Genomic DNA, 115,343 nt, shown 5'->3' with positions numbered 1-115,343 from the left:
TTCATATGCCGAAAAACAGCGGTGCCGGTATCGTCATTGCGGCTTTCTCCACCATCTTCGGTTTCGCCATGATTTGGCATATCTGGTGGCTGGCGATTGTTGGCTTCGCAGGCATGATCATCACCTGGATCGTGAAAAGCTTCGACGAGGACGTGGATTACTACGTGCCGGTGGCAGAAATCGAAAAACTGGAAAACCAGCATTTCGATGAGATTACTAAGGCAGGGCTGAAAAATGGCAACTGATACTTTGACGCACGCGACTGCCCACGCGCACGAACACGGGCACCACGATGCAGGCGGAACCAAAATCTTCGGATTTTGGATCTACCTGATGAGCGACTGCATTCTGTTCTCTATCTTATTTGCTACCTATGCCGTTCTGGTGAACGGCACCGCAGGTGGCCCGACAGGTAAGGACATTTTCGAACTGCCGTTCGTTCTGGTTGAAACTTTCTTGCTGTTGTTCAGCTCCATCACCTACGGCATGGCGGCCATCGCCATGTACAAAAACAACAAAAGCCAGGTTATCTCCTGGCTGGCGTTGACCTGGTTGTTTGGTGCCGGATTTATCGGGATGGAAATCTATGAATTCCATCACCTGATTGTTAACGGCATGGGCCCGGATCGCAGCGGCTTCCTGTCAGCGTTCTTTGCGCTGGTCGGAACGCACGGTCTGCACGTGACTTCCGGTCTTATCTGGATGGCAGTGCTGATGGTGCAGATCGCCCGTCGCGGCCTGACCAGCACTAACCGTACCCGCATCATGTGCCTGAGCCTGTTCTGGCACTTCCTGGATGTGGTTTGGATCTGTGTGTTCACTGTTGTTTATCTGATGGGGGCGATGTAATGAGTCATTCTACCGATCACAGCGGCGCGTCCCATGGCAGCGTAAAAACCTACATGACAGGGTTTATCCTGTCGATCATTCTGACGGTGATTCCGTTCTGGATGGTGATGACAGGGGCTGCTTCTCCGGCCGTAATTCTGGGAACAATCCTGGCAATGGCAGTGGTACAGGTTCTGGTGCATCTGGTGTGTTTCCTGCACATGAATACCAAATCAGATGAAGGCTGGAACATGACGGCGTTTGTCTTCACCGTGCTAATCATCGCTATCCTGGTTGTCGGCTCCATCTGGATTATGTGGAACCTCAACTACAACATGATGATGCACTAAGAGCGGCGGTTATGATGTTTAAGCAATACCTGCAAGTAACGAAACCAGGCATCATCTTTGGCAACCTGATCTCGGTGATTGGGGGATTCTTGCTGGCCTCAAAGGGCAGCATTGATTATCCCCTGTTTATCTACACGCTGGTTGGGGTGTCACTGGTTGTGGCGTCGGGTTGTGTGTTTAACAACTACATCGACAGGGATATCGACAGAAAGATGGAAAGGACGAAGAATCGGGTGCTGGTTAAGGGCCTGATCTCTCCTGCTGTCTCGCTGGTGTACGCCACCTTGCTGGGTATTGCTGGCTTTATGCTGCTGTGGTTTGGCGCGAATCCGCTGGCCTGCTGGCTGGGGGTGATGGGCTTTGTGGTTTATGTCGGCGTTTACAGCCTGTACATGAAACGCCACTCGGTCTACGGCACATTGATTGGTTCTCTCTCCGGCGCAGCGCCGCCGGTGATTGGCTACTGTGCAGTGACAGGCGAGTTCGATAGCGGCGCAGCAATCCTGTTGGCTATCTTCAGTCTGTGGCAGATGCCTCATTCTTATGCCATCGCCATTTTCCGCTTTAAGGATTATCAGGCGGCAAACATTCCGGTACTGCCGGTGGTGAAAGGCATTTCGGTAGCGAAAAACCACATCACGCTGTATATCATCGCCTTTGCTGTTGCCACGCTGATGCTCTCTCTTGGCGGTTACGCTGGATATAAATATCTGGTGGTCGCCGCGGCGGTTAGCGTCTGGTGGTTAGGTATGGCGCTGCGTGGTTATAAAGTTGCTGATGATCGAATCTGGGCGCGCAAGCTGTTCGGCTTCTCTATCATCGCCATCACTGCCCTCTCGGTAATGATGTCCGTTGATTTTATGGTGCCGGACTCGCATACGCTGCTGGCTGCTGTGTGGTAAATATTATCGTCATCAAAAAACCCGCTTACTCTGGCGGGTTTTTTTATTGCCCCTGCGATTAAACGAACCGATTATGTTATCGGTAAAGTTAATATTCAGTCGGTTTAAGCCAAAAGGTGCAAAACCGACCGTTTGGATAGTTTCCTTACCAGACGGATGCTTAATTTTGTAAGTAACACGAAGATTACCTCTACAGAAATAACCTTCATCTCAATTAGCACCCCACATTTTTGGTTACCATAAATACTCCTTATTTATCTTGAGGCTGAATATATCCTTCTTTTAACAAATCGTGTTGTTTACCATTCAGCATCGCTGTCGCGGATTTAACCTTAAAAGTGAGATCATAAAAAGCGCATAAATTTTGTTCATAGACAGGTATATCAATATGAGTTTGCATATTATTTATTGGATTGTTATTCATATCTATGCCTAATGTATTTAAGCTAAAAGGAGGTACTGGAACCACATATTCTTTTGTTATACCTTCATTATTTTCCAGTTCTAACGTAAGACGTAATGATGACATATTTGTAATTTTATTGGCGTTAATTTTAAAACTTTGATCACATATTTTTGGACGTTCATCACTACCAGCGTCAAAAGAACCATAATGATCAATCGTTAATTCAGGTAAGGTATCAACTGAGCTTTCTCTACTCCGTTGGTCTGACTGGCAATGATCAATATATTCATTTTTTGATATTTTTTGGTCATTTAGCCCGGCACCTTTTTCGTAAAAACTCCTGGCCTTATTACAATCCACTGGACTCCCAAGCCCGTTGTAATACATCCAGCTTAACCACAATGCACCTTTTGCCGCACCTTCATGTTCCGCTTGCTCAAAAAGAGAAAGGACTTTCGTATAATCAACCTTGCCATCAAGGCCCGAATAGTAAATCTTGCCTAATGCAAGCAGAGCGTCTTTATTTTTTTGGTTTGCAGCAAGTTGATACCATTTTTTTGCCTCCTTCCTGTCAACTTTAAGACCGGCGCTGCCAGTTTCCCAGGCGCTGCCTAACGCAAACTGTGCTGGCGCGTAACCGTGTTCGGCAGTCCAGCGAAACCATTGCAACGCTTCCTGTTTTGTTTCTAATGAATGCCTGTCATCAAGAATTGAATATCCTTCGAGATAAAACCTGGCAACCATATACGTTATTTGAGGGTCACAATCCTGTGCCCATTGCATCGCCAGTTTAAAAATTTCGCTTTTACCAAAACCTATTCGCTGCCAGAATATCAAATCACTATCTGTTGCCTGATTCAAAGATCTACTAACAAAATGGAGAAACTCAGGGCGATGAGTGTTATCTGCTTCGGCTTTATTTTTCAGTGACCAGACCTTTTCAATAGTATCTTTTATTAAATGCTCAGAAACGGAAAGATCTGATACTTTCATTTTTTTCGCATATTGCTCAGCTAATTCACTGCTCTGTTTTACCCTTTTTCCGTATTGGTAAAAGTAACTGGCATTATAACATCCATACTCACCGCCTAAGTTACAGGCTTGAGAATAATAGCTGAGTGCCTTTTCTAAATCCGCCTCAACGGTAACTTCGTATTCATTAGCAACGCCATGCTCATATATAAAGCCTAAAGTAACCAGAGCCTGAGGATCATTTGTCTTAGCCAGCAATTGCAACTGGGTTAATGACGTGTTATTACCTTGCATTATTTCTTTATATATTTTCTCTATTTTATATTCATGCGGCGACACATCATTTGCATAAAGATAACCACTATAAATAAAAGGAACGATTAACACCAATCTTTTAAACTTCACAAACATTTAACTCAGTCCTTTGATAAAAAATTATTTTCACACAATAATATAATTATTTAGCCTTTTAACCAAACAACATCGCCTGGGCACTGTAGAGAAGATCCAAATGATCACGACACAACTTTTCGATTGAAGTTCTGGACTGATGACTGGTCAGGCTTAGCGCTCCCCAGTATTGTCCTTCTCTGTCGATTAGCGGTACAGCAATCACCAACATGCCAATCTCAAATTCCTGCTCAACGGTGGCGTAGCCCAACTCTCGAACTTCAGCAATTTTTGCCTTTAGCAGCTGAATATCCGTCACTGTATATGGCGTTCTTTGCTCACATCGAATGCGCCGTAGCACCATTTCACATTCGGCTTCATCAAGGGAAGCCAGCCATAACCGGCCTCCGGCTGTACAATGGATGGGCACACGCTCACCCAGACGTACTGAGGTTGAATTAAACGGCGTATGTTTGCTACGGGCGATATAAACCAACTCGTCGTCATCAATAACCCCCACTGACGCATGTTCTTCGCTACGACTGGCGACGTACTCAACTATCGGCCTCACCATCTTTGGAAATTGAGCGGAGTCCACATACGCCTGACCGAGCCGCAGTGTTCGGGCTGTAAGCCAGTAATACCGCCCATCGGTATTCAGATAACGTTCATGGACCAGCGTCAGGAAAAAGCGCCTTGTCGCACTTTGCGTTAATCCGCTCAGTTTTGCCGCCTGAGGAACAGTTAATCGAGGAAATTCCTTAGAGAAAAGTTGAATCAGCGCCAGCCCCTTTTGCAGACCAACGATCAAATCCCGCTGATGTATCTGGTTTTGTATAGCAGTTCACATTTTTGCAACAAAAAAGTAATTGTAGCGCGATTATCGCAATGGTGGTGCGATTAACAGGCAAGCTGTCCGAATTCTGCATTGCTGCTCTCAGATTCCGTTGAAATACTTAAGCAACATTAAGTTAACAAGAGAGCAAATTATGATTACTGGATTCACTCAGGTTGTGGCTGTTATCGGGCACCCTATCAACCAGGTTAAATCGCCAGAAAACTTTAACCGTTACTTTGCTCAACAGCAGATGGACAGCGTTATGATCCCGATTGATATCGAACCAGATGCGGTGGAGGGTTATCTGAATGCGCTACGCGGTTGGAAAAATATGAGCGGCGTACTGGTTACTGTTCCACACAAACAACGGGTTGCCGCGTTACTTGATGAATTATCCCCACGTGCCATGCATCTGAATGCCGTCAATGTAGTGAGAAAATTGCCTGATGGTCGTTTGAAGGGCGACATGCTGGATGGTGTGGGATTTTTGCTGGCTGCAAAAGAACATAATTTTCAGTCATCAGGTAAGAAAGCCTTGCTTTCTGGCTGTGGCGGTGTCGGAAGTGCCATTGCATGGGGGCTTTGTGAAGCAGGTGCGACTCATCTTGCCATTTATGATCAAAATCCGGCAATGCAACAGAGTCTCTTTAATCGTCTTGCCACACATTTCCCGCATGTTCATCTCTCTTCATTACCAGAAACTTTACAGGATATTGATATCCTTATTAATGGTTCTCCTGCCGGAATGGTGGGCTTTGATCCTTTACCCATCCCGCCAGCGTTACTGGAAACATTAACTTCGGCTACGCATGTTGCTGACGTAGTCACTGCCCCTGTGATGACACCACTGCTAACTTTTGCTCAGCAGCGTGGTTGTGTTATCCAGACCGGGCCAGAAATGGCACTGGCACAAATGAAACTGATGGGCGAATTTATCGGAGCGATGCCTCAACAGGAAGAGGCCGCAGCATGAAAAGCTGGGATGTCGTTGTCATTGGTAGCGGCGCAGCAGGCTTTGCCGCTGCCGTTTCCGCCTGCTGTAAAGGGCTTTCAGTACTGATGCTGGAGAAAGCAGAGCAGTTTGGTGGAACGTCAGCAATTTCAGGCGGCGCGGTATGGCTTCACGATACCGACCAGGCGAGAGAGCTGGGGAAAAATGATTCTGCCGAGGCAATAAAAACCTATCTGCAAGCCATTGTTGGTCCTGAAAACTACCGGGCAGAAATGATAAACGCTTTTGTGGCTCAGGGCCGTGAAGCACTGGCATTTCTTGAAAGCGAAGGAGCTGTTAAATACAGTTTGCGTCCTTTATCCCCCGATTACTATCCCGATGAAGCTGGCGCGGTAGATGTTGGCCGGGCGCTGGAAGTCATCGAATTTGACGGGCGCGCCCTGGGTACTCGCTTTGCTGACTTACGTTCGCCGCCACCGGGAATGTTGCTGTTCGGTGGAATGATGGTTAACCGTGTCGATATCCAGCATTTTCTCGATATGCGCCGCTCGCTTCACTCCTTGCTGCACTGTAGCAAATTATTACTTCGCTATGGTCGCGACCGCCTGCGTTATCACCGGGGAACACGCCTTGCAATGGGTAATGCACTTATTGCTCGTATGGCTCATGTGGCTTTTCGTAAGGGATTAACACTGGAGCTTAACGTCAATGTTTTATCTTTAATCGCGGAAAACGGCACCGTTACAGGCGTGCAAATTGAACAACATGGTCAGCAACACATTGTTCATGCCCGCTATGGTGTAGTGCTCGCCGCTGGAGGGTTTGCTGCTGGTGAACTGGCTGCTCAGTTTCGTCCTCAAACACGTGAACATTTCACTATGTCTCCGGGTACAAATGACGGAGCTGCGTTACGTTTAGGCGCTGCTATTAATGCCCGGCAAGGTGCGGATCTCCCTTCTAATTTCTTCTGGGCGCCAGTTTCTGTACTTCGTCATCCTGATGGCCGTGAGGAACGATTCCCCCATCTTGTGACTGATCGCGCCAAGCCGGGTGTCATCGCGGTTAACCAGCAAGCAGAGCGCTTTGTTAATGAATCTAACTCTTACCATCACTTTGCCAGTGCCATGCAAAGCCAGGCGGAAAATGCCCCTTGTTATTTGCTCTGCGATGCCCTGGCGATGAAACGCTATGGCCTGGGGTTGGCACGTCCGTCGCCTGTCAATAATGACGCACTGGTACGGGCAGGATATTTGTACAAAGCACAGAGTCTGAACGAATTGGCGCAGCTTCTGGGGCTTGATGCTGCAAAACTGGAAGCCACCGTAGCGCGATACAACCATGACGCCAGCAATGGTAGAGATGAGCAATTTCGGAAAGGCGCTAACAGTTACAACCAGGCAATGGGTGATCCTGCCCACCAGCCAAATGCCTGTAATGCGCCTCTGCTTGAGGCTCCGTTTTACGCTATCACCCTTTATACCGGCGATTTGGGTACATCCAGAGGACTGGTCACCACACCTGATGCTCAGGTGCTCAACCAAAGTGGTTGCCCGATAAAGGGCCTCTACGCGGTGGGAAACGATATGGATTCCATTATGGCGGGAACGTACCCCGGCCCAGGTATCACACTCGGTCCTGCGCTGACCTTTGGTTATCTCGCCGCCAGCCACATGGCACAACAACAGACACCATAAACAGGAGATTGTCATGATTTATGAAAAACGTACCTACACCATTAACCCACTGAAAATGGCCGACTGGCTGGCCCTCTATAAAAGCGATGCTCTGGCAGTACAAACAGAACATCTCGGCAAACTCATTGGCTTTTTCTTTACTGAAATCGGTGTTGTTAACCAGGTTGTTCATATCTGGGCGTATGAGAGCCTGGATGATCGTCTGGTCCGTCGTACACGAATGGCACAGGACGAACGCTGGCTCACCTTTTCGCGCAAGAATCGCGAACTGGCCGCTGTTGAACGTCTTGAGTCGGTGTTGATGCGTCCGACAGATTTCTCCCCACTGCAATAAGGAACAGGCCATGAGCGGGCAAATCAAGGTTGATGTTCTGGTGGTCGGTTCAGGTGCGGCTGGTTTATCAGCGGCAGTAACTGCCGCCCATTTTGGCGCCAAAGTCCTGGTGGCGGAAAAAGAGTCTGTTATCGGTGGCACCAGTGCCTGGTCGGGTGGTTGGTTGTGGATCCCGCGTAATCCACTCGCCCGGGAAGAAGGTTTTCAGGAAGATGCCAGTGCACCGCTCAATTATCTCAGCCACGAAATGGCAGGTCAGGCAGCTGATGCCAGGCTGAAAGCATTTTTACACTATGGCCCGGAAATGATTGAGTTTTTTCGTCAGAACACTGCTGTCCAGTTTTTGTCCGGTAGCAGAATGCCTGATTTTCATAACTCGCCAGGATTTGCTCATGGAGGGCGCTCAGTTACGGCACAACCTTTCGATGGTAAACAGTTAGGAGAATGGCTATACCGGTTGCGTCCACCACTGGAAGTTATTAGCCTGGCAGGCATGGGGATTGCTGGCGGTAGCGATATGGCGCATTTTTTTAATGCTACTCGTTCGCCGCGCTCTGCCTTTTATACTACACGTCGCCTGTTGCGTCATGGATGGCAGCGTTTGCGTTATGGTCGTGGACAGCATCTGGTGAATGGCAATGCTCTGGTGGCACGCTTGCTGCGTTCGGCACTGGATCTGGGCGTAAAGTTTAAGCTGAATGCCCCGGTTGGACAACTCATTCACTCACTGAAAGGCATTGAAGGTGCAACGCTGCGAACAGACAGCGGCAATCTGACTGTTAAAGCTAACGCGGTGATTCTTGCCTGCGGTGGTTTTCCCCATGATCGCCAGCGTCTGGCAAAACATGTACCACACGCCACTGAAGGGTACGGGCATTTTTCCGCCGCTCCGCCAGGTAATCAGGGTGATGGTATCCGGCTGGGAGAATCCGTTGGTGGACAATTTGATCACACTCTCAAGCATCCAATGGCGTGGGCCCCGGTGTCACGTGTCACTCTCGATAGTGGATTACAGCTGGTTTTCCCGCATCTGGTTGAACGCGCCAAACCTGGTTTTATCGCTGTTCTCCCTAATGGTAAGCGCTTTGTTAATGAAGCTGATTCATACCATGATTTTATCGCTGCTTTACTCGCCGCCACACCTGAAGGCGAAACACCACACGCCTGGCTACTGGCAGACGGCCCCTCCATGCGCCGATACGGCCTTGGTCACGCACGCCCGTCACCTTTCAATGCCCAGGCATGGGTCCGTTCAGGGTATCTGCAAACCGCCAACTCACTGACAGCCTTAGCAGAAAAGTGCGCGATTGATGGCCCCCAATTGATGGCAACGGTGTCACAGTTTAATGCTGCAGCAGAAAGTGGGGTTGATAACGAATTTCAACGTGGAGCATCCGCATACAACCTGGCACAAGGCGACACGCAACATCCTTTGCATCCTACGCTTGGTCCATTATGCCATCCTCCATTTTACGCTGTACGCATTCTTCCGGGATCGCTCGGTTCATTTAGCGGATTGATTACTGATGAACACGCCCGTGTTCTGAATGCCCAACAACAACCAATAAACGGCCTGTATGCCATTGGTAATGATATGTCGAGTGTGATGCGCGGGTTTTATCCCAGTGGTGGTATTACGCTCGGCCCGGCCATGACCTTCGGTTATATGGTTGGGAAACAACTGTCAGCAGAAAGAGAGAAAAGCATCGATTAAAAGTTAATTTCCCAGGGAAGGCAGCACACATAACAACAATTCACCTGCAACTGTACTGGAGTCATTTATGAACACACGTACCCTGTCTATTGCCGCCTTAACCTTGTTGGATGTACCGCCTGCGGAGCAAGTACGAATTGCCGCTCAAACTGGCTTTACCGATGTCGGTATCCGGCTGATTCCCGCTACTCCTGATGATCCTGACTACAACATGCTGGGTGACACACCACAAGTTCGTGAAACCCTCGCCGCACTACGTGATACAGGCATTGGTGTTACCGATGTCGAAATTATCCGCTTAGGTCCCGATTTTACACTTGATAAGCGAATGATGACGTTTATGGAAACTGCGGCACGCCTCGGCGCACGCCATGTTCTGGTTGCCGGAAATGACGAAAACGTGTCACGCAGTGCTGATAATCTCGCGCAACTGGCAGAAGCCGGTAAAGACTGGGGGCTGGTTATGAATCTCGAACCTATGCCATGGACCACACTGCGTAATATTGCTGACGCACAGACACTCATCTCTGCCAGCGGGCAAAAGGATATTGGTATCCTGGTCGATGCCATTCACTTCTGGCGAGCAGAAGAGTCACTGGCGGACTTGCGCCATTTGCCGAAAAATCATCTCAACTATATGCAACTGTGTGATGCCCCGGCACAAAACCCACATAACGAAAAAGAAATTATTCGTCAGGCGCGTACAGCACGCCAGATCCCAGGTGAAGGAGGGCTGAATTTGCACGGCCTGATGGCCGCATTACCAGCCGATCTCCCGGTATCCGTTGAAGTTCCGCTCAGCGGGAAACAGGGGGCATTACCCGCCGAAAAGCGCGCCCAATTACTGTTTAACGCAGCACAGGCTTACCTGTATCCGTCGGTATAAGGGGAAGATGATGGCACAATCAAATTTGCTCGACGTACGAGAATTAATCAATCGCAATCCTCTTAGCCGCTACCAAAAGCTGGTGATCTTATTAGGCTTTGTTGTGATCGCACTGGATGGCTTTGATATTGCGATTATGGGATTTATCGCCCCGGTACTTAAGCAGGAATGGGGGGCATCTAATCATGAACTTGGATTTGTCATTAGCGCCGCTCTGATTGGGCTGGCATTGGGTGCCATGTTTTCCGGACCGCTCGCCGACTGGCTGGGACGCAAAAAAATCATCATTAATAGCGTGTTCTTTTTTGGTATCTGGACCGTAGCAACCGCCTTTTCACAAAATATTGAGCAGATGATTTTCTTTCGTTTTATGACCGGATTGGGGCTTGGCGCTGCAATGCCTAATATGAGTACACTGGTCTCAGAATATGCCCCTGAACGTAAGCGCTCTTTTATTATTACGATTATTTTCTGCGGTTTTACTTTTGGTGCAGCAGCTGGTGGTTTTGCCGCTTCATGGCTAATCCCACAATTTGGCTGGCACTCGCTGATGGCTCTTGGCGGTATTTTACCCGTCCTGTTTGCTCCGGTTCTGATTTGGCTCCTGCCGGAATCAGTAAGATTTCTGGTTATCAAACGCGCGCCACCTGTTCGCATTCGCATGATCTTACAGCGTCTATACCCGGGGAAAATTGCCGATAACGTCGAGTTTATTTTGCCTACACAACCGCTGGATAAAAGTGCCATGCGGATTGTGCTTTCACCGCAATATCGCTTTGGCTCCCTGATGCTTTGGCTGGTCTATTTTATGGGACTGTTTCTGGTCTATATACTTGGTAGCTGGTTACCAACGCTGGTAAAAGAGGTGGGAATGACTGTAAGTCAGGCTGCAGTGATGACAGCCCTTTATCAGGCAGGCGGTACGATAGGTTCGCTGTTTGCCGGTTGGCTTATGGATAAGATTAATCCCCATCGGGCGCTGGGTGTTATTTACGGCGTTGGGGGGCTTATCACCATGTCGATGGGCTATTTTTCCACCAGCTTTACACTTCTTTGTCTGCTTGCCTTCATCTGCGGGGCTTGTCTGAATGGTGCCAACACCGGGATGAACGCAATGTCGGCACGTTTTTATCCTACACAAGCGCGGGCGACAGGCTCCAGTTGGATGCATGGTATCGGGCGAATTGGTGCCATCCTCAGCGCCTTTGCCGGGGCGGAGATGATGGCAATGGAGTTGAGTTTCGAAGCGGTGTTCCTGCTTTTGGGGATCCCGGCTGCAATTACCGTGGTGGCGATATCAGCAAAAGGTATGTTTGCTTCATCGAGTACTCACGAGTCAACACCTGTCGCTTCAGTGCTTAGAGAACCTTCCTGAAATACTCCATACAGCAAATCTTGAGCGCTAAAGTCAGATTACTGGCTTTAGCGCACAAATCATTAATCGAATTAATATTTGTTAATTATCGCTCTGTTTACCCCGCCTGCCTCGCGCACTAAACTAGTCGCGAATTTAAAACAGAGGTGGTAATGAACGATTATAAAATGACGCCAGGTGAGCGGCGCGCGACCTGGGGTTTAGGAACCGTATTTTCATTGCGCATGCTGGGCATGTTTATGGTTCTGCCGGTTCTGACCACGTACGGCATGGCTCTGCAAGGTGCCAGCGAAGCATTAATCGGTATTGCCATTGGTATTTATGGCCTGACTCAGGCCGTTTTTCAGATTCCGTTTGGCCTGCTCTCAGACCGTATTGGTCGCAAACCATTAATTGTCGGCGGGCTGGCGGTGTTTGCTGCCGGTAGCGTTATCGCTGCGCTTTCCGACTCAATCTGGGGAATTATTCTGGGCCGGGCGTTACAAGGTTCTGGAGCGATTGCCGCTGCCGTTATGGCGCTACTTTCTGATCTCACGCGCGAACAAAACCGTACCAAAGCGATGGCGTTTATCGGCGTGAGTTTTGGTATTACCTTCGCCATTGCGATGGTGCTTGGCCCAATCATCACTCACAAACTTGGGCTGCATGCGCTGTTCTGGATGATCGCTATTCTGGCAACAACCGGCATTGCGTTGACCATTTGGGTGGTGCCCAACAGCAGCACGCACGTACTTAATCGTGAGTCCGGAATGGTGAAAGGCAGTTTCAGCAAAGTGCTGGCAGAACCACGGCTGCTGAAACTCAACTTCGGCATTATGTGTCTGCACATGCTGCTGATGTCGACGTTTGTTGCCCTGCCCGGACAGTTGGCTGATGCGGGGTTCCCGGCGGCTGAACACTGGAAGGTCTATCTGGCGACGATGTTAATCGCCTTTGGCTCGGTTGTGCCTTTCATTATCTACGCTGAAGTTAAGCGCAAAATGAAGCAAGTCTTTGTCTTCTGCGTCGGGCTGATCGTCGTTGCGGAAATTGTGTTGTGGAACGCACAAACGCAGTTCTGGCAACTGGTGCTCGGCGTGCAGCTTTTCTTTGTGGCGTTTAATTTGATGGAAGCCCTCCTCCCCTCGCTTATCAGTAAAGAGTCGCCAGCCGGTTACAAAGGCACGGCGATGGGCGTTTACTCCACCAGCCAGTTTCTTGGTGTGGCCATTGGCGGTTCGCTGGGTGGCTGGATTGACGGCATGTTTGACGGTCAGGGCGTATTTCTCGCTGGCGCAATGCTGGCCGCAGTGTGGCTGGCAGTCGCCAGTACCATGAAAGAACCGCCGTATGTCAGCAGTTTGCGCATTGAAATCCCGGCGGACATTACCGCAAACGAGGCGTTAAAAGTGCGTTTGCTGGAAACCGCGGGTGTCAAAGAAGTGTTGATTGCAGAAGAAGAACATTCAGCTTATGTGAAAATCGACAGCAAAGTGACGAATCGCTTTGAGGTTGAACAGGCAATTCGTCAGGCATAAAAAAAGAGGCGAATTGCCTGCTGCGCTACGCATATCAGGCCTACAAAGTTCCTGAGTGACAAACCTTTGTAGGCCGAATCAGGCGTTCATGCCGCATCTGACATGAACAAAGCGCAGGTTGTCGCGATTAATCGCGGAAGTTTTTGAACTGGAACGGCTGACCCAGATCGCCACCACGTACCATCGCCATGACAGCCTGCAAATCATCACGAGATTTGCCCGTCACACGGATCTCATCGCCCTGAATTTGCGCCTGCACTTTCAGTTTGCTGTCTTTGATCATCTTGACGATTTTCTTCTGGGTCGCGCTTTCAATGCCCTGTTTCAGTTTCGCTTCCACAAACCAGGTTTTACCGCTATGAACGATATTTTCCGGTACATCCAGCGAACTGCCTTCAATGCCGCGCTTCAGTAGCTTGGCACGCAGAATATCCAACAACTGATTGACCTGGAAATCAGACTCGCTCAACACTTTGATGGTTTTGCTGGCGTCGTTCAGCTCAAATGAGGCTTCAACGTTACGGAAGTCAAAACGGGACTCCACTTCGCGGCTCGCGTTATCGACCGCGTTACGTGCTTCCTGAAGATCAACTTCAGAGACAATATCGAAAGATGGCATCTTTTCCTCTCCCTTCATTTTTGATGCGAAGCATAATACCTGCAAAGTTAAATAACCGACAGTCCTGCACCAGGACGTATCCCTTAATTGTGCATAGTCGCAACAGCATGCACAATTAAGGGATAGCCTTATTGAACACCCGGAGTGGTTGCGGGTGAGGAGGAACAATGAAAATTACCGTATTGGGATGCGGTGCCTTAGGGCAATTATGGCTTACAGCACTTTGCAAACAGGGTCACGACGTTCAGGGCTGGCTGCGCGTACCGCAACCTTATTGTAGCGTGAATCTGGTTGAGACCGACGGTTCGATATTTAATGAGTCTCTGACCGCCAACGATCCCGATTTTCTCGCCACCAGCGATCTGCTCCTGGTGACGCTGAAAGCATGGCAGGTTTCCGATGCCGTCAAAAGCCTCGCGTCCACACTGCCTGTAACCACGCCAATACTGTTAATTCACAACGGCATGGGCACCATCGAAGAGTTGCAAAACATTCAGCAGCCATTACTGATGGGAACCACCACTCATGCCGCCCGCCGCGACGGCAATGTCATTATTCATGTGGCAAACGGTATCACGCATATTGGCCCGGCACGGCAACAGGATGGCGATTACAGTTATCTGGCGGATATTTTGCAAACCGTGTTACCTGACGTCGCGTGGCATAACAATATTCGCGCCGAGCTGTGGCGCAAGCTGGCAGTCAACTGTGTGATTAATCCGCTGACCGCCATCTGGAATTGCCCGAATGGTGAATTACGTCATCATCCGCAAGAAATTATGCAGATATGCGAAGAAGTCGCGGCGGTGATCGAACGCGAAGGGCATCATACTTCAGCGGAAGATTTGCGTGATTATGTTATGCAGGTGATTGATGCAACGGCGGAAAACATTTCGTCGATGTTGCAGGATATCCGCGCGCTGCGCCACACTGAAATCGACTATATCAATGGTTTTCTCTTACGCCGCGCTCGCGCGCATGGGATTGCCGTACCGGAAAACACCCGCCTGTTTGAAATGGTAAAAAGAAAGGAGAGTGAATATGAGCGCATCGGCACTGGTTTGCCTCGCCCCTGGTAGTGAAGAGACTGAAGCCGTCACCACTATCGACCTCTTGGTTCGCGGCGGAATCAACGTCACCACTGCCAGCGTCGCCAGCGATGGTAATCTTGCGATTACCTGCTCACGCGGCGTGAAGCTGCTGGCGGATGCGCCGCTGGTCGAAGTAGCTGATGGCGAATATGACGTGATCGTGCTGCCTGGTGGCATTAAAGGCGCGGAGTGTTTTCGTGATAGCACCCTGCTGGTTGAAACCGTTAAACAGTTCCACCGTTCCGGGCGTATTGTCGCGGCTATTTGCGCCGCACCAGCCACCGTGCTGGTCCCGCACGATATCTTCCCGATTGGCAATATGACCGGCTTCCCGACGTTGAAAGACAAAATTCCCGCTGAACAATGGCAGGACAAGCGCGTCGTCTGGGATGCTCGGGTAAAATTGCTGACCAGTCAGGGGCCAGGTACGGCTATTGATTTTGGTCTGAAAATTATCGACCTGTTGGTTGGGCGTGAAAAAGCCCATGAGGTGGCATCACAACTGGTGATGGCGGCAGGGATTTATAATTATTACGAGTAGTGTCGGATGCGGCAAACGTCGCATCTGACCAGATGCGACGTAAAAACCACAAATTACGGACGATACACCTTCACATTGTTAAAGCCCTGCTCGCGTAGATAGAGCGCCTGCAGGCGGCTCATCACCCCGCGCTCACACCACAACAGCCAGGTTTTGTTCTGGTCGAGATCGCCAAATTTGGTGCTCAGTTTATAGAACGGCAGAGAAACCACGTCGATACCTTCAACTCTCAGCGGCTTATCTTCTTGTTCATCAACAGAACGGATATCGAGGATCACGTCGTTCGGGCCGAAGCCGTTGACGGTTTCCACTTCCACCACTTCCTGCTCGGTCTGCTGAGCGATTTCGCGGATATCAACGTTATTCGCTTCCTCAACCACTTTATCGAGAATGCTGAAGTCGAACTTCTCTTCTTCCGCTTCAATCTTCGATTTAACCGCTTTCACAGTTGGGCTTTTGGAGATCACGCCGCAGTATTCCGGCATGGTGCGGGCAAAATCTTCGGTGCCAATCTGGCGGGCCAGGTTGATGATGTGCTCTTTGTCGTAAGAGATCAGCGGACGCAGGATCAGCGTATCGGAGACGTTATCAATCAGGCGCAGGTTGGTCAGCGTCTGGCTGGACACCTGGCCGAGCGCTTCGCCGGTGACCAGCGCCTGTACGCCGTAACGTTCAGCCACTTTAGACGCGGCACGCACCATCATACGTTTGAGGATAACGCCCATCTGACCGTCGTCGATTTTCTCGAGAATTTCCCCGACGACCGGCTCGAAATTAATAGCGACAAAACGCACGCGGTGGGAGCTGCCAAAGCGGTTCCACAGATAATGCGCCACCTGACGCACGCCGATTTCATGCGCCGCGCCGCCGAGGTTAAAGAAGCAGTAATGCACGCGGCAGCCGCGACGCATCAACATATAACTGGAAACACCGGAGTCGAAACCACCGGAAATAAGCGACAGCACATCTTCCTGGGTGCCGATTGGAAATCCGCCAATACCTTCGTAACGACCTTTAATCAGCAGGAGACGATCGTCTTCAACTTCCAGATGGACAGTCACATCCGGATTGGTCAGCTTCACTCGCGCGGATTCAATATGCTGATTTAAACCGCCGCCGACGTAACGTTCCACATCAATCGAGCTAAACTCATGTTTACCACGGCGCTTCACGCGTACGCAGAAGGTTTTACCTTCCAGCTGATCGCGATACTGAACCAACGCTTTCTCGAAAATATCGTGCATGTCGGTAAACGGCACGTCTTCGACTTCGAGAATATGGTGGATACCCGGAATACGGGTCAGGGCGTCGCGAATAGCCAGACGCTGGTTTTCATCTTTTGCGCGAACTTCGATGTTATCCCAGTGACGGACGACAGCGAGCGTCTCATCATAGTGCTTTAAAACGTTACGAATGTTCCCGGTAAGGATTTTTATAAAGCGCAAGCGCACAGATTGGCTTTTGATGGTGATTTCCGGGAACAATTTAATGATAAACTTCATGGCGGCAATGGTTCGTTGGCAAGTCTTAAGCGACTTGTATAGGGAAAAATACAGCAGCCCACACCTGCGGCTGCATCCAGGCGCGGAAGTATACCACTAACATCGCTTTGCTGCGCACATCACCTTACCATTGCGCGTTATTTGCTATTTGCCCTGAGTCCGTTACCATGACGGGGCGAAAAATATTGAGAGTCAGACATTCATTATGCCGAAGAAAAATGAGGCGCCCGCCAGCTTTGAAAAGGCGCTGAGCGAGCTGGAACAGATTGTAACCCGTCTGGAAAGTGGCGACCTGCCGCTGGAAGAGGCGCTGAACGAGTTCGAACGTGGCGTGCAGCTGGCACGTCAGGGGCAGGCCAAATTACAACAAGCCGAACAGCGCGTACAAATTCTGCTGTCTGACAATGAAGACGCCTCTTTAACTCCTTTTACACCGGACAATGAGTAATGGACTTTCCGCAGCAACTCGAAGCCTGCGTTAAGCAGGCCAACCAGGCGCTGAGCCGTTTTATTGCCCCACTGCCCTTTCAGAACACTCCCGTGGTCGAAACCATGCAGTATGGCGCATTATTAGGTGGTAAGCGCCTGCGACCGTTCCTGGTTTATGCCACCGGCCATATATTCGGCGTTAGCACAAACACGCTGGACGCACCCGCTGCCGCCGTGGAGTGTATCCACGCGTATTCATTAATTCATGATGATTTACCGGCAATGGATGATGACGATCTGCGTCGCGGTTTGCCGACCTGCCATGTGAAGTTTGGCGAAGCAAACGCGATTCTCGCTGGCGACGCTTTACAAACGCTGGCGTTCTCGATTTTAAGTGATGCCGATATGCCGGAAGTGTCGGATCGCGACAGAATTTCGATGATTTCTGAACTGGCGAGCGCCAGCGGTATTGGCGGAATGTGCGGTGGTCAGGCATTAGATTTAGATGCGGAAGGCAAACACGTACCTCTGGATGCACTCGAGCGTATTCATCGCCATAAAACCGGCGCATTGATTCGCGCCGCCGTTCGTCTTGGTGCATTAAGCGCCGGAGATAAAGGACGTCGTGCTCTGCCAGTACTCGACAAGTACGCAGAGAGCATCGGCCTTGCCTTCCAGGTTCAGGATGACATCCTGGATGTGGTGGGAGATACTGCAACGTTGGGTAAACGCCAGGGTGCCGACCAGCAACTTGGTAAAAGTACCTACCCTGCACTTCTGGGTCTTGAGCAAGCCCGGAAGAAAGCCCAGGATCTGATCGACGATGCCCGCCAGTCGCTGAAACAACTGGCTGAACAGTCACTCGATACCTCGGCACTGGAAGCGCTAGCGGACTACATCATCCAGCGTAATAAATAAACAATAAGTATTAATAGGCCCCTGATGAGTTTTGATATTGCCAAATACCCGACCCTGGCACTGGTCGACTCCACCCAGGAGTTACGACTGTTGCCAAAAGAGAGTTTACCGAAACTCTGCGACGAACTGCGCCGCTATTTACTCGACAGCGTGAGCCGTTCCAGCGGGCACTTCGCCTCCGGGCTGGGCACGGTCGAACTGACCGTGGCGCTGCACTACGTCTATAACACCCCGTTTGACCAACTGATTTGGGATGTGGGGCATCAGGCTTATCCGCATAAAATTTTGACCGGACGCCGTGACAAAATAGGCACCATCCGTCAGAAAGGCGGACTGCACCCGTTCCCATGGCGCGGCGAAAGTGAATATGACGTATTAAGCGTCGGGCATTCATCAACCTCCATCAGTGCCGGAATTGGGATCGCAGTTGCTGCCGAGAAAGAAGGCAAAAATCGCCGCACCGTCTGTGTCATTGGCGATGGCGCGATTACCGCAGGCATGGCGTTTGAAGCGATGAACCACGCGGGCGATATCCGTCCCGATATGCTGGTGGTTCTCAACGATAATGAAATGTCGATTTCCGAAAATGTTGGCGCGCTCAACAACCATCTGGCGCAGCTGCTTTCCGGTAAGCTTTACTCTTCACTGCGCGAAGGCGGGAAAAAAGTATTCTCCGGCGTTCCGCCCATTAAAGAGCTGCTCAAACGTACCGAAGAACATATTAAAGGCATGGTAGTACCAGGCACGCTGTTTGAAGAGCTGGGCTTTAACTACATCGGCCCGGTTGACGGTCACGATGTGCTGGGGCTTATTACCACGCTTAAGAACATGCGCGACCTGAAAGGCCCGCAGTTCCTGCATATCATGACCAAAAAAGGTCGTGGTTACGAACCGGCAGAAAAAGATCCAATCACCTTCCACGCCGTACCTAAATTTGACCCCTCCAGCGGTTGCCTGCCGAAAAGCAGCGGCGGCCTGCCAAGCTATTCAAAAATTTTTGGCGACTGGTTGTGCGAAACCGCAGCAAAAGACAACAAGCTGATGGCGATTACCCCGGCGATGCGCGAAGGTTCAGGCATGGTCGAGTTTTCACGTAAATTCCCGGATCGCTATTTTGATGTAGCGATTGCCGAGCAACACGCGGTGACCTTTGCCGCCGGTCTGGCGATTGGTGGTTACAAACCGATCGTGGCAATTTATTCCACTTTCCTGCAACGTGCCTATGATCAGGTGCTGCATGACGTGGCGATTCAAAAGCTCCCGGTTCTGTTCGCCATTGACCGTGCGGGTATTGTCGGTGCTGACGGTCAAACCCATCAGGGCGCGTTTGATCTCTCTTACCTACGCTGCATTCCGGAAATGGTCATTATGACCCCGAGCGATGAAAACGAATGTCGCCAGATGCTCTATACCGGCTATCACTATAACGATGGCCCATCAGCGGTGCGCTACCCTCGCGGCAACGCTGTAGGCGTAGAACTGACGCCGCTGGAAAAGCTCCCGATTGGCAAAGGCATTGTGAAGCGTCGTGGCGAGAAACTGGCGATCCTCAACTTTGGTACGCTGATGCCGGAAGCAGCTAAAGTCGCAGAATCGCTGAACGCTACGCTGGTCGATATGCGTTTTGTGAAGCCGCTTGATGAAGCGTTAATTCTGGAAATGGCTGCCAGCCACGAGGCGCTGATCACCATTGAAGAAAACGCCATTATGGGCGGCGCAGGCAGCGGCGTGAACGAAGTGCTGATGGCCCATCGTAAACCAGTACCCGTGCTGAATATTGGCCTGCCGGACTTCTTTATTCCACAAGGAACGCAGGAAGAAATGCGCGCCGAACTCGGCCTCGATGCCGCCGGTATGGAAGCCAAAATCAAAGCCTGGCTGGCATAATCCCTACTCCACTCCTGCTATGCTTAAGAAATTATTCATGGCAGGAGTGGCAGCATGCAATACAACCACTTAGGAAAAACCGACCTTCGCATTTCCCGACTTTGCCTCGGCTGTATGACCTTTGGTGAGCCGGATCGCGGTAATCACGCATGGACACTGCCCGAAGAGAGCAGCCGTCCCATCATTAAACGCGCGCTGGAAGGCGGCATAAATTTCTTTGATACCGCCAATAGTTATTCTGACGGCAGCAGCGAAGAGATCGTCGGTCGTGCACTGCGGGACTTTGCCCGTCGTGAAGACGTGGTCGTTGCAACTAAAGTGTTCCATCGCGTTGGTGATTTGCCGGAAGGATTATCCCGTGCGCAAATTTTGCGCTCAATTGACGACAGCCTACGACGTCTCGGTATGGATTATGTCGATATCCTGCAAATTCATCGCTGGGATTACAACACGCCGATCGAAGAGACGCTGGAAGCCCTGAACGACGTGGTAAAAGCAGGGAAAGCGCGTTATATCGGCGCGTCATCCATGCACGCCTCGCAGTTTGCTCAGGCGCTGGAACTGCAAAAACAGCACGGCTGGGCGCAGTTTGTCAGTATGCAGGATCACTACAATCTGATTTATCGCGAAGAAGAACGAGAGATGCTGCCGCTGTGTTATCAGGAAGGCGTGGCGGTGATTCCGTGGAGTCCGCTGGCGCGGGGACGTCTGACGCGTCCGTGGGGAGAAACCACCGCGCGGCTGGTGTCGGATGAAGTGGGGAAAAATCTCTACCAAGAAAGCGATGAAAATGACGCGCAGATCGCAGAACGGTTAACAGGCGTCAGTGAAGAACTGGGGGCAACGCGAGCACAAGTCGCGCTGGCATGGTTGTTGAGCAAACCTGGCATTGCAGCACCAATTATCGGTACATCGCGGGAAGAACAACTTGATGAATTGCTGAACGCGGTGGATATCACCTTGAAGCCGGAACAGATTGCTGAACTGGAAACGCCGTATAAACCGCATCCGGTCGTAGGATTTAAATAGGAATCCAGGCCTGATGAGACGTGACAAGCGTCACATCAGGCATCGGTGCACAGCTACGACAGAATACCCAGCGGCCAGTGATGACCAATAAAGTACAGGATGCCTGCGGAAATCACCCCGGCGACGATATCATCTATCATGATCCCCATGCCGCCATGCACATTGCGATCAAACCAGCGGATCGGCCACGGTTTCCACATATCCAGAATACGGAAAATCACAAACCCGGCGGCGACCCACTGCCAGTCATTGGTCGGCAATGCCATGAGCGTGATCCACATGCCGATAAATTCGTCCCAGACAATGCTGCCGTGATCGTGCACACCCATATCTTTTGCGGTCTGATGACAAAGATAGACGCCAATACAGATCCCCAGCATGACTACCAGTGAATAGAGCTGCCAGGGCAAAAAGGTCATCAGATACCAGAAAGGGATCGCCGCCAGCGATCCCATCGTACCAGGAACAATCGGGCTTAATCCACTTCCGAATCCGACAGCAAGCAGATGCCACGGATTACTCATCTTCAGGCGACTTTTCGCGACATCTTTATGGCGTGGCAAAATGGTCATATCCTTTCCAGTCAAACGTGACAGGTTCGCCGTCACGGGTAAAATTGACGCCTTCCACATCTGCGCTCATCTGCCCGATACAGGTAAATGGTGCACCCAAATTTGCCAGTGCAACATCCAGTGCGCCACGATTCAGTTCTGGTACGGTGAAACATAATTCGTAATCTTCACCCCCCGAAATGGCCCAGCGTAACGCCTGTTCAGGATCAACATGACGCATCATCGCTTCAGACAATGGAAGAGCCTGAACATCGATACATGCTCCGCAGCCACTGGCATTAACAATATGGCCTAAGTCAGAAATCAGACCATCAGAAAGATCGATTGCCGCACTTGCCAGATCGCGTAACGCCTGCCCGTGTAAAATGCGTGGAGTAGGACGTAAATGGCGTTGTAACAGATAGTTAGCATCTTGCGCGTCAGAGAGAGTTAAGCGATTTTGTAAAATCGCCAGCCCGGCGGCGCTATCACCCGGTGTTCCCGTCACATAGATCCAGTCACCTGGCTTTGCGCCAGAACGAGTCAACGCACGCCCCATCGGCACATAACCGTGAATACCCAGCGTCATAGACAGCGGACCACGTGTGGTATCGCCACCAATCAGCTGCATATCATAATAATTCAGCTGATCAAACAGGCTATCACTAAATGCCTCCAGCCACGCTTCGTCAACTTCCGGTAGTGTCAATGCCAGCGTCAGCCAGGCTGGATCTGCGCCCATCGCCGCCAGATCACTTAGGTTTACAGCTAATGCTTTATATGCCAGATCGGCCGGATCGATATCTGCAAGGAAGTGGTTACCCGCGACCAGCGTATCAGTGCTGATTGCCAGGGTCTGTTTCTCGGGGATATTGAGAAGAGCGCAATCGTCGCCAATGCCCAACTCGACATCAAGACGAGAGCTTCTTACACGGTCAAAATAACGGGCAATCAGGGAGAACTCGCCACATGCCATACGTTATGCCTCAGCAGGTAAAAAAGAAAAGGCCGGGGAGTACGGATAAATTTTCCGCTACTCTACCGGCCTGGATATCACTTTTTGTTAGGGCGAATCACAGGTGCTGCTTTATCAAGTACGCCATTGACGAACTTATGGCTGTCTTCCGCACCGAACGTTTTTGCCAGTTCGATCGCTTCGTTAATCGCAACTTTGTACGGTACATCGCTGCGTTTTGACAGCTCGAACAGCGCGATGCGCAGTACCGCCTTCTCAACCTGCCCCAGTTCTTCAAGCAGGCGGGACAGATACGGCTTCATCAGTCCGTCGAGGTATGCGGTGTTAGTCGCCACCCCAGCCAGCAGCTCACGGAAGTACAGGACGTCAACATCTTTTACATCCTGTTCTGCCAGGAACTGGTATTCAACATCAGCGATGTCGTTCCTGGACAACTGCCAGGAGTAGAGTGCCTGGACGGCACACTCACGAGCGCGGCGACGAGCAGCAGGTTTCACGGATTTCCCCTTACTAATTTCAGGCCTTAATGGCTTTCAATACATTAATCATTTCAAGCGCGGTCAGTGCAGCTTCTGCACCTTTGTTGCCAGCTTTGGTGCCAGCACGTTCAATCGCTTGTTCAATGCTTTCAGTGGTCAGCACCCCAAAAGCAACCGGAATTTCACTGTCCTGGGCAACGTGTGCCAGGCCGTTGCTTGCACCACCAGCCACGTATTCAAAGTGGGCTGTACCACCACGAATAACCGTACCGAGCGCGATCACCGCGTCATATTTACCGGTTTTTGCCAGTGCACCTGCCGCCAGCGGCAGCTCATAAGCACCAGGCACCCAAACAACGGTAATGTTTTCATCTTTTACCTGCCCGATACGTTTCAGTGCGTCAATTGCACCTTCCAGCAGGCTGTCATTGATAAAGTTGTTGAAACGCGCAATGGTGATGGCGACGCGAGCGTCCGGGGTAGCAACGTTAGCTTCAATAATGTTCATTTTTTTCCTTCGGGTTCGATATAGCCCCGCAGGGGGGCGGATTTTAGCATAATATTTTGTGCGCTGCTTCCCTTTCGAGCCGGGAGATCATGCACCCACTAAATGCAGGCAAACATCCGGGCCTACATGACGTATCTCATTGAATTTAAAATGGGGCGCATCAGCTAATTTCTCAAGCCCTGGCAGCGTACATAATCCACGAGCGTCGCTGCCTAATAGTTTAGGCGCGATATAGACAATCAGCTCATCGACTAAACCTGCCTGTAGTAGTGCCCCTGCCAGTGTTGGCCCCGCTTCAACCCATATGCTGTTAATCTGCTGTTTACCCAGCTGCATCATGAGCAGCACCAAATCCAGATGTCCGTTATGTTCTGGGATGAGCAAACTACGCACTGTCTCCGGCCATTCTCGAGAATCTTCCTGTGTACGCGCAAACCAGGTTTCGCCAGGCTGCTGCACGATGCGATGTTCAGGCGTCACGCGATTTTGGCTATCAATGACAATACGTACCGGCTGGCGTAGATTTTGTTGCGGATAAAGGGCCTGAGTTTGTTCATCCAGTTCAGACCAACGCACCGTTAAGGCCGGATCGTCCGCCAGTACCGTAGCGCTACTGGTTAAAATGGCATGACTTTGCGCGCGCAGACGTTGTACATCACGCCGCGCCTGAGGTGAAGTGATCCACTGGCTCTCACCGCTCGCCATCGCCGTGCGACCATCAAGCGATGCGCCAAGTTTCAACTGGATATAAGGAAAGCCGGTACGCATGCGTTTGAGAAAGCCTTTATTCAATTGCTCGGCTTCACTCATCATCAGGCCGTGGCTGACGTCAATACCCGCTTGTTGCAGGCGATATAGCCCTCGCCCGGCTACCTGTGGGTTAGGATCTTGCATCGAGGCAACCACGCGAGCCACACCTGCGGCAATTAATGCATCACAGCAAGGCGGCGTACGGCCGTGATGGCTGCAAGGTTCGAGTGTCACATACGCAGTCGCTCCTTTGGCTTTCTCTCCAGCCATACGCAGCGCATGTACTTCGGCGTGTGGTTCACCAGCACGGTGATGGTAACCTTCACCGACGATTTCGCCATCTTTCACAATGACACACCCAACATTCGGGTTCGGATGAGTGGTAAAACGCCCCCGCTGCGCCAGCTTAAGCGCCCGCGCCATGTAATACTCGTCCTGCACGGTTTAATCCTCCAGGCGCGCGATCTCTTCGCCAAATTCTTTGATATCTTCAAAACTGCGATAAACGGAAGCAAAACGGATATAGGCGACTTTATCGAGCTTTTTCAATTGCTCCATTACCAGATTGCCGATCATTTTGCTGGGTACTTCGCGTTCTCCGGTGGCACGCAGCTGCGATTTAATATGGCTGATCGCCATTTCGACGTCATCGGAACTTACCGGACGTTTTTCCAGCGCTCGCAGCATTCCGCTACGTAATTTCTCTTCATTAAACGGTTCACGCACGTCGTTGCTTTTTACAACACGTGGCATAACCAGTTCCGCCACTTCAAAGGTGGTGAAACGTTCATTACACACCAGACACTGCCGACGGCGGCGTACGGATGAGCCCTCGCCCACGAGACGAGAGTCAATCACCTTAGTGTCCACGGCGAAACAGAATGGGCAATGCATACGGCGTCCTGACCAGGTGGTTAACAGAAATCTATTTTACCCTGAACTGGCGATACAACAAAGGCGCAACGCTTTTGAGACAAAGGATCGATGTTTTTGCTGCTTTTACGCTCTACCATTACGCTAATTGCGATGAGAAAGGGACACCCCATGAACACCAAAGTTTGTTTACGACTGCTCCTGCTGGGAAGCTTGTTTAGCCTTAGCGCCTGCGTGCAGCAAAGCGAAGTACGCCAGATGAAGCACAGCGTCAGCACACTCAATAAAGAGATGACGCAACTGAATGAAGAAACCATCAAAATCACCCAGCAAAATAAGCTGAATGCGAAATCACAGAGTGGCGTTTATCTGCTGCCGGGGTCAAATACCCCTGCCCGACTGGAAAGCCAGATTGGCACTCTCCGTATGTCACTGATGAATATTTCACCTGCTACTAACGGCACAGCATTAACATTGCGTATTCAAGGCGAATCCAGTGATCCATTACCTGCGTTCAGTGGCACATTTGAATATGGGCAAATTCAGGGAACAACTGAAAATTTTCAGGAAGTGAACGTGCAAAACCAGTTGATCAACGCTCCGGCTAGTATTCTTGCTCCCAGTGACGTTGACATCCCTCTGCAACTGAACGGTATTTCCCCTGATCAGTTAGGTTTTGTTCGTATTCACGATATCCAGCCTGTCTCGCCATAGCATTCCGATGGGGAGTTTGTTCTCCCCACAACACCAAACCTGCCATTTTTGTTACTCCTCTTACATCACCAAAATGTTTAGTTAAGAGTGGAAACATTCACGGAAATAAGTACAATCCCCGCCCGAATGTGCGCAAACGTGAACGCAATCGATTACGCACATGATAGAACTGTGAAACATGACATATTTTTGTGAGCAATGATTTCTATAATAGGCACCGCAGAAATATGAAATTTTAACAAACGCGTTTTGCGCCTTTTTCACTCCCGCAAGGGATTTTCAATCAGTGGCATACTCATGAAAAAAACGTTACTTGCAGCCGGTGCAGTACTGGCGCTCTCGACATCTTTTACTGTAAACGCAGCGGAAAACGACCAGCCCCAGTATCTGTCCGACTGGTGGCATCAGAGCGTTAACGTGGTAGGCAGCTACCATACTCGCTTTGGACCGCAGATCCGTAACGATACCTATCTGGAATATGAAGCATTTGCCAAGAAAGATTGGTTTGATTTCTATGGCTATGTCGATGCACCCGTCTTCTTTGGTGGGAACACCGATGCAAAAGGTATCTGGAACCACGGTTCTCCGCTGTTTATGGAAATCGAACCGCGCTTCTCTATCGACAAACTGACTAATACCGACCTGAGCTTTGGCCCGTTCAAAGAGTGGTACTTCGCAAACAACTACATTTACGACATGGGTCGTAACAAAGATGGTCGCCAGAGCACCTGGTATATGGGTCTGGGCACTGACATCGATACAGGTCTGCCGATGAGCCTGTCCATGAACGTCTATGCGAAATACCAGTGGCAGAACTACGGCGCAGCGAACGAAAACGAGTGGGACGGTTACCGTTTCAAAGTGAAGTACTTTGTGCCGATTACCGATCTGTGGGGTGGCCAGTTGAGCTACATCGGCTTCACCAACTTCGACTGGGGTTCCGACCTGGGCGATGACAGCGGTGATGTGAACAACGGTATTAAAACACGTACCAATAACTCTATTGCGTCCAGCCATATTCTGGCGCTGAACTACGATCACTGGCACTACTCTGTCGTTGCCCGTTACTGGCATAACGGTGGTCAGTGGAATGACGATGCAGAACTCAACTTTGGTAAAGGCGACTTTAATGTTCGCTCTACCGGTTGGGGTGGTTACCTGGTGGTAGGTTACAACTTCTGATTGTGAGAATGCCGGATTTCATATCCGGCATTTTTTATCACTTCTTCTTGTTCATCATCGCTTTCAGGTCAGCGAACGGATTATAGGTCGCTTCACCGACATCTTTCTGCGCATCTTCCCCTGCGATAACCGTCGTACCATACTGATCTGCTTCGGTATATTTTGAATGCTCGTGATCGTGACAATAAAGGCACAATAACTCCCAGTTGCTGCCATCTTCCGGGTTATTGGTATGATCGTGATCGATATGGTGAACAGTAAGTTCACGCAGGTTGGAGTAGACAAACTCGCGGGAACAGCGACCGCAGACCCACGGATAGAGTTTCAGCGCTTTTTCGCGATAGCCGCTTTCTAAACGCGCATAGTTTTTCGGGATGATAGCCATGAAAAGTTACCTGGATAAAATGTAGGGTTACGCGCAGTTTCCCAAGATGCGGGGGTTTTCGCAATCACCATACATCAAAAAAAATCCCGATCTTCTGACCGGGATTTTCAACATCAGCTGAAACTTGATTAAGGCAGAATTGACGGCTGATCCGCCCCTTCTTTTTCCACTTTCTGCTGCAACATATGTTCGCGCTTCATACCCAGTTTCAGGGCCAGCGCTGATGCTACATAGATAGAAGATGCAGTACCGATGGAAACACCAATCAGCATGGTCAGCGAGAAGCCTTCCAGCACCGGACCACCGAAGAGATACAGCATCAGGATAACCATTAAGGTTGTACCAGATGTGATCAACGTACGGTGTAACGTCTGAGTCAGTGACACGTTAAAGATTTCGTAAGATGTACCGCGACGGATCTTGCGGAAGTTTTCACGAATACGGTCACATACCACGATACTGTCGTTAAGCGAGTAACCGATAACCGACATCAGTGATGCCACAATGGTCAGGTCAACCTCGATATGGAATAACGACAAGATACCCAGCGTAATGATCACGTCGTGCGCCAGTGCGATAACCACCCCTGCCGCCAGTCGCCATTCAAAACGGAAACCAACGTATACGAGGATAGATAACAACGCGGCCATCAGCGCCATCGCACCTGTTTGTGCCAGGTCGGCACCCACGCTCGGACCGACGAACTCAATACGCTTCACTGCTGCGTGCTGGTCAGTTGCTTCGTTAATAACAGTAACGACCTTACTACCCAGCACCTGACCGCCGGTTTCACCTTCAGCAGGCGGCATACGGACCATGATGTCATGGCTGCTGCCAAAGTTTTGCAGTTGTGGCTCTTCAAAACCCGCTTTCTGCAATGCGTCACGCATGACGTCAATTTCAACCGGTTTTTCGAGCGTAATTTCGATAACCGTACCACCGGTAAAATCCAGCCCCCAGTTAAAACCGCGTACGCCCATGATGATTATGGACGCCACCAGCAAAAGGCCGGAGATGCCGAAAGCCCAGTAATCCCAGCGCATAAAGTCATAGACTTTACGGCCATGATTTAGTTGTTCAACAGTATATTCCTGTGCCACATCGCACTCCTCAGATTGACAGCTTCTTGACGCGTTTGCCGCCATATAGCAGGTTTACGATGGCGCGAGTACCGACAATCGCAGTAAACATCGACGTCGCCACACCGATACCGGTAGTAATCGCGAACCCTTTAATTGCCCCGGTACCCACTGCGTACAGGATGATGACTTTAATCAGCGTGGTGATGTTCGCATCGAAGATGGAACTGAATGCACCGCGATAACCTTCATCAATTGCCTGTTGAACAGAACGTCCGTTGCTCAACTCTTCTTTGATACGTTCGTTGATCAGTACGTTCGCATCGACTGCCACCGCAAGGGTTAAGACGATACCTGCGATACCCGGCATACTCAGCGTTGCACCAGGCAACAGTGACATAATGCCGACAATCAAGATCAAGTTAGCAACCAGAGCACTGGTCGCAATCAGACCGAACTTCTTGTAGAAGAGGATCATAAACAGAATAGAAACTAGCAGGCCAGCCAGACACGCTTCCAGCCCCTGTTCGATGTTCTGCATACCCAGAGTCGGGCCAATGGTACGTTCTTCAACAATCTGAATCGGCGCAATCAACGCACCGGCACGAAGCAGGAGCGACAGCTGACGCGCTTCGTTCGGGTTATTAATACCAGTGATACGGAAGCTGTTACCCAGACGAGACTGGATGTTAGCGATGTTTATCACCTCTTCCTGTTTCACCAGAACCGCACGACCGTTTGCATCTTTCTTACCGCTGTCTTTGTACTCCACAAACAGGGTCGCCATCGGTTTGCCGATGTTGTCCTTAGTGAAGTTAGACATGATGTTACCACCTGCGCTATCGAGCGAGATGTTAACCTGCGGCTGGTTGTATTCGTCCTGGCTTGAAGTGGAGTCGGTAATATGGTCACCGGTCAGAATCACGCGTTTGTACAGCACTACCGGCTGACCTTCGCGAGTCTGTTTCACTTCTGAGTCACCCGGTACGCGGCCAGACGCAGCAGCGGCCTGATCAACGTTGGTGTTTACCAGACGGAATTCCAGCGTTGCCGTCGCCCCCAGAATCTCTTTCGCACGCGCAGTGTCCTGGATACCAGGCAGTTCTACAACGATGCGGTCAGCCCCCTGACGTTGTACCACCGGTTCAGCCACACCAAGTTGGTTAACACGGTTACGCAGGATATTGATGTTCTGCTGCACCGCATACTCGCGGGCTTCACTCAGACGCGCATCGGTCATTACGGCACGCAGAGCATTATCGCCCTGACTGGAGATGACTAAATCCTGATGGCGTGGAGACAAGTAAGAGATAGCTTCATCACGTGCTTTGCTATCACGGAAAGTGATAGTCAGTGCGTAATTTTTATCTTTACGAACGGTGGTGTATGGGATGCCCTTTTCGCGCAGGTCGCTGCGCAGGCTATCGATATTTTGTTCCTGGAGTTTGCCAAGCGCGGTGTCCATATCCACTTCCATCAGAAAGTGAACGCCGCCACGCAAATCGAGACCAAGCTTCATTGGCTCAGCGTGAATAGCTGCCAGCCAGCGTGGCGTTGCCGGAGCAAGGTTAAGCGCCACGACGTACTTATCACCCAGAATATCCAGCAACGCTTCACGAGCGCGCAGTTGGGTGTCAGTGGAGTCGAAGCGCGCAAGAATAGCGCCCTCTTCCAGTGCCACAGACTTAGCAGTTATTTTTTCTTCTTGTAACGTTTTCTGGACCTGGATCAGCGTTTGCTCACTGGCGGCGACTCCGCGCGCGCCAGTGATCTGAACAGCCGGATCCTCACCAAACAGGTTGGGAAGCGCATACAGCAGACCGATGACAATCACCACGATCAGCATGACGTACTTCCACAAAGGATAACGGTTTAACACGGCAATTCCCTTAGGGAAAAATTTTAATTACAGCGCCTTCATGGTGCCTTTCGGCAGAACGGCAGCTACGAAGTCACGTTTAATAACTACTTCAGTGGTGTCATTCAGCGCGATAGCAATGTAGCCGTTTTCCGCTACTTTGGTTACGCGACCGACCAGGCCACCGTTCGTCAGAACTTCATCACCTTTGGCAATGGAGTCCATCAGCTTTTTGTGTTCTTTGGTGCGCTTCTGCTGTGGACGCAGGATCATGAAATAGAAAATCAGACCGAATACCACCAGCATCAAAATCAAAGACATCGGGCTACCTTGTGCCGGTGCACCCGTTGCCGCTACCGCATCAGAAATAAAAAAGCTCATTAAATTTCCCTCATTATTAATATTAATCAACGTTCAAAGGTGGTACTTCTCGCCCCTGACGCTGGTAAAAATCAGTTACGAAGCTCTCTAATTTACCCTCTTCAATAGCCTTGCGTAAACCCGCCATCAAACGCTGGTAGTAACGAAGGTTATGAATAGTATTGAGTCGCGCGCCTAATATTTCGTTGCAACGGTCGAGATGATGCAAGTAAGCGCGTGAATAATTGCGACAGGTGTAGCAATCACACTCAGGATCGAGTGGGCCAGTATCGCTCTTATACTTCGCATTGCGGATTTTCACCACGCCATCGGTCACGAACAAATGACCATTTCGGGCGTTGCGGGTTGGCATTACGCAGTCAAACATATCGATACCGCGACGCACGCCTTCAACCAGATCTTCCGGTTTACCAACGCCCATCAGGTAACGCGGTTTGTCTGCCGGAATTTGCGGACACACATGCTCCAGAATACGGTGCATATCTGCTTTCGGCTCACCCACAGCCAGACCGCCGACAGCGTAGCCATCAAAACCGATATCTACCAGACCTTTAACAGAAATATCACGTAAATCTTCGTAAACGCTGCCCTGAATGATACCAAACAGCGCATTTTTGTTTCCGAGACTGTCAAAACGCTCACGGCTACGCTTCGCCCAACGCAGAGACATCTCCATCGAGCGTTTTGCGTAATCCCAGTCAGCAGGATACGGCGTACACTCATCAAAGATCATGACGATATCCGAACCAAGATCGTACTGAATCTCCATCGACTTTTCCGGGTCGAGGAAAATCGGATCGCCGTTGATCGGGTTACGGAAGTGAACGCCCTGTTCGGTGATTTTACGAATATCGCCAAGGCTGAAGACCTGGAAGCCGCCGGAGTCGGTAAGAATCGGGCCTTTCCACTGCATAAAATCGTGCAGATCGCCATGCAGTTTCATGATTTCCTGGCCCGGGCGCAGCCACAGGTGGAAGGTGTTACCGAGAATAATTTGTGCGCCAGTGGCTTCAACTTCTTCCGGCGTCATCCCTTTTACGGTGCCGTAGGTGCCAACAGGCATAAAGCAAGGCGTTTCCACTACGCCACGATCAAAGACCAGGCGGCCACGGCGTGCGCGACCGTCGGTGGTGTCCAGTTCAAATTTCATTTTTTCTCCACTACGTCAGAAAAACAGTCCAACGTTTAAACCAGCGCCGCGGAATTACTCCCCGACGCGCTCATTAATTGCCTGCGGATTGTACGTGATAAACATCGCATCACCGTAACTAAAAAAGCGATATTTCTCTTCTACCGCCGCTTTATAGGCGTTCATAGTGTGTTGATAGCCGGCAAATGCCGAAACCAGCATAATCAGCGTCGATTCAGGAAGGTGGAAGTTCGTCACCAGCGCATCGACCACTTTGTACTGGAAGCCCGGATAGATAAAGATTTGGGTATCGTCAAAGAACGGTTCGATGAGATCGTTTTTCGCCGCCTGGGCCGCGCTTTCCAGCGAACGTACCGAGGTGGTGCCAACCGCAATCACCCGATTACCGCGTGCTTTTGTTGCCAGTACCGCGTCTACCACATCCTGCGGCACTTCAGCGTATTCTGAGTGCATGATGTGATCTTCAATGGTGTCGACGCGCACCGGCTGGAAAGTACCCGCACCAACGTGCAGAGTTACGAACGCCATCTCCACGCCTTTGGCGCGCAATTTTTCCAGCAAAGGTTCGTCAAAATGCAGCCCGGCAGTCGGGGCCGCTACCGCGCCCGGTTTTTCACTATAAACTGTTTGATAAAGTTCGCGGTCTGCATCTTCGTCCGGACGGTCGATGTACGGCGGCAGCGGCATGTGGCCGATGCTGTTGAGGATATCCAGTACAGAACGATCATCATTAAATTCGACTTCAAACAGTGCGCCGTGGCGAGCGGTCATTGTTGCGTTGATACTTTCGTCATCGCCCAGCAGCAGCTCTGCGCCCGGTTTTGGCGCTTTCGAGGCGCGAATATGCGCAAGAATGCGTTTGTCGTCGAGCATACGCTCAACCAGCACTTCAATCTTGCCGCCGCTGGCTTTACGCCCAAACAGACGCGCCGGGATCACGCGGGTATTATTAAAAACCAGAAGATCGCCGGGGTTGAGCTTATCGAGTAAATCGGTGAAAGTACCGTGCGTCAGCGCGCCCGTCGGCCCGTCCAGCGACAGTAAACGACAGCTACTGCGTTCAGGCATTGGATAGTGGGCAATCAGGGATTCGGGCAATTCAAAGGAGAAATCGGTAACGCGCATGACACTGACTCAGACTAAAATAAGAGGCGGGTAGTCTAGTGCCGGGGCGCTCTCCCTGCAACCTTTACCCCCCTTTGGATAGAATATAATCGATGAATTTTTTAGCTCACCTGCATCTAGCCCATCTCGCGGAAAGTTCGCTTTCCGGTAATTTACTGGCTGATTTCGTACGCGGAAATCCTGAAGAAAGTTTTCCGCCCGACGTCGTGGCTGGCATTCATATGCATCGACGTATCGACGTATTGACTGACAATCAGCCGGAAGTCCGCGAAGCACGGGAATGGTTTCGTAGTGAAACTCGCCGCGTTGCGCCTATTACGCTGGATGTCATGTGGGATCACTTTCTTTCCCGCCACTGGTCGCAGCTGTCGCCGGACTTTCCGCTACAGGAATTTACCTGTTATGCCCGTGAGCAAGTGATGACTATTCTTCCAGACTCACCGCCACGCTTTATCAATCTGAACAACTACTTATGGTCTGAGCAATGGCTGGTTCGCTATCGCGATATGGATTTCATCCAGAACGTGTTAAACGGCATGGCAAGCCGTCGCCCACGTCTGGATGCCCTGCGTGACTCCTGGTACGATTTAGACACCCATTACGACGCCCTGGAAACCCGCTTCTGGCAGTTTTATCCGCGGATGATGGCGCAGGCGTCACGCAAGGCGTTATAAGAGGTTAATTCATCCACACCGTAGCCGAAATGGCAGACAAAGCCAGAATCCCGTCCGTCAGTTGCCCATGCCCCTCCTTGCGTTGCCATTGCGCGACATTGAGTAACGGCGACGCGGGTAACACCACTTCACAGGCTTCGCCACGGTTGATAGCCACCAGCACACGCTGCTGATTCAGCACGCGAACAAATACCACTACGTTATCTTCCGCATATACCACCTGGCAGCCACCACGACGCAGCGCATGGCTTTTCTTACGTAGCGCAATCATTCGCTGGTACAGCGCGAATAATGCCGTATCCTGTTTATCCGCCTGCCAGGGGAACGGTTTACGGCAAAACGGATCGTTTTTGCCATCCACCCCCACTTCATCACCGTAATAAATACACGGTATGCCAGGCCAGGTAAGAAACCAGACCACCGCCAGCGGCAGACGCGCGACATCCCGACCGAGAAGTGTTTTAAATCGCGCAGTATCGTGGCTATCGAGCTGATTAAACATGCGCAATTGCTGTTGATGAGAAAGCCCTGCGCGGTAATTATCCATCCAGGCCATACAGGTTTGGGCGTCAATTTGCTGCGGATCATAAGAGATATCGGTGTTGGCGAGAAATCCCCACAACGGGAATGTGAAGCCGCGATAGTTCATGGCGGCATCTTCCACATCGGCCTGTAGCCATTGCCGTGCATCGCCAAAATGTTCGCCGACTATATACGCTTCCGGTTGGGTTTCTTTCGCCGCTTCGGTGATCCCGGCGATGTGCTGCAAATTATTGCGCGCCCCGCCCGCTTCACCCAGCATATGCGCCACATCCAGCCGCCAGCCGTCCATATGCCACGGCGCTTTCAGCCAGTGGCGGACAATGCTGTCTTCCCCGCGATAAATTTCATTCACCAGACTTTCCGACTGATAATCCAGCTTTGGCAAGCTGGCATAGCCCAGCCAGTCGAGCGCCGTGCCATCATCGCTAAATGAGTACCAGTCACGCCAGGGCGATTCGGGGTTGTGACAAGCGCCACCTGTCCCACGATTATGTCGGTCAAACCAGGCATGGGAATCGCCACTGTGGTTAAACACGCCATCCAGCACCAGCCGCATTCCCAGCTGCTGCGTATTGTATCGCAAACGCAGCAACGCTCCGTCGCCACCAAACTGCGGATCGACATGGCGATAATCCTCGGTATCGTATTTATGTACGCTGGGGGCTTTAAACACCGGATTAAGATACAGCGCCGTCACGCCGAGCTTTTTCAGATACGGCAGTTTTTCGCTGATACCATCCAGATCACCGCCATAGAACGTTGATCCGCCCGCCTGCGCCGTGACCGGCTCATCCCAGTCACGCAAGATGATCTCTTGTCCGGCTGCGTGATGGTAATAGATATGATCCTGTTCAGCTTCGCGAGGAAGACTACGGGCGAAACGATCAGGGAAGATCTGATAAAAAATCTGATCCGCTACCCATTGTGGGCCGATATCCGGGACATCGACGGCAAACTGCTCCAGTCGTGCTGGCGGCATTCGGCTGAAGCCCTGCGGTGTAAACCAACGCTGGTGATCGTGCCACAATAATTTGAAGCTATAGCGCCGCCGGGGTTGCCCAATGGAAATATCGATGGCCGCCCGCCATGCCGTGACACCAGGCTGGGGCTGACTGCGCTGCTTATGCATCGGTACTGACGTTTCTTCGTTATCGTTTTCTGTACGTAGCATAATCCGCTGCGGTGGCTCTTCGCCTGTCAGCCACAGTGTAATGAGTAGTTGATCTTTGCTTTGTTTAACAAATGGGGGCACCGGCAGGTGCCATGCATTTAACATCATAATTCCCCTGTGATGAAAATCTGATCACCTTGCCATAGCCTAATGCAGGATCACTCATCATCTGAAGGATATTTGGGGGAGGAGGACGGGGGCGGATAACTTTCGGAATAGCCGGATCAGGGCTTGCCTTGATCCGGCTTACAGAACGCAAGGATTACTGGTTTTCAGCCAGCTGACGATCGTGGCGGCGTTTAAACATCCAGCCAATCAACAGCAAGACAATCCACGCGAAACCAACGTACAGCGAGATACGTGTGTCCGGATGATAACCAATCAATCCGATAATAAAGAGCAGGAAAATCAAACCGCCGATGGTCGTTGCTACCCCACCTGGTACTTTAAATTTCAGTGCCTTCACTTCTTCTGGCGGCAAACGGCGACGGAAAGCAATTTGCGACAGCAGGATCATAATCCATACCCACACCGTGGCGAAGGTTGCCAGCGAAGCGATCACCAGGAAGACATTTTCCGGCATGATGTAGTTCAGATATACCGCAAACAATAGCGCGGTAGTCATCACCAGCACCGTGACCCACGGAATGCCGCGACGCGAGGTTTTGCTGAAAATTTTCGGCGCGCTACCCTGCTCTGCCATGCCGTGGAGCATACGACCTACGCCAAATACGTCACTGTTAATTGCTGACAGCGAAGCGGTCAGCACAACAAAGTTAAGAATGCTGGCGGCAAAGGTAATGCCCATATGCTGGAACGTCAGCACGAACGGGCTACCGGCAGTGCCAACCTGATTCCACGGATAGATAGACATAATGACGAACAGCGTACCGACGTAGAACACCAGAATACGCATCGGCACGGAGTTAATCGCACGCGGAATCGATTTCTCAGGATCTTTCGCTTCCCCGGCGGTAATACCGATAATTTCGATCCCGCCGTAAGCAAACATTACCATTTGCAGCGACATCACCATGCCAAGCCAGCCGTTACTGAAGAAGCCGCCGTTGCTCCAAAGATTATGGATACCGGTCGGTTGCCCGCCGTTGCCAATCCCCCAGATGATGATGCCGAAACCGACGACAATCATGATGATGATGGTGGCGACTTTAAAGAACGAGAACCAGAACTCAAGCTCACCAAATACCTTCACGCTCATCAGGTTTACGGCGCAAATGATCAGCACCACGCTCAGTACCCAAATCCAGTGCGGCACCGTCGGGAACCAGACGCCCATATAGATACCGAACGCGGTCACATCGGCGATGGCGACAATAAGGATTTCAAAGCAGTAGGTCCAGCCAGTGATATAACCCGCCAGCGGGCCGAGGTTTTCCTGTGCATAACGAGAGAAGGAGCTTGCAGCCGGGTTGTGAACAGACATTTCTCCCAGTGCACGCATAATAATATATGCAGCTACCCCGCCGATAATATAAGCCAGTAGTACGCTGGGACCGGCCATTTTGATGGCATCGGCTGAACCGTAAAACAAACCGGTGCCGATTGCTGAACCCAGTGCCATAAAGCGAATATGCCGGGTACTGAGCCCACGCTTTAGCTTGTTGTTACTTTCCATCGATTCCTAACCCATCAACACAATAAAAAACCACGGGGCATCGCAGCCCCGTGGTCAAAAACACATTGTCAGTGATTTAGTGAGCGCTGGAGGTCACCTGACGCCCTGCTGCACGATCCCAGATAATGGCCAGAACAACCATCACCACTGTTGGAATTAACCACGCCAACCCTTGTTCTGCCAGCGGCAGACGCTGCACCCAGGCAGGTAATACATCACCGATTGCCGAGGCTTTAATGCCGTCAAGGATACCAAAAACCAGGCTGATAAACATAGGCGGTGCAATTACGCGGGTGGAATTATGCCACCAGGAGCGGGTGAAGCTTAATACAACCAGTGCGATACATGGCGGATAAATTGCTGTCAGCACTGGAACAGAGATCTGAATCAGCTGGCTCAAACCGAGGTTAGATACCACCATCGAGAAACCGCCAAGGATAAACACCAGTGTCCGGTAAGAGAGCGGTAAATATTGAGCGAAAAACTCTGCACAAGCACACGTCAGGCCAACCGCCGTCACCAGGCAGGCGATAAAGATTAACGCCGCCAGCAGGAAGCTACCGCCGCCGCCAAAGGTGTGCTGAACGTAGGCATGCAGAATAGCCGCACCGTTTGCAGACTGATCGACCAGCGACGCGCTGTCTGAACCCAAACGGAACAACGCCAGATACAGCAGTGTCAGACCAACACCCGCCATCAGACCAGCCCAAACGGTGTAACGAGTCAACAAACGTGCTTCGGATACGCCACGAGAACGTGCTGCATTAACAATAACGATACCAAACACCATCGCGCCCAGCGTATCCATGGTCAGATAGCCGTTAACGAAGCCGTTAGAAAACGCGGCGTTTTGATAAGCCTCAGTCGCCGTGCTGATAGAGCCCGCCGGCCAGACAATTGCGGCAACAGACAGGATGACCAGCGCGATAATTTTCAGCGGCGCAAGGAAGTTGCCAACCGTGTCCAGGAGTTTACCCGGATAAAGCGAAACCAGAATCACGATAGCAAAGTAAATCAGGCTGTAGATAAATAATGGCAGCGGTGAGTTACCCGTCAGCGGAGCAATACCCACTTCAAAGGAGACCGTTGCGGTACGCGGGGTAGCAAACAGCGGACCAACAGCCAGATAACATACTGTTGCCAGCAAAACGCCAGCTACTTTACCGATGGGCGAACTCAGACTATCGATACCGCCACCAACTTTTGCCAGTGCGACAACTGTCAATACCGGAAGACCGACAGCAGTAATAAGGAAACCGAAAGCGGCAGTCCAGACATGTTCGCCAGCCTGCAGGCCAACCATTGGAGGGAAAATGATGTTACCTGCGCCAACAAACAACGCAAATGTCATAAATCCCAATGCGATGATATCGCGTGATCTTAACTTATGGGTCATAAAATCTTACTGCCTGTGGATGTGGTGTTGATACGTAAATTCATGCTTTACCAACGGGATGATAGTGCAGCATTTTTAATCAATTATAGCGGGATATGCTCCCGGACTGGCGAGATGAAGAATTGTTTTTCGGTTTACCGCCAGAATGCAGTCGCTATGACAGCACATGAGGCGCAATTTAAACGCTTATAACGTTTTAAAGCAAGAAGGGATCTAAAAACCAGAACGATATAGCAATATAAAATATCACTTCAGCATAAAACGCTATTTAAGTGAAATAGTCATGGCTAATCATGCGAACAAGAAATCATCAGACATCGGAAAATTCACCGCAAGGGGAAAAGACGCAAAGAAAATAAGCCAGCATTAGCTGGCTTATGGAAAGATAATCTGACAACGGTCAGTTAAGCGCTATTTTTGGCAATTAAACGTTCCGGTAATACAAAGCTAAACCGAGTGCCAACGCCAGGCGTGCTTTCAATATGTAATCGGCTTTCGTGGTGATTGAGCGCGTGCTTTACAATCGCCAGACCGAGGCCACTGCCCCCTGTCTGTCGCGAACGCGCTTTATCCACACGATAGAAGCGCTCAGTGAGACGCGGAAGGTGTTCGGCGGTAATTCCAGGACCATTATCTTCCACACTAAACTCCACACCATGTGCCACGCGCTGCCAGCGTACAGCAATCTTCGTACCTTCTGGCGTGTGATTAACTGCGTTATAGACCAAATTCGAAATGGCACTGCGCAGCTGATCTTCATTGCCCAACACTTTAATTTGATTGTCGATATCAAATGTAATTTTGTGTTTATTCTGGCTCAGTGTTTGAGCTTCCCGCTCCACTACTCGTAGCATCATCGGCACATCGACTTGTTCATTCAGTGCCAGCACCGGGGCAGCTTCAATTTTTGACAGCGTAAGCAGCTGTTTCACCAAGCCTTCCATACGGTGTGTTTGTTCACGCATAGTATGAAGCGCTTTTTCTCGCGTCGCACCTTCCAGCGGCTGTTCATGCATCATTTCCAGATAGCCTTGTAAGACCGTAAGCGGCGTGCGCAGCTCATGGCTTACGTTAGCAAAAAAGTTCCGTCTGGCTCCTTCAAGCTGGTGCATTTGAGTAACATCTCGCGCCACCATCAGCAGTTGCCGATCAGTATAAGGCATCACGCGAATCTCAAGATGACGACCATTGTTCAATACCAAATTAATTGGTCGTGAAAAATCGCGGCTTTTTAGATAATGGGCAAACTCCGGGTAGCGCAATAAGTTGAGGATGTTCTGGCCACTGTCATCAGGCCAGCGTAGCCCCAACAACTGCTGAGCAAGGCCGTTACACCAGAAAATCCCCCCTTCTTCGGTCGTCAGAATAACGGCATCTGGCAGAGACTCTGCGCCACTTCGAAAACGTTTGATTAAATTACCCAATTCACGGCGGCGTTTTTTATTGCGTAATTGCATCTGATGGATGCCATACAGCAATGGCTCCCAGCTCCCGCGCCCTGGTGGTGGCGTCATACTTCTGTCTACCCAAAGCCACCAGGAGAGGCGTAGTAAGTTCCAGAAATGCCAGATAAGCAATCCTGTGACTGATGCCAGCAAAAACCAGGGCAGATGACCAAAAAAAATACTCAGGATAAAGGCAGGGATACAGCAAAGTATCAGTTCCAGAACCAGCCTTTTCCATGACAGCCGTTCAAGCACGCGTCATACTCCATTTACTCTATAGAAAGCCTCACCCGCCATTACGGCGGGTGAGGCGTCAAAAGCGGGTCGAAAAACGATACCCTGTTCCTCGCACTGTCTGCACCATGCGGTCATGCCCGCTTGGTTCCAGCGCTTTACGCAAGCGACGAATGTGGACATCGACTGTACGGTCTTCCACATACACATTCGTTCCCCAGACATGATTTAGCAACTGCTCGCGACTGTAGACGCGTTCAGGATGCGTCATAAAAAAGTGCAGTAATTTAAATTCGGTAGGCCCCATATCCAGCGGTGTTTCGCCCGTCATGACCCGATGTGAGGTTGGATCAAGACTTAGCCCTTGCATTTCAATAACTTCTTCAACTGCCATAGGCGAAATACGGCGCATAACGGCCTTAATACGCGCCACCAGCTCTTTCGGGGAAAACGGTTTGGTAATATAGTCATCCGCGCCTGTTTCAAGGCCGCGTACACGATCTTCTTCTTCGCCTCTCGCCGTCAGCATCACAACCGGAATATCCCGGGTAAGCGCTTCCCGTTTGAGATGTTTAATAAATTGCAGACCAGAGCCGCCTGGCAACATCCAGTCCAGAAGAATGAGATCCGGCCAGGGTTCATTAAGTTGGTTCACAGCACTGTCATAATCTTCGGCTTCTACTGGCTGAAAGCCATTTTGCTCGAGCACGAAGCAGACCATTTCTCGAATTGGAGCTTCATCTTCTACAACCAGAATACGTCTCGCCATGATTAGCCCTGTTATAGATAAATTACACGTTATCAATGCGGCGGTATTATGCGTCAGTTTTATGACAGATTTATGAAAAGATCGTCGATGTTTCATACAGGTTATTGATTTGTAGAGGTCATAAAACAGAAATTAATGCCTATCTATGGGTATAATCGCCTTCACGTTTTTTCGCCAGGAAACTGTTATGCGCATCCTCCACACTTCAGACTGGCATCTGGGCCAGAATTTTTACAGCAAGAGCCGCGCCGCGGAGCATCAGGCATTTCTCGACTGGCTGCTCACAACGGCACAAACTCATCAGGTGGATGCGATAATTGTTGCCGGAGATATTTTCGATACCGGATCACCACCAAGTTATGCCCGCGAACTGTACAACCGCTTCGTGGTCAATTTACAGCAAACGGGGTGTCATCTGGTGGTACTGGCAGGAAATCACGACTCGGTCGCCACACTGAATGAATCACGAGATATTCTCGCCTTTCTCAATACGACCGTTGTCGCCAGTGCCAACCTACGCCCACAGCTGCTGAAACGGCGTGACGGCACTCCGGGTGCTGTTCTGTGCCCAATTCCGTTTTTACGTCCACGCGACATCGTGACCAGCCAGGCGGGGCTGTCAGGCAGTGAAAAACAGCAACATCTGCTGGCCACAATCACGGACTACTACCAACAACAATATACGGAAGCCTGCAACCTGCGCGGTGATCAGCAACTGCCGATTATTGCTACCGGACACCTTACCACCGTGGGTGCCAGTAAAAGTGACGCTGTACGTGACATTTATATCGGCACGCTGGATGCATTTCCGGCACAAAACTTCCCACCTGTAGATTACATCGCCCTTGGGCATATTCACCAGGCGCAAATTGTTGGCGGACAGGAACATATTCGCTATTGCGGTTCCCCCATCCCGCTGAGTTTTGATGAGTGTGGCAAAACTAAAAGCGTACATCTGGTGAGCTTTGCAGAAGGCAAATTACACAGTGTCGAAGCGCTGCCCGTGCCAATGACTCAGCCACTGGCCGTATTGAAAGGTGATCTGGCTGCAATTACTGAACAGCTTGAACAATGGCGTGATACCGAACTGCAGACGCCAGTATGGCTGGATATCGAAATCACGACTGATGACTATCTGCATGATATGCAGAGGAAAATCCAGACTTTAACCGAGTCACTGCCGGTAGAAGTGTTACTGGTGCGTCGCAGTCGCGAGCAGCGTGAACGGATTATAGCGAGCGAGAAACGCGAAACACTCAATGAATTAAGCGTCGAGGAAGTTTTTAATCGTCGCCTGGCACTGGAAGAACTGGACGTGTCGCAACATGCGCGTATGCAACATCTTTTCGCCATGACGTTGCAGACCCTTGCAGGAGATCACGAAGCATGAAAATCCTCAGCCTGCGCCTGAAAAACCTGAACTCTCTGAAAGGCGAATGGAAGATTGATTTCACCACAGAACCGTTTGCCAGCAACGGACTGTTTGCCATTACCGGCCCAACGGGAGCCGGTAAAACGACATTATTAGATGCAATTTGCCTGGCCCTTTATCACGAAACTCCACGCCTTTCCAACGTTTCACAATCACAAAATGACCTGATGACCCGCGATACTGCCGAATGTCTGGCGGAAGTGGAATTTGAAGTAAAAGGTGAAGCGTACCGCGCGTTCTGGAGCCAGAATCGGGCGCGTAACCAGCCGGACGGTAATTTACAGGCGCCGCGTGTTGAGCTGGCACGCTGCGCAGATGGCAAGATCCTCGCCGACAAAGTCAAAGACAAACTGGAGATGACAGCGTCATTGACCGGGCTGGATTATGATCGATTTACCCGTTCGATGCTGCTTTCACAAGGGCAGTTCGCTGCCTTTCTTAATGCAAAACCGAAAGAACGTGCTGAGTTGCTGGAAGAGCTGACAGGTACGGAAATCTACGGGCAAATCTCTGCCATGGTATTTGAGCAACACAAAACGGCGCGTACGGAACTGGAAAAGCTTCAGGCCCAGGTCAGCGGTGTCTCATTATTAACGCCAGAGCAGTTGCAAACTTTAACCGAAAGTTTGCAGGTACTTACTGACGAAGAAAAACAACAAGTTACCGCCCAACAAATTCAACAACAGCATCTTAACTGGCTGATCCGCCAAAATGAACTGCAGCAGGATGCCAGTCGTCGTCAGCAGGCACAACACCAGGCCGAGGCAGAAATAGAAAAAGCACAGCCTCAGTTGGCAGCACTGGAACTGGCACAACCTGCCATGCAGTTGCGTCCACAGTGGCAACGTATTCAGGAGCACACTGCTGCGGTAACCCGTACTCGCCAGCAAAGCGAAGAAGTAAACACTCGCTTACAACAGATGCTGGCACAACGTGCAGGGATCCGCCGCAGTGCGAAAAAACAGATGAATGCGATGCTTTCTACACGGCAAACGCTAAGTGACTGGCTGGCAACAAACGATGCCTTTCGCCTGATGAGTAACGAGCTGGCGGGATGGCGGGCATTGTTTGCTCAACAAACCAATGACCACAGCCAGCAGCAAAAATGGCAACAACAACTGACAAGCGATACCCGGAAGCTGGAAAGTCTGCCAGTGCCGACTCTCAACCTGAGTCCTGATGAAACGAATGCAGCTCTCGCACTGTATAACCAGCAGCGCCCACTTCGTCAGCGACTGAGTACTCTACATGGGCAGATTACGCCAAAGCAAAAACGACTCGCGCAGCTACAGGCCTCTACGCAGGAATTACACCAGCAACTAACCCAGCGTAACGTTATGCTGGAAGAGATGCGCAAGCGTTATAAGGTGAAAAATCAAGAATTCAATGATGTAAAAACCATCTGCGAACAGGAAGCCCGGATCAAAAGCCTTGAAGCCCAGCGCGCCTTATTACAATCGGGACAACCTTGCCCACTTTGCGGTTCAACAACACATCCGGCTGTTGCTGCTTATCAGGCACTGGAGCCAGGTGTTAACCAGACTCGTCTCGCCGAACTGGAAAAAGAAGTTACTAATCTCAGAGAGGAAGGTGCCACTCTGCGTGGGCAACTGGAAGCATTGCAGCAACAACTTCAGCGAGACGAAAGCGAAGCGCAGACGCTAATTAAAGATGAGCGAGTACTCACTCAAGAATGGCAAACAGTTGTTGAACATCTTGGCATCATCCTACAGCCTCATGACGATATTCAGCCGTGGCTGAATGCCCAGGAAGAACATGAAAAGCAGTTATATTTGCTCAATCAACGCCACGAACTGCAACTACAAATTGCGAATCATGCGCAGCAAGTTGCTCAATTTCAGCAACAAATCGCACAGCGTAAGGCATCGTTAGCAGAAGACATAACGCGTTTTTCACTGACGTTACCTGAAGCAGGTGATGAGCAAAGCTGGCTGACGGCACGCCAACAGGAAGCCCAGGAGTGGCAGAAGCGGCAAACTGAGCTCACCACATTGCAGGCAAAAATCGCTGAGCTTGCGCCTTTACTGGAAACCTTGCCAGAAAGCGATATTACGACAACTGGCGAAGAGGTTACTGAGTGGCAAAACTGGCGGCAGATCCATGATCAGTGTCTTTCCTTGCAAAGTCAGTGGCAAACGCTGCAACAGCAACTGACGCAAGAGCTGCAACGCGCCGCAGAAGCGCAAACAGCGTTTGAGTCAGTGTTACAGTCCAGCGTGTTTGCTGATCAAGCCGCGTTTCTTGCCGCCTTGCTTGATGAAGAAAGCTACGCCCGACTAGAGCAGTTCAAGCAATCGCTGGAACAGCATTATCAGCAAGCACAAACGCTGTCTAATCAGGCAAGTCAGGCTCTGGTGGCACATCAACAGCAGCGACCGGCGGATCTTGAGCCGCAATATTCTGTTGAACACATTCAGCAGGCGCTGGCGCAACTGGCGTATCAGTTACAAGAAAACGCCAAACGTCAGGGCGAAATTCGCCAGCAAATTAAGCAGGATGCGGATAACCGCCAACAGCAGCAAACGCTGATGGCGCAGATTGACAAAGCCACGCAGCAGGTCGAAGACTGGGGCTGTCTTAATGCCCTTATTGGCTCTAAAGAAGGCGATAAATTCCGTAAATTTGCTCAGGGACTGACGTTGGATAACCTCGTACATCTGGCCAATCGCCAGTTAACCCGTCTGCACGGTCGTTATCTACTGCAACGCAAGGCCAGCGAGGCACTGGAAGTTGAAGTGGTCGATACCTGGCAGGCAGATGCCGTACGCGATACCCGCACGCTCTCAGGGGGTGAAAGCTTCCTCGTCAGCCTGGCACTGGCGCTGGCGTTATCGGATTTGGTCAGCCATAAAACGCAAATTGATTCACTTTTCCTCGACGAAGGGTTTGGCACACTGGACAGCGAAACACTGGATACCGCACTGGATGCACTGGATGCGCTAAATGCCAGTGGCAAAACGATTGGCGTCATTAGCCACGTCGAAGCGATGAAAGAACGTATTCCGGTGCAAATTAAAGTTAAAAAGATCAACGGACTTGGCTACAGCAAACTGGATAATCAGTTCCAGGTGAAATAAGCACGCCCCGGCGGTTACGTGCCGCCGGGTGAGCCTGAAACCAGCAGTTTGCTGACACAGTGCGCTTTGTTCATGCCTGATAAACGTAGCGCATCAGGCAATTTTACAGTCTCATACTATTTATCTTGTTGCGGCCATAACCATGCCGCGCCGCGCACACCGCTGGAATCTCCATGACGCGCTTTGCGCAAAGGGGTCTCGCACTCACCGCCAAAGACGAACGACTTAATCAACTGCGGAACGGTCTGATACAGTCGCTCCACATTGCTCATTCCACCGCCTAACACAATCACATCCGGGTCGAGAATATTCACAACATGCGCAAGCGATTTTGCCAGGCGTAACTCATAGCGGCTTAAGGCCAGTTCAGCAATAGCGTCCTTTGCCTCTACCAGTTGGATAATCTCACTGCCTTCACGTTGCTTACCGCTCAGACGCTGATAGTCCGTAGCAAAACCCGTACCTGAAATAAAGGTTTCAATGCAGCCCTGTTTGCCGCAGTAACAAGGCACTTCTTGTCGATAGCGCAACTCATCTTCATCCATCCATGGCAGTGGGTTATGCCCCCATTCGCCCGCCGTTCCGTTTCCGCCAATATGCGCTCTCCCGTTTAAAGCCACGCCCGCGCCACACCCCGTGCCAATAATTACGGCAAACACCGTTTGTGCACCAGCAGCGGCGCCATCAACCGCTTCTGAGACCGCCAGGCAGTTAGCATCATTCGCCAGGCGAACTTCCCGCTGCAGGCGAACGCTGAGATCTTTGTCAAACGGTTGCCCGTTAAGCCAGGTTGAATTGGCATTTTTCACCACTCCAGTATAAGGCGAAATAGAACCGGGTATGCCAACACCTACAGTTCCGCGCTGCCCGGTTACCTTTTCGGCCATCCCGACCAATGTGGCGATTGTTTCTATGGTTTGCTGATAGTCATCTCGCGGCGTGGGCAGGCGATGACGAAAGCATTGCTCTCCGTGTTCCCCAAGCGCGATGACTTCTGTTTTGGTGCCACCTAAATCGATACCAATACGCACGGTACACTCCTTATTATTTTCAATATCAATAGCGTAGAGACGGAAAACGGGATTGGCAATGCAAGGGGGCCGACAATTCGTTATTATGCCCGCTAAATTTAACAACAAGGCCGTGGAAATTATCATGCTGTGGTTCAAAAATTTAATGGTATACCGTCTTAGCCGCGATGTTTCGCTGCGTGCCGAAGAGATGGAAAAGCAACTTGCCTCAATGGCATTTACCCCCTGCGGTAGCCAGGATATGGCGAAAATGGGTTGGGTTGCACCAATGGGTTCTCACAGCGATGCACTCACGCACGTTGCCAATGGTCAAATTGTTATTTGCGCACGCAAAGAAGAAAAAATTCTTCCATCACCGGTCATTAAGCAAGCGCTGGAAGCCAAAATCGCCAAACTGGAAGCAGAACAGGCGCGCAAGCTGAAGAAAACAGAAAAAGATTCGCTTAAAGATGAAGTGCTGCACTCACTCCTGCCGCGCGCCTTCAGCCGTTTTAGCCAGACGATGATGTGGATTGATACGGTTAACGGTCTGATTATGGTCGACTGCGCCAGTGCGAAAAAAGCAGAAGATACACTGGCACTGCTGCGTAAAAGTCTGGGCTCTTTACCCGTCGTGCCACTGACACTGGAGAATCCGATTGAACTGACGCTAACCGAATGGGTACGTTCGGGTAGCGCAGCACAAGGTTTCCAGTTACTGGACGAAGCCGAACTCAAATCCTTACTGGAAGATGGCGGCGTGATCCGGGCGAAAAAACAGGATCTCACCAGCGAGGAGATCACCAATCATATTGAAGCTGGCAAAGTGGTTACTAAGTTAGCTTTAGACTGGCAGCAACGCGTGCAGTTTGTGATGTGTGATGATGGTTCGCTCAAACGCCTGAAATTCTGCGACGAATTACGCGATCAAAACGAAGATATTGATCGTGAAGATTTTGCCCAACGTTTTGATGCTGATTTCATTCTGATGACAGGTGAACTGGCTGCGTTAATTCAAAATCTGATTGAAGGATTAGGCGGCGAAGCACAGCGTTAAACTGAAATACCCTCTCCTGTTACGGAGAGGGATTGCTGTTACAAATAACGGCACAAATAAGATGTCGGTTCAGCAACCTGCAAATGGAATTCGCTATGCCCTGGAACATTAAACACCTGGCCTGCCTGGTATACCTGCCACTCGGTAGCTTCTGGAAGTAAGACATTCAACGCACCACTAATTACCGTCATTTCTTCTGGCTCTGCGGTACTGAATAAGTATTCTCCTTCAACCATCACACCTACACTGGCGCGGCCAGTACTGCTGCTGGTAAAGCCAATTGACTTCACTTTCCCGGAAAAATATTCGTTACTTTGAAGCATAAACAGGCCCTGTCTCGTTTTGAAGTTAGCATTCAATATAGGGTGCTGAGACTCTGCCTGTCACGCGAAATTAAGCCAACAATTCTGAAGCCAGTCGGGCAATCAAGACATTAGAGAGTAAAACCGGAACATCTAAGTTTTTTTGCAGTAAATCTCGGTGACGTTGGTTAAAACCAAGGCAATCCAGCATGATGACATCGGCGCCATTTTCCAGCAGCTCTTTCCCTGCTGAAATTAACTGATGTGGCGGATCATGGATTGGATTGGCCAGTGCATACAACGGCGACGTAGCTAAAACTTGCCATTTTTGTGCCTGTACCGCGAGCAACTCTTCGACGGGAACAATAACGCCAACCTGATGCCCATCAACAATTGATGCCACCAGCGGAGGAATTATTCGCAGCGGCTCCAGTAATATCGTATTTCGCGCGGTCATATTTTTTATTGCTGCCGTACTCATTAGCAAAATAACGTCAAACCCCTGGTTATCCAGAACTTCAACAACACTTTGCAAATCGCGCTCAACTTTTTGACGGGAAACATGTGCCAGTTGGTTATCACGAAGTAACGTTAAAAGCGGATCTTCACCAACTTCTACGGCATATTCCGCCATGACGTCTTCGCGGCTCATATTCCCCAATAAGCTATGACAGGCGATCTGATTTTCATCAATATACTCGGTCAATAGAGGGAGTACCTCCTCCATTGGGACGATGCCGATGGTAAGAATTGCCAACGACGCACTCATTTTATGCCACCTTTTTTCGTCGTTAAGTTACCAGGCAAATGTTTATGGTTCACATCGGTCTGGGTTGCAAATGTGAAATAGCGTAGCAGCAGATGTGCAACGCAAAGTGTAAAGATTCCAAATGTTTCTGATAATGTATTGTTATCTTTAAGATTAAGATATTAGAGAATAAAAACAAAGGCTAAAACTGTGATGCAGGCACGATATGACACAACTCAGATTCCCTTCTGAGTTATTTCATCACAATCAGGATTTATCAGGATCTTCGTAGCGTTTTTTCGCATCCATCGCTTCTTCCGCGCTGGGATGTTCGCTAATCAGAGAATCAGGGGTAGGATGATCTGCCCTTAACTGATACCAGGTCACGGTCTGACCTGGATTTCCTTTTTCTACTGTCACAATTCGAGCTTCACGAGGATAAGGGGGTCTTGTTGGCATAGTTCTTCCTTATTAACGGGATGAACATTAAGTATAGGCCCCACCCAGATTACGTAACGCCATTTGATCCAGAAGCACACAAATTTCAGAGATCACCTGGCCCGGTTCATGCGTGGCATCAACGATAATATTTGCCGTTTCACGGTACAGAATATCGCGCTGCTCAAGCACTTCGGCAACTTCTTCGCTGAGTGATTTACCTGTTAATGTCGGTCGCAGCCCCACTTCTGGCTCGGCTTCCAGCCGATTAACCAGGACGTCTACCGGGGCGCTCAGGTAAATCACAATTCCGTTATTGCGCATGAAGTGGCGATTTTGTTCCGCGAGAATAATCCCTCCGCCAGTAGCGACAACGGTTGCTGGCGCGGTAACCGCTTCAAGAGCTGCTGCTTCCCGGGCGCGAAATCCCGCCCAGCCTTCACGTTCAACGATATCAGCCACTGTCATCTGGACATTGGCCTGTAGCCATTGATCTGTATCGACAAACCGACGCTCCAGAGCATCGGCCAGTGCTTTGCCGACGGTTGTTTTACCGCAGCCCCGAGGACCAACAAGGAAAAGAGGTTGTATCATGGTTGAGTTCCCCAGAGTGCAACGAAAACGCGAAAGCGTAAAATATGGAAAGTATGTATTATACCATCAAACTAGTACACATTTAAGTGTAAAGAAAAATTCACAGTCAATGTGTATCTTTGATAATCGCCTTACTATATCAACAATTCCTGCAGAAGAAAGTGTAAAAAATAAATTACATAGATTCTTTTTTACGTTTTGCTTCCAGCCACCACTTATCCAGTTCAGCGGCAAAATGCTGGCGATCGCGTGGGGAAAGCGCATCTGGCCCTCCGGTCTGAATGCCGCTGGCACGCAACGTATCCATAAAGTCACGCATCGTCAGACGCTCACGAATGGTTGCCTCACTATAACGTTCCCCACGCGGATTAAGCGCCGCAGCACCTTTAGCCAGCACTTCAGAAGCCAACGGGATATCTGCGGTAATCACTAAATCACCTAGCTCGCACTGACGGACAATTTCGTTATCTGCCACATCAAACCCGGCAGCCACACGTAAAGTGCGAATAAACCGTGAAGGTGGCACTCGCAGGCTCTGGTTTGCCACCAGGATAAGCGGTAATTGCATCCGTTCGGCAGCACGATACAGAATCTCTTTAATTACATTGGGACACGCATCCGCATCAACCCAAATTGTCATCTCTACTCCCCTTCTGGTGTAATCCTCTATTGTGTCGTGCTTTTGCTAATCAGCATAGTGTTGTTTCCCTTCAGGAGACGGTTGTTACGCGTTAAGCTAGTCTCCATTAATAAAACAATGACGATCAAAGGGGGTAGTGAGATGGATAAAAAAATCGGGTTTATCGGCTGCGGTAATATGGGGAAAGCCATTCTGGGTGGTCTGATTGCCAGCGGTCAGGTTCTGCCGGGGCAAATCTGGGTCTACACCCCCTCTCCTGAAAAAGTTGCCGAACTCCACGATCGCTTTGGGATTAATGCAGCGCAGTCGGCGCAAGAGGTGGCGCAGATTGCTGATATCGTTTTTGCTGCCGTCAAACCCGGCATTATGGTGAAAGTGTTGAGTGAAATCACGTCCAGTCTGAATAAAGACTCGCTGGTGGTCTCAATTGCTGCCGGCGTTACTCTGGATCAACTGGCTCGCGCTCTGGGACATGATCGTAAAATAATTCGCGCCATGCCAAACACTCCAGCACTGGTGAATGCGGGTATGACCTCAGTAACGCCAAACGCCCTGGTGACACCAGAAGATACCGCTGATGTACTGAATATTTTCCGCTGCTTTGGTGAAGCAGAAGTGATTGCAGAATCGATGATTCACCCGGTTGTTGGAGTCAGTGGTTCTTCTCCGGCGTATGTATTTATGTTTATTGAAGCGATGGCTGATGCGGCGGTGCTGGGCGGAATGCCACGCGCACAAGCGTATAAATTTGCCGCACAGGCCGTTATGGGATCAGCGAAAATGGTACTCGAAACCGGAGAACATCCAGGTGCACTGAAAGATATGGTGTGTTCGCCAGGAGGAACTACTATTGAAGCGGTGCGCGTTCTGGAAGATCGAGGCTTCCGTGCTGCCGTGATCGAAGCTATGGCGAAGTGTATGGAAAAATCAGAACAACTCAGTAAATCCTGAGTCTGGTGCCGGACGTCAGGCCGCCACTTCGGTGCGATTACGTCCGGCGCTCTTTGCTTTGTAGAGCGCCATATCTGCAGATTTTAACCATTCACGATAGTGACTGATTTGCGGCGTTAATGGCGCTACCCCTACGCTGATACGTAAAATAACTTGCGGGGCACAAGACAAACGCAAATGCGAGAGACGTTCATGTACCCTGGACATCGCGGCAATCGCATTTTCTGCGGGCGTTCCACACATGATCACCGCAAATTCATCACCACCAAAGCGCCCTATTACATCACTACTGCGTAACGTCATTTGCAATTGGCGGGTCAGTGCGAGGATCGCTTCATCACCTACATCATGCCCCCAGGTATCGTTAATGCTCTTGAAATGATCAATATCGATAATCAGCAGCGTGGCATCGCGTTGATAACGTCGGCAATGATCAAATTCAATACACAGTAAAGTTTCCCAATGTCTCCGATTATATACCCCAGTCATACCATCTCTGGCGCTCATTACCTGCAAACGGCGTTTATGCTCTGCCAATTTAGTTGCTGTCTGATAGCTGACCCAGGCGAAAATTAAGGGATAAAACACAATGACAGGGAGTGAAAGCCACCACTCAAGGGGCGAACTGGTAAACGCGACGCGGATGCCGGTCAACTGTAGCGTCACCAGACATGCGACTACCATCAATACCAGCCCGGCGACGAACAACCTAATGCCTCCGGCGCCCATGAGGTTAAGGCACATAATCATCAGCATCGTCGTTGAAGGTAGTGCGTTAACACCCATTATGCCAACCCACATCCCGGCAGTAATCGCATCCGTTTTTAGGTTGTAAATTTCACGGTTTAAGGGGTCCATTGCACGACTGGACATTTGCCAGGCCAGATGTGGCCAAACGAATGACCAGCCAACAAGGATCAACCACCACCATCCAGCGTTCGGTTGCTCCACCAGCGCCGAGGCGATGGGGAAGAACATACCGCCAAAACCGACAACTCTTGGTAGCCTCACACGACGGGCAAAGCGTAACCCGGAACGTTGATGTTCGTTTTGAGGTGAAGAAGGTGGTTCTTCACCCGGTGCGACCGCTTTTTTAAGGAAGTTTTCATCATTCATTATTTTTTTGGGAATATTTAGAAACAAATTTCCCAAATTATAGGAGGGGGGGTGAGAGAGAAAGTATGATATTTCGGGTGAGGCGTTTGCGTGTCTCACCCGTAAGCACTAAGGGGGATCTATGCAGCCTTCTTCAGACACGCACTCATAAATTTATTACGGTCGTCACCTTTCAGTGATTGTTCCGTCGCCTGGGTATTACATTCACGCATCTTTTGTTGTTGTGGTGTCAGGCTTTTTTCATTCGGGGGAGATTTGCTGTTTTTCAGGCAATCGCTCATATACGTTTTTCGGGCATCACCTTTTAACGCCTGTGCAGTAGCTTGCTGATTACAGGTGGTCATACGCTGTTGTTGCGGCGTTAATGTTCTCTCGGCAGCACCGACAGTGGTTAAAAAAACCAGCCCAAATAGCAGGGTAACCAGTAATGTCATTTTCATCGCACCATCCTTTTGTGAGGTTGCAACTTCACCAGTTTCCTTCGGGCCGGAAAATACGCCCGAAGGATAGTGTTTATAAGTCTGGCTGCTGATGGTGAAAAAACCACCCGACGGCGCAATTAATGGCCGTCGGTATGGATTATTGCAAGCCCAGAGCGGCTTTCATGGTGTAGAAAAGATCCGTTTGATCGGTCAGTCCGACCACATTAGCGGCATTCGGCCCGTACGCTGCGATGCGCAGCTGGCTACCGGTATGCTCCTGAGAGTCTTCTTCAGAGTTACCGTAGCTTATCGCCATCACCGCACCATCTTTCGTATTTAGCGCCTGAGTTAAACCTGGCGCTTTGGTATCTGGTGCCACAATCTGGCTGGAATGCGCATGATCTGCAGTTACGATCACCAGTGTATTGCCATCTTTTTTGGCAAATTCCAGAGCACGTTGAACAGCTTCGTCGAGATCAACCGTCTCACCAATCTGTCCACATGGATTAGCCGCGTGATCTTGCTTATCTATAGATGCCCCTTCTACTTGCAGGAAGAAACCTCTCTCATTTTTGCTAAGTAATTCAATAGCTTTATCTGTCATCTGTGCCAGTGTCGGTACAGTTTCGTTACGCTGAGGATTTGGCGTGCAGGTTACTGCGGGCTTATCGAGATTCCCGTGATAACTCGCCTTTGGCCCATGCCAACGTACAGGCATATTTCCTTCAGCAAATAACCCGAGCAGAGGTTTGTCCTGCCCTGCTTGCGTCACTGCTGCGAGGGATGCGGCATCGCTGACAATCTGATAACCGCGAGCCAGAGCTTGCTCACGCAATGTTTTACCCTGCCACTCTCCAGCGGTTGCCGTTTCAGCAAACGTTTTTGCACCACCACCCAACGTCACATCCGCACGGGCATTCAACAGTTGTTCAGTGATTGAACCTTTCCCCCCCTTTTCCAGTGCATTGCCCGGGCATTTTTCACTGGTAACAGAAGGGCCATAGCATTTGCGTGAGGTGACATGAGAAACCAACGCAGCAGGTGTCGCATCCTGCAACTCAGCCGTAGACACGTTGCCTGTTGCCAGACCGGCTGCTTTTGCCATCTCAAGAATAGTGGTATGAGGATTTTCATGGATATCGACACCCAGCGCACCATTGTATGTTTTGACGCCTGTCGTCCATGCGGTTGCGGATGCAGCAGAATCTGTCACGTAATCAGGTTTGCCGGTTTTTTTGTCCAATGCATAGTGAGTGTACTGCCCGGTTAATGGCAACGCATCGATCCCTTTAAAATAACCACCTGCACCTTCTGCATAATTTCGTGCAGCAGTAATTTCAGAATCCCCCATGCCATCGCCAATTAATAAAATAATATTTTTAGCTGGCTTATCATTAAGAGATGCACGTAATGCCTCAGTTAGATCGCCACTTAAACGGCGAGCGCCACCTGGCATTGTAATATCACCCTGAGCGGCACGTTTTTCCAGGATATTGATATTTTGAGAAGTTTGAGCCTGGCTTACCGGAGTAATCAGACAAGATAACAGGGCCAATGCAATAGCGCTTTGTTTCACTTTATTATCTCCATGTATAAATACAGTAAAATAAAAACAAAGCGACTATAGGTAGCGAGGATGACAACTTTATGACAGTGTCGTGTCGGTTCTGTGTCTTATTGCCGGGGATGCCTTAAGAGCTTCTTTACATATGCGCGCAGCATTTCCGTATCGCCGTCAGGAACGCTGGCATCAGGCTTTACCCCGGCCAAAGCCCCTTCTATCTGGTCGATTACGCGTTTTTGTTCAGGTTGCCCCATATTACGCAACATAGCCGTGACGATAATCTCCAGGGCTTCTACCTGGGCAACCAACTCCTTTGACTCTTCTTCTTTTTGTGCAAGTTTAATCAACAACTCAGAAATAAGATTTTTCATAACTGCATTTCCTTATCCAATGTATGGTGACGTTAACATTTAGACTCAAAACTTCCTAGAGTCTGAAAGTAGTATTTTTATGACATAACGAATACTTTTGGCAAATATTCTTAACACAAATTAGCGCGAAACGTTTCTCGCGCATTATAATTCCACGAATTAAAAAATTGCATTAATTAATAGTTGCGGACTACCATAATTAATAGTTATGAAATATAGCTAAAACTAATAGTTAAATAACACTTTATTTCATGAATCTTCCTTCAGGCCATTTTTCATAGTGTTTTATCTTCCCGTTCATCAAATTTCATGACCACTTAACCACTTTATCTACGGGATACAGGGTAATCTTCTGAGATAGTGCAATACAAAAATCCTCCGCAAAAACGGCTTACGGCTGGGGAATCCCGCTTTTCAACGTGGTAATGTATACGCTTTGCGTTCCTTGGAATGGGTTGAGAAAATGGAAAAATTGCGAGTTGGAATCGTATTTGGCGGAAAATCAGCGGAACACGAAGTGTCATTGCAATCGGCAAAAAATATTGTCGATGCCATCGACAAAACCCGCTTTGACGTCGTGCTGTTAGGTATTGATAAGCAAGGGCAATGGCACGTCAGTGATGCGGCAAACTATTTATTGAACGCAGACGATCCGGCACGGATTGCGCTGCGTCCTTCAGCCACCAGCCTGGCACAGGTTCCGGGCAAACATGAGCAGCAATTGATCGATGCGCAAACTGCGCAGCCGCTGCCGACGGTCGACGTGATCTTCCCTATCGTTCATGGCACGCTTGGTGAAGACGGTTCATTGCAGGGTATGTTGCGTGTGGCAAATCTGCCATTTGTCGGTTCTGATGTGCTTGGTTCCGCTGCCTGCATGGATAAAGATGTCACTAAACGTTTACTACGCGATGCCGGACTTAACATCGCGCCGTTCGTCACGCTGACTCGTGCTAACCGCAGTACCATCACCTTTGCTGAAATTGAAGCACAACTGGGGCTTCCGTTATTTGTTAAACCGGCTAACCAGGGGTCTTCTGTCGGTGTCAGTAAAGTTACCAACGAAGCCGAATATAAAAAAGCCGTCGATTTGGCCTTTGAATACGATCATAAAGTGGTTGTTGAGAAAGGTATTAAAGGACGTGAAATCGAATGTGCCGTGTTAGGTAATGATCATCCACAAGCCAGTACCTGTGGCGAAATTGTTCTTAACAGCGATTTCTATGCCTACGACACCAAATACATTGACGATGATGGCGCGAAAGTTGTTGTTCCGGCGGCTATCCCCGCTGAAATTAACGATAAGATCCGTGAAATTGCAGTAAAAGCCTATCAGACTCTTGGTTGTGCAGGTATGGCACGCGTTGATGTCTTTTTAACGCTGGAAAACGACGTGGTGATTAATGAGATCAATACGTTGCCTGGCTTTACCAACATCAGCATGTATCCGAAACTGTGGCAGGCAAGTGGTTTGAGTTATACCGACCTGATTACTCGCCTGATTGAGTTAGCGCTGGAGCGCCACGCAGCAAATAACGCGCTGAAAACGACAATGTAATTTTTTTCGCCCGGTAACACCTGTTACCGGGCTTTTTCCTCTTCATCCACACGGCGGCGGATAATCATTCCTGCCACCCAGAAACTGATAACCCAGGTTACTAACCCAACGGCATAAGTTTGCCAGCCCTGCGCTTCAAATCCCAGCAGGCCCACAACCCCATTCAGAATGAAAATAAGCCCAATGGCGAAGGCGTAATAATGCCAGTCACGGCGGATTTTTACAGGCAGGTTCATGGCATCTCCGGAACAAGGACTTGGTTTAATACGAACGAGAAATGTATCGCGGTTGGGGTATATCTTAATTGTTAATAAATTTATCTTAAAGTAACACTTGTGTGACGTTAAGCATAAATCTGTTCATTCACAACACGCCTTTATGCAAATTACCATCTTTCTGATATTGACAACGTTTATGAGATGTCAGACTTCCCATAAGCCGCTGGCATATCGCCGCAAGAGAAGTAAGTGTTACCTGGAGGTCTTTATGGCTGATTTCTCGCACTCAAAATCGCTGTTTAGCGGAAAGTATCGGGAGCCCTCCACCCTACAAGGCAACCTTGCCTATGCGATATTTGTGCTGTTTTGCTTTTGGGCAGGGGCACAAATCATTACGCTTCTGGTTCATGCCCCAGGCGTATATGAACAACTGATGCAAGTGCAGGATTCCGGACGCCCGCGTGTGGAGATAGGTCTGGGCGTCGGAACCATCTTTGGGCTGGTGCCATTTTTGGCTGGTTGCCTGATTTTAAGCGTAATTGCGGCAATATTGCGTTGGCGCCACCGCCAACGCTAAGTAATCACTGCATACATTTTGCCCATCTTTCATCCACACGTCTGGCAAACCATGCAGTCGTCAAGTTGCGGGTGATTTTCGGGCTTTCGAGTTTAATGCCTGGTAATAACGCTTTCGGCAATGGTTTGCCCGTTTTTGCTTCTGCCAGTTGATACACTTTTTCGTACAACTCGGTTTTTTCAAAAGCAAAACTGTCGCCCTTCTCCAGTTGACGACGAATTTCCCGATCGCTCATTCCTAACCTTGAAGCCAGTTTCCGGGTAGCGAGTTCAGTCTTACCGGGATCTTTACTGCCATAAAGAATTAAATCGCCATCCAGAGCCAGTTTTACCCCACTGGCTTTACTCACCGCATTCTGGAAAGCCGCATTTCGGCTGGCATACCAGCCCGCATTAAAGTCTGCGAAACGATAGAGAGGATCGCTATAGCTGGCGGGATAGTTCAATAAATGATAAGTACCAAACCAAAGTCCACCGCGTCGGGTAAACACTTCCTGGCGCACGGTGCCAGACATCTTCCACGGATAGCCTTTGGTATGCTGTTCAGCAAAAGCAATACTGACCTGCATCGGGCCGCCCGTATGCACCGGATTTAGCGAGCCAAACAGTGTCTGGCCCATTGGCACCATATCAATAAAATCATCAAAAATGGCGCTCAGTTGCTTTTCTGTTTTTACCGTATCAAGACGCTCGCTATAGCTTTTACCGTTGGGTGATTTAATTTTCAGCGCGGTATGAACCAGAAACAGCGGGATATGCAACCGCTCCGCACGGCGGTCGATCTCCTGCCAGGCAATTTTACTCAGACCCGGCACAACAGGATCAGCCTGGTAGGTCGATTCCTGCTGAGCAACAGCCAGCACTGAGCAAACATTTTCCAGCGTTGGCGCAATATTCTGGCTTGCAAACGTTGTTGCCAGATCCTGCGCCCAGCCATCCCGGTCTTTTACTGTCGCGGGCATTTTTTGCCGCACAACTGATGCCACATCAACCTTTTTTTCGCCTTTTTTAGCTGGCTGCGGGGTGTTACTACTACACCCCGCCAACACCAGTACAGCAAGCAGTGAATAAGAAGAAAAACGTATTGCCCTCAACATTACATTTCCTTTTAGCTCAGGGTGTGCGTGACCTCCTGAATCTCCTGACCATCCAGCTCTCGCTCAAAACTGCGCAGACGCTTATAGATAGACATCAATTCCACCAGTGTCGTCCACGAGGTGATCAGATACTGGAAAGCCCCACGCACCCGGTCGAAAATATTCGTAATTTGCGTCAGTAAGCCCAGCGTAATGGTGGCAGAAACAATCGACGGAAACAGCAAGAACACGCCGAAAACATTATCGAGTTGCAGATACAAAATTCGTGCAATATTGAAGTACATATAGTGAAAATAGAGGCGAAAATAGTTTTTCCGCACCGCGCTAAACAGCTCACGCACTGTCGGTGGTGTGGCGCGAGAAGGATCATCCTCACCAAATACCAGTTCTTTACGGTAGGCCGCTTCGACACGCTGATTGTTAAACTCCAGCCCAGGAAGTTTGATACCGACAATTGCCAAAATGCCAGTGCCGACAATAGACCATACAATGGCGGCAATCACCAGACCATACGGAATATGCCCGACAATCGGTAGCTCAGGAACATGCACGGAGAGTGCCACCAGAACCGGCAAAAAGGCGATCAGCGTCATTACAGCATTGAGTAAACTCACGCCCATGCTTTCCACCGTGGAGGCGAAACGCATGGTATCTTCCTGCACACGTTGCGCGGCCCCTTCAATATGACGCAGCTGCTGCCAGTTCGCCATGTAATATTCGTTCATCGCAGTACGCCAGCGAAAAACATAGTGGCTTACGAAGAAGTTGTTCAGCACACTCACCACTACCGCGATAAACGCAATGCCGAGAAATACGCCTATCTCATGGTAAAACTGTTCAATCTTAACTTTATGCGGTGCGCTAAGTGCCTGCTGGATTAAGTCATAGAACGGCGCATACCATGCGTTAATGGCAACGCCGACTTCCACCAAAAACCAGGTGACAAAAATAATCAGCGCTGTTCCAAGAATCGACCAGTATTGCCAGCGATGCGGGCTATAGATAAACCAGAACAGAGCAAACAGGCCGACACAAACAATGTAATAAGCATAGAAAATAGCAAAATTCAGCGACCAGAAACGGGCGGCGCTAATCGGCAATTTATCTGAGGCTCCCGTAAGACTGGCGATCCAGGCGCCACCGCCAGCCTGCCAGAAAAGCACGGCAAACAGTGCCCATATCAATGCCGAAAGAAAAAATTTCCCAGGCTTTGGGAAAAAAGACTTAAACATGCTGATCTCCTGCTCACTTCTTATCGTTTTAAAAGCTGCTGTGTGTTAACCGGCACGCCTGCAACGCCCCGGCGAAACCGCCCATTGTGACCGAAATAGAAAGCGTTAGTTCGCTCTTACCCGCAGGAGAATTGTTTCGACGAATTTCACAAAATTAGGATTATTTACAAAAGAGAATTCCGCAAGAGCTGCCAGGGAAAGAATGAAGATATGTGAACGTAAAAATGCAAAAGAGTGATGGTAATAACAGCATTGCCAGATACGATACGCTTAGCAAGACCGGGCATTGATTGCAATATATTGAATTTACACGATGTTGTAGGCAGGATGAGGCGCACACTCTTCATCAGCTATGAACAATGGGCATTTTGGCTGCCAACTGAAAAAGGATAAATTTACCCATCGTTACGTTTTAAGCCGTGTCGTTGCACAATTAAGCGTTTTGCAACCAGCAGCCGAATAGTATAAATACGCTATATGATTTTTATTTGATCCATGGATGCCGCTTTTGAAACGTAGTCTGCTTTTGTCTGTCGCCTTGTGCGCTGTCTTCATTACTCCAGCCCAGGCGGTGCAGCCCATCGCCGATCCACAATTTGCCTCAGATATTGTTGATCGTTACGCCGAACATATTTTTTATGGCAGTGGCGCAACAGGAATGGCGCTGGTTGTAATCGACGGTAACCAACGCGTATTTCGTAGTTTTGGTGAAACGCGCCCTGGCAACAACGTTCGCCCGCAGCTGGACTCCGTGATTCGTATTGCCTCAATCACCAAACTGATGACCAGTGAGATGCTGGTGAAGTTGCTTGATCAAGGCACCGTAAAATTAAACGATCCGCTAAGTAAATATGCTCCACCGGGTGCCCGTGTTCCAACTTACCAGGGAACGCCTATTACACTGGTTAACCTGGCGACACATACCAGTGCCCTGCCCCGCGAGCAACCAGGTGGTGCAGCGAATCGCCCGGTTTTCGTCTGGCCGACGCGTGAGCAACGCTGGAGCTACCTTTCTGGAGCCAAATTGAAAGCAGCTCCAGGTTCGCAGGCTGCATACTCTAATCTGGCATACGACCTGTTGGCGGATGCTCTCTCAACTGCCGCCGGGCGGCCTTATAGCCAGCTGTTTGAAGAGAAAATTACCCGTCCGTTAGGTATGAAAGACACCACTTTTACGCCTTCGCCTGATCAATGTAAGCGTCTGATGGTTGCGGAACGAGGTGCCAGCCCATGTAATAACACGCTGGCCGCTGTGGGAAGTGGCGGTGTCTATTCCACACCAGGCGACATGATGCGTTGGATGCAGCAGTATCTTTCATCTGACTTTTATCAACGCAGTAAACAGGCTGACCGCATGCAAACATTGATTTTTCAGCGTGCGCAGTTAACGAAAGTCATTGGTATGGATGTGCCAGGTAAAGCGGATGCTTTAGGGCTTGGTTGGGTTTATATGGCACCGAAAGAGGGTCGCCCAGGAATCATTCAAAAAACCGGTGGCGGTGGTGGTTTTATCACTTATATGGCGATGATTCCGCAGCAAAACGTCGGCGCTTTTGTGGTCGTCACGCGCTCTGCTCAGACTCGTTTTAAAAATATGAGCGATGGCATTAATGATTTGGTAACAGAGTTGAGCGAGAATAAGCCACTTGTTATTCCCGCTTCCTGATTAATACTCAGAAGGCAAGCGGTTGATTTTGACCAGTTTGCCTTTATTCATTTCGATGTATTCGCCTTTACGTAATGCTGCAAGGACTTCTGCAACAACAGACCGCGAAATACGGGTTCGTTGATGGATATAATTCATCACACCAATACGTGCACGGAGATCTTCATCCCACTCATTCATAGATATTAGTGTTGCGCGAATTTGTTCGTATGAATTATTACCGATTAACTGAACGTCACGTAATTCGAGAATTCGATTTTGCCAGGCTACCCAGCAGAATGCTTCTCGCCAAAGCTGAAATTGCTCAATAAGAGAGAGAGTTTGTTTCGCCGGAAGGTGATAGCCCATGCAATTTCCTTCGGCAATTAATTTATAATTTACATTGTTTTTAACTAAACCATCAGCCAGGCCCATAATAAAAGGTGCCTGAGAAAACCCTACTAAAACATTTTCTCCTCTTCGTAGAGAGATTACCCCCTCTAAAATAACAAATGTATCGTCGTCATTTACATCACTGGAACAAATAACTTGTTTTTCATTGTTAAACTCAAAACGAGCACCATATTTAGATAAACACGTATTAAGCTTACCAAATTCATGAATTGGTTTAGTTATTGATAACATTTGTGCTTTCCTTGCAACAATGCCCGTCAATTTCTTGACGGGCATTATTTAGTTTAAACAACCCGATATTTCTCTAAGAGAAATTTATTACCAGGTATATTTAACACCAACGTTTGCAGACCAATCTTGATCTACGTCACCGCCACCGAGGTAGTTAGCATCGGTATAAGCGCTGAAGTTTTTGGTGAAGCTGAACTGAGTACCCAGTCCAACACGTACCGCAGAACCTTCGGTACCGTTGTCGATGGAATCACCATTTACGTCGGCATCGTTGTTAGAGTCGTCGTAAACGTAAGCCAGTTTGAAGTACGGAGTCATCGCCTGGTCATCGCTGAAGGCGAAGGTATAACCAGCATCTACACCCAGTTCATAACGCATGCTGTCGTAAGACTGACCGTCGACTTTCATGTTGTTGCTCAGACGATAGTCGTCGCCAGACTGGAACAGACCAGATACGCTACCGTAAGGCGTTACGTAACCAGCATCACCCAGTTTGAAGTCATAACCCGCTTTCAGACCGAAGCCCCATGCGTCAGATGCAGTGTTACCATCTACGTACTGGCCATTGCTCATATCAGCAGTCAGATCGCTGTTGAAGTGAGAGTAGCTCAGGTTGCCGTCAACAAAGATGTTGTTTGCGAAGCGAGCAGAAGAGTAGATGTAGGCAGACTGGCTGTCTTGATCCACCTGACCAGAACGGTCGCTTACGTCACCTTTTGCAAAGCCAGCTGCCGCACCGACGATCCACTTAGCGTTGTTACCATCAATTTTGGTATCAACACCGACCATGATGCCGTTAACATCCTGATCGTAGTTAATGGTGCCGTTGTCGCCGTTGAAGTTACCGCCGAAGTAGCTCACCCATGCGCCACCGTTATCAGCCAGACCATGACGAGCGTTGGTCAGACGAGTACCAACGGTGTCCTGTTGCAGGTTCCAGATATTGGTGTTAGCAGACGGGATGCTCAGCGCCATGTTAGCGTAGTCAGTCAGTTCCATCTGTTGCAGAACAACGGTGTTACCGCGCTGCTCAGCCTGATAGGTGTATGCACCCAGGTCAGCTTTGTTAGCAGCAGAGAAGGTTGCGTTGCTGTTTTTGTCGTTAACGTAGATCAGTTCGTTACCGTTGTAGTCAGCAACAGAACCTGCACCAGTTGCGTTGTCGATACGAACTTTGTAGTTACCGGTTGCCGCAGCTACACGGTCACCCGCGTTATCAACTTCGTTCTGACCAGCTTCGATAGAAGCAGTGTTGTCGTTATCGCCGTTACCATTGATGGTCAGGTGACCATCAGAGTTCATTGCGATTAAGCCATAACCGTAGTTTGACTTGGTAGTGTCGTTGGTACGGTCGTTGGTCAGGTCGGCATCAAGTACGAAGCGGTTGCTTTCGATGTTGAACACACCAGAGTGAATGTTACCACTGGTATCAGTAGTGCTGGTCAGGTTCAGAGTATCAACCTGCAGAGCATTCGCCGCAGTGTTACCTACATCCAGAATACCGTCGTTAGTCACTTTGATGTTGTTGGCATACAGAGCAGCATCACCTACAGCCCAGCCAGCAGAAACATCATCAGCGATGGATACAGTACTGTTGTCGATGGTCAGTGAATCAGTCGCTACATGACCCGCTTCTTTGATGTTCAGAGCTGAACGGCCAGTCAGAGAGATAGAGTCAGAAACCAACGTAGAATCGGCAACGTTTACAGTAGAACCACTGTTGATGCTCAGCGTGTCGATCAGAGAAGATTTAGTGGTATCCCACTGTGAACCGGTGTTCAGCGTTACATTGAACAGACCGCTCTGGTAAACCTGGTTACCAGTAATATGGTTGTATTCACTGTAACTTGTATCATCGTTTTCAACGCCAACGGTTGATGACGGCCACAGGCTATTAGCAGTAATATCAATCAGAGTTGCAGTTGCTTCGGTGCCAACACCATATGTAGCGATGTCACCTTTACCATCTCCATCAACATCAATAGAACCTGTCTGATGAACAGATTGTGCTGCCCCAACCCATTTACTACCGTTATTTAATGTCAGATCCAGGCGATCTGTTCCATCCCAACCGTTGGTATCTACTTCACCATCAGCATCGCGATAACTATCTGCACCATGCGGGAAGAAGTTTTCATCGAAGTTGCTAGAGAAGATTACATCGCCCATCAAAGTTGAGTTACTAAAGTTAGCGGTAGTCTGCATAGCATTATCAGCATTCGGATGTGCAACCACAGCTAATGCAACATCATCCCAGCTTGCAATAGTGCTATCAGCAACACCATCTCCGTCAGTATCTGCGGTGACAAAGTTAGATTTACCACTATATTCGCTGGCATTACCAGTTTTACCAAACCAACCACTAGTGCCTTCATCAGACCATGAACCAGAGGTCACAGTAGAATCTTTAACAGTGATGGTGTTGTTAAACACTTCGCTGCTGTTAACACCAGTGCTAACAGTGTTGTCGTCGATATCTTCCCACTCGTAACCCTGGGTCAGAGTAATACCTGCAACATGGGAGTTATTAGTGATAGACAGATCAACTTCCTGATCTAGCGTGATTGCAGTACCCATATTATAAACGTTTGCAACATGCGTATCTGCAGCGTTGTTATAGGTGCCGTTGTATGTGTAATGTTCGTAGTTATCGTCAATCGTTGAATTATCAACGCTCAGAGCCAGACGATCATAGTAATAATCGGCATCTGCGCGATTAGTACAATCATCTTTAGTCAGGCACTCAGAAGTAATCATGCCATGAATAGTACTGTTTTTAATGGTCAGGCTATTCGCATTGGTATTGGCTTTAAGACCGTTATCCAGATAGTAAGTAGAGATAACACCGTTAACGGTAGCATTCTTAATTACTGGATAAATATCACCATTATAAACACTATTGGCCGCATAGTTGTTCCAACCCACATAGCCATCATAGTAAATGTCGTCTACATGAGTCGCATCATTGTAGTGATGAAACGTATTGTAGGTAGTACCGGAAATATCGTTAGATTCAGCATTAGCCTGAGAGGTGATTGCCAGAGTGCAAGCCAATGCTAATTGAGATAATACAAGTTTCTTTTTCCAGGAGTGCATTTGTCATCCCTCCTCAGGGACGTAATAAGTTGATCCATCAATTATCAATGCAAGAAAAACATTGTTTTGTTTCGCCCGACGATTATGCGGCGTTCTCGCCAAAAGGTTCAATTATTCTTTAAATTAAGTCCGGTTACGGACGACAAATAGATATTAAGTACAGATTCGGACAAAAATAATTTTTCCTAAAGCATTCAAACAGTAAGCCATATAAATCATTTAACGGAAAAATGAATCATTATATTAATAACAGAACAATGAATTATAATTGCAAAGTTGCATTCCAAAGAAAACAATTAAACCCATTAAATTTACGCAAAATAAATACATTGCGAATATAATTCAGCAATATAAATAATTCTAAGAAATGTGAATTTTCTGCAATTGATAGCAATTTTTTGTCTAAAACCGCGCTTCCCGGCGCTCTTAGAGACAACTTTGGTAAAACACCTCCGCGCAGCATCAGGTATACTACGACCTCTCATTCCACAAACATCAGGCATACCATGACAGAATTAATCCATCGCCCTCGCCGTCTGCGCAAATCAGCTGCGCTCCGCGCTATGTTTGAAGAGACAACACTCAGCTTAAATGATCTGGTGTTGCCGATCTTTGTTGAAGAAGAAATCGACGATTACAAAGCCATCGACGCCATGCCTGGCGTGATGCGCATCCCGGAGAAGTATCTGGCCCGTGAAATTGAACGTATTGCTAACGCGGGTATCCGCTCCGTAATGACGTTTGGTATTTCCCACCATACCGATGAAACCGGTAGCGATGCGTGGAAAGAAGAAGGTCTGGTGGCGCGTATGTCGCGCATTTGTAAGCAGACCGTGCCAGAAATGGTGGTTATGTCCGACACCTGTTTTTGCGAATATACCTCACACGGTCACTGCGGTGTTCTGTGCGAACATGGTGTTGATAACGACGCGACATTGATCAACCTGGGTAAACAGGCTGTCGTTGCCGCCGCTGCTGGCGCAGATTTTATCGCCCCTTCAGCAGCAATGGATGGGCAAGTTCAGGCGATTCGCCAGGCTCTGGATGCCGCCGGATTTACCGATACGGCAATCATGTCCTACTCCACTAAATTTGCCTCTTCATTCTATGGTCCGTTCCGCGAAGCCGCCGGGACAGCATTAAAAGGTGATCGCAAAACCTATCAGATGAATCCAATGAACCGTCGTGAAGCAATTCGCGAGTCGTTACTGGATGAAGCGCAAGGCGCAGACTGCCTGATGGTTAAACCTGCGGGAGCCTATCTTGATGTGTTACGTGATATTCGTGAGCGTACCGAACTGCCGGTTGGTGCTTATCAGGTCAGTGGCGAATACGCGATGATCAAGTTTGCCGCACAAGCAGGCGCAATAGATGAAGAGAAAGTGGTGCTGGAAAGTTTAGGATCGATCAAGCGCGCGGGTGCGGATCTGATCTTTAGCTATTTCGCGCTCGATCTGGCAGAGAAAAAAATCCTCCGTTAATGGTTATCTCGCCGGGTAAGTCACCTTACCCGGCATTTATTATCCCGCCCGATAAAACGGCTTATCCCCCAAAATGGTAGCCCGATGCATTATCCGCCGCTGTGGCAGGTAATCGGCATTGGCGTAATGTTGAGTGACGCGGTTATCCCAAATCGCGACATCGTTGGGTTGCCAGCGCCAGCGAACCTGAAACTCCGGTTTGGTGATATGGGCGAACAGAAACGCCAGTAACATCTCACTCTCTTTTGCCGTCACATCCACAATGCGGGTAGTAAAACCTTCATTAACGAATAATGCGTGCTTACCGCTTACCGGATGCGTACGCACCACCGGGTGTAATAAAGGTGGGTTTTTCGCTACGGCTTCCCGCCAACGTTGATGGTCCTCTTCTGTTTTACGGAATTTATATTCCGGGAATGATTTGCGGAAATCATGTTCCGCCTGCAAACCATTTAACAACTGACGAAACGGAGCTGAAAGCGCTTCATAAGCAGCAATGCCACTGGCCCATAACGTATCACCGCCAGTAGAAGGCAGTTCTTTAGCGGCCAGAATTGCCCCGGCAGGCGGTGTTTCAATAAAGGTGACGTCTGTGTGCCAGTTATCATTATCTGGCGGATTATCGTGGTGCGTATCCAGCACAATGATTTCATCCACGCCAGCGGCATGAGGGTAAACAGGATGAATATGAAGATCACCAAAGCGTTGCGCCAGTGCGCGCTGCTGCTGTGGTGTGATGGCCTGCTCACGCAGAAACACCACCTGATGGCGCAGCACTGCATGGTAAAGCTGTTCAAACTGATTATCACTTAATGGTCGCGTGAAATCAGCGCCGGAAATCAACGCGCCAATGTGCGGCCCAAGTGGGGTAATACTCAGACGTTCACTCATTTTACTTCTCCATGCCAGGGCGTCAGGCGACGCTGTAACGCGCGCAGACTCAACTCTAAAAGAAAGGCGATTACCGCAATCACCGCGATTCCCGCCAGCACCACATCAGTTGCCAGAAATTCTCCGGCAGACTGGACCATAAACCCTAAACCTCGCGTCGCCGCGATCAGTTCTGCCGCCACCAGGGTAGACCAGCCAACGCCAAGTCCAATGCGTAGCCCGGTTAATATTTCCGGCAAAGCACCAGGTAAAATGACGTACCACAATACCTGAACCCGATTCGCCCCCAGCGACTGTGCGGCACGAATACGCACCTGTTGCACGCTTTGAACTCCCGCCAGGGCTGACATCGTCAGGGGCGCGAAAATCGCCAACCAGATCAACAATACTTTCGGTGTTTCGCCAATACCGAACCAGATAACCATCAGAGGAAGCCAGGCGAGTGGTGGTACAGGGCGATAAAGCTCAATTATCGGATCGAGAATGCCGCGTATCGTTGGGCTTAATCCCATTGCAACTCCAGCCGGAATGCCGATAACCACCGCAGCGATCAAGGCCAGCAAAATACGGCTCATACTCGCGGCCAAATGCTGCCATAGCGTGGCATCCATAAATCCTTGCGCTCCGGCAATGGTGACCAGTTTTGCCAAAACTTGCTGTGGTGGCGGCAGAAACAGCGGGCTAATCAGTTGACAGGCTGTCACCGCCCACCAGATAGTCACTAAAACGGCTAACACGCTAAAACTTAAGGTAAGCTGACGCGAGAGAGGCCATCGCAGTCGCCAGCGCCACTGATGCGTTTTCTCGTTAATCAATACACTCATGAGAACGCCTCCCGTTGGGCAAACACACGGCTCAGGACATATTCGCGGGTCGCAATAAATTGCGGATCAGATTTAATCGCCCGGCTTGATTCTCCTGCAGTAAAGCGGCGAGAAAAATTCAGCCGTATACGTTCCAGAACGCGCCCTGGCGCAGGTGATAGCAGCACCAGCTCGGTGGCCATAAAAACGGCTTCTTCAATATCATGGGTGATCAGCAACACCTGTTTGCCACTTTCCTGCCAAAGTTTCAGTAACAGGCTTTGCATCTGATCACGGGTAAATGCATCCAGTGCACCAAAGGGTTCGTCGAGGAGTAAAAGTTGAGGATTCGCGGCGAGTGCGCGGGCAATCCCCACTCGCTGGCGTTGACCACCAGAGAGCTGCCAAATGAAACGTTTTCCCGCGCCCTCCAGCCCGACTTTTATCAACATCTGTTGTGCTACTTGCACACGTTGCGCTTTTTCCATTCCCGCCAGTTGCAGGCCAAGTGCGACGTTATCCTGCACATTTCGCCACGGCAGCAGACCTTCATTTTGAAACACAACACCGCGTTCAGCTCCCGGCCCAACAATCGCGTTTCCTGCCAGGTGGATTGTGCCGTGTTGATACGGCACAAATCCGGCTATCAAATTTAGCAATGTGGTTTTACCACAGCCAGATGGCCCAAGTACCACCAGCAATTCACCCCTGTTCAGCGTCAGATTGATATCTTCTAGTGCTGGTTTGCCCGCATAGTCGGCGTAGAGATGGGAAACCTGTAGCATCTGCGCCTCCATTACTGCACAAAACGATCGGTGACGTACTGGCTATAATCAGCCGCCACAGCAGGCACTTTGCCTTGTTCCTTTAAAAACTGCGCGGTGTCGACAATCGCTTTGTTCACCGGGCCATTAAGTTCCGCACTTTGTTGTTGTGGTGTCAGGTAAGTGTTGCCTTTAACCAGACCAGGCACATCAGCTTCCTGCACACCACTAAAACGCGCCAGTTTGCTGATATTTTCTGGCTGTTTCAGCCATGCGTCAGGATCAGCAATATAAGGTTGCTGGGCATTAATGGCGCTTTTGGCAAAGGCTTTTACTACCTCAGGATATTTTTGTGCGAAATCTTTACGCACCACCCACACATCCAGCGTCGGGGAGCCCCATTGTCCAACCTGTTCTGAATCCGTAAGCACTTTGCCATCCTTTTCCAGTGCATTGACGGCAGGTGCCCAGACATAAGCGCCATCAATATCACCACGCTGCCAGGCTGCAATAATGGCTGGAGGCTGCAAATTAATGATCTCCACCTGACCCGGTTTTATTCCCCAGTGTTTCAATGCTGCCAGCAGGCTGTAATGTGTGGTGGAGATAAACGGCACAGCAATACGTTTACCGATCAAATCTTCTGGTTTGCTTATGTTTTTCTTCACCACCAGCGCTTCAGAATTACCGAGTTTTGAGGCCAGCAGGAAGACTTCAATCGGTACTTGCTGGCTGGCAGCAACCGCCAGTGGGCTGGAACCAAGGTTGCCAATTTGTACATCCCCTGAAGCCAACGCCCGAACGATGCTGGCACCGCTATCAAACTTACGCCAGTCAACATTCGCCCCGCTCTCTTTAGCAAAGGTGTTATCTGCCTGTGCAACTTTCGCGGGTTCAGCGGAAGTTTGATAAGCAACAGTTACGTTTACTGCATGTGCCTGAAAGGCCACTACAGCCAGTACGGCGAGGAATGTATTACGCGATGATATTGCCATGATTGCCTGCTCTCCTGTCTTGTTATGCAGGCAGTATTCGCGGACAACGAGATTAGATAAAAGAATTAATCGCTATGTACAAGATGCTTTTATTCTTAGCAAAAAAGTGACAAACGTAAGCTCAAATGAGACTAAAGACATTCATAACTTCGTCCAATGCGCTATGTTTATACTGTAAAAATAATTTTTAATATATTGAATTAGCAAAATATCTAATAATACTTAATATGTTTACGTCGCATCCGATACGTAAAATATGTAGCGTTAAATATATTCGCAATACAATTCAGAAGGTTAAAAACAAACAGAACAAATTTTGACAGTTAAGATAAATGAAATATATTCACGGTTTATATAATATAATTTTTCATGATATTTAAAATCTGAACATAAAAATAAAAAATCAATTTTAAATATAATCAATTGACAAATCAAATTACATCAAAATACAATATATATAACCATACGCCTCTAAATGCACATTTAATTAACACATGACACACAAAAAAAACACATTCTCCCACCGCCCCTCCAGATATTAAATATTCCTGATCCCAGGATTATTTATATCTCTCTCACTCCTGGCGTCTGTACTTGCAGAAAAGTTCTTATGTGTTGCTTTTAGAGAAGTTTCACCATAATAATTAACATGAGGTGTCAGAATGTGGACAAAATTATAAGTTCTGCTTTTCCTTCTGTAGAAAAAAGGCAAGGAATTTTGGCTATTGGTGCACATCCTGACGATATAGAATTAGGTTGTGGTGCCTCTCTGGCTCGCCTTGCCAAAAAGGGAATTTATGTTACAGCAGTTGTTATGACTTCCGGGGAAGAAGAATCCGCAAAAAATAGTGATCGCTATCAGGAATCCAGCGAAGCATTAAAAATTTTAGGCTGTCAGAAAATTATTCATCTTAATTTTTCGCAGACCCGCACATACATGCAACTCAATGACATGATTACCGCTCTGGAAGATGTCATTGCCCGTCAAATTCCCTCTGAAGTAGAGATTATGCGTGTTTATACCATGCATGATATTGATCGCCATGAAGAACACCTTGCCGTTTACCAGGCTTCCATGATGGCCTGTCGAGATATTCCGCAGATTTTCGGCTATGAAACGCCAGGCACCTGGCTTTCATTTATTCCACAAGTTTTTGAATCAGTGGATGAAGAATATTTCACATTGAAGCTCGCGGCATTAAAAAAACATAAAAGCCAAAGCCAGCACGACTATATGCACCCGGAGCGACTGCGGGCTGTCGCACAATTTCGTGGTCATCAGGTTAACATCCCCCTGAGTGAAGGTTTTGTCATTCATAAAATGATTCTTTAAAAGGATCTTATACGCTATATAATTCGAGTCGCAGACAGGCAACTTGAAATACTGCATTGCTGGCGTGAACCAGACGACAACCGCCTGGAATTCTGATTCCTCTGCCGCCTGGAACACTGGCGGCATTTTTCCTTATCAGCGTACCAGACGTAAATGTCCGCGCCGGGGGCTGAGTAAAGGTTTGGGTGTAACAATGACATACAGCCAGGGTCGCCAACTCATAACACCTCCGTTTTCGGCTTTTAGTTAAACTCTGGCAGTGAAAAAACGCCCCGGCATTAATACGAAAGTTGTAACGCCCCTCCTCTTCTCATACTTGTTACAGACAATTCGTCCTCGCGCACACATTTGCACACTGAATAAGACGCTTATTTATAGCCTATGGCAAGATAGCCAGCAGACGACTTTATCTCAGGATACCGCCATGCCCTTGAATACGGATTCACTTGCAGCTGTCTTACATCGTCGCGACTGGGAAAACCCGGCGATAAGTCAACTCAACCGCCTGGCAGCGCATCCCCCTTTTAGCAGCTGGCGCAGTGCTGAAGACGCTCGCAATAACCTGCCTTCCGGTAGTGTGCTTAACCTGAACGGCGAATGGCGATTTACATGGTATCCGTTCCCGGAAGCCGTACCGGAGAGTTGGTTGTTGTACGACACCGACAATGCTGACACGGTGACCGTACCTTCATGCTGGCAGATGGATGGCTACGACGCGCCAATTTACACCAACATCACCTACCCAATTCCGGTTAATCCCCCTTTTGTTCCTGTGGAAAATCCCACGGGTTGTTATTCAGTTATCTTTACGGTGGATGACGCCTGGCGGCAGTCAGGGCAGACACGAATAATTTTTGATGGTGTCAATTCCGCATTTCATTTGTGGTGTAACGGCTGTTGGGTAGGTTATTCCCAGGATAGCCGCCTCCCTTCTGAGTTTGATCTCAGTGACTTCTTGCAGGAAGGCGAAAACCGCCTGGCGGTAATGGTGCTGCGCTGGTGTGACGGTAGCTACCTGGAAGATCAGGATATGTGGCGGATGAGTGGTATTTTTCGTGACGTTACACTGCTGCATAAACCTACCAGTCAAATCAACGATATGTATGTGAATACGCACTTTAACGATGATTTTAGCCGGGCAGCTCTGGAGGCAGAGGTCAGAATCAACAGCGACGACGTCAGAGAGCTGCTTGTCACAGTGCAATTGTGGCAGGGAGAGACGCTGATTGATGAAGAAACCGCGCCACCTGGCAGTGAAATTATTGATGAGCGCGGCGCATATAACGATCGAGTAACGTTACGTCTTTCAGTGGAAAGACCTGCACTCTGGAGTGCGGAAACGCCCAACCTTTACCGCGTCGTATTCTTGTTACAAACCGCTGACGGCACTTTGATAGAAGCCGAAGCGTGTGATGTCGGTTTTCGTCAGGTCAAAATTGAAAACGGGTTATTGCTGCTTAACGGAAAACCGTTGCTGATTCGTGGAGTGAACCGCCATGAGCATCATCCGCTGCATGGGCAGGTGATGGACCGTGAAACCATGCTGCAAGATATCCTGCTGATGAAGCAGAATAACTTCAATGCTGTCCGCTGTTCGCATTACCCTAATCATCCTTTGTGGTACACACTTTGTGACCAGTACGGGCTATATGTGGTTGATGAGGCAAATATCGAAACCCACGGCATGGTGCCGATGAACCGTCTGAGTGATGATCCACAGTGGTTACCCGCCATGAGCCAGCGCGTAACACGGATGGTACAGCGAGACCGCAATCATCCCTGCATTATAATCTGGTCATTGGGTAATGAGTCTGGTCATGGTGCAAATCACGATGCGCTTTATCGCTGGGTAAAATCAACCGATCCTTCCCGCCCGGTGCAGTATGAAGGTGGAGGAGCAAACACGGCGGCAACCGATATCATTTGCCCGATGTACGCCCGTGTCGATGAAGATCAGCCCTTCCCGGCAGTGCCAAAATGGTCGATTAAAAAATGGCTTTCACTACCTGGTGAACAACGCCCGTTAATACTCTGCGAATACGCCCACGCGATGGGGAACAGCCTCGGCGGCTTTAGCAAATACTGGCAGGCATTTCGTCAGTATCCGCGTTTACAAGGTGGTTTTGTCTGGGACTGGGTAGATCAGTCGCTGATTAAATATGATGAAGAGGGTCATCCGTGGTCGGCTTACGGCGGTGATTTTGGTGATACGCCTAATGACCGTCAGTTCTGTATGAACGGTCTGGTCTTTGCCGATCGCACGCCGCATCCGGCACTAACGGAGGCGAAACATGCTCAACAATTTTTCCAGTTCAGGCTGCTCGAACGGAAAATTGAAGTCACCAGTGAATACATGTTCCGCCACAGCGATAATGAGATCCTGCAATGGTCGCTAGCGTGGGATGGTAACACTGTGGCGAGTGGCGAAGAGTCTCTGGATATCGCAGCATGTAGCACTCAAGTTATCACCTTGCCTGAATACCCTCTTTCGCAAATGCCTGGGCAACTATGGCTAACCGTACAAGTGATACAACCTAACGCAACAGCCTGGTCTGAAGCGGGTCATATCAGCGCCTGGCAGCAGTGGCTGATTGCTGAAAATCTTTCTACTGAATCCCCAACTGCGGCTTCCTGTACACCTGATTTATCAATTGATGATGCTTTTTTTAGCGTGGAGTCAGGTCATAAACGTTGGCAATTTAACCGCCATTCAGGTTTTCTCAGCCAATACTGGCTTGATGACCAGCCGCAGTTATTGTCTCCGCTTATGGATCAATTTACCCGTGCGCCGCTGGACAACGATATTGGTGTCAGCGAAGCCCACCATATTGATCCTAACGCCTGGGTGGAACGCTGGAAAGCCGCCGGGCATTACCAGCCAGAGGTGTTATTACTGCAATGTGAAGCACAGGCGCTTTCACAGTCGGTACTGATAACCACTGCACATGCCTGGCAGTATCAGGGTAAGACGCTGTTTATCAGCCGAAAAACCTATCGTATTGATGGGCATGGTGAGATGTTCATTGCTGTTAATGTTGAGGTTGCAAGCGATACACCGCATCCGGCACGTGTTGGCCTCACCTGCCAACTGGCGCAAGTGGCAGAGCGCGTAAACTGGCTGGGATTAGGCCCGGAAGAAAACTACCCAGACAGACTAAGTGCAGCCTGTTATGACCGCTGGGAGCGACCATTGTCAGCGATGTATACACCCTACGTCTTCCCCAGTGAAAACGGTCTGCGTTGTGGCACTCGCGAATTGAATTATGGCTCACACCAATGGCGAGGCGACTTTCAGTTCAATATCAGCCGTTATAGCCAAAAGCAACTCATGGAGACCAGCCATCGCCATCTGCTACAAGCGGAAGAAGGCACATGGCTTAATATCGATGGTTTTCATATGGGAGTTGGCGGTGATGACTCATGGAGCCCGTCAGTTTCGCCGGAGTTTTTATTGAACGCTGGTCGTTATTATTATCAGGTGAGCTGGCGATAAATGTCGGATGCGTCACGCGAAGCATCCGACAATACCTTACTCTTCCATCGCCTGGCGGATCTGATCCAACGACGCAGGATCATCAATAGTCGTCAGATCCCCCGGATCGCGTCCTTCACAAATCGCCTGGATCGTGCGGCGCAGCATTTTTCCGGATCGCGTTTTCGGTAATTGCGAGACAAACCAGACGTGCGCCGGGCGACCAAAGTTGCCAATCTGGCTGTCCACCAGCGCCATAATCGCCTTCTCTTGCGAGTGCGCCACCTCGCGATCTTCCAGACTGTCGCTCTCTTTCGGAATGACAAACGCCACCGCCACCTGCCCTTTCAGTGCATCTTTCACCCCAACCACCGCCACTTCAGCAACGCCCGGATGACTGGAGATACTCTCTTCAATCTCGCGTGTGCCAAGCCGATGCCCGGCAACATTAATCACATCGTCAGTACGCCCGAGAATAAAGTGATAACCGTCAGCATCGCGGATGCCCCAGTCAAAGGTGGCGTACACCGGACGGGAAAATAACGACCAATACGTCTTCACAAAGCGGTCGTCATCGCCCCAGATGGTTTGAATACACCCCGGCGGCAGCGGCCCTTCCACCACTACCATCCCTTTCTCGTTGACACCGCACGGTTCGCCGGTGACTTCATTGAGCAACTGCACGTTGTATCCATACATCGGCACGCCGGGGCTTCCCAGACGTGTCGGCCTGTCGTCCAGACCACGAGCAATCGCCATAATCGGCCAGCCGGATTCAGTCTGCCAGTAGTTGTCGATGACCGGCACATCCAGCGTATTGCTCACCCAACTGGCAGTCGGCTCATCCAGCGGTTCTCCCGCCAGATAGAGCACTTCCAGCGACGAGAGATCGTGTTTGCGAATTTCAGCGGTAGGGAATTTTTTCAGCACGCGGATGGCGGTCGGCGCTGAGAACATCCGGCTAACCTGATATTTCTCGACGATTTTCCACCACACGCCGCAGTCAGGCCAGGTCGGTAATCCTTCGTAAACAATGGTCGCCATCCCCGCCAGCAGCGGCGCGTAGACGATATACGAATGCCCCACTACCCAGCCGATATCTGACGCACAGAAGAACACACCGCCCGCTTTACCACCAAAAATGGTGTCCATTGAGGTCGCCAGCGCCACCGCATAACCGCCGACGTCACGCTGCACACCTTTTGGTTTGCCGGTCGTGCCGGAGGTGTAGAGAATGCAGGAGGTTTCGTTGGATTCCAGCCACGCCACCGGCACCCGCGCGCCGATGTGTTGATGGCGCAACGACGCGAAATCGACATCCCGTCCGGTAACGCGCGCCATTTTCGCCAGCCCGCGATCCACCAGCAAAACGTGGCGCGGCTGATGCTGCGCCTGGCTTATCGCATCGTCGAGCAATTTTTTATAGGGAATGATTTTGCCACCGCGCGCTCCGGCATCTGCCGAGACAATCAGCACCGGTTTAGCGTCATCAATCCGCGCAGCCACGCTGTGCGAGGCAAATCCACCAAACACTACCGAGTGAATAGCGCCAATGCGCGCGCAGGCCAGCAGGGTAATATGCGCTTCGGCAATCATCGGCATATACACCAGCACCCGATCGCCACGCCGTACGCCCAGTGAGCGCAGCATTGACGCCACCGCGTTCACTTCGTCATGCAACTGGCGAAAGGTAAAGGTGCGCTCTTCTTCTGTTTCCGAAGAGACGGCAATTAATGCCAGCGCCTCTGGCTGTTTCTCCAGCCAGCGGTCGATGGCGTTGTGGCACAAATTGGTTCGGCCTTCACAAAACCAACGGGCAAACGGCGGATTGCTGTGATCGAGCGTTTGCGTAAAGGGCGTCTGCCAGTCAATACGCCGGGCCTGCTCGGCCCAGAATTGCTCCGGTTCGTTAATCGAACGCTGATAAAATTCGCTAAAAGACATAATGCTCTCCTGTTGAACTTACGCCTTACCGCCGTTTACTTAAATGACGTACAGGTCGAGATACTCATTGACCGGCATCTGTTCCAGGCGAGCTCTGTCGAGAGAAACGTCCAGAATGCGCTGCTGCTGTCGAGTCGGGAACTGGCGCGCGAGGTTGATTTTGAATTTATCGACCAGTTTCGGAATACCGTCATGGCGGCGACGAGCATGACCAATTGGGTACTCCACCACCACTTCTTCAAATCGCGTACCGTCGGTAAACTCAAGGGTAATGGCATTGGCGATGGCGCGTTTTTCCGGGTCGTGGTAGTCAGCGGTAAATGCCGGATCTTCAAAGCAATTGATCTTCTCGCGCAGGGCGTCGATGCGTTTATCTTGCGCGACGTTTTCTTCGTAATCTGCTGCCGTTAAGCGCCCGAACAGCAGTGGGATCGCCACCATATACTGAATGCAGTGGTCGCGGTCAGCCGGGTTATTGAGCGGCCCTTTTTTGTCGATGATGCGAATACAGGCTTCGTGGGTGCGAATGGTCACTTTTTCGATATCCGCCGCCGTTTTGCCTGCTGCCTGCATCTGTTCATAGAGCGTCATCGCCGCTTCAACTGCCGTCTGGGAGTGGAACTCCGCCGGGAAGGAGATTTTGAACAGCACATTCTCCATGACGTAAGAACCGTACGGACGCTGGAAGCGGAACGATTCACCTTTAAAGGAGACGTCGTAGAAGCCCCACACCGGCGCGGTCAGAGCTGACGGGTAACCCATTTCGCCCGTTTTCGCCATCAGCGCCAGACGTACCGCGCGGGATGTAGCATCGCCCGCCGCCCAGGATTTACGCGTGCCGGTGTTCGGCGCATGGCGGTAGGTGCGCAGCGACTGTCCGTCTACCCATGCCAGCGAAACGGCGTTGAGGATTTCATCACGGGTCAGGCCAAGCATTTCGGCGACCACGGCGGTGGAAGCCACTTTCACTAACAGAACGTGGTCAAGGCCGACGCGATTAAAGGAGTTTTCCAGCGCGATGCAGCCCTGAATTTCATGGGCTTTAATCATTGCGGTCAGCACCTGTTTCATGGTCAACGGCGCTTTGCCGCTGGCGACCGCGTTGCGTGAAAGCCAGTCTGCCGTTGCCAGAATGCCGCCGAGGTTGTCGGAAGGATGACCCCACTCCGCCGCCAGCCAGGTATCGTTAAAATCGAGCCAGCGAATCATCGCGCCGATGTTAAATGCCGCCTGGACGGGATCGAGCTGGAACTGGGTTCCGGGGACGCGCACACCGTTAGGTACGACGGTGCCGGGGACAATTGGCCCCAGCAGTTTTTTACAGGCCGGGTATTCGAGAGCTTCCAGACCGCAGCCGAGAGTGTCAAGCAGGCAGTAATGGGCGGTGTCGTAGGCCACTCTGGAGCTGATTTCGTAGTTCATGACGTAATCGACGATATCAACGATTTCACGGTCGAATTCCGGGCGGATGTTGTTAATTTGAGCTGACATTGGGTACGTTTCCTTCTTGTTATTCGTAGAGGTTTACTGGCGCTTATCCAGCGCGACAAACGGTCGCTCTTCCGGTCCAACGTAATTGGCGGAAGGACGGATAATTTTGTTGTCCTGACGTTGTTCGATAATGTGCGCCGCCCAGCCGGTGACGCGGGCGATAACAAACAGTGGCGTGAACATCTCGGTGGGAACGCCCATCATGTTGTAGGAAACAGCGGAGAACCAGTCGAGATTGGGGAACATCTTTTTGCTCTCCCACATCACCGCTTCCAGACGATCGGCGATGTTGTACATCTTCAGCGAGCCGCCTTCCTGCGAGAGCTGCTTCGCCACACGTTTGATCACCTGATGACGCGGGTCGGCGATGGTATAAACCGGATGCCCAAAACCAATGACCACTTCTTTGTTTTCAACCCGCTTGCGGATATCAGCTTCGGCTTCGTCCGGCGTTTCGTAGCGTTGCTGGATCTCCAGCGACACTTCATTCGCCCCGCCGTGTTTCGGCCCGCGCAGTGCGCCAATCGCGCCGATAATGGCTGAATACATGTCAGAGCCGGTGCCCGCAATCACCCGGCTGGTAAAGGTGGAGGCGTTAAACTCGTGTTCGGCGTACAGCACCAGCGAAATATGCATCGCCTTTTCCCAGCTTTGCGACGGCTTTTCGCCGTGCAGCAAATGCAGGAAGTGGCCGCCGATGGAGTCGTCATCGGTTTCCGGCTGGATGCGTTCGCCATTGTGACTGTAGTGATACCAGTAGAGAAGAATCGAGCTAAGCGACGCCAGCAGTTTGTCGGCAATATCCCGCGCGCCAGAAACGGTATGCCCCTCTTTTTCTGGCAGCGTGCAGCCGAGCGCGGAAACCCCGGTGCGCATAACATCCATCGGGTGCGACGCCGCTGGTAAGGCTTCCAGCACAGTACGCACGTTAGCCGGTAAGCCGCGCAGGGCTTTCAGTTTTGTTTTGTAGGCGGCGAGTTCGTCACGGGTAGGCAGTTTGCCGTGGATCAGCAGATGCGCCACTTCTTCAAATTCGCAATGTTCTGCCAGATCAAGAATATCGTAGCCGCGGTAATGCAGGTCGTTGCCACTTTTACCCACCGTACACAGCGCCGTATTGCCCGCCGGAACGCCAGAAAGTGCCACAGATTTTTTCGGTTTAATGATATGGGTACTGTTTTGCAGGATCGTTATATCGCTCATGTTGTCCTCGTCATTTGTAGGGTCGAGATATTTTTCGTTGTGTTTTATTTCGCCTGGCTACGGGCAAACAGGTCGTCGAGCTTCTCTTCGTACTGGTAGTAGTTGATGCTTTCATACAGCTCGTTGCGGGTCTGCATGGTGTCGATGACACTTTTCTGCGTGCCTTCCTGGCGCAGGACGTTGTAGACATGTTCAGCGGCACGGTTCATGGCGCGGAAAGCAGAAAGGGGATACAGCGCCATTGCGACATGGGCGCTGCGTAATTCGTCGGTGGTAAACAGCGGCGTAGCACCAAATTCAGTAATGTTGGCAAGGATCGGCACCTGCACCGCATCGGCAAACTGGCGGTACATGGCGAGTTCGGTAATTGCTTCCGGGAACAACATCTCGGCACCCGCTTCAACATAGGCCTGCGCACGCTCGATCGCCGCATCCAGCCCTTCAACCGCCAGCGCATCGGTGCGCGCCATGATCACAAAATCAGGATCGGTTTTCGCATCCACCGCCGCGCGGATCCGATCCACCATTTCTTCTTTTGAAACGATCGCTTTGTTCGGACGATGTCCGCAGCGTTTTGCACCAACCTGATCTTCAATATGTAAGCCCGCCGCACCGGCTTTAATCATCGATTTCACAGTGCGGGCAACGTTAAAAGCCGAAGAGCCAAAACCGATATCCGCATCCACCAGCAGCGGCAGCGAGCAGACGTCGGTGATACGGCGAATATCAGTCAGCACATCATCAAGAGTAGAAATACCGAGATCCGGCAACCCCAGCGAACCTGCCGCCACGCCACCACCGGAAAGATAAATCGCCTGATATCCGGCACGCTGGGCCAACAGCGCATGATTAGCGTTGATGGTGCCGACAATCTGCAATGGATTTTCTTTAGACAGTGCAGCGCGAAACGCTTTACCTGGAGAGTGTAGAGACATAGCCCATCCTTTGTTATCAACTTGTTATTTACGTTGATAAAGACAAAGCAAGGGGTATGCCACAATTGTCTGAATAAAATTAAATGTTTAATTTCAATTTGTTAGAGATAAAATCATGAAGTGATCCGCAAATATGCGTTTCAGTTAACGTTTCAGGCAATGTTTCACTGCGTTTCATTGCAACAATTATGAAACAAGACTAAACCCATTATTCGGTTTCTTAACTTTGCGGTGCGCTATGGCACATCCACCACGGCTGAATGACGACAAACCGGTTATCTGGACGGTATCTGTAACGCGCCTGTTCGAGCTATTTCGCGATATCAGCCTCGAGTTTGATCACCTGGCAAACATTACCCCTATCCAGCTTGGCTTTGAAAAAGCGGTGGCCTACATCCGCAAAAAACTGGCCAGCGAACGCTGCGACGCCATCATTGCCGCTGGCTCTAACGGCGCGTACCTGAAAAGCCGCCTGTCGGTACCGGTAATTCTGATAAAACCGAGCGGCTACGATGTGTTACAGGCACTGGCAAAAGCCGGAAAACTCACCTCTTCTATCGGCGTTGTCACCTATCAGGAAACCATTCCGGCATTGGTAGCGTTTCAAAAAACCTTTAGTTTGCGCCTCGACCAACGTAGCTACATCACCGAAGAAGACGCCCGCGGGCAAATCAATGAGTTGAAAGCCAACGGCACCGAAGCGGTGGTCGGCGCAGGGCTGATTACCGATCTGGCAGAAGAGGCCGGGATGACCGGAATTTTTATTTATTCCGCCGCCACCGTACGCCAGGCGTTCAGCGATGCGCTGGATATGACGCGCATGTCTCTACGGCATAACGCGCACGATGCTACCCGCAATGCCCTGCGTACTCGTTACGTGCTGGGCGATATGCTCGGTCAATCACCACAGATGGAACAGGTGCGGCAGACTATTTTGCTGTATGCCCGTTCCAGTGCGGCGGTGTTGATTGAAGGGGAAACGGGGACGGGCAAAGAACTGGCGGCCCAGGCGATTCATCGGGAATATTTTGCCCGCCACGATGCGCGACAGGGCAAAAAGTCGCATCCTTTTGTTGCCGTCAACTGTGGGGCGATTGCCGAATCGCTGCTGGAGGCGGAACTGTTTGGCTATGAGGAAGGGGCGTTTACCGGCTCGCGACGCGGAGGACGCGCCGGGCTGTTTGAAATCGCCCACGGTGGCACGCTGTTTCTTGACGAGATAGGCGAAATGCCGCTGCCGTTGCAGACCCGGCTGCTGCGGGTGCTGGAAGAAAAAGAGGTCACCCGCGTCGGCGGGCATCAGCCTGTTCCGGTGGATGTACGGGTTATTAGCGCCACTCACTGCAATCTCGAAGAGGATATGCAGCAAGGGAGTTTTCGCCGTGATCTGTTTTATCGACTGAGTATTTTGCGTCTGCAATTGCCGCCGCTACGCGAGCGGGTGGCGGATATTCTGCCGCTGGCGGAAAGCTTTTTGAAAGTGTCACTGGCGGCACTTACTGCGCCATTTTCTTCCGCGTTACGTCAGGGATTAGAGGCAAGTGAAACTGTGCTGTTGCGCTACAACTGGCCGGGAAATATTCGTGAACTGCGCAATATGATGGAACGACTGGCGCTATTTTTAAGTGTGGAACCGACGCCGGATTTAACGCCGCAATTTTTGCAGTTGCTACTGCCGGAACTGGCGCGCGAGTCGGCGGAAACTCCCGGTCCATGCTTACTGACGCCACAACAGGCACTGGAGAAATTTAATGGCGATAAAACAGCCGCGGCCAATTATTTAGGTATCAGCCGAACGACATTCTGGCGGCGGCTGAAAAACTGAAATGCCGAATCCAGCGATAACGCTTTATCCGGCATAAATTTCAATAGATGATCACCGATAAACTTACGCATCGGGCATGTTTACATGGGGTGCAGAATTATTTCTTCTTATAAATATTTGCCGTGCCGTGGATCTTATTGTCAGTTTGACCAGAGGTCAGCACCAACACATCAGCCCCTTTTTCATCCGCTTTTTTGATCAGATCTTCTTTCGCATCTGCGGTCGACATTTCATTACTGGTTGAAATATCACCTATTTTTTCGTACTGCGATGCAACTTTTTCAAATTCCGCTTTGGTCATTAATTCTGCGGCATAAACGTTGGTAACGGCAAACGCTAACGCACCGATTAACAATTTAGACATCGTTTTCATATTTTTTGCTCCAGATGAGTTATCACGCTATCACCCTCAGAAAATCCGGGTCGATTAATAATTAGTTCAGCCAGGATAAAAAAGCCAGAAGCAGGAAAATTAGACGTTTGTGATCATTCTCGCACCGGGTCGATTTTTACAGAAATATGATGAAGTTATTCATCATATTTATGGAATGACTCCTTATGGAACCTCTGCACGCCGTTTTTCTTACCGTTGGTTTGTTCGTCATTACCTTTTTTAATCCTGGGGCAAACCTGTTTGTCGTGGTGCAGACCAGTCTGGCTTCTGGTCGGAGAGCGGGCGTGCTAACGGGGCTTGGTGTGGCACTGGGTGATGCGTTTTATTCCGGGCTGGGATTGTTTGGTATGGCAACGTTAATCACCCAAAGCGCAGAATTGTTTGCGATGATTAAGATCGCTGGCGGCGCTTATCTGTTGTGGTTTGCATGGAATAGCATTCGCCATCAGGCTACGCCGCAAATATCCACTCTGCACTCACCACTCAGCGCGCCCTGGTATGTTTTTTTTCGTCGGGGATTGCTGACTGATCTCTCCAATCCGCAAACTGTACTGTTTTTTATCAGTATTTTCTCCGTCACCCTGAATGCTGAAACACCTGCCTGGGCTCGATTGCTGGCATGGGGCGGAATAGTATTCTCTTCGGTTATCTGGCGGATTTTTCTCAGCCAGGCCTTTTCATTACCCGCTGTACGCCGCGCTTACGGAAGAATACAACGAATTGCCAGTCGGGTTATTGGGGCGGTAATTGGTATGTTTGCACTCCGTCTGATTTACGAGGGTATGACGCATCGTTAAAGCTTCGGATACGCCCGTTTAACGTGCAATTCACAATGCGTTCTTCCGGCAAAATCCTCCTTGACCATTGCGCGAAAAATGCCCGTAATATCACCGAGATTTATTAATGGCAGGTAGCACAATGGAACAGGTTGAATCCGGTAGCGACGATCTTCTTTTTACAGAATGGCAAACACTCATTAATCAAACACCAGTTGCCGCACATGAACTGCTGTTGTCATTAAGTGACAAAGAGTTACACCATCTGGTAACTATTTTTTATGATTACATGTTGTCGCACACTGAAAGTGCCCTGTTCCTGAATACTGAGCAGGTTAACAGCCGCCTTAGTAGCAGCATGTTTCACTGGTTACGTGCAGTACTGGGCAGCTCGCAGCAAGATTTACATGAACTGTTAGCAAAGCAGCATGAAATTGGCATCGTTCATGCGCGCATCGGTTTACCTATCGATCTGGTCGCTCGGGCTGCACGAAAAATCAAAGAAGAACTTTATCAAATCCTCGCGCTGCGAAAAGTGGCTGCCGCACATATCATTACCGACGCCATTTGTTTTAGCGGCCTGGCAATTGATACAGCCATAGAAGCAATGACGGCATCTTACTCGCCAAGCGTGCAAAATTCAGTCAATGCCGAAGAGCAATACCGCTTGTTGACTATCTATGACGATATAAACGTGGAACGGGAAAGACAAATTCGTTCTCTCACCGACTGGGAAAACCAATTTATCTACAATATTGCGACTGGCTTACCCATAAAAGACCTGGTCTTCTTGTCTAAATCTGAATTTGGCATGTGGTTTGCTCATAAAGGGAAGCATATTCTGGGTAAAAGCGTGTTGCTTTCCGGGATGGAAACGTTGATGAAAAAGATCGACCACCATCTGAAACAAGAGCTTCCCCTGCACGCGCAACTGACCACAGACGAACGTCTGAAGTTATTGCAGGAAATTCGCCAGTTAACGGCGCAAATTCATATTTTACTCTCTTCCATGTTTGAAGATCTGGTAAAAGAAGAAAACGGTAAAGATTCTCTGACACAACTATTAAATCGGCGCTTTATTCCGACGATTATGCGGCGGGAAATCTCTATCGCCCTGCACTCACGTAAACCGTTCGCCCTCGCCATGCTGGATATTGATTACTTCAAGCAAATTAATGATCGTTATGGGCATAATGCCGGGGATAATACGCTGAAAAATGTCTCTGCGATGATTTATGAACATATTCGCAGCAGTGATTATGTTTTCCGCTATGGTGGCGAAGAATTTATGATTTTGCTTGTCGAAACAGAATTATCACAAGCCAAAATTATTCTCGAAAATCTACGTAACAAAATGGCTGGTTTGCGTATCCAGGCTTCAGCCAGTGAAAGTTTTTCGGTCACGGTCAGTATTGGCGTCGCCGAATATGATTATCATCCTGACTATAAGCTATTGATAGAAAAGGCAGATAGTGCACTTTATTACGCCAAAAGTCAGGGCCGAAACCGGGTAGAAGTCTTCCAGCCACATATGACAAACGGCTGATTTTTCGTCATTGTCACTCGAAAGCAGTAGATCCGAACCAGGGATGGTATGATAATTCGTTGGATAACTAACGATAAAATCGAGCGGGAGGCACATGCTAATTCCAGAAATTAAACAGGAAAGGCTCTATCAAAAGATAGCGAATCTTATTATTAAGCTCATCAATGATAATGTGTTTCCACCAGGTAGCTTTTTACCTCCAGAACGTGAACTGGCGAAACAACTGGGGGTTAGTCGTTCATCGCTAAGAGAAGCGCTTATTGTTCTGGAGATATCTGGCTGGATTATTATTCAGTCTGGAAATGGGGTGATTGTCAGCGATAAAAAACACCCTCCTGTCGATTACACTATCGAAGAAATTCTTTATACCCGTGATTTAGTTGATAGTCATTGTGCCCGACTTGCAGCACTGGCTAATAATGAAACAATGATTAATAAAATTGAGGCACTTTATTTACGAATGGAAAATGCCATTAACGAAAATAATGTGGCTGAATTTTATACGCTTGATAAGCAGTTTCATCTGGCCATTTCTGAAGCCAGTCATAATCGGGTGTTATTAGATATGTCACGGATGCTTTGGGAGCAGCGCATCAATATACCCTATGCCGGGCTGGATAAACGTTCCGGCGATAAGAATGTACTTATCAACCTTAATCAACAGCATAAAGCAATCATTGAGGCGATTCGAGCAGGAGATGCAGACAATGCCTTGCAACAGGCACTGCTACATTTGAAGTATGTGCGAGAAATAATTGGTTATTAACCTTTTCTGCGCTAAAAAAACGCGTAGTGAATTCACTACGCGTTTTGATTTTTGCTAATTAAATGAATTTCACGTTAATTTTCAGATGGCGTTCCGGGAATTGATCTAACTCTTTAACAGCCTCAGGAACTTCATCAATTGTCACGACTTTACTCACGATATCTGCCGGATTAATATTCAGCGTTGATAACATTTGCAGAGCTTCTTCAAATTCACCGGCACTGGTACGGGAACCGCGTAAATCCAGTTCTTTAAAGGTGATCAAATTAGTTGGTAACGATGTTTCCTGTTTTGGCCAACCCGTATAGGCAATACGCCCGGCAAATGAGGCCAGATCCAGGGTACTTCTGATCGCGCTATTTGCACCAGAGGCTTCCACCACAACCTGAGCCATCGTCCCTTGTGTAATATCTTTCACTGCCTCAACAACGTTAGCTTTTGCGGAGTTAACTACGTAAGGCACACCGAGCGATTGTGCGTATTGCAACCGTTCATCGACAATATCAACCAGAATGGGGGTTGCGTGATAGCGCAACGCACTCAGTGCCGCCATAAGTCCAATGGCACCAGCACCAATAATGACGACATGTTCACCTGCTTTCAATTGCGCCCGATGTAATGCGTGCAGGGCAATAGTTAAGGGTTCAGCCAGTGGCGCCATTTCTGATGGTACATTGTCAGGAATTTTGTGAATTAAGTGAGCCGGATGCGCAACCACTTCTTGCATAGCGCCATCAATATGTACGCCGATGACTTTTAAGTTCTCACAGCAATTAGTTCTGCCGACAGAACATGGATAACAGTGACCGCAATAAATATAGGGATCTACAATAACCCGGTCGCCCTGCTTAATATCTTCTGGCATCCCCTTACCAGTTTCCAGAACAATCCCGGTGACTTCATGTCCAATAATTCGCGGATAAGTTACCAGTGGGTTAGTGCCACGAAATGCACCGATGTCAGAACCACAAATCCCCGCTGCATCCACTTTAATTAAAACTTCATTATCTTTTTTTACCGGATAATCGACCAGGCGAGTGGCAATTTCACCAGGTTTATTGATGTACACAGCTTTGACTTTCATTGACTTTCAATCCTTTATTTTTAACAAATACGAATACCAGCAGACTTGAAACAATTGCTATGGCACCTGCCAGATAGAATGCGTAATCATATTTACCGCTGAACTGAACAATAAAACCGGTTACCAATGGACCAATAATGCCGGAAATATTTGCCAGCCCGTGCATCGCACCGCCTACGCTACCTACTTTATCTTTATGCACCACATCCTGAATAACAGCCCAATAAATAGGTCCAGTTAAATAAAGCAGGAATAAGGAAACCGACATCAGCGTAACTGCACTACCAATAGTGGTAACCGTTCCGGAAACTGCGACACAGACTGCGGCCCCCGCAAGGCAAATACCGAGAATTAAGCGGCGAGAAAGTAAGGCATTTCCCGTAATGCGATAAATAAAGTCAGAGCAAACGCCACCTAGCACCATGCCGATTGCACCAATAACCCACGGGATAACAGTTGCAATACTAATTTCTTTAATATCAAGGTGTAACGAATGGTTCAAATAGCTTGGGAACCAGGTAAGAAAGAAAAACAGAATATAGTTGTAGCTAAAGAATGCCAGAGTAGTCGCCCATACCATCGGCTGTTTCATGTAATAACCCAGCGAAGGCGTACCTTTACCATCTTCGGCCAGAATAATATCGTCATGATTTTCAAAATCGACACGCTCTTCAGCTGCCAGACGTTTACTTTTTGACGGTTTATCACTGACAAAGAAGTACCACAGTAATACCCAAACCAGGCCAAATATAAAGATGATGCCAAATGCCGGACGCCAGCCAAGTGATATCGCCAATAAGCCAACAACCGGACCAGAAATAGCACCGCCAAGTGGTGAACCAGCACTAAAAATACCGATGGCTGTTGCCGACTCTTTACGCGAGATCCAGTTATTAATAATTTTATTGCCTGCTGCACTAACCGGGCCTTCTGCCATACCAAATAAAACGCGTACGGCAAGCATCGTCCATAACCCGGTGACCAGGCCGGTCATACCACAAAAAACAGACCATAACAGTGCAGCAACCAAAAATACTGTTTTCGGTCCAACTTTGTCACTGGCCCAACCGCCAATGAAGTTAAATAAAGCATAACCAACGAAAAATGCGCTGAAAATCATCCCCATTTCAGCAGCATTAAAGCCTAACTCTTTTTCAATAAGTGGGGCCGTAATCGATAATGCAGAACGATCCATATAGTTCAGCATGTAAACTATAAACAGAAGAAAAACGATAAGCCATCCCATTGTTTTTCTTTTCATGATATTTCCTCTTGTTGTGGTCTAGCGGCCTGACCACAATATTTAATATTTATTTTTAGATCATCATGAAAAGAAGGATATTGTGATCAATATAACGAAAATTGGATAACCAGTATTCAATAAAAATCACAATCACGCTCTAATTGCATGATTTTGTTGATTTTATTTACTCTGTTTTGAGTGGTTAATATCACACTCAGGAAATAAACAATATGGATTATTTTCATCCGGAAACTAAAAGATGCAGTATTTAATGCAGTAAGGATTTATTTTACGCATAAAAATAAATCCCTAATAATTTACTCGACAATGACTTTTACTTTGGGTTTGGAAAGAATAATTTTGATCAACTCTATGTAAGTAACAGGTTTATAAAAATAATATCCCTGCTGAAAAGTAATGTTGTTCTGATTCAGATAGTCTAGTTGCTCCTTCGTTTCCACACCTTCGGCAACAATGCTGATGGAGAGCTTACGTGCCAAATCCAGAACACAATCCAGAATTCTGGTTGAGTCAGGATCGGCATTAACTCGCCCCACGAAACTGTGATCAATTTTAATATAATCGATATGTAAATCATGGAGATAAGAAAGACCAGAATAGCCAGTACCAAAGTCATCAAGTGCGATAACAAAACCATTTTCATGCAGAAAATTGAGGCGTTGTACCATGCTTTCATCCACATGTAGCTGTTCGCGTTCGGTCACCTCAAGCACCAGGTTCAGGTCCTGTCGATTAAAACTTTTTTTGTATTCAAGACACTCCTCAACAAACGTGGCCGATGCGATATGCGATGCACTGAAGTTTATCCCGACATGGAAGCCTTCTGGTAGTTTGCTGGAAATAGCATTCATTTGGCTGGCGACCTGGCGCATTAAACTTTGTGTCAGAGGAATGATCAGGCCCGATTTTTCTGCCAGTGGGATAAATGCGACTGGCGAGATATAGCCTGCAACAGGATGTTTCCATCGGGCTAATACTTCCACTCCACGCAATGTTCCTTCGAGACCATTCACCACCGGCTGATAAAATGGCACAATTTCACCATTAGCAATCGCCCTGCGAAGGGTTTCTTCAGGAGTACTATCCTTTTTCATATATTTATTAATTAGATAAGCTGTAGCGGAAGATATTAACAATATAAAAATAAATATCCCCAGACCTTTATCAATGATTCTCGGAATACTAAATAACCGCGGCGGGTTATATATAATACTGAATTGATATTTCTTCGAATTTACCTTGCTGGTAAAAGACTTATGATCTTTTATTAAAGAAACATCCCCTGATGAACCAATAATACTATCGCCCACACGTAATGCATACGATACGCCCTTTAAAGGCACATTCAGTGCGCCCCGGATATGTTGGTCGCTAATGGTGACCAGGATTCGGCTGGACGATGAAAAGGTCTGATACAACAAAATCGGTAATCGGTTAACCGTATCGATTGCAGGTGCCAGCAGTAAATTGCTTTCAGGTATTTCTGGGATCCGCGCCAGTAATGCACGATTTCCCGGTAATGATGAGCACCAGACTTGACCGTTTCTGATGATTAAAATAGTGCGCAAATGCGGTTTCAAGGCAGCTTCTGTGCCCAGTTGATATTGTTCTTCGGGATCACATCCTTTTGAAGCGATAGTTATTGCTGTTCTCGTTGCCAGGGCCGCTTCATCGAGTATTTTATTGATATTATTGGCAGCATACCGTGCCCCTGCCAGACTCTCAGCCCTTGCAGAGTACCAGAGTTGAATATTCAGGATTGATACGCCGGCAATAAACAGACACAACGCCGCGATTATGGGAAGCAGTGTATTGCGCATTATCAGATCCCTGAGCAAACGGAGTTACCCCATCATATTGCCTGTATTCATTCAAACAACATCTACAAAGAGCATGGTAGACAGATGCAAAAATCGCTATAAGCCAGAGAAAATTTCGCCCTGATGGCCTCAAGTAGCCATCAGGGCGTGACTATTTTTTATACTTATCGTACGTCTGTTTGTACTAAGTGTGCAGATTGCCAGGCTATCTATGGCTCAGCACATGAGGGCAAGTGCTGTTTAACACGTCCGTGGCATTTTTTACGCCAGTCGCATTATTTAAAGTATAGCTAACCTCTCACTAACTCAAAGCGATAACATATTGAGATTAAGTAATATGTACTCACGATATTTATTACCCGCTGGGTTACTCTTTCTTTAAAGCATAACTTTCATTTTCCCATGCCAGCCTTTTTTCTCCATGCAATTCATAAACCATTCTTCACGGGTATCTTCGTTTACATCAATAATCGAATTATCGGTAACTGGACGCATGATCTCCCGATACTTTTTACCACCGCATTTTGATTTATCGGTACATTTTTCCTGAATACTTTCATAATGCGTACCCTGAGCGATCTGATTTTTAACCGGATATTTCGCTTCAGCTAACTCTTCACAGCTGGCTTTTGCGGTATGCAGATCTTCTGCATCGGATCTTTTTTGCACCCACTCAGTTGTACATCCAGCAAGAAATAAAGGTAGGAAGACATAAATTAAGCGTTTCACTTTCGACTCCTTGTGCGAACTTTTCTGAACAATTATTCCGTTACCTGCCCACTGATGCGACATGTTGACGTGCAAATATTGCAGCAAAACTCTTCGGTCACTTCATGATGAAAGGGAGGGTAAAAACACGGAATTTTATCGAGAAATCTTATACTGGAGAGAAAGAAAAACAGGTTTACTAACAGACTGGAGGTAGCGGCCACATGGCGTTTGTTGCAGAACAACAAAACACGTGCAGCAACGGTCTAATTGGATGCTGCACGTATAACAGAGAGTGCTGTGGATAAAGATACAATATCATTATGCTACAGCACTGTTTTTAACCCAGTCAGAGATAAATTTCGCACCAGGCAATGGAGGTGAGTAGAGATACCCCTGTAAAAAGTGTACTCCTTTGCCAATCATCAAATCAGCCTGTTCCTGAGTTTCGACGCCTTCCGCCACAATACTAAGGCCTGGCTTACGGGCAAGCTCAACGATATTGTCCACAATATGCCCGGAGATTTCATCGATACTCGCCATCTGGACAAATGATTTATCAATCTTAATAAAATCAACTGGAAAAGCCTGCAAATAACGATAGGTTGCATAGCCAGTACCAAAATCGTCCAGAGCAAAGGTAATGTTATGCCGATGCAGGCTATCAAATATTGCTCTGGCCTCTGGCGTCACCGGGATTGGGTTACGTTCCGTCAATTCCAGAACCAGTTTGATTTTATCCGTTCCCAGTTTATTCACGAGATTCAGACACTCGCGCTCAAAACCGGGTGCCAGAAAACAACCAGCAGAAACATTTATGCCAATATGGAAATTATCAGGCAGCAAATCTTTTACTGGCAGTAATATATCTGCCGTTTGTTTCATTAACTGTCGGGTTAATATAACAATCAGACCAGATGATTCCGCCAGAGGAATAAATTGGTCTGGTGGAATAATTCCTGTTTGTGGATGCTCCCAGCGGACGAGTATCTCACACCCTGTCAGAACACCGGTTTGAGCACAGAAAACAGGTTGAATCCAGGGTTTAAACTCATGATTTTCCAGCGCCAGGCTGATTGCTTCGGGCGTAATAACATGATGATAGCCATTATCGGTTATGTAGCTTTTATTACTGTTACCAGAAGCTGAGATGATCATCGGGTTATACAAAAAGAAGATATCCCGCCAGAAGGTAATATCGCTCTGGATACCCAACTTTTCATACAACTGTTTTTTTTGATGAGATATTGTCTTTGCACTACGGTTTCTGTATTGTGAGATTTCTGTAACAGACATACCTTGCATTAACAATTTAAGCAGCAGTTGTTCTTTCTCAGACAGAACCTGCGGCAAATTGATATTTATTGTCGCACCGAATTCTTCCAGAAACACACTTAAATTACACAAACCCATAGAACACACTATCATAAAAAGTGCATCAGCAGACTCCGAATTATCACTCTCGCGGCGGATAAGCTGAGTGCAAGAATAATTAACAAGAGACTCGGATTATTACACAATCCAACTCTCTCTTCCTTAGCATATTATACAGATCAGAATGTCCAGTTAACACCCGAAATTCAGGACGTAAAAAATCACCTGCGTTATATTAACTGCAATTCACATGAGGTGAACAGCATAAGAACATTATAGGATTAACACTTCACCTAAAATATATACACTGGCGATAACCCCATCATCTTTAACATATTAGCATCCATGAAAAGATTTCGTATTATATTCATTCAAAATCTCAAATCAACACAAAATATAATTCACACCTGGACATGCGTTCAGCATTTATCGATACACGTAAAATAAATAATACTTATTGGGTATACAGGTAACGGATTTTTCTTATATTTAAAAGAAACTCAAAAAACCAAGACTGAATCCATTCAGCATTTTAATTAAATGAATTTAAAATTTACAAAGTTAGAACAAACACAAAACAAAAACTAAAAAAACAACTTACTTATCAGTGAATTACAAACAAACCATATATTGTTCCTTATTTAGATGAACCCAATGAGGTAACATCACTTTAAAAAACGAATATAAGAAAAAACTTATTGGAAGATATGCTGTATAACTTCAATAAGATAATTCTCTGTTGCAGATGGCATTCATTCGGATAACAGATCAGCAGGAGTCACGCTTGTTTAACCTGAGTTTGCTACTTCGATAAGTTCATAACTTCCCTATAAGGATCGGCAGAAGGCTGAGTTTATGGTTTTTAGCAGACGTCAGAAAATACGTAAATGATGAGATAATAAGAGAGCACCTACGCCCTTACATTACTGGTTATGAAAATTATCTTTTATTTCAATGAATTACCTGATGAATATTGAGCTCAAACTCCATCATGGAACGTTCATACCACACAACAATATCCGCAAGTTAATTCTCTGCTATTAGCTAATCATCTGGTGGTGTTTCCAGAGAATTAAGATAGGCAATGTTGTATAAACTGTCCGGTGTCATAAGAAACTGCTATTAGACAAAGATATTGCTGCCTGTTGCTATATTGTAAGTAGCCAGCCAACAAGACAGAAACATGTTCACTATCAAAACAGATGATCTCTCCCATCCAGCAGTGCAAGCATTAGTGGCTTATCATATTTCCGGTATGCTTGAACAATCGCCACCTGAAAGTAGTCATGCTTTGGATGTGCAAAAACTACAAGATCCGGCAGTGACATTCTGGTCAGCATGGGAAGGGGAACAACTCGCAGGAATCGGCGCACTGAAATTGCTGAATAACAAACATGGAGAGCTGAAATCGATGCGTACCGCACCAGATTTTTTACGTCGTGGAGTAGCAAATCTGATTTTAGGACATATTTTGCAGGTTGCACGTGACAGAAGCCTTCATCACCTGAGCTTAGAAACAGGAACACATGCTGGATTTACTGCCTGCCATCAACTTTATATCAAACATGGATTCATTGACTGCGATCCGTTTGCTGATTATCAGCCTGATCCCAATAGCCGATTTATGTCATTGAACCTATGCAAAAATAATGAATTATTATGACTAACGCACCAGCCCCCAGCATATTCTTGCATACGACATGTCTGAGGTAACAACTCACGACGACTGAAGGGGAAGGAAGCGTTTTATTAAACATCAGGCAGATATTCCCATCGTTAATTAACTCTCCCGCAGGTTTGCAATCTCCGATACTGGCACAAAACGCCCTTAACCTTCTCTAAATTAATGAACACAACTAATAAACCCTAGCCAATTACACCATCTAATCGCATAAATAACTTTTCGTTATGCTTTTCCTACACAACAGCTGAAGGATAACGTCATGCAAACTGTAAAACTGAACAACGGTATTGAAATGCCCTTGCTGGGCTTTGGTGTCTTCCAGATGACGGATGCTGCTGAATGCGAAAGAGCCGTTATTGATGCGATCGATACGGGATACCGCCTGATCGATACCGCAGCGTCTTACCAGAATGAAACCCAGGTCGGGAATGCGCTGAAACAAAGCGGCATTGCGCGTAACGAACTCTTTGTCACCACGAAACTCTGGTTGCAGGATACCAGTTACGAAGGGGCCAAAGCCCAGTTCGAACGCTCTCTGAATCGACTGCAACTTGATTACGTTGACCTGTACTTGATTCACCAGCCATACGGCGATGTCCACGGAGCCTGGCGTGCCATGGAAGAGCTGCAACAGGCCGGTAAAATTCGCGCTATTGGCGTCAGCAACTTCCACCCTGACCGACTGGCTGACCTTATCGCCTTTAATAAAGTCGTTCCTGCGGTAAACCAGATTGAAGTTAACCCCTTCAACCAGCAGCTACACGCCGTTCCGTGGATGCAAAGTCGTGGCATTCAGCCAGAAGCCTGGGCACCGTTTGCGGAAGGGAAAAATGGTCTGTTCCAGCATCCTGTTCTCACGGCAATTGGCGAGAAGTATGGCAAAAGCGTGGGCCAGGTTATTCTGCGCTGGATTTACCAACGAGGCATTGTTTCACTGGCAAAATCAGTGCGCAAAGAGCGCATGGAAGAGAACATCAACATTCTCGATTTTGAGCTCACTCCTGAGGATATGCTGCAAATTACCGCCCTGGATACCGCAACCAGCGCGTTCTTCTCTCACCGCGACCCAGCGATGGTGGAATGGCTGACTGGCCGCAAACTTGATGTTTAAGCCGTAATACAAGAGGTATTCATTCAATGCAAAAACGTTATCTGGGTAATTCCGGACTCGAAGTTTCCGCTCTTGGACTCGGTTGCATGGGCTTAAGCCACGGCTACGGCCCGGCGACCGATACCCGTCAGGCTATCGAACTTATTCGTGCTGCGGTTGAACGTGGCGTCACCTTCTTCGATACCGCCGAAGTGTATGGTCCGTATCTGAATGAAGAAGTGGTCGGTGAAGCCTTAAAACCATTTCGTAACCGCGTGGTGATTGCCACTAAATTCGGTTTTACCTTCGGCGATGATAATAAGCAGCAGATTTTAAACAGCCGTCCGGAACATATCCGTGAAGCCGTTGAAGGATCATTACGTCGTCTGAAGACAGATGTTATTGACCTGCTGTACCAACACCGTGTTGATCCGGATGTTCCTATCGAAGATGTTGCAGGAACGGTGAAAGATCTAATCGCAGAAGGTAAGGTCAAACATTTCGGCCTGTCTGAAGCGGGAGCGCAAACCATTCGTCGCGCGCATGCTGTACAACCTGTCACCGCCCTGCAAAGCGAATATTCCATGTGGTGGCGTGAGCCTGAGCAGGAAATTCTGCCGTTGCTGGAGGAACTGGGGATTGGTTTTGTCCCCTTCAGCCCACTAGGTAAAGGTTTCCTGACAGGGGCGATTAAGCCGGGAACCACTTTCGGCAAAGATGATTACCGTAGCACCGTACCGCGTTTTGCTGCACAAGCCATTGAAGCCAATGAAAAACTGGTCACCTTGTTAGGTGAACTGGCCGCAGAGAAAAGGGTTACGTCTGCGCAAATCGCACTGGCATGGTTGTTAGCACAAAAGCCGTGGATTGTTCCCATCCCGGGCACCACTAAACTGCACCGGCTGGAGGAAAATCTGACCGCTGTCGACATCGTTCTTTCGCAGAAAGATATGCAGCAGATAACCCAGTCACTGGAAACAATTAAAATCGTCGGTGAACGTTACTCGCCTGAGCACCAGGCTCGCATAGATCGTTAATATCCACACGGGTCAGCAGCAAAATGCGGACCCGTTATTCCGAGTAGCGAAGTGCATCGATCAACAGCGCAAAAGCTGGCGGATGCTGCTTACGGCTGGGGTAGTAGAGATAATATCCGGGAAAAGTGGGACACCACTCCTGTAACACCTGAATAAGCTTGCCTGACTTTATATACTCCTGAACCATGTCTTCAGGAACACAAGCGATCCCAAATCCTGATAACGCGGCATCAATTCTTTCTGGCAGCAGATTAAACGTCAGTTGCCCATCAACTCTGACACGTAAAGGTTTGCCTTCGCGTTCAAACTCCCAGTGATAAATTCCACCGGCAGTTGGCAAACGCATATTGATACACTGATGATTTTGTAGCTCGTGAGGCGTTTCAGGTAAGGCGTTTGCGGCAAAATACGCCGGTGCTCCCACCACAGCCATCCGCATATCTGGTCCAATCCTGACCGCTACCATATCTTTATCAACATTTTCCCCCAATCGTATCCCGGCATCAAAACGGCCTTCAACAATATCGACAAAACCGTTATCCACCATCAGTTCGACATTGATTTCGGGATACTCTCTGAGAAAGGGTTTTAGCTTCGGCCAGACCAAACTTCGCGCGGCATGTTCCCCGGCAGATAAACGGATATTCCCGGAGGGCGTGCCGTTCAGTTGAATAAGTGATTCCAGTTCCTGTTCAAGCTCATCAATACGCGGCTCCAGACAGGCAATTATTCTCTCCCCTGCTTCCGTAGGGGCCACGCTACGGGTCGTTCGGGTTAAGAGGCGGATATTTAACCTTTCCTCCAGTGCCTTAATTGCATGGCTGAGAGCAGACTGAGAAACACCGAGTTTGCCCGCCGCTTTGGTAAAACTTCGCTCTCTTGCCACCACAAGAAAGATTTGCAGTTCATTGAAGTTTTCTTTGAGCATTAGTGGTTTCCTTGTAGAAACATTCCCTTCAAAACGTACTCATGAAGGGTGTTTATAGACACAATCATTTTAGCCGGAAGACGTCATAAAAAGAGCCATTAAAGCAGGTTTTGATAGCGTTGACCTTCATAGCGCGAATGGATTTCTTCTGCAGAATTTCTTTTCTCCTCTCTTTAACCGCCATAATCACCACTCGAATGACGTATGCGCTTTCCGCTGGCTGACACTTGCGGCGATCGGTAAAAGGCTGGTGATGGGTACCTTTAGCTGAATCAGGTAGAAGTCATGAAATTCCCCCCTTAATCCACAGCGCGTTCCTGAACTAACCATTCTGGATAAACTATGGGATCAAATTCAGGTATCGAAAGGAACAGGCTGGTTTCCGTTAAGGAATTAATTATCTATAAAAGATGGCTGATGTAATACATCCATTCAAATTTGTGATACATGTCAAAAAATTGGTTGACCAAACTCGCTATTTATATATAAGGCACTTACGAAGTGCACTCTTTTTTAAAGCGAGGAAGTACCAATGAAAGAGAATAAAATACAACAAATCAGTCATAAACTGATTAATATCGTTGTTTTTGTTGCAATCGTAGAATACGCCTATTTATTCCTTCACTTCTATTAATAACGTCGAAAAATAATTTACGTTGGTGATAATTAAAATATGTTTTCTCTCCCCTTTTTAAACAGTATTTATATTTGTGGGAGAGAAATACGAACTCTTTCGAATTGCAAATCATTACCGCTGGGTATCTGTGTACAAGGAAAGCGGCGCTGAGACGAGCTGGTATTGATGATTTCAGATTTCACGACTTGAGACACACCTGGGCAAGTTGGCTGGTTCAGGCCGGAGTCCCGTTGTCAGTATTACAGGAAATGGGAGGCTGGGAGTCTATCGAAATGGTTCGTCGATATGCTCACCTCGCGCCTAACACCTTACCGAACACGCACGGCAAATAGACTCGATCCTGAACCCATCGGTCCCAAATTTGTCCCAGTCAAAAAATAAGGAAGGTACTAATGATGGGTAACTTATTGATTTAAATGGTGCCGATAATAGGAGTCGAACCTACGACCTTCGCATTACGAATTAGCGAGACCAGTGATTCAAGATGTTCACAGCCGTTTCAGCATGAAATAAAAAATATATAAAAATCAACAAAATAAACATAAATGCAGTATCAAGATGTTTCGCCTTGTTTCTGATGATATCATGTTAAATGTGTACCCCACTGTGTACCCAAAAGGCTGAAGATATGACTTTTACTATTACACAAGACAGACAATTGGCTTCATTGACCGTTACTAAAGATGAAAAAGAAATCTTATTTGCTGTAAAATCTAAAGCTGGGGGAGGACTCTTTATACGCGTTCGTTATGGTAGCGACAATAAAAGCTGGATTTATCGTTATCGAATAGCTCAAAAGCCAGCTAAATTAACACTAGGTAGTTACCCTGCCATGGGATTAGCTCAAGCTCGTAAAGCTCATGCGGATGCAATTGAATTAGTAAGAAAAGGTATAGATCCTCGTCATATTAGAAAAAATGAAAAACAAAAAAATGAACAAATGATTATTTACTCTGAATTATGGAAAGATTGGATAGAATTCAGAAAGACAAGTAAACCAATTAGCACCAGAACCCTTGCAGATTATGAAGGGACTTATCACCGCCACCTTGAAAAAGCATTAGGAAACCTTCGCATTGACGAACTTACCAAAAGCGTTATTTTTGAACATCTCAGTAATGTAAGAAAAACCAGTTCTGAAGCAGTTCGTAAAGGATTAATTATTCTAAATATGACTCTTGATCATGCCAACTTACAGGGTATGCTTGAGCATAACCCAGCACGACTGCTCAAACCAGCAATGTTTGGTGCATCGATGAATAAACCTCGCGAGCGATGGCTTCCTGAGAATGAACTCCGGATGCTATGGAAGGCTTTGGATGATGCTACTGTTGGAGGAGGCTCCATTGCATCTGGTGGCTATGGAATTTCCTCTAGTGTGGTATTATCTCATTCTGTCGCAAATGCACTCCGTTTGATTATTTTCACAGGAGTGCGCCGCTCTGAAGCGGCACAAATGCGCTGGGATCAAATTAATGGAGAGCGTTGGACCATACCAGCCACTAAAAATGGGAAAAGCCATATTGTTACTTTACATCCGTATATGCTTTCTTTAATAAAAACACAACGTGAATTCACTGAAGGTGCATATATTTTTGGTTCTACTAGCAAACCTGGCTTTCCCATCACAAATGACGCTCTGACTCGCGCGTTAGAAAGGGTTCGCTCTAAGTATCTAGCCGAACTTACTCCATTTTCTCCTCATGATCTGCGTAGAAGTGTTGCGACTGGATGCGCTGAATACCTTGATGCTCCAGAGCGCCTAATAGAGTTACTGTTAAATCATGTACCCAAAGACCGTTTAATACGAACATATCAAGTCGGACAACAAGCTGAAAAATTAAAAAATTTATTTATAGAATGGGGGAATTTTATTATGAATAACGTCATTACTGTGCAGCAGAATGCTCCGGATAATGTTATTCATATAAAATTTGGGAACAGATGATAAAAATACATGCATGGTCTGAGATACCCTGTCTACTCGACCATGCAGTATGGTTCAACTAAATCAGTCACAACAAGAAATGATTAGTTTTATTAGATATTGTATGGGATTATTTCTGGATAATACTTCGCAATGATGTCATTTAGCCGATCAACCAGTTCTGGTTTTCTGAACGTGATATGCGCGGAGCCCTTCTTAAAGTATCTGATGCTGAACATCTCATCTTCATAGCAGGCTTTGCCCTGAACGGAGCGGATGTGATCATCCAGCCGAATAATGATATTTTCCCGGCTGTCGGGGATCGGTTTGCCGCTGAACAGGTGCAGCATTCTTTCCAGGTCGGCAAGTCGATCTGCCTGTTGCCCGGTGATAAGATGCAATCCCCACCGGTCCCACCTCACCAGATTGTTGACGATAATTTTACTGCCAAATTTACAGGGGCAATTGGTTTTGTAATCCCAGCTCAGTCCCCTGAAGACGTTGATGACCCCACGCTCAAACACTTCATCCTTATTCTGGTGTAGTTGCTCAAACGTACTCAGTATATTCTCTTCACTGATTTCCGGAAAATTATCGTACTCCAGTGACCGGTACCATGTACCACGGGCCTGTGCATCCATTAAGGAAAGCATCCCTGAACGTTGCATCAGGTCACGCCAGATTTCACGGTCAAGGTTGCGGGTGATGGCTTTCATTGCCGTTTCAGGTTTCTCCATCAGCCAGCAACCGCAGCGAAAATCCTGTTTCATGGCCCAGTCCGGAGCAGTTTTACCTCCAATACTTTCTGTCATTGCTGATATTTCAGCCAGTTGCCGGATAAGTGTGTCGATTTGCAGCAGTGTGCTCTTTCGTACAGCCAGAATGTGGCGGATACTGGTTGAGCAGATAACGTCCGTATGCCCGTTGACCACTTCCGGACGGGCGATTGTGATGCCTGACATAATCGGTTTTCCTTTCTGTTTATAAATGAAAACGCCAGCCGTATTCAGGCTGGCGTCGGGGGAATGAAGTGTGGTGAGAAAGATAATGAGTGAAACTCACCGGTTCAGGTGCTGAAACTGCAGATGGCGCAGAGTTCGGACATCCTGTCGCGCCTGTTCGATACAGGGCAACAGTGCTGCCGAATCCGTTTTATCCTCATCGTTGTCAAAGATAATTTCCGATTCGCAGTCAATATTGTCCTGCAGCCACGCAATCAGAATATCCAGCGCCGTTTCTGTGGTTAATAATTTCATCCAGTGTCTTTTGTCCTGATTACCAGTCGAAAGTGGGGAACCCCGGCAGACATTCTGCGCTGGCGTCCAGATGAATGAGACTGACGCCATAACGCCGGGTGAGTGTGACAACCAGACGACGGAACGTTTTTGACAGGCCCAGGCGCTTAAGCCGCAGAACCGGGTATGACCACGCATCGGTACGTAACAGATAGCCGCTACCTGTGAAATGAATCCATTCTGATTCACCAACGTCACTGGTCTGGTGTGACAGCGAGTGCAACCAGGCGTTGTCCGTTTCCGTGATATGTGCGGTACTGCAGCGTATGCCGGCAAGGGTTGCAAATGGCGGAGGTGTTCAGGTTGACTGTTGGTCGGATTCCTCCACCACACGGAGTGAATAACCGTTTTCAGCGATGTTATTAATCAGTTCAGTGAGATTAACACCATCGACGTCAACGACAATGCGCCCCATGTTCAGTGCCTGCACGTTAACGCTGTCAGCTTCCAGCGTCAGGGCCAGTTTCATCGTTTCGCCTCCTGATACTTACCCAGGGTAATGTTATTTACCGTTCGGTAATTGTCGCGGGTCATCAGGCCAGTCGCCCGGCGAGCTCGGAGGATATCGATGCTGTTTATTAACTGAGAGCGGGTACAGGCACTGAATTCCAGCTGGTCGGTACGCACCAGCGCGTATTTTTCAACAAGAAAGTTCACTGCATCGCACAGTGAAATGCCGGCCTCAATATGCTGCTCAATCACACGTTCATCAGCGAACGGTGTGTCATTCAGCGTAAGGCCATAGTGCTGGTCCAGCAGTCGGGTGAGCAGTGTCTGCCAGATTTCAACAGGAGACGGGCGAGAACTGGCCGCCTGCCCGGGTAATACAGGTAATGTTTTCATACTGAAGATTTTCCTGATATGCAGATATAAAAATGGAAAAGTGGCGTGGTGAAAACACCGGGCCGTAGCAGAAGGCTATTCTGGAGAGTTAATTTTTCATTTCGGGCGTCGGATAAACAGCCAGATAAACGTAACCACAGGAGCCGAGGGTGTCGGCTTCACAGGTCAGCCCCTTCGCATACAGTGTCACGGTATGCTGATGGCGGGGATTCAGTTCACCGCTGGTGAGCATGAGCTCCAGTTGTTTCATCAGCAGTGGAAAGGCCTGGTCCAGGTGGTACGCATCCGCGTCGCTGAACCGGCCTCTGATACCGGCGCGGTCTGCAAGGTAATGCAACCGGTTACCCTCCTGCACCAGACGTGCCCCGAAACAGGGCGTCACGGTGCAGGGTAGCCCCCACCAGGGGCGATCGTTGTTGTTGTCGGGATAATTTGTTTCATGGAACGTGTCTGACACGATAAAATCCTCACAGAAAATCGGTTAAGAATGGTTTAACGATGACAGGTCAGCCGGCGCGCAGACCGGCGTCGGTGAAGGTATATGCATTGATGTGAATGGCCTCATCCACAGCGGCGTCTGAGGTCAGCCAGTCGTACTCGTTTTCCAGCTGACGGTACAACCAGAAGGCCAGGTCGCGCAGGGCTTCGCTGACCGCGGCTTCCGCATCGGTTGTCATTGCCTGACTGACAGGGCTGTTCCGGGTGACGGTGATATCCATGCTGTACGGATGGCAGTAGCGTCCCCGGTGGTGGATTTCAGCCTGCAGTTGCCAGAAGTTACGCTTCTGCACCGCCTGCAGGGCATCCGCGATACGATGAAGCTCACGGTCCTGCGGGGCATACTCCCGGATTCTCCTGGCTGTTGCTGACTGCCAGTGCCAGCGTCCTTCAAAACAGACTCCGTCCCCCTGGCGGCAGAATCCGCTGAACCAGATGCACGGCTCTTCCATAAACCTGCCGTTGCTGAGCCGGAAAACGCGCTGGCGGAGGTTAATCCCGAAAATGTCACAGACCTCCCTGAAGTCTTCATACACGTTTTCATACCAGTTGCTGTCAGCATGATGCTGACGGTACCCGTCGCGGGCTTTTTCCCGTGCCGGGCAGGAAAGTTCATCCAGCGTATACACGGTGGTGGTGATAATTCTGCTCATCAGAATGCCCTGATTCAGTTCAGTGTGACGCTCATCAGCCGGACATACGGGCCAAAACTGTCCTTACGACGTTCAGCAAACACGGCCAGCACACCGGGAATATCCTGCACTTCACGACCGGTATACGCTTCAGTGCTGCCGTGCCAGCGGTACTTACCGGTACAGAACGGGAAAAGACGGGATGCAGGATGTTGTTGATGAATACGCATGGCTTCGCCACGGGTGATGATTTTCATGGTGGAATACCTCTGAAGACAGAAGATAAAAGTGAAAACAGGTGTGATGTGATTGTGGCGGTGACGGGTTAAAGCAGACCGTGTTCCGCAAAGGAGAAAACCTGGCTGCCACCGATTATCAGATGGTCCGGTACCCGGATATCCACCAGGGCCAGTGCCTGTACCAGACGCTCAGTGATAAGGCGGTCTGCCTTGCTGGGGGTGACTTCACCGGACGGGTGATTGTGCGCCAGCACCACGGCAGCGGCATTGTGGTACAGGGCGCGTTTAATCACCTCCCGGGGATGGACTTCTGTGCGGTTGATGGTGCCAGTGAAGAGGGTTTCACCGGCAATCAGCTGATTCTGGTTGTTCAGATACAGCACCCGGAACTCTTCCCGCTCCAGTCCCGCCATGTTCAGTATCAGCCACTCCCGTGCCGCATGCGTGGAGGTGAAGGCCACGCCGGGTTCATGAAGATGGCGGTCCAGGGTTTTCAGGGCCCGCTGAATGAGGCTGCGCTCGCCGGGCGTCATCTCTCCGGGCAGAAAGGAAAGCTGTTGCATTGTTCCGGCCCCTTTCAGTCAATGATGCGCATAATGGCGTTGCATTCCGGATGCTGCAGGGCGTAATCCCGCAGCCGGTAATAATGGATCGTCATGGCATAACACTCCGTACGACAGGCATGATGGCTGTACGTCATCAGACAGGCAGCAATACCGGCGGCTTCCGGGCTCATTTCAGCGCGGTTACCGTTCATGGCACTGAACAGTACCCATGTTTCGTCATCATCGTCATCCGGTTCGGGTGCCATAAATGCCCCGCCGTTGTTCAGGGTGTACAGATTCCAGATACCACCGCAGTAGTCTTCGCACAGACGGTCCATCCAGCCGAAGACACGGGGCTCCAGGGTCACCCACTGTGGAATGAGGCCAAAATGCTGCGGCCAGAAGCTGATGCGCTGTTCATCAGGGACGAGGGTGGCAACCAGTTGAGGCGGGTTATTCTCTGATACAGCGGTTACGGAAACAGAAGGTGTGGTGGAATTATGCAAAACGGTTGTCATGAGATTATTCCTTATAAAAAGTAAATGAATGGAAGAAGTCGCGGGGCAGGGACGGACATGAGTCAGAACTGCGCTTTCAGGGAAAAGGCATCAGCGCATACTCTTCAGCAGTGTTTCTGCCATCACCCACAATGCGCGATTGAGCTTAATGTCCGTGTCGATGCTGTGAATGGCACGGGTATGGATACGTTTTCCTCTGGCACTGCGACCGGAAATCCCGCCTTTCAGCATATTCTCCTGGATGGTCTGATAAGCACTCCACAGGTCCTTACCGTAATCCTCCCGGCGTCGCGGTGTCAGAATGTCAGCAGTGGTGACGGGCTGATGTTCGTCACCATAACGGTAAGTCAGTGCCGCCTGTGCCAGCGCCTGGCGTGCCGGTGGCGGCAGGACCAGCGACTGCATGGCATCACGTTTCTCCTCAATCCGGTCAAAAACCCCCACCACCTCGTAAGCCCCTTCGATAACTTTCTCCACTACGTCTCCCCGGTGTGGAACACGCACTTCCCCCAGAGACTGACCACAGACGCATCCGTTCTGGCAGACGAACCTGAAGTAACCCGGCAGCATCTGGTAGCTGGAGGTACCGTCATGGGAGTTCAGCAGGATGATTTCAGGGACATGTTGTCCGTTTATCTCCCCGTCACGGCGCAGACGCAGCATGTGTTTGGTGTATCCCCGGCGGCCCGGGTCGCGCACGCGGGTCTGGCAGGCGAAGAATGGCTGGAAGCCTTCCCGCTGCAGGCTTTCCAGCACGGTGATGGTGGGGATCCAGGTATAGTTCTCGCTTCTGGATGTGTGTTTCTCTTCCCCGAATACGCTGGGGACGACCTGCATCAGTTCTTCACGGGTTAAGGGGCGGTCACGGCGTATCTGGTTCGCATAACCAAAACGACTGGCTAATCGCATGATTTATTCCTTATGAATGAGTTAGCGGTATAAATGAAAAAGCCGCGTCTCCCGGAGAAGACGCGGCCTGATGGACGAAATGAATGACGTTTATTGTCTGAGAAGCCCTTCACTGGCGAGCTGCGTATTTTTATGGAAGGAGATCACCCAATAACCCCCATCGGGATCGGGTAATAACCGGCCAGACTGTGATCGATTCAGATGCCATTTGGCAGCAAAAGAGCCTTCGGCAATAAACGTGATGTACAACCCGGCATATCTGTTGCTCCCTGAAAGTAAAAAGCCCCGGTCATGATGACCGGGGCCTGAAGGAGAGTGACCTGATTATCAGAAAGTCACATTCAGCGTGGCCTGACCGTTATAACCTTCAACGCTGCTGCCGCTGACACTGTGGGCATAACCGGCCTGAACGCCCAGGGTGATATTTTCCCGGACACGGGCTTCCAGTCCGGCCTGCAGGTCCAGTGACGTGCCATTCTGTGAGGGTGAGAACGTCATGTTACTGCCGGCTGCGGCTGTACCCATGCTCATGTCACCCCGGGAGCTGAAAGTGCGGATAACAGAAGGCTGTACCCACCAGTTCACCGGCAGTTCACTCACACGGTGTTTTGCACTGTCGCGCAGAGTGTCACGGGATGAGGTGCCTTCGCCAAAGGTCATATCGTTGTGGCTGCCCAGACGGAAGCCGGCACGCACATGTTGTGCACTGCCATGCCCGAACTTCACATAACCGGCGTTATCCTGGCCGTCATCCAGGGAGAGCCCCTGCCAGGTGTACTGCAGTTGTGGCTCCAGCATCAGGTTGTCAGTGATACTGAAGGGCAGACCGGTTTCCAGTGAGCCCAGCCAGCCCCAGCCCCGGGCGCGGAAGTCGTTATTATCCGATGACGCTTTCATGCTGTGGCGGGTTCCCTGTGCCACAATGTCAGCCCACAGGCCGGAGGACGTGTGTGTCAGATTCAGGTATCCGCCCAGGCTGCCGGCATCATCCCGGACCGTGCCGGCGCGGGAGCCGTCATCATCCTTAACATCAACGGAAGAATGGCCTGCAGCACCATACACCCCTGTCGTCAGAGACATACCGGCAACCTCTGTTCTGAGCAGGTCACCCTCCAGACGGACGAAGCCATAGCTGCCGCTGCTTTCCGGCGTGGCTCCACGGGCAATACCGCCGTTGTTATCGTGACCGAGATGACCGCCCTGAATGCTGAGACGGACGCTGTTATTTTCACCGCTTACACCGGTCTGATGGCTGCGGGAGCCTGCCAGAATCCGGTCATAGTCCATTGCCTGTGTCAGCATGGAGGCATACAGGGGGACTTCAGCACGATAAGCATTTTCACTGCGCAGGTACCAGTCTTCATCGCTGTCACGGTTCAGGGTGTAGTTAAAGGCGCCGGCCTGAAGCGGGCGACTCAGGGCAAATGCACCTTCTTCTGTGGTGGCACCATTCTGTGCATCCACAACCCGGATACCCTGTCCGGAGGTTGCCACCCCGAGGTTACTGTTTCCGACATTTGTAAACGCAAGCCAGGTTTTGCCGGTTGCCTGACCACCATTAATCACCAGCTGGTCAGAGGCATTGCTGCCATCAAGGCGAACACGCATATTGATGGTGCCACCCTGACCGGTGAGGTTACTGGTGGTCAGTTTATGGAACGTTACCGGGGAGTCGCCTTTTGCAACAGCACGGCTCAGCGCGGCTTCCTGTGTCGTCTGATTATCAAAGTGAATCTCTCCTGCGTTAACAATATCGCCGGTACTGACCACATCGCCATTCAGTACCATGCTGGCACCTTTACTGAGCTGTGTTCTGCCACTCAGACTTCCCCCGGCAGCCAGCGTCAGTGTTCCACGATGTCCGACAGTGGTGTTGCTGGCCAGTCCTCCGGCATTAACCGTAAAGCTGCCGCCATTTTCCAGCAGCAGTCCGCTGGCCTGACCGGATGTGCCATCAATACTGAACTTACCGCTGGCATTGGTCCCCTCAACAGTGGCACCACTGTCTGCAATCAGGGCACCACCGGATGTTATGGTGACACTTGTCGCCTTACCACCGGCAGACACTGCCAGGGTTCCGCCGTCATCCACCAGAGTTTTCCGGGCTGAATGGCCCTCCAGTACATCCAGGCGACCGCCGGACTCCAGAACAACACCGTCAGCATTACCGTTTTCCACTGTGAAATTGCCCAGACGGTTGCTGCCGGTGACGGTTGCCGCCGTACTGGTGACCAGTGCGCCGCCCTGCTTCAGGGTGACATTCGTGGCTGTACCACCGGCGTTCACCTGCAGTTTGCCTTTCTGGTTAACGGTGGTGAAATCCGCCAGACCACCTTCCTTGACAATCTGCCAGCCGTCACTGTTTACAACCGTGTCAGAGGCTGTGCCTCCGTTGCGCACATACTGGTAACCGCCATTCAGTGTGGTATCCAGCGCATGCCCGTGTACCGTCTGGTCGCCGCCGGCATAAACCACAGTGGTATTTGCTGTTCCTTCAACAGCCACAATCTGACGACCATTTTTATTGATGGCGGTACGTACGGCATTTCCGCGAACAAACTGCCCGGTATCACCATTGTCTGCATCTGGTCCCCCTTCCGCGCCGGTATTCACAACCGTGTCGGTTGCCATTGCGCCGGATTTGACGGCCTGCCAGCCCTTCTCATTAATGACGGTACCCGTTGCAATCCCGCCTTCATGTACCCACTGCTCACCGCCGTTCAGAGTGGTGTTCACTGCCTGCCCCTGAAGGCTCTGTCCGCCTCCGGCACTGATAACCGTGTCTGAAACGCTTCCTCCGGCATTCACTCTCTGAAGACCACCACCGGTGACAGTAGTGTTGTTGGCGATACCGCCATTTTGTATCCATTGTCCGCCGGTATTGGCCTCGTTATCCGGCCCATACTCCAGACCGGTACTGATGGTCATTCCGTTGGCCGTACCGAGAACAATCTGGTTGTCATGATTTGTCAGTGTTCCGCCGCTCACGGTTTCTCCCGCCTGTACGACCGTGTCAGCAGCCAGTACCGGGACTGACGTGACAGCAGCAAGAGACAGCGCAACCGCCACACCGGTGCGTTTTCCCCGTGAGCGCGCCAGTTCGGAAGCCACCACCAGGGTGCCCGTAATGTGATTCCATACCAGCCTGTAGCTGGTGTTCAGATGTCGTTTCATCAGCTTTTCCTTACAGAGGGTGAATAAAAAAGCCGGTACCCACAAATGTGGATACCGGCAGGTACAAAACAGCATGGTCAGATAAAGTGGTTTTTCCCGGACATAAATGCTTCCCCTCTCTCATCCGCCAGAGAAGTATCAGTCCGTTGTGTGCAATTCCGTTCTGCATGATGAAGAGATTCAACTGCCTTTTCGCAGGCCATTAACCACTATAAACGATCGATAGCAACGATCGATACCTGTTTTATCGATTGTTTTACTCTATTAACAGCAAGACAGTCACGCAAGAGAAAGAGGTGGATATGAGGGGGGTGTATCATGTTTTCAGTTGGTTAACGCAATGTAATCAGGCATTTCCCTGGCAGACTGTTCAGAAGAAAATCCAGTTCCATACAGCGCGGGCAACAGAGACCACCGAGTCACGGACGGCACGCAGAACCGTGCGTGCAACAGAGGCAATACAGACGCTCTCCGCCGTGTCAAATATCCGGTCCACCGCACCGGTAAACTGTTCACGGGCCTGAGACCGGACAGATTCCGTGCGCAGCTCGTCCTGCAGGCGGGTCATCAGGGGACTGGCGGCATGGTCGGGAAGCGCTGTCATGAGCGCACTGACCAGCGTATCCAGTTCCCAGCCGGTGCAGGCCGATACGGCCACAACCGGATGTACGGGCCGGAACAGCCGGAATACCGCATCTGTTTTCTCACGAATGTTCTGTGCCTGTGCGGGAGAAGGCTGAATGCCGGCCATATCCCATTCATGGCAGGGCTCCGTTTTGTCGGCCTGCGTCACCACAAACAGCACCTGCTGATGTCCCCGGTGCAGGATGTGTCGCCAGAAATACTCATCCACAGACAGGGCACGGTCATCGGCTTTAATCAGCCACAGTACCAGGTCCAGTTCAGGCAGAATGTCACGGTACAGAGCTTCATACTCTGCATCCCTGTCCCGACTCTCGCCCACCCCGGGCAGGTCAGTGATAACCATGCTGTGACCATAGCCACTCAGACGGAAGCGCTGCACTTCCCGGGTGCCGGCGTGAACATCACTGACCGGGGTGACCTCCCCCTGAAACAGTGCATTACAGAGTGAGGATTTACCGGCCCCGCTTTTACCCATAATGCCAATCACGGGTTCGTGACTGGTGAGTTTGCGCAGATGTTCCAGGATGTGACGGGAAAGCGAGTAAGGCAGGGAGGAGAGCGGTTTTTCAATTGCCTCAATGGCATCAGACGGATTCATACATGTATTCCCGGTGAAAAAAGACAAAACCCCCGCACACCGGAAAGGAGGCGGGGGACTCACGGAGATAATATCTGTCTGAAATTATTTTGAATGTCCCTGGTGCACTGTAAAAGAAAGGCAGTGTTCCGTTCCTTCTCCCTGTCATGAATAACCTGGTGTATCTCACAATATCTGCTGACTTGCTCCGGGGCTGCCTGAATCACAAGATTGCTGTAGTATTGCCCCCGGAGATTCAGTTCAGACCAGAAAAAACAGGTTAAAAATGACAAGTATTCAACAACGAGCAGAGTTACACCGCCAGATATGGCAAATTGCTAACGATGTCAGAGGTTCTGTCGATGGATGGGATTTTAAGCAATACGTTCTGGGCGCACTTTTCTACCGTTTTATCAGCGAAAATTTTTCCAGCTATATTGAAGCCGGTGATGACAGTATCTGTTATGCGAAACTGGATGACAGCGTAATTACTGATGATATTAAAGACGATGCCATCAAAACCAAAGGCTACTTCATCTACCCCAGTCAGCTTTTCTGCAACGTAGCTGCGAAAGCAAATACCAATGACAGACTGAATGCGGATTTAAACAGCATCTTCGTTGCTATCGAAAGTTCTGCTTACGGTTACCCTTCAGAAGCTGACATCAAAGGTTTGTTTGCTGATTTCGATACCACCAGTAACCGCCTGGGTAACACCGTTAAGGATAAAAATGCCCGCCTGGCCGCGGTTCTGAAAGGGGTTGAAGGGTTAAAGCTTGGCGACTTTAACGAACATCAGATTGACCTGTTCGGCGATGCCTATGAGTTCCTGATTTCTAACTATGCCGCGAATGCCGGTAAGTCAGGCGGCGAGTTCTTTACACCGCAGCACGTCTCTAAGCTGATTGCACAACTAGCAATGCACGGCCAGGCCCACGTTAACAAAATCTACGACCCGGCAGCAGGTTCCGGTTCGCTGTTGTTGCAGGCGAAAAAACAGTTTGATAACCATATCATCGAAGAAGGTTTTTTTGGTCAGGAAATCAACCATACGACCTATAACCTGGCGCGTATGAACATGTTTTTGCACAACATCAACTACGACAAGTTTGATATCAAGCTGGGCAATACGCTGACTGAGCCGCACTTCAGAGATGAAAAACCGTTTGATGCCATCGTTTCTAACCCGCCGTATTCGGTGAAATGGATTGGCAGCGATGACCCAACGCTGATTAACGATGAGCGTTTTGCCCCGGCTGGCGTTCTGGCCCCCAAATCCAAAGCTGACTTCGCCTTTGTACTACATGCGCTGAACTATCTTTCTGCCAAAGGTCGTGCTGCGATTGTTTGCTTCCCGGGTATTTTTTACCGTGGCGGCGCGGAGCAGAAAATCCGTCAGTATCTGGTCGATAATAACTATGTCGAAACCGTAATTTCACTGGCTCCGAACCTGTTCTTTGGCACCACCATTGCCGTAAACATTCTGGTTCTGTCTAAACATAAAACGGATACCAACGTTCAGTTTATTGACGCCAGCGAACTGTTCAAAAAAGAGACTAACAACAATATCCTGACCGATGCCCATATAGAAAAAATTATGCAGGTATTTGCCAGCAAGGAAGATGTTGCTCATCTGGCGAAATCTGTCGCGTTTGAAGCCGTTGTAGCGAATGACTATAACCTGTCGGTGAGCAGCTATGTGGAAGCGAAAGATAACCGCGAAATTATCGATATCGGTGAGCTGAATGCTGAGCTGAAAACCACGGTCAGCAAAATCGACCAGTTGCGCAAAGATATTGATGCGATTGTGGCTGAAATTGAAGGCTGCGAGGTGCAGAAATGAGCGAGATGAGTTATCTGGAAAAATTGTTGGATGGGGTTGAGGTTGAGTGGGTAACATTGGGTTCTATGGCAGATATCGGTACTGGAAGCTCAAATCGTCAGGATGAAAGCGAAAATGGAATTTATCCATTCTATGTTCGCTCAAAGAATATCTTGAAGTCAGATACCTTTGAATTTGATGAGGTAGCAATAGTCATTCCTGGTGAAGGTGGAATTGGCGACATATTTCACTATGTTGAGGGGAAATATGCTCTACATCAAAGGGCGTATAGAATTCGTATCACAACTAATGCCGTAGACACGAAGTTTTTGTATTACTTCATGTCATCTAGCTTTAAGCAGTACATCTTGACAAAAAGTGTGGGTGCTACCGCCATTTCGATAAGAAAACCCATGCTGGAAGGATTTAAAGTTCCCATTCCTAGCCCGGACAACCCGGAAAAGTCCCTTGCCATCCAGTCTGAAATCGTTCGGATTCTGGATAAATTTACTGCACTTACCGCTGAGCTTACCGCTGAGCTTAACATGCGTAAAAAACAATACAACTACTATCGCGACCAGTTGTTGAGTTTTAAAGAGGGTGAGGTTGAGTGGAAGACTTTGGGGGAAGTGGCTCAGTTTAAGCGAGGAACGGCAATTACCCAAAAACAGACAACACCAGGAGAAATACCAGTAGTTGCCAATGGACCAATTCCTACTTATTTTCATAGCGAGAGCAACAGACAAGGTGAAACAATCGTTATAGCCAGATCTGGTGCCTATGCAGGATATGTCAGCTTCTGGGATCAGCCAATATTTTTAACCGATGCCTTTAGTGTTCATTCCGACTTAAAAATTGTAAAACCAAAGTTTATTTACCACGTGCTACAAAATAAACAAGAGCACATCCATGCAATGAAAAAAGGTGCGGGTGTGCCTCATGTCCGAGTGAAAGAGTTTGAAACCTATGATATACCTATACCTCCTATCACCGAACAAGAACGTATTGTTTCTATACTCGATAAATTCGACACCCTTACCAACTCCATCACCGAAGGTCTTCCGCGTGAAATCGAGTTACGCCAGAAACAATACGAGTACTATCGTGATTTACTGTTCAGTTTCCCAAAACCTGAAACTGTCAGTAAATAATTGACCATTGCTACCAACCGGGCCTCCTTAACATCCGGTCAGTATATAGACTATTTTTTACGCGCCGGAAGTCACCCTTAACTCCCTTCCGGCCCTTGCCAGACGGCACAAAGGATGCGCTATGACTCATCAAACACACACCATTGCTGAATCCAATAACTTTATCGTTCTTGATAAGTACATCAAAGCTGAGCAAACAGGCGACAGCTATCAGAGCGAATCGGACCTGGAACGGGAACTGATTCAGGACCTGCGAAATCAGGGTTATGAATTTATATCCGTAAAATCTCAGTCAGCGATGCTGGCCAACGTTCGGGAACAGCTTCAGAACCTCAATGGTGTGGTGTTTAATGACAGCGAGTGGCGGCGTTTCACGGAGCAGTTTCTGGATAATCCGAGCGATGGCATCCTGGATAAAACCCGTAAAATTCATATCGACTACATCTGCGACTTTATTTTTGACGACGGGCGTCTTGAGAACATCTATTTGATAGATAAAAAGAATCTCATGCGCAATAAGGTGCAGATTATCCAGCAGTTTGAACAGACGGGTTCTCATGCTAACCGTTATGACGTCACGATCCTGGTTAATGGCTTGCCTCTGGTGCAAATCGAACTGAAAAAACGCGGCGTGGCGATTCGTGAGGCTTTCAACCAGATACATCGTTACAGTAAAGAGAGTTTTAACAGCGAAAATTCCCTGTTTAAGTATCTGCAACTGTTTGTCATTTCTAACGGCACCGATACCCGTTATTTTGCCAACACAACAAAGCGCGATAAAAACAGTTTTGACTTCACCATGAACTGGGCGAAATCAGACAACACGCTGATTAAAGACCTCAAAGATTTTACCGCTACCTTTTTCCAGAAACATACTCTGCTTAATGTTCTGGTGAACTACAGCGTTTTTGACAGCAGTCAGACGCTACTGGTGATGCGACCGTACCAGATTGCTGCCACCGAGCGCATTCTGTGGAAAATTAAGAGCTCCTTTACAGCGAAGAACTGGTCAAAACCGGAAAGCGGTGGGTATATCTGGCACACTACCGGTTCTGGTAAAACCCTCACCAGCTTTAAAGCCGCGCGTCTGGCAACAGAGCTGGACTTTATTGATAAAGTCTTCTTCGTGGTCGACAGGAAAGACCTCGATTACCAGACCATGAAGGAATATCAGCGTTTTTCGCCAGACAGCGTCAACGGCTCGGAAAATACCGCAGGCCTTAAACGAAATCTGGATAAGGACGATAACAAAATTATCGTCACTACTATTCAGAAACTCAATAACCTGATGAAAGCAGAAAGCGACCTGCCTGTATATAATCAGCAAGTGGTGTTTATATTTGATGAATGCCACCGCAGCCAGTTTGGAGAAGCGCAGAAAAACCTGAAGAAGAAATTCAAACGCTATTATCAGTTTGGTTTTACCGGCACCCCTATTTTCCCGGAAAACGCCTTAGGCTCAGAAACAACCGCCAGCGTATTTGGTCGTGAATTGCATTCGTATGTAATTACCGATGCGATTCGTGACGAAAAAGTGCTCAAATTCAAGGTGGACTACAACGATGTGCGGCCACAGTTTAAGTCTTTAGAGACAGAAACTGACGAGAAAAAACTGAGTGCGGCTGAAAATCAGCAGGCGTTTCTTCATCCCATGCGTATTCAGGAAATCACGCAATATATTCTGAATAATTTCCGCCAGAAAACCCACCGTACCTTCCCTGGCTCAAAAGGTTTTAATGCTATGTTGGCAGTGAGCAGCGTGGATGCTGCAAAAGCCTATTACGCGACGTTTAAACGGTTACAAGAGGAAGCAGCTAATAAATCGGCCACCTATAAACCGCTGCATATTGCGACAATCTTCTCCTTTGCCGCTAATGAAGAACAAAATGCCATTGGTGAAATTTCCGATGAAACTTTTGATACCAGCGCAATGGACAGCAGTGCTAAAGAGTTTCTTGACGCTGCAATTCGTGAGTATAACAGCTATTTTAAAACTAACTTCAGCACCGACGGTAACGGTTTTCAGAACTACTATCGTGATTTAGCCCAACGGGTTAAAAATCAGGATATCGATCTGTTAATTGTCGTTGGGATGTTTTTAACCGGCTTCGACGCTCCAACATTGAACACGCTATTCGTCGATAAAAACTTGCGTTTTCACGGCCTGATGCAGGCATTTTCCCGCACCAACCGCATTTATAACGCCACTAAAACCTTCGGTAATATCGTCACTTTCCGGGATCTGGAACGCTCAACTATTGATGCCATAACGCTGTTTGGTGACAAAAACACCAAAAATGTGGTGTTAGAAAAGAGTTATGCCGAGTATATGGAAGGCTTTACTGATGCTGCCACTGGTGAAGCTAAGCGCGGCTTTATGGCAGTAGTTTCCGAACTGGAACAACGGTTCCCTGACCCCGCCAGTATTGAAAGTGAAAAAGAGAAGAAAGACTTCGTTAAACTGTTTGGCGAATACCTGCGTGCCGAGAACATCCTGCAAAACTATGATGAATTTGCCACGCTAAAAGCCCTGCAACAAATCGATCTTAGCGATCCTGTTGCGGTAGAAAAATTCAAAGCAGAACATTATGTGGATGATGAAAAGTTCGCTGAATTGCAAACAATTCGTCTCCCTGCTGATCGCAAGATTCAGGATTATCGTTCGGCCTATAACGATATTCGCGACTGGCAGCGCCGTGAGAAAGAAGCTGAGAAAAAAGAGAAATCAACCACTGACTGGGATGACGTAGTTTTTGAGGTCGATTTGCTGAAGTCTCAGGAAATAAACCTGGATTATATCCTTGGACTGATTTTCGAACACAACAGACAAAACAAAGGTAAGGGCGAAATGATCGAAGAGGTCAAACGCTTAATTCGTTCAAGCCTGGGAAACCGGGCGAAAGAGGGTCTGGTGGTCGATTTTATTCAGCAAACGAACCTGGATAATTTACCAGACAAAGCCAGTATCATTGAGGCATTCTTTACGTTTGCTCAACGCGAACAGCAACATGAAGCAGAAGCGTTGATAAAAGAAGAAAATCTCAATGAAGAAGCGACCAAACGCTATATTCGCACGTCTTTAAAACGCGAATATGCTACAGAAAATGGCACAGAATTAAACGAGACACTGCCCAGACTCAGTCCTTTAAATCCGCAATATAAAACGAAAAAACAGACTGTTTTTCAAAAAATTAGCGCATTTATTGAAAAATTTAAGGGGGTGGGTGGAAAGATTTAGTAGTAACAAAAGGAACAACTACTGACCGTTTGCCCAACCAACTCAGATAAAATGTCAGCAACGTTATTAAAGGATATTTACCAGGGCAAAGAAATCGTCGTAAAATTATTCAACAAATAATTTAACTGTACTTGCTCAATTTGCAGGTAATGACTCCAACTTATTGATAGTGTTTTATGTTCAGATAATGCCCGATGACTTTGTCATGCAGCTCCACCGATT

Annotated in this window: 105 protein-coding genes and 4 pseudogenes (1 of these 109 running past the window's edge); 44 read left to right on the top strand and 65 right to left on the bottom strand. The window is 49.0% G+C overall.

Annotated elements, in window-relative coordinates:
• The 4 genes in view from cyoB to cyoE are tightly spaced (at most 11 nt apart) and all read left to right on the top strand, a layout consistent with a single transcriptional unit that may run on beyond the window.
• Positions 1–245, top strand: partial view of a cytochrome o ubiquinol oxidase subunit I gene (gene cyoB / locus K0335_RS13110; protein ID WP_000467180.1) — the 3' end only. It extends 1,747 nt beyond the left edge of the window; only the last 245 of its 1,992 coding nucleotides appear in the window; its start codon lies off the left edge, out of view; its stop codon occupies positions 243–245.
• Positions 235–849: a cytochrome o ubiquinol oxidase subunit III gene (locus K0335_RS13105; protein ID WP_000179819.1), complete on the top strand. Its 615-nt coding sequence runs from the start codon at positions 235–237 to the stop codon at positions 847–849. The genes cyoB and K0335_RS13105 overlap by 11 nt, the downstream gene beginning before the upstream one ends.
• Complete coding sequence (locus tag K0335_RS13100) at positions 849–1,178, top strand: cytochrome o ubiquinol oxidase subunit IV (protein WP_000019869.1); 330 nt, start codon at positions 849–851, stop codon at positions 1,176–1,178. Before K0335_RS13105 ends, K0335_RS13100 begins: the two co-directional genes overlap by 1 nt.
• An 11-nt stretch (positions 1,179–1,189) precedes the next feature.
• Positions 1,190–2,080, top strand: a complete 891-nt coding sequence (gene cyoE, locus K0335_RS13095; RefSeq protein ID WP_000971336.1) for a heme o synthase — start codon at positions 1,190–1,192, stop codon at positions 2,078–2,080.
• 60 nt (positions 2,081–2,140) lie between these two features.
• Here cyoE and K0335_RS13090 read toward each other — a convergent pair.
• The 3 genes and pseudogenes from K0335_RS13090 to K0335_RS13080 form a co-directional block, all read right to left on the bottom strand.
• Positions 2,141–2,266, bottom strand: a pseudogene (locus K0335_RS13090) (sel1 repeat family protein); the annotation flags it as partial.
• Positions 2,267–2,330: 64 nt separating this feature from the next.
• Positions 2,331–3,869, bottom strand: a complete 1,539-nt coding sequence (locus K0335_RS13085; RefSeq protein WP_219393860.1) for an SEL1-like repeat protein — start codon at positions 3,867–3,869, stop codon at positions 2,331–2,333.
• 58 nt (positions 3,870–3,927) lie between these two features.
• Entirely contained in the window at positions 3,928–4,686 is a 759-nt protein-coding gene (locus tag K0335_RS13080) for an IclR family transcriptional regulator C-terminal domain-containing protein (RefSeq protein ID WP_001180907.1), read from the bottom strand.
• Between the two features lie 151 nt (positions 4,687–4,837).
• On the opposite strand from K0335_RS13080, the gene K0335_RS13075 reads away from it, so the two are divergent.
• The 7 genes from K0335_RS13075 to K0335_RS13045 all read left to right on the top strand — a co-directional run bounded on the left by K0335_RS13075 (position 4,838) and on the right by K0335_RS13045 (position 13,158).
• Positions 4,838–5,659: a shikimate dehydrogenase gene (locus tag K0335_RS13075; protein ID WP_219393858.1), complete on the top strand. Its 822-nt coding sequence runs from the start codon at positions 4,838–4,840 to the stop codon at positions 5,657–5,659.
• Positions 5,656–7,332 carry an FAD-dependent oxidoreductase gene (locus K0335_RS13070; RefSeq protein WP_219393857.1) on the top strand — a complete coding sequence of 559 codons (1,677 nt, stop codon included), beginning with the start codon at positions 5,656–5,658 and terminating at the stop codon, positions 7,330–7,332. The genes K0335_RS13075 and K0335_RS13070 overlap by 4 nt, the downstream gene beginning before the upstream one ends.
• A gap of 13 nt (positions 7,333–7,345) precedes the next feature.
• On the top strand, positions 7,346–7,666 hold the full coding sequence (locus K0335_RS13065) for an NIPSNAP family protein (RefSeq protein WP_000638822.1): 321 nt from the start codon (positions 7,346–7,348) through the stop codon (positions 7,664–7,666).
• 10 nt (positions 7,667–7,676) lie between these two features.
• Complete coding sequence (locus tag K0335_RS13060; protein WP_219393856.1) at positions 7,677–9,380, top strand: FAD-dependent oxidoreductase; 1,704 nt, start codon at positions 7,677–7,679, stop codon at positions 9,378–9,380.
• Between the two features lie 67 nt (positions 9,381–9,447).
• Positions 9,448–10,266 carry a sugar phosphate isomerase/epimerase gene (locus K0335_RS13055; protein ID WP_104919320.1) on the top strand — a complete coding sequence of 273 codons (819 nt, stop codon included), beginning with the start codon at positions 9,448–9,450 and terminating at the stop codon, positions 10,264–10,266.
• Between the two features lie 10 nt (positions 10,267–10,276).
• Positions 10,277–11,641 (top strand): aromatic acid/H+ symport family MFS transporter, encoded by a 1,365-nt coding sequence (locus K0335_RS13050; RefSeq protein ID WP_104919319.1) that lies wholly within the window; start codon positions 10,277–10,279, stop codon positions 11,639–11,641.
• A 152-nt stretch (positions 11,642–11,793) separates the two neighbouring features.
• A complete protein-coding gene (locus K0335_RS13045) occupies positions 11,794–13,158 on the top strand; it encodes an MFS transporter (RefSeq protein ID WP_104919318.1) in 1,365 nt (454 codons plus the stop codon).
• Between the two features lie 127 nt (positions 13,159–13,285).
• On the opposite strand, the gene yajQ is transcribed toward K0335_RS13045, so the two are convergent.
• Positions 13,286–13,777: a nucleotide binding protein YajQ gene (gene yajQ, locus K0335_RS13040; RefSeq protein ID WP_001138904.1), complete on the bottom strand. Its 492-nt coding sequence runs from the start codon at positions 13,775–13,777 to the stop codon at positions 13,286–13,288.
• Positions 13,778–13,944: 167 nt separating this feature from the next.
• On the opposite strand from yajQ, the gene panE reads away from it, so the two are divergent.
• Together panE and yajL are read left to right on the top strand one after the other, a co-directional pair.
• Positions 13,945–14,856 carry a 2-dehydropantoate 2-reductase gene (gene panE, locus K0335_RS13035; RefSeq protein ID WP_000705836.1) on the top strand — a complete coding sequence of 304 codons (912 nt, stop codon included), beginning with the start codon at positions 13,945–13,947 and terminating at the stop codon, positions 14,854–14,856.
• A complete protein-coding gene (gene yajL / locus K0335_RS13030) occupies positions 14,819–15,409 on the top strand; it encodes a protein deglycase YajL (RefSeq protein ID WP_001276329.1) in 591 nt (196 codons plus the stop codon). The genes panE and yajL overlap by 38 nt, the downstream gene beginning before the upstream one ends.
• Before the next feature lie 53 nt (positions 15,410–15,462).
• Here yajL and thiI read toward each other — a convergent pair whose 3' ends face one another.
• Positions 15,463–16,911 carry a tRNA uracil 4-sulfurtransferase ThiI gene (gene thiI, locus K0335_RS13025; protein ID WP_000668696.1) on the bottom strand — a complete coding sequence of 483 codons (1,449 nt, stop codon included), beginning with the start codon at positions 16,909–16,911 and terminating at the stop codon, positions 15,463–15,465.
• A 205-nt stretch (positions 16,912–17,116) separates the two neighbouring features.
• Here thiI and xseB point away from each other — a divergent pair, with 205 nt between their 5' ends.
• Genes xseB through yajO form a run of 4 tightly spaced genes read left to right on the top strand, consistent with a single transcriptional unit; the run spans position 17,117 to position 21,174 of the window.
• The gene (gene xseB, locus K0335_RS13020) at positions 17,117–17,359 is read left to right on the top strand and encodes an exodeoxyribonuclease VII small subunit (protein WP_001124935.1); all 243 of its coding nucleotides are present in this window, start codon (positions 17,117–17,119) and stop codon (positions 17,357–17,359) included.
• Positions 17,359–18,258: a (2E,6E)-farnesyl diphosphate synthase gene (ispA, locus tag K0335_RS13015; RefSeq protein WP_104919317.1), complete on the top strand. Its 900-nt coding sequence runs from the start codon at positions 17,359–17,361 to the stop codon at positions 18,256–18,258. Before xseB ends, ispA begins: the two co-directional genes overlap by 1 nt.
• A gap of 24 nt (positions 18,259–18,282) precedes the next feature.
• Positions 18,283–20,145 (top strand): 1-deoxy-D-xylulose-5-phosphate synthase, encoded by a 1,863-nt coding sequence (dxs, locus tag K0335_RS13010; RefSeq protein ID WP_000006812.1) that lies wholly within the window; start codon positions 18,283–18,285, stop codon positions 20,143–20,145.
• Between the two features lie 54 nt (positions 20,146–20,199).
• Positions 20,200–21,174, top strand: a complete 975-nt coding sequence (gene yajO, locus K0335_RS13005) for a 1-deoxyxylulose-5-phosphate synthase YajO (RefSeq protein WP_104919316.1) — start codon at positions 20,200–20,202, stop codon at positions 21,172–21,174.
• Positions 21,175–21,227: 53 nt separating this feature from the next.
• Here yajO and pgpA read toward each other — a convergent pair whose 3' ends face one another.
• The 6 genes from pgpA to nrdR all read right to left on the bottom strand — a co-directional run bounded on the left by pgpA (position 21,228) and on the right by nrdR (position 25,332).
• Positions 21,228–21,746: a phosphatidylglycerophosphatase A gene (gene pgpA, locus K0335_RS13000; RefSeq protein WP_000154044.1), complete on the bottom strand. Its 519-nt coding sequence runs from the start codon at positions 21,744–21,746 to the stop codon at positions 21,228–21,230.
• Positions 21,724–22,701 (bottom strand): thiamine-phosphate kinase, encoded by a 978-nt coding sequence (gene thiL, locus K0335_RS12995; RefSeq protein ID WP_000742084.1) that lies wholly within the window; start codon positions 22,699–22,701, stop codon positions 21,724–21,726. Before thiL ends, pgpA begins: the two co-directional genes overlap by 23 nt.
• A gap of 77 nt (positions 22,702–22,778) precedes the next feature.
• Positions 22,779–23,198, bottom strand: a complete 420-nt coding sequence (gene nusB / locus K0335_RS12990) for a transcription antitermination factor NusB (RefSeq protein ID WP_000801130.1) — start codon at positions 23,196–23,198, stop codon at positions 22,779–22,781.
• 19 nt (positions 23,199–23,217) lie between these two features.
• On the bottom strand, positions 23,218–23,688 hold the full coding sequence (gene ribE, locus K0335_RS12985; RefSeq protein WP_001021161.1) for a 6,7-dimethyl-8-ribityllumazine synthase: 471 nt from the start codon (positions 23,686–23,688) through the stop codon (positions 23,218–23,220).
• Between the two features lie 87 nt (positions 23,689–23,775).
• Positions 23,776–24,879: a bifunctional diaminohydroxyphosphoribosylaminopyrimidine deaminase/5-amino-6-(5-phosphoribosylamino)uracil reductase RibD gene (ribD, locus tag K0335_RS12980; RefSeq protein ID WP_001150416.1), complete on the bottom strand. Its 1,104-nt coding sequence runs from the start codon at positions 24,877–24,879 to the stop codon at positions 23,776–23,778.
• A gap of 3 nt (positions 24,880–24,882) precedes the next feature.
• A complete protein-coding gene (gene nrdR, locus K0335_RS12975) occupies positions 24,883–25,332 on the bottom strand; it encodes a transcriptional regulator NrdR (RefSeq protein ID WP_000543537.1) in 450 nt (149 codons plus the stop codon).
• Positions 25,333–25,482: 150 nt separating this feature from the next.
• Between nrdR and K0335_RS12970 the strand changes: the two genes are divergently transcribed.
• Positions 25,483–26,025, top strand: a complete 543-nt coding sequence (locus K0335_RS12970; protein ID WP_001093511.1) for a DUF3251 domain-containing protein — start codon at positions 25,483–25,485, stop codon at positions 26,023–26,025.
• A gap of 297 nt (positions 26,026–26,322) precedes the next feature.
• Positions 26,323–27,207: a nucleoside-specific channel-forming protein Tsx gene (gene tsx / locus K0335_RS12965; RefSeq protein ID WP_219393855.1), complete on the top strand. Its 885-nt coding sequence runs from the start codon at positions 26,323–26,325 to the stop codon at positions 27,205–27,207.
• A 37-nt stretch (positions 27,208–27,244) separates the two neighbouring features.
• Here the strand turns inward: tsx and yajD are convergent, their stop codons facing one another.
• From yajD to queA, 6 genes are all read right to left on the bottom strand, one after another.
• The gene (gene yajD / locus K0335_RS12960) at positions 27,245–27,592 is read right to left on the bottom strand and encodes an HNH nuclease YajD (protein WP_000974824.1); all 348 of its coding nucleotides are present in this window, start codon (positions 27,590–27,592) and stop codon (positions 27,245–27,247) included.
• Between the two features lie 128 nt (positions 27,593–27,720).
• Positions 27,721–28,692, bottom strand: a complete 972-nt coding sequence (secF, locus tag K0335_RS12955; RefSeq protein WP_000046650.1) for a protein translocase subunit SecF — start codon at positions 28,690–28,692, stop codon at positions 27,721–27,723.
• Positions 28,693–28,702: 10 nt separating this feature from the next.
• Complete coding sequence (gene secD / locus K0335_RS12950) at positions 28,703–30,550, bottom strand: protein translocase subunit SecD (RefSeq protein WP_000934815.1); 1,848 nt, start codon at positions 30,548–30,550, stop codon at positions 28,703–28,705.
• Between the two features lie 27 nt (positions 30,551–30,577).
• A complete protein-coding gene (gene yajC / locus K0335_RS12945) occupies positions 30,578–30,910 on the bottom strand; it encodes a preprotein translocase subunit YajC (RefSeq protein ID WP_000007629.1) in 333 nt (110 codons plus the stop codon).
• Between the two features lie 22 nt (positions 30,911–30,932).
• Positions 30,933–32,060: a tRNA guanosine(34) transglycosylase Tgt gene (gene tgt, locus K0335_RS12940; RefSeq protein WP_000667319.1), complete on the bottom strand. Its 1,128-nt coding sequence runs from the start codon at positions 32,058–32,060 to the stop codon at positions 30,933–30,935.
• A 54-nt stretch (positions 32,061–32,114) separates the two neighbouring features.
• A complete protein-coding gene (gene queA / locus K0335_RS12935) occupies positions 32,115–33,185 on the bottom strand; it encodes a tRNA preQ1(34) S-adenosylmethionine ribosyltransferase-isomerase QueA (RefSeq protein WP_001266495.1) in 1,071 nt (356 codons plus the stop codon).
• A 92-nt stretch (positions 33,186–33,277) separates the two neighbouring features.
• Between queA and acpH the strand changes: the two genes are divergently transcribed.
• Positions 33,278–33,859, top strand: coding sequence for an ACP phosphodiesterase (acpH, locus tag K0335_RS12930; protein ID WP_219393853.1), 582 nt, complete (start codon positions 33,278–33,280; stop codon positions 33,857–33,859).
• 4 nt (positions 33,860–33,863) lie between these two features.
• Here acpH and malZ read toward each other — a convergent pair whose 3' ends face one another.
• The 5 genes from malZ to phoB all read right to left on the bottom strand — a co-directional run bounded on the left by malZ (position 33,864) and on the right by phoB (position 41,053).
• Positions 33,864–35,681 (bottom strand): maltodextrin glucosidase, encoded by a 1,818-nt coding sequence (malZ, locus tag K0335_RS12925; protein WP_219393851.1) that lies wholly within the window; start codon positions 35,679–35,681, stop codon positions 33,864–33,866.
• Between the two features lie 154 nt (positions 35,682–35,835).
• On the bottom strand, positions 35,836–37,209 hold the full coding sequence (gene proY, locus K0335_RS12920; protein WP_219393850.1) for a proline-specific permease ProY: 1,374 nt from the start codon (positions 37,207–37,209) through the stop codon (positions 35,836–35,838).
• Between the two features lie 76 nt (positions 37,210–37,285).
• A complete protein-coding gene (gene brnQ / locus K0335_RS12915) occupies positions 37,286–38,605 on the bottom strand; it encodes a branched-chain amino acid transporter carrier protein BrnQ (RefSeq protein WP_000149050.1) in 1,320 nt (439 codons plus the stop codon).
• A gap of 404 nt (positions 38,606–39,009) precedes the next feature.
• Entirely contained in the window at positions 39,010–40,305 is a 1,296-nt protein-coding gene (phoR, locus tag K0335_RS12910; protein ID WP_000893575.1) for a phosphate regulon sensor histidine kinase PhoR, read from the bottom strand.
• Positions 40,306–40,363: 58 nt separating this feature from the next.
• Positions 40,364–41,053 (bottom strand): phosphate response regulator transcription factor PhoB, encoded by a 690-nt coding sequence (gene phoB / locus K0335_RS12905; protein ID WP_000113941.1) that lies wholly within the window; start codon positions 41,051–41,053, stop codon positions 40,364–40,366.
• A gap of 187 nt (positions 41,054–41,240) precedes the next feature.
• On the opposite strand from phoB, the gene sbcD reads away from it, so the two are divergent.
• Complete coding sequence (gene sbcD, locus K0335_RS12900) at positions 41,241–42,443, top strand: exonuclease subunit SbcD (RefSeq protein WP_160193656.1); 1,203 nt, start codon at positions 41,241–41,243, stop codon at positions 42,441–42,443.
• Positions 42,440–45,583 (top strand): exonuclease subunit SbcC, encoded by a 3,144-nt coding sequence (gene sbcC / locus K0335_RS12895; RefSeq protein WP_104919311.1) that lies wholly within the window; start codon positions 42,440–42,442, stop codon positions 45,581–45,583. The genes sbcD and sbcC overlap by 4 nt, the downstream gene beginning before the upstream one ends.
• Positions 45,584–45,699: 116 nt before the next feature.
• Here sbcC and mak read toward each other — a convergent pair whose 3' ends face one another.
• The gene (gene mak, locus K0335_RS12890) at positions 45,700–46,614 is read right to left on the bottom strand and encodes a fructokinase (protein WP_001219348.1); all 915 of its coding nucleotides are present in this window, start codon (positions 46,612–46,614) and stop codon (positions 45,700–45,702) included.
• A gap of 124 nt (positions 46,615–46,738) precedes the next feature.
• On the opposite strand from mak, the gene rdgC reads away from it, so the two are divergent.
• The gene (gene rdgC / locus K0335_RS12885; RefSeq protein ID WP_002431399.1) at positions 46,739–47,650 is read left to right on the top strand and encodes a recombination-associated protein RdgC; all 912 of its coding nucleotides are present in this window, start codon (positions 46,739–46,741) and stop codon (positions 47,648–47,650) included.
• 38 nt (positions 47,651–47,688) lie between these two features.
• Here rdgC and ppnP read toward each other — a convergent pair whose 3' ends face one another.
• The 5 genes from ppnP to K0335_RS12860 form a co-directional block, all read right to left on the bottom strand.
• Positions 47,689–47,973: a pyrimidine/purine nucleoside phosphorylase gene (gene ppnP, locus K0335_RS12880; protein WP_000941955.1), complete on the bottom strand. Its 285-nt coding sequence runs from the start codon at positions 47,971–47,973 to the stop codon at positions 47,689–47,691.
• Positions 47,974–48,043: 70 nt separating this feature from the next.
• On the bottom strand, positions 48,044–48,721 hold the full coding sequence (locus K0335_RS12875) for an AroM family protein (protein WP_104919310.1): 678 nt from the start codon (positions 48,719–48,721) through the stop codon (positions 48,044–48,046).
• Between the two features lie 246 nt (positions 48,722–48,967).
• Positions 48,968–49,159, bottom strand: coding sequence for a protein YaiA (yaiA, locus tag K0335_RS12870; protein WP_001143158.1), 192 nt, complete (start codon positions 49,157–49,159; stop codon positions 48,968–48,970).
• A 27-nt stretch (positions 49,160–49,186) separates the two neighbouring features.
• A complete protein-coding gene (gene aroL / locus K0335_RS12865) occupies positions 49,187–49,732 on the bottom strand; it encodes a shikimate kinase AroL (RefSeq protein ID WP_104919309.1) in 546 nt (181 codons plus the stop codon).
• 175 nt (positions 49,733–49,907) lie between these two features.
• Complete coding sequence (locus K0335_RS12860) at positions 49,908–50,372, bottom strand: YaiI/YqxD family protein (protein WP_104919308.1); 465 nt, start codon at positions 50,370–50,372, stop codon at positions 49,908–49,910.
• Between the two features lie 141 nt (positions 50,373–50,513).
• Between K0335_RS12860 and proC the strand changes: the two genes are divergently transcribed.
• Entirely contained in the window at positions 50,514–51,323 is an 810-nt protein-coding gene (gene proC / locus K0335_RS12855; protein ID WP_000358357.1) for a pyrroline-5-carboxylate reductase, read from the top strand.
• Between the two features lie 15 nt (positions 51,324–51,338).
• Here the strand turns inward: proC and adrA are convergent, their stop codons facing one another.
• The 4 genes from adrA to iraP form a co-directional block, all read right to left on the bottom strand.
• Positions 51,339–52,439, bottom strand: coding sequence for a diguanylate cyclase AdrA (adrA, locus tag K0335_RS12850; protein WP_257711136.1), 1,101 nt, complete (start codon positions 52,437–52,439; stop codon positions 51,339–51,341).
• A gap of 119 nt (positions 52,440–52,558) precedes the next feature.
• Positions 52,559–52,879, bottom strand: coding sequence for a phosphate starvation-inducible protein PsiF (psiF, locus tag K0335_RS12845; protein ID WP_000784397.1), 321 nt, complete (start codon positions 52,877–52,879; stop codon positions 52,559–52,561).
• 139 nt (positions 52,880–53,018) lie between these two features.
• On the bottom strand, positions 53,019–54,437 hold the full coding sequence (phoA, locus tag K0335_RS12840; RefSeq protein ID WP_104919307.1) for an alkaline phosphatase: 1,419 nt from the start codon (positions 54,435–54,437) through the stop codon (positions 53,019–53,021).
• A 98-nt stretch (positions 54,438–54,535) separates the two neighbouring features.
• A complete protein-coding gene (gene iraP / locus K0335_RS12835; RefSeq protein ID WP_000793043.1) occupies positions 54,536–54,796 on the bottom strand; it encodes an anti-adapter protein IraP in 261 nt (86 codons plus the stop codon).
• Between the two features lie 463 nt (positions 54,797–55,259).
• Here iraP and ddlA point away from each other — a divergent pair, with 463 nt between their 5' ends.
• Positions 55,260–56,354: a D-alanine--D-alanine ligase gene (gene ddlA / locus K0335_RS12830; RefSeq protein WP_000413701.1), complete on the top strand. Its 1,095-nt coding sequence runs from the start codon at positions 55,260–55,262 to the stop codon at positions 56,352–56,354.
• A 23-nt stretch (positions 56,355–56,377) separates the two neighbouring features.
• On the opposite strand, the gene K0335_RS12825 is transcribed toward ddlA, so the two are convergent.
• Positions 56,378–56,590 (bottom strand): DUF2754 domain-containing protein, encoded by a 213-nt coding sequence (locus K0335_RS12825; RefSeq protein WP_001053093.1) that lies wholly within the window; start codon positions 56,588–56,590, stop codon positions 56,378–56,380.
• A 250-nt stretch (positions 56,591–56,840) separates the two neighbouring features.
• Here K0335_RS12825 and K0335_RS12820 point away from each other — a divergent pair, with 250 nt between their 5' ends.
• Entirely contained in the window at positions 56,841–57,149 is a 309-nt protein-coding gene (locus tag K0335_RS12820) for a DUF2755 family protein (RefSeq protein WP_000763125.1), read from the top strand.
• 4 nt (positions 57,150–57,153) lie between these two features.
• Here K0335_RS12820 and K0335_RS12815 read toward each other — a convergent pair whose 3' ends face one another.
• Together K0335_RS12815 and sbmA are read right to left on the bottom strand one after the other, a co-directional pair.
• Positions 57,154–58,245 carry a DUF1615 domain-containing protein gene (locus K0335_RS12815; RefSeq protein WP_000942591.1) on the bottom strand — a complete coding sequence of 364 codons (1,092 nt, stop codon included), beginning with the start codon at positions 58,243–58,245 and terminating at the stop codon, positions 57,154–57,156.
• Between the two features lie 11 nt (positions 58,246–58,256).
• On the bottom strand, positions 58,257–59,477 hold the full coding sequence (gene sbmA, locus K0335_RS12810; RefSeq protein ID WP_000477012.1) for a peptide antibiotic transporter SbmA: 1,221 nt from the start codon (positions 59,475–59,477) through the stop codon (positions 58,257–58,259).
• A gap of 508 nt (positions 59,478–59,985) precedes the next feature.
• On the opposite strand from sbmA, the gene ampH reads away from it, so the two are divergent.
• A complete protein-coding gene (ampH, locus tag K0335_RS12805) occupies positions 59,986–61,143 on the top strand; it encodes a D-alanyl-D-alanine-carboxypeptidase/endopeptidase AmpH (RefSeq protein ID WP_104919306.1) in 1,158 nt (385 codons plus the stop codon).
• On the opposite strand, the gene iprA is transcribed toward ampH, so the two are convergent.
• A complete protein-coding gene (gene iprA / locus K0335_RS12800) occupies positions 61,144–61,767 on the bottom strand; it encodes a hydrogen peroxide resistance inhibitor IprA (protein ID WP_104919305.1) in 624 nt (207 codons plus the stop codon).
• An 87-nt stretch (positions 61,768–61,854) separates the two neighbouring features.
• Entirely contained in the window at positions 61,855–64,863 is a 3,009-nt protein-coding gene (gene ehaB / locus K0335_RS12795) for an autotransporter adhesin EhaB (protein WP_000556404.1), read from the bottom strand.
• Positions 64,864–65,369: 506 nt separating this feature from the next.
• Between ehaB and hemB the strand changes: the two genes are divergently transcribed.
• The gene (gene hemB, locus K0335_RS12790; protein WP_000137503.1) at positions 65,370–66,344 is read left to right on the top strand and encodes a porphobilinogen synthase; all 975 of its coding nucleotides are present in this window, start codon (positions 65,370–65,372) and stop codon (positions 66,342–66,344) included.
• 39 nt (positions 66,345–66,383) lie between these two features.
• Here the strand turns inward: hemB and tauD are convergent, their stop codons facing one another.
• From tauD to tauA, 4 genes are read right to left on the bottom strand one after another with little or no spacing between them, the layout of a single operon-like run.
• Positions 66,384–67,235, bottom strand: a complete 852-nt coding sequence (gene tauD / locus K0335_RS12785) for a taurine dioxygenase (protein ID WP_160193657.1) — start codon at positions 67,233–67,235, stop codon at positions 66,384–66,386.
• Complete coding sequence (gene tauC / locus K0335_RS12780) at positions 67,232–68,059, bottom strand: taurine ABC transporter permease TauC (protein ID WP_000114628.1); 828 nt, start codon at positions 68,057–68,059, stop codon at positions 67,232–67,234. Before tauC ends, tauD begins: the two co-directional genes overlap by 4 nt.
• Positions 68,056–68,823 carry a taurine ABC transporter ATP-binding subunit gene (tauB, locus tag K0335_RS12775; RefSeq protein ID WP_000942291.1) on the bottom strand — a complete coding sequence of 256 codons (768 nt, stop codon included), beginning with the start codon at positions 68,821–68,823 and terminating at the stop codon, positions 68,056–68,058. Before tauB ends, tauC begins: the two co-directional genes overlap by 4 nt.
• Before the next feature lie 11 nt (positions 68,824–68,834).
• A complete protein-coding gene (gene tauA, locus K0335_RS12770; protein WP_104919303.1) occupies positions 68,835–69,797 on the bottom strand; it encodes a taurine ABC transporter substrate-binding protein in 963 nt (320 codons plus the stop codon).
• Positions 69,798–70,461: 664 nt separating this feature from the next.
• On the opposite strand from tauA, the gene K0335_RS12765 reads away from it, so the two are divergent.
• Positions 70,462–71,130, top strand: coding sequence for a PIG-L deacetylase family protein (locus K0335_RS12765; protein ID WP_160193658.1), 669 nt, complete (start codon positions 70,462–70,464; stop codon positions 71,128–71,130).
• Between the two features lie 424 nt (positions 71,131–71,554).
• Positions 71,555–74,623 (top strand): beta-galactosidase, encoded by a 3,069-nt coding sequence (locus K0335_RS12760; protein ID WP_219393849.1) that lies wholly within the window; start codon positions 71,555–71,557, stop codon positions 74,621–74,623.
• Between the two features lie 36 nt (positions 74,624–74,659).
• Here K0335_RS12760 and prpE read toward each other — a convergent pair whose 3' ends face one another.
• The 4 genes from prpE to prpB are packed head-to-tail and all read right to left on the bottom strand — an operon-like array spanning position 74,660 to position 80,175.
• On the bottom strand, positions 74,660–76,546 hold the full coding sequence (prpE, locus tag K0335_RS12755) for a propionate--CoA ligase (protein ID WP_104919300.1): 1,887 nt from the start codon (positions 76,544–76,546) through the stop codon (positions 74,660–74,662).
• Between the two features lie 39 nt (positions 76,547–76,585).
• Entirely contained in the window at positions 76,586–78,037 is a 1,452-nt protein-coding gene (gene prpD, locus K0335_RS12750) for a 2-methylcitrate dehydratase (protein ID WP_104919299.1), read from the bottom strand.
• 33 nt (positions 78,038–78,070) lie between these two features.
• Positions 78,071–79,240: a 2-methylcitrate synthase gene (gene prpC, locus K0335_RS12745; RefSeq protein ID WP_219393848.1), complete on the bottom strand. Its 1,170-nt coding sequence runs from the start codon at positions 79,238–79,240 to the stop codon at positions 78,071–78,073.
• Positions 79,241–79,284: 44 nt separating this feature from the next.
• On the bottom strand, positions 79,285–80,175 hold the full coding sequence (prpB, locus tag K0335_RS12740) for a methylisocitrate lyase (protein ID WP_000052172.1): 891 nt from the start codon (positions 80,173–80,175) through the stop codon (positions 79,285–79,287).
• A 238-nt stretch (positions 80,176–80,413) separates the two neighbouring features.
• Between prpB and prpR the strand changes: the two genes are divergently transcribed.
• Positions 80,414–82,000, top strand: a complete 1,587-nt coding sequence (gene prpR, locus K0335_RS12735) for a propionate catabolism operon regulatory protein PrpR (protein WP_104919298.1) — start codon at positions 80,414–80,416, stop codon at positions 81,998–82,000.
• Between the two features lie 97 nt (positions 82,001–82,097).
• Here the strand turns inward: prpR and yahO are convergent, their stop codons facing one another.
• On the bottom strand, positions 82,098–82,373 hold the full coding sequence (gene yahO / locus K0335_RS12730) for a DUF1471 family periplasmic protein YahO (protein WP_000855701.1): 276 nt from the start codon (positions 82,371–82,373) through the stop codon (positions 82,098–82,100).
• 185 nt (positions 82,374–82,558) lie between these two features.
• On the opposite strand from yahO, the gene K0335_RS12725 reads away from it, so the two are divergent.
• The 3 genes from K0335_RS12725 to K0335_RS12715 all read left to right on the top strand — a co-directional run bounded on the left by K0335_RS12725 (position 82,559) and on the right by K0335_RS12715 (position 85,482).
• Entirely contained in the window at positions 82,559–83,191 is a 633-nt protein-coding gene (locus K0335_RS12725) for a LysE family transporter (RefSeq protein WP_000433505.1), read from the top strand.
• A 121-nt stretch (positions 83,192–83,312) separates the two neighbouring features.
• A complete protein-coding gene (locus K0335_RS12720) occupies positions 83,313–84,716 on the top strand; it encodes a GGDEF domain-containing protein (protein ID WP_000438625.1) in 1,404 nt (467 codons plus the stop codon).
• Positions 84,717–84,810: 94 nt separating this feature from the next.
• The gene (locus K0335_RS12715; RefSeq protein WP_000906846.1) at positions 84,811–85,482 is read left to right on the top strand and encodes a FadR/GntR family transcriptional regulator; all 672 of its coding nucleotides are present in this window, start codon (positions 84,811–84,813) and stop codon (positions 85,480–85,482) included.
• A 58-nt stretch (positions 85,483–85,540) separates the two neighbouring features.
• Here the strand turns inward: K0335_RS12715 and K0335_RS12710 are convergent, their stop codons facing one another.
• The 5 genes from K0335_RS12710 to K0335_RS12690 form a co-directional block, all read right to left on the bottom strand.
• Positions 85,541–86,566, bottom strand: coding sequence for a zinc-binding alcohol dehydrogenase family protein (locus K0335_RS12710; RefSeq protein ID WP_000864946.1), 1,026 nt, complete (start codon positions 86,564–86,566; stop codon positions 85,541–85,543).
• On the bottom strand, positions 86,538–87,827 hold the full coding sequence (locus K0335_RS12705) for an MFS transporter (RefSeq protein ID WP_000824245.1): 1,290 nt from the start codon (positions 87,825–87,827) through the stop codon (positions 86,538–86,540). Before K0335_RS12705 ends, K0335_RS12710 begins: the two co-directional genes overlap by 29 nt.
• Before the next feature lie 299 nt (positions 87,828–88,126).
• Positions 88,127–89,650 (bottom strand): cyclic diguanylate phosphodiesterase, encoded by a 1,524-nt coding sequence (locus tag K0335_RS12700; RefSeq protein ID WP_104919297.1) that lies wholly within the window; start codon positions 89,648–89,650, stop codon positions 88,127–88,129.
• Positions 89,651–90,028: 378 nt separating this feature from the next.
• Positions 90,029–90,379: a hypothetical protein gene (locus K0335_RS12695; RefSeq protein ID WP_000825736.1), complete on the bottom strand. Its 351-nt coding sequence runs from the start codon at positions 90,377–90,379 to the stop codon at positions 90,029–90,031.
• Between the two features lie 300 nt (positions 90,380–90,679).
• Entirely contained in the window at positions 90,680–91,771 is a 1,092-nt protein-coding gene (locus K0335_RS12690) for an EAL domain-containing protein (protein WP_000521933.1), read from the bottom strand.
• A gap of 1,144 nt (positions 91,772–92,915) precedes the next feature.
• On the opposite strand from K0335_RS12690, the gene K0335_RS12685 reads away from it, so the two are divergent.
• From K0335_RS12685 to K0335_RS12675, 3 genes are all read left to right on the top strand, one after another.
• Positions 92,916–93,395, top strand: coding sequence for a GNAT family N-acetyltransferase (locus K0335_RS12685; RefSeq protein ID WP_046083548.1), 480 nt, complete (start codon positions 92,916–92,918; stop codon positions 93,393–93,395).
• Positions 93,396–93,675: 280 nt separating this feature from the next.
• Entirely contained in the window at positions 93,676–94,527 is an 852-nt protein-coding gene (locus tag K0335_RS12680; protein WP_001195265.1) for an aldo/keto reductase, read from the top strand.
• A 26-nt stretch (positions 94,528–94,553) separates the two neighbouring features.
• On the top strand, positions 94,554–95,543 hold the full coding sequence (locus K0335_RS12675; RefSeq protein WP_160193664.1) for an aldo/keto reductase: 990 nt from the start codon (positions 94,554–94,556) through the stop codon (positions 95,541–95,543).
• A gap of 34 nt (positions 95,544–95,577) precedes the next feature.
• Here K0335_RS12675 and K0335_RS12670 read toward each other — a convergent pair whose 3' ends face one another.
• Positions 95,578–96,471, bottom strand: coding sequence for a LysR family transcriptional regulator (locus tag K0335_RS12670; protein ID WP_104920528.1), 894 nt, complete (start codon positions 96,469–96,471; stop codon positions 95,578–95,580).
• A gap of 79 nt (positions 96,472–96,550) precedes the next feature.
• Between K0335_RS12670 and K0335_RS12665 the strand changes: the two are divergent.
• From K0335_RS12665 to K0335_RS12650, 4 genes and pseudogenes are all read left to right on the top strand, one after another.
• Positions 96,551–96,868: pseudogene (locus K0335_RS12665) on the top strand (hypothetical protein); the annotation flags it as partial.
• Positions 96,869–97,003: 135 nt separating this feature from the next.
• Entirely contained in the window at positions 97,004–97,105 is a 102-nt protein-coding gene (gene ykgR, locus K0335_RS12660) for a small membrane protein YkgR (RefSeq protein ID WP_000662204.1), read from the top strand.
• 140 nt (positions 97,106–97,245) lie between these two features.
• Positions 97,246–97,511, top strand: a pseudogene (locus K0335_RS12655) (site-specific integrase); the annotation flags it as partial.
• 225 nt (positions 97,512–97,736) lie between these two features.
• Positions 97,737–99,056 carry a site-specific integrase gene (locus K0335_RS12650; RefSeq protein WP_219393847.1) on the top strand — a complete coding sequence of 440 codons (1,320 nt, stop codon included), beginning with the start codon at positions 97,737–97,739 and terminating at the stop codon, positions 99,054–99,056.
• Between the two features lie 92 nt (positions 99,057–99,148).
• Here K0335_RS12650 and K0335_RS12645 read toward each other — a convergent pair whose 3' ends face one another.
• The 12 genes and pseudogenes from K0335_RS12645 to K0335_RS12590 form a co-directional block, all read right to left on the bottom strand.
• Positions 99,149–99,997, bottom strand: coding sequence for a DUF4942 domain-containing protein (locus tag K0335_RS12645; RefSeq protein WP_039025884.1), 849 nt, complete (start codon positions 99,995–99,997; stop codon positions 99,149–99,151).
• Positions 99,998–100,093: 96 nt separating this feature from the next.
• Positions 100,094–100,291, bottom strand: coding sequence for a DUF957 domain-containing protein (locus K0335_RS12640; RefSeq protein ID WP_000772024.1), 198 nt, complete (start codon positions 100,289–100,291; stop codon positions 100,094–100,096).
• 19 nt (positions 100,292–100,310) lie between these two features.
• Positions 100,311–100,799: pseudogene (locus K0335_RS12635) on the bottom strand (DUF5983 family protein).
• On the bottom strand, positions 100,796–101,173 hold the full coding sequence (gene cbtA / locus K0335_RS12630) for a type IV toxin-antitoxin system cytoskeleton-binding toxin CbtA (protein WP_039025883.1): 378 nt from the start codon (positions 101,171–101,173) through the stop codon (positions 100,796–100,798). The pseudogene K0335_RS12635 and the gene cbtA overlap by 4 nt, the downstream one beginning before the upstream one ends.
• An 88-nt stretch (positions 101,174–101,261) precedes the next feature.
• Positions 101,262–101,630, bottom strand: coding sequence for a type IV toxin-antitoxin system YeeU family antitoxin (locus K0335_RS12625; protein ID WP_039025882.1), 369 nt, complete (start codon positions 101,628–101,630; stop codon positions 101,262–101,264).
• 49 nt (positions 101,631–101,679) lie between these two features.
• Entirely contained in the window at positions 101,680–102,324 is a 645-nt protein-coding gene (locus K0335_RS12620; protein WP_039025881.1) for a hypothetical protein, read from the bottom strand.
• A gap of 14 nt (positions 102,325–102,338) precedes the next feature.
• Positions 102,339–102,560, bottom strand: a complete 222-nt coding sequence (locus tag K0335_RS12615) for a DUF987 domain-containing protein (RefSeq protein WP_000692312.1) — start codon at positions 102,558–102,560, stop codon at positions 102,339–102,341.
• 68 nt (positions 102,561–102,628) lie between these two features.
• On the bottom strand, positions 102,629–103,105 hold the full coding sequence (locus tag K0335_RS12610; RefSeq protein ID WP_001186745.1) for a RadC family protein: 477 nt from the start codon (positions 103,103–103,105) through the stop codon (positions 102,629–102,631).
• Positions 103,106–103,119: 14 nt separating this feature from the next.
• The gene (locus K0335_RS12605) at positions 103,120–103,605 is read right to left on the bottom strand and encodes an antirestriction protein (protein WP_000214316.1); all 486 of its coding nucleotides are present in this window, start codon (positions 103,603–103,605) and stop codon (positions 103,120–103,122) included.
• Positions 103,606–103,695: 90 nt separating this feature from the next.
• Complete coding sequence (locus tag K0335_RS12600) at positions 103,696–104,514, bottom strand: DUF932 domain-containing protein (protein WP_001234702.1); 819 nt, start codon at positions 104,512–104,514, stop codon at positions 103,696–103,698.
• 327 nt (positions 104,515–104,841) lie between these two features.
• On the bottom strand, positions 104,842–107,688 hold the full coding sequence (locus K0335_RS12595) for an Ag43/Cah family autotransporter adhesin (protein ID WP_105284451.1): 2,847 nt from the start codon (positions 107,686–107,688) through the stop codon (positions 104,842–104,844).
• A 370-nt stretch (positions 107,689–108,058) separates the two neighbouring features.
• Positions 108,059–108,931 carry a GTPase family protein gene (locus tag K0335_RS12590; protein WP_072652309.1) on the bottom strand — a complete coding sequence of 291 codons (873 nt, stop codon included), beginning with the start codon at positions 108,929–108,931 and terminating at the stop codon, positions 108,059–108,061.
• 265 nt (positions 108,932–109,196) lie between these two features.
• Here K0335_RS12590 and K0335_RS12585 point away from each other — a divergent pair, with 265 nt between their 5' ends.
• The 3 genes from K0335_RS12585 to K0335_RS12575 all read left to right on the top strand — a co-directional run bounded on the left by K0335_RS12585 (position 109,197) and on the right by K0335_RS12575 (position 115,121).
• A complete protein-coding gene (locus tag K0335_RS12585) occupies positions 109,197–110,753 on the top strand; it encodes a type I restriction-modification system subunit M (protein ID WP_072650529.1) in 1,557 nt (518 codons plus the stop codon).
• Positions 110,750–111,883 carry a restriction endonuclease subunit S gene (locus K0335_RS12580; protein WP_059252120.1) on the top strand — a complete coding sequence of 378 codons (1,134 nt, stop codon included), beginning with the start codon at positions 110,750–110,752 and terminating at the stop codon, positions 111,881–111,883. Before K0335_RS12585 ends, K0335_RS12580 begins: the two co-directional genes overlap by 4 nt.
• A gap of 121 nt (positions 111,884–112,004) precedes the next feature.
• Positions 112,005–115,121 (top strand): HsdR family type I site-specific deoxyribonuclease, encoded by a 3,117-nt coding sequence (locus K0335_RS12575; protein ID WP_105284450.1) that lies wholly within the window; start codon positions 112,005–112,007, stop codon positions 115,119–115,121.
• 160 nt (positions 115,122–115,281) lie between these two features.
• On the opposite strand, the gene K0335_RS22710 is transcribed toward K0335_RS12575, so the two are convergent.
• A partial coding sequence (locus K0335_RS22710) for an IS1 family transposase (protein ID WP_071528444.1) occupies positions 115,282–115,343 on the bottom strand: 62 nt, incomplete at its 5' end.

The organism is Escherichia sp. GZ89, assembly GCF_019366485.1.
GTDB classification, from domain to species: domain Bacteria; phylum Pseudomonadota; class Gammaproteobacteria; order Enterobacterales; family Enterobacteriaceae; genus Escherichia; species Escherichia fergusonii.
This window is presented reverse-complemented; position numbering and strand designations above follow the sequence as displayed.

Coding starts and splice junctions, on each gene's coding strand:
- cbtA (WP_039025883.1), bottom strand. CDS start 101,173: ATGAAAACATTACCTGTATTACCCGGGCAGGCGGCCAGTTCTCGCCCG.
- K0335_RS12650 (WP_219393847.1), top strand. CDS start 97,737: ATGACTTTTACTATTACACAAGACAGACAATTGGCTTCATTGACCGTT.
- sbmA (WP_000477012.1), bottom strand. CDS start 59,477: ATGTTTAAGTCTTTTTTCCCAAAGCCTGGGAAATTTTTTCTTTCGGCA.
- aroL (WP_104919309.1), bottom strand. CDS start 49,732: ATGATACAACCTCTTTTCCTTGTTGGTCCTCGGGGCTGCGGTAAAACA.
- K0335_RS12700 (WP_104919297.1), bottom strand. CDS start 89,650: ATGCGCAATACACTGCTTCCCATAATCGCGGCGTTGTGTCTGTTTATT.
- sbcD (WP_160193656.1), top strand. CDS start 41,241: ATGCGCATCCTCCACACTTCAGACTGGCATCTGGGCCAGAATTTTTAC.
- malZ (WP_219393851.1), bottom strand. CDS start 35,681: ATGATGTTAAATGCATGGCACCTGCCGGTGCCCCCATTTGTTAAACAA.
- K0335_RS12620 (WP_039025881.1), bottom strand. CDS start 102,324: ATGAGCAGAATTATCACCACCACCGTGTATACGCTGGATGAACTTTCC.
- K0335_RS12575 (WP_105284450.1), top strand. CDS start 112,005: ATGACTCATCAAACACACACCATTGCTGAATCCAATAACTTTATCGTT.
- tauA (WP_104919303.1), bottom strand. CDS start 69,797: ATGGCAATATCATCGCGTAATACATTCCTCGCCGTACTGGCTGTAGTG.
- K0335_RS13050 (WP_104919319.1), top strand. CDS start 10,277: ATGGCACAATCAAATTTGCTCGACGTACGAGAATTAATCAATCGCAAT.
- iraP (WP_000793043.1), bottom strand. CDS start 54,796: ATGAAAAATCTTATTTCTGAGTTGTTGATTAAACTTGCACAAAAAGAA.
- K0335_RS12610 (WP_001186745.1), bottom strand. CDS start 103,105: ATGCAACAGCTTTCCTTTCTGCCCGGAGAGATGACGCCCGGCGAGCGC.
- acpH (WP_219393853.1), top strand. CDS start 33,278: ATGAATTTTTTAGCTCACCTGCATCTAGCCCATCTCGCGGAAAGTTCG.
- K0335_RS13055 (WP_104919320.1), top strand. CDS start 9,448: ATGAACACACGTACCCTGTCTATTGCCGCCTTAACCTTGTTGGATGTA.
- proY (WP_219393850.1), bottom strand. CDS start 37,209: ATGGAAAGTAACAACAAGCTAAAGCGTGGGCTCAGTACCCGGCATATT.
- tsx (WP_219393855.1), top strand. CDS start 26,323: ATGAAAAAAACGTTACTTGCAGCCGGTGCAGTACTGGCGCTCTCGACA.
- K0335_RS12595 (WP_105284451.1), bottom strand. CDS start 107,688: ATGAAACGACATCTGAACACCAGCTACAGGCTGGTATGGAATCACATT.
- K0335_RS13105 (WP_000179819.1), top strand. CDS start 235: ATGGCAACTGATACTTTGACGCACGCGACTGCCCACGCGCACGAACAC.
- ddlA (WP_000413701.1), top strand. CDS start 55,260: ATGGAAAAATTGCGAGTTGGAATCGTATTTGGCGGAAAATCAGCGGAA.
- phoB (WP_000113941.1), bottom strand. CDS start 41,053: ATGGCGAGACGTATTCTGGTTGTAGAAGATGAAGCTCCAATTCGAGAA.
- yaiA (WP_001143158.1), bottom strand. CDS start 49,159: ATGCCAACAAGACCCCCTTATCCTCGTGAAGCTCGAATTGTGACAGTA.
- ppnP (WP_000941955.1), bottom strand. CDS start 47,973: ATGCTTCAAAGTAACGAATATTTTTCCGGGAAAGTGAAGTCAATTGGC.
- yajO (WP_104919316.1), top strand. CDS start 20,200: ATGCAATACAACCACTTAGGAAAAACCGACCTTCGCATTTCCCGACTT.
- cyoE (WP_000971336.1), top strand. CDS start 1,190: ATGATGTTTAAGCAATACCTGCAAGTAACGAAACCAGGCATCATCTTT.
- K0335_RS12675 (WP_160193664.1), top strand. CDS start 94,554: ATGCAAAAACGTTATCTGGGTAATTCCGGACTCGAAGTTTCCGCTCTT.
- K0335_RS12825 (WP_001053093.1), bottom strand. CDS start 56,590: ATGAACCTGCCTGTAAAAATCCGCCGTGACTGGCATTATTACGCCTTC.
- yahO (WP_000855701.1), bottom strand. CDS start 82,373: ATGAAAACGATGTCTAAATTGTTAATCGGTGCGTTAGCGTTTGCCGTT.
- ispA (WP_104919317.1), top strand. CDS start 17,359: ATGGACTTTCCGCAGCAACTCGAAGCCTGCGTTAAGCAGGCCAACCAG.
- K0335_RS13065 (WP_000638822.1), top strand. CDS start 7,346: ATGATTTATGAAAAACGTACCTACACCATTAACCCACTGAAAATGGCC.
- K0335_RS12690 (WP_000521933.1), bottom strand. CDS start 91,771: ATGGGTTTGTGTAATTTAAGTGTGTTTCTGGAAGAATTCGGTGCGACA.
- K0335_RS12590 (WP_072652309.1), bottom strand. CDS start 108,931: ATGAATCCGTCTGATGCCATTGAGGCAATTGAAAAACCGCTCTCCTCC.
- K0335_RS12725 (WP_000433505.1), top strand. CDS start 82,559: ATGGAACCTCTGCACGCCGTTTTTCTTACCGTTGGTTTGTTCGTCATT.
- prpD (WP_104919299.1), bottom strand. CDS start 78,037: ATGTCAGCTCAAATTAACAACATCCGCCCGGAATTCGACCGTGAAATC.
- prpE (WP_104919300.1), bottom strand. CDS start 76,546: ATGTCTTTTAGCGAATTTTATCAGCGTTCGATTAACGAACCGGAGCAA.
- panE (WP_000705836.1), top strand. CDS start 13,945: ATGAAAATTACCGTATTGGGATGCGGTGCCTTAGGGCAATTATGGCTT.
- thiL (WP_000742084.1), bottom strand. CDS start 22,701: ATGGCATGTGGCGAGTTCTCCCTGATTGCCCGTTATTTTGACCGTGTA.
- tauD (WP_160193657.1), bottom strand. CDS start 67,235: ATGAGTGAACGTCTGAGTATTACCCCACTTGGGCCGCACATTGGCGCG.
- sbcC (WP_104919311.1), top strand. CDS start 42,440: ATGAAAATCCTCAGCCTGCGCCTGAAAAACCTGAACTCTCTGAAAGGC.
- yajC (WP_000007629.1), bottom strand. CDS start 30,910: ATGAGCTTTTTTATTTCTGATGCGGTAGCGGCAACGGGTGCACCGGCA.
- brnQ (WP_000149050.1), bottom strand. CDS start 38,605: ATGACCCATAAGTTAAGATCACGCGATATCATCGCATTGGGATTTATG.
- nrdR (WP_000543537.1), bottom strand. CDS start 25,332: ATGCATTGCCCATTCTGTTTCGCCGTGGACACTAAGGTGATTGACTCT.
- ehaB (WP_000556404.1), bottom strand. CDS start 64,863: ATGCACTCCTGGAAAAAGAAACTTGTATTATCTCAATTAGCATTGGCT.
- ribE (WP_001021161.1), bottom strand. CDS start 23,688: ATGAACATTATTGAAGCTAACGTTGCTACCCCGGACGCTCGCGTCGCC.
- K0335_RS12970 (WP_001093511.1), top strand. CDS start 25,483: ATGAACACCAAAGTTTGTTTACGACTGCTCCTGCTGGGAAGCTTGTTT.
- prpR (WP_104919298.1), top strand. CDS start 80,414: ATGGCACATCCACCACGGCTGAATGACGACAAACCGGTTATCTGGACG.
- rdgC (WP_002431399.1), top strand. CDS start 46,739: ATGCTGTGGTTCAAAAATTTAATGGTATACCGTCTTAGCCGCGATGTT.
- yajL (WP_001276329.1), top strand. CDS start 14,819: ATGAGCGCATCGGCACTGGTTTGCCTCGCCCCTGGTAGTGAAGAGACT.
- K0335_RS12680 (WP_001195265.1), top strand. CDS start 93,676: ATGCAAACTGTAAAACTGAACAACGGTATTGAAATGCCCTTGCTGGGC.
- K0335_RS12670 (WP_104920528.1), bottom strand. CDS start 96,471: ATGCTCAAAGAAAACTTCAATGAACTGCAAATCTTTCTTGTGGTGGCA.
- K0335_RS13075 (WP_219393858.1), top strand. CDS start 4,838: ATGATTACTGGATTCACTCAGGTTGTGGCTGTTATCGGGCACCCTATC.
- K0335_RS12640 (WP_000772024.1), bottom strand. CDS start 100,291: ATGAAATTATTAACCACAGAAACGGCGCTGGATATTCTGATTGCGTGG.
- K0335_RS12710 (WP_000864946.1), bottom strand. CDS start 86,566: ATGAAAGTCAAAGCTGTGTACATCAATAAACCTGGTGAAATTGCCACT.
- tauC (WP_000114628.1), bottom strand. CDS start 68,059: ATGAGTGTATTGATTAACGAGAAAACGCATCAGTGGCGCTGGCGACTG.
- K0335_RS12685 (WP_046083548.1), top strand. CDS start 92,916: ATGTTCACTATCAAAACAGATGATCTCTCCCATCCAGCAGTGCAAGCA.
- K0335_RS13060 (WP_219393856.1), top strand. CDS start 7,677: ATGAGCGGGCAAATCAAGGTTGATGTTCTGGTGGTCGGTTCAGGTGCG.
- K0335_RS12760 (WP_219393849.1), top strand. CDS start 71,555: ATGCCCTTGAATACGGATTCACTTGCAGCTGTCTTACATCGTCGCGAC.
- xseB (WP_001124935.1), top strand. CDS start 17,117: ATGCCGAAGAAAAATGAGGCGCCCGCCAGCTTTGAAAAGGCGCTGAGC.
- K0335_RS13070 (WP_219393857.1), top strand. CDS start 5,656: ATGAAAAGCTGGGATGTCGTTGTCATTGGTAGCGGCGCAGCAGGCTTT.
- thiI (WP_000668696.1), bottom strand. CDS start 16,911: ATGAAGTTTATCATTAAATTGTTCCCGGAAATCACCATCAAAAGCCAA.
- K0335_RS12705 (WP_000824245.1), bottom strand. CDS start 87,827: ATGAAAAGAAAAACAATGGGATGGCTTATCGTTTTTCTTCTGTTTATA.
- K0335_RS12815 (WP_000942591.1), bottom strand. CDS start 58,245: ATGTTGAGGGCAATACGTTTTTCTTCTTATTCACTGCTTGCTGTACTG.
- dxs (WP_000006812.1), top strand. CDS start 18,283: ATGAGTTTTGATATTGCCAAATACCCGACCCTGGCACTGGTCGACTCC.
- K0335_RS12720 (WP_000438625.1), top strand. CDS start 83,313: ATGGAACAGGTTGAATCCGGTAGCGACGATCTTCTTTTTACAGAATGG.
- pgpA (WP_000154044.1), bottom strand. CDS start 21,746: ATGACCATTTTGCCACGCCATAAAGATGTCGCGAAAAGTCGCCTGAAG.
- K0335_RS12860 (WP_104919308.1), bottom strand. CDS start 50,372: ATGACAATTTGGGTTGATGCGGATGCGTGTCCCAATGTAATTAAAGAG.
- K0335_RS12715 (WP_000906846.1), top strand. CDS start 84,811: ATGCTAATTCCAGAAATTAAACAGGAAAGGCTCTATCAAAAGATAGCG.
- prpB (WP_000052172.1), bottom strand. CDS start 80,175: ATGTCTCTACACTCTCCAGGTAAAGCGTTTCGCGCTGCACTGTCTAAA.
- K0335_RS13045 (WP_104919318.1), top strand. CDS start 11,794: ATGAACGATTATAAAATGACGCCAGGTGAGCGGCGCGCGACCTGGGGT.
- tgt (WP_000667319.1), bottom strand. CDS start 32,060: ATGAAATTTGAACTGGACACCACCGACGGTCGCGCACGCCGTGGCCGC.
- prpC (WP_219393848.1), bottom strand. CDS start 79,240: ATGAGCGATATAACGATCCTGCAAAACAGTACCCATATCATTAAACCG.
- psiF (WP_000784397.1), bottom strand. CDS start 52,879: ATGAAAATGACATTACTGGTTACCCTGCTATTTGGGCTGGTTTTTTTA.
- adrA (WP_257711136.1), bottom strand. CDS start 52,439: ATGAATGATGAAAACTTCCTTAAAAAAGCGGTCGCACCGGGTGAAGAA.
- K0335_RS12600 (WP_001234702.1), bottom strand. CDS start 104,514: ATGCGATTAGCCAGTCGTTTTGGTTATGCGAACCAGATACGCCGTGAC.
- K0335_RS12875 (WP_104919310.1), bottom strand. CDS start 48,721: ATGAGTGCGTCGTTGGCAATTCTTACCATCGGCATCGTCCCAATGGAG.
- yajQ (WP_001138904.1), bottom strand. CDS start 13,777: ATGCCATCTTTCGATATTGTCTCTGAAGTTGATCTTCAGGAAGCACGT.
- ykgR (WP_000662204.1), top strand. CDS start 97,004: ATGAAAGAGAATAAAATACAACAAATCAGTCATAAACTGATTAATATC.
- K0335_RS12605 (WP_000214316.1), bottom strand. CDS start 103,605: ATGACAACCGTTTTGCATAATTCCACCACACCTTCTGTTTCCGTAACC.
- iprA (WP_104919305.1), bottom strand. CDS start 61,767: ATGTTATCAATAACTAAACCAATTCATGAATTTGGTAAGCTTAATACG.
- K0335_RS12580 (WP_059252120.1), top strand. CDS start 110,750: ATGAGCGAGATGAGTTATCTGGAAAAATTGTTGGATGGGGTTGAGGTT.
- K0335_RS13085 (WP_219393860.1), bottom strand. CDS start 3,869: ATGTTTGTGAAGTTTAAAAGATTGGTGTTAATCGTTCCTTTTATTTAT.
- K0335_RS12820 (WP_000763125.1), top strand. CDS start 56,841: ATGGCTGATTTCTCGCACTCAAAATCGCTGTTTAGCGGAAAGTATCGG.
- K0335_RS13100 (WP_000019869.1), top strand. CDS start 849: ATGAGTCATTCTACCGATCACAGCGGCGCGTCCCATGGCAGCGTAAAA.
- K0335_RS12585 (WP_072650529.1), top strand. CDS start 109,197: ATGACAAGTATTCAACAACGAGCAGAGTTACACCGCCAGATATGGCAA.
- K0335_RS12615 (WP_000692312.1), bottom strand. CDS start 102,560: ATGAAAATCATCACCCGTGGCGAAGCCATGCGTATTCATCAACAACAT.
- queA (WP_001266495.1), bottom strand. CDS start 33,185: ATGCGCGTTACCGATTTCTCCTTTGAATTGCCCGAATCCCTGATTGCC.
- yajD (WP_000974824.1), bottom strand. CDS start 27,592: ATGGCTATCATCCCGAAAAACTATGCGCGTTTAGAAAGCGGCTATCGC.
- proC (WP_000358357.1), top strand. CDS start 50,514: ATGGATAAAAAAATCGGGTTTATCGGCTGCGGTAATATGGGGAAAGCC.
- tauB (WP_000942291.1), bottom strand. CDS start 68,823: ATGCTACAGGTTTCCCATCTCTACGCCGACTATGCGGGCAAACCAGCA.
- K0335_RS12645 (WP_039025884.1), bottom strand. CDS start 99,997: ATGTCAGGCATCACAATCGCCCGTCCGGAAGTGGTCAACGGGCATACG.
- hemB (WP_000137503.1), top strand. CDS start 65,370: ATGACAGAATTAATCCATCGCCCTCGCCGTCTGCGCAAATCAGCTGCG.